78 protein-coding genes and 4 pseudogenes (2 of these 82 only partly in view) are annotated in these 115,343 nt (G+C 70.5%); 45 read left to right on the top strand and 37 right to left on the bottom strand.

The window, feature by feature from the left end:
• Positions 1–773: the 3' portion of a hypothetical protein gene (locus tag ACWCSV_RS07430; RefSeq protein WP_451139423.1), read on the top strand. 565 nt of this gene lie to the left of the window's left edge; the window shows 773 of its 1,338 coding nt (coding positions 566–1,338); its start codon lies off the left edge, out of view; the stop codon is at positions 771–773.
• A gap of 337 nt (positions 774–1,110) precedes the next feature.
• Here ACWCSV_RS07430 and ACWCSV_RS07425 read toward each other — a convergent pair whose 3' ends face one another.
• Positions 1,111–1,953 (bottom strand): SDR family NAD(P)-dependent oxidoreductase, encoded by an 843-nt coding sequence (locus ACWCSV_RS07425; protein ID WP_451139421.1) that lies wholly within the window; start codon positions 1,951–1,953, stop codon positions 1,111–1,113.
• A 356-nt stretch (positions 1,954–2,309) separates the two neighbouring features.
• On the opposite strand from ACWCSV_RS07425, the gene ACWCSV_RS07420 reads away from it, so the two are divergent.
• The 3 genes from ACWCSV_RS07420 to ACWCSV_RS07410 all read left to right on the top strand — a co-directional run bounded on the left by ACWCSV_RS07420 (position 2,310) and on the right by ACWCSV_RS07410 (position 4,654).
• Positions 2,310–3,383 (top strand): acyl-CoA dehydrogenase family protein, encoded by a 1,074-nt coding sequence (locus ACWCSV_RS07420; RefSeq protein ID WP_451139419.1) that lies wholly within the window; start codon positions 2,310–2,312, stop codon positions 3,381–3,383.
• Positions 3,384–3,416: 33 nt separating this feature from the next.
• The gene (locus tag ACWCSV_RS07415) at positions 3,417–4,355 is read left to right on the top strand and encodes an AfsA-related hotdog domain-containing protein (RefSeq protein ID WP_451139417.1); all 939 of its coding nucleotides are present in this window, start codon (positions 3,417–3,419) and stop codon (positions 4,353–4,355) included.
• Positions 4,356–4,417: 62 nt separating this feature from the next.
• Complete coding sequence (locus tag ACWCSV_RS07410) at positions 4,418–4,654, top strand: hypothetical protein (protein WP_451139415.1); 237 nt, start codon at positions 4,418–4,420, stop codon at positions 4,652–4,654.
• Positions 4,655–6,056: 1,402 nt separating this feature from the next.
• Here ACWCSV_RS07410 and ACWCSV_RS07405 read toward each other — a convergent pair.
• Positions 6,057–6,446 carry a hypothetical protein gene (locus ACWCSV_RS07405; RefSeq protein ID WP_451139413.1) on the bottom strand — a complete coding sequence of 130 codons (390 nt, stop codon included), beginning with the start codon at positions 6,444–6,446 and terminating at the stop codon, positions 6,057–6,059.
• 805 nt (positions 6,447–7,251) lie between these two features.
• On the opposite strand from ACWCSV_RS07405, the gene ACWCSV_RS07400 reads away from it, so the two are divergent.
• Complete coding sequence (locus ACWCSV_RS07400; RefSeq protein ID WP_451139411.1) at positions 7,252–7,788, top strand: hypothetical protein; 537 nt, start codon at positions 7,252–7,254, stop codon at positions 7,786–7,788.
• A gap of 90 nt (positions 7,789–7,878) precedes the next feature.
• Here the strand turns inward: ACWCSV_RS07400 and ACWCSV_RS07395 are convergent, their stop codons facing one another.
• The 3 genes from ACWCSV_RS07395 to ACWCSV_RS07385 all read right to left on the bottom strand — a co-directional run bounded on the left by ACWCSV_RS07395 (position 7,879) and on the right by ACWCSV_RS07385 (position 10,412).
• On the bottom strand, positions 7,879–8,595 hold the full coding sequence (locus tag ACWCSV_RS07395) for an HAD family hydrolase (protein WP_451139409.1): 717 nt from the start codon (positions 8,593–8,595) through the stop codon (positions 7,879–7,881).
• 2 nt (positions 8,596–8,597) lie between these two features.
• Positions 8,598–10,031 (bottom strand): IMP dehydrogenase, encoded by a 1,434-nt coding sequence (locus ACWCSV_RS07390; protein ID WP_451139407.1) that lies wholly within the window; start codon positions 10,029–10,031, stop codon positions 8,598–8,600.
• A gap of 111 nt (positions 10,032–10,142) precedes the next feature.
• Positions 10,143–10,412, bottom strand: a complete 270-nt coding sequence (locus tag ACWCSV_RS07385; protein ID WP_451139405.1) for a hypothetical protein — start codon at positions 10,410–10,412, stop codon at positions 10,143–10,145.
• A gap of 979 nt (positions 10,413–11,391) precedes the next feature.
• Between ACWCSV_RS07385 and ACWCSV_RS07380 the strand changes: the two genes are divergently transcribed.
• The gene (locus tag ACWCSV_RS07380) at positions 11,392–11,928 is read left to right on the top strand and encodes a hypothetical protein (RefSeq protein ID WP_451139403.1); all 537 of its coding nucleotides are present in this window, start codon (positions 11,392–11,394) and stop codon (positions 11,926–11,928) included.
• 275 nt (positions 11,929–12,203) lie between these two features.
• Positions 12,204–12,536, top strand: a complete 333-nt coding sequence (locus tag ACWCSV_RS07375) for a hypothetical protein (RefSeq protein ID WP_451139401.1) — start codon at positions 12,204–12,206, stop codon at positions 12,534–12,536.
• 125 nt (positions 12,537–12,661) lie between these two features.
• Here the strand turns inward: ACWCSV_RS07375 and ACWCSV_RS07370 are convergent, their stop codons facing one another.
• The 5 genes and pseudogenes from ACWCSV_RS07370 to ACWCSV_RS07350 all read right to left on the bottom strand — a co-directional run bounded on the left by ACWCSV_RS07370 (position 12,662) and on the right by ACWCSV_RS07350 (position 17,744).
• Positions 12,662–13,207 carry a hypothetical protein gene (locus tag ACWCSV_RS07370; RefSeq protein ID WP_451139399.1) on the bottom strand — a complete coding sequence of 182 codons (546 nt, stop codon included), beginning with the start codon at positions 13,205–13,207 and terminating at the stop codon, positions 12,662–12,664.
• 131 nt (positions 13,208–13,338) lie between these two features.
• On the bottom strand, positions 13,339–13,920 hold the full coding sequence (locus ACWCSV_RS07365; RefSeq protein WP_451139397.1) for a hypothetical protein: 582 nt from the start codon (positions 13,918–13,920) through the stop codon (positions 13,339–13,341).
• A 1,637-nt stretch (positions 13,921–15,557) separates the two neighbouring features.
• Positions 15,558–15,989 (bottom strand): cytochrome P450, encoded by a 432-nt coding sequence (locus ACWCSV_RS07360; protein WP_451139583.1) that lies wholly within the window; start codon positions 15,987–15,989, stop codon positions 15,558–15,560.
• An 831-nt stretch (positions 15,990–16,820) separates the two neighbouring features.
• A pseudogene (locus ACWCSV_RS07355) lies at positions 16,821–17,185 on the bottom strand (transposase); the annotation flags it as partial.
• A 181-nt stretch (positions 17,186–17,366) separates the two neighbouring features.
• The gene (locus tag ACWCSV_RS07350; RefSeq protein WP_451139395.1) at positions 17,367–17,744 is read right to left on the bottom strand and encodes a hypothetical protein; all 378 of its coding nucleotides are present in this window, start codon (positions 17,742–17,744) and stop codon (positions 17,367–17,369) included.
• Positions 17,745–18,940: 1,196 nt separating this feature from the next.
• On the opposite strand from ACWCSV_RS07350, the gene ACWCSV_RS07345 reads away from it, so the two are divergent.
• The 3 genes from ACWCSV_RS07345 to ACWCSV_RS07335 all read left to right on the top strand — a co-directional run bounded on the left by ACWCSV_RS07345 (position 18,941) and on the right by ACWCSV_RS07335 (position 21,071).
• Positions 18,941–19,936, top strand: coding sequence for a helix-turn-helix domain-containing protein (locus tag ACWCSV_RS07345; RefSeq protein ID WP_451139393.1), 996 nt, complete (start codon positions 18,941–18,943; stop codon positions 19,934–19,936).
• Between the two features lie 152 nt (positions 19,937–20,088).
• On the top strand, positions 20,089–20,574 hold the full coding sequence (locus tag ACWCSV_RS07340; protein WP_451139391.1) for a rhodanese-like domain-containing protein: 486 nt from the start codon (positions 20,089–20,091) through the stop codon (positions 20,572–20,574).
• Positions 20,568–21,071: an N-acetyltransferase family protein gene (locus ACWCSV_RS07335; RefSeq protein ID WP_451139389.1), complete on the top strand. Its 504-nt coding sequence runs from the start codon at positions 20,568–20,570 to the stop codon at positions 21,069–21,071. The genes ACWCSV_RS07340 and ACWCSV_RS07335 overlap by 7 nt, the downstream gene beginning before the upstream one ends.
• A gap of 575 nt (positions 21,072–21,646) precedes the next feature.
• Here the strand turns inward: ACWCSV_RS07335 and ACWCSV_RS07330 are convergent.
• A pseudogene (locus tag ACWCSV_RS07330) lies at positions 21,647–22,109 on the bottom strand (IS701 family transposase); the annotation flags it as partial.
• 606 nt (positions 22,110–22,715) lie between these two features.
• Between ACWCSV_RS07330 and ACWCSV_RS07325 the strand changes: the two are divergent.
• From ACWCSV_RS07325 to katG, 6 genes are all read left to right on the top strand, one after another.
• Positions 22,716–23,099: a DUF4406 domain-containing protein gene (locus tag ACWCSV_RS07325; protein WP_451139387.1), complete on the top strand. Its 384-nt coding sequence runs from the start codon at positions 22,716–22,718 to the stop codon at positions 23,097–23,099.
• 1,487 nt (positions 23,100–24,586) lie between these two features.
• The gene (locus ACWCSV_RS07320; RefSeq protein ID WP_451139385.1) at positions 24,587–25,414 is read left to right on the top strand and encodes an alpha/beta fold hydrolase; all 828 of its coding nucleotides are present in this window, start codon (positions 24,587–24,589) and stop codon (positions 25,412–25,414) included.
• Between the two features lie 232 nt (positions 25,415–25,646).
• Complete coding sequence (locus ACWCSV_RS07315) at positions 25,647–26,246, top strand: molybdopterin-dependent oxidoreductase (RefSeq protein WP_451139383.1); 600 nt, start codon at positions 25,647–25,649, stop codon at positions 26,244–26,246.
• Between the two features lie 2 nt (positions 26,247–26,248).
• Positions 26,249–26,953, top strand: coding sequence for a ferredoxin reductase (locus ACWCSV_RS07310; RefSeq protein WP_451139381.1), 705 nt, complete (start codon positions 26,249–26,251; stop codon positions 26,951–26,953).
• A 46-nt stretch (positions 26,954–26,999) separates the two neighbouring features.
• Complete coding sequence (locus ACWCSV_RS07305) at positions 27,000–27,269, top strand: DUF6510 family protein (protein WP_451139379.1); 270 nt, start codon at positions 27,000–27,002, stop codon at positions 27,267–27,269.
• 218 nt (positions 27,270–27,487) lie between these two features.
• Positions 27,488–29,722, top strand: a complete 2,235-nt coding sequence (gene katG, locus ACWCSV_RS07300; RefSeq protein WP_451139377.1) for a catalase/peroxidase HPI — start codon at positions 27,488–27,490, stop codon at positions 29,720–29,722.
• A 331-nt stretch (positions 29,723–30,053) separates the two neighbouring features.
• Here katG and ACWCSV_RS07295 read toward each other — a convergent pair whose 3' ends face one another.
• Entirely contained in the window at positions 30,054–31,877 is a 1,824-nt protein-coding gene (locus tag ACWCSV_RS07295; protein WP_451139375.1) for an acyl-CoA dehydrogenase family protein, read from the bottom strand.
• 1,234 nt (positions 31,878–33,111) lie between these two features.
• Here ACWCSV_RS07295 and ACWCSV_RS07290 point away from each other — a divergent pair.
• The gene (locus ACWCSV_RS07290; protein WP_451139373.1) at positions 33,112–35,355 is read left to right on the top strand and encodes a hypothetical protein; all 2,244 of its coding nucleotides are present in this window, start codon (positions 33,112–33,114) and stop codon (positions 35,353–35,355) included.
• 686 nt (positions 35,356–36,041) lie between these two features.
• Here the strand turns inward: ACWCSV_RS07290 and ACWCSV_RS07285 are convergent.
• Positions 36,042–36,410 (bottom strand): hypothetical protein, encoded by a 369-nt coding sequence (locus tag ACWCSV_RS07285; RefSeq protein ID WP_451139591.1) that lies wholly within the window; start codon positions 36,408–36,410, stop codon positions 36,042–36,044.
• A gap of 474 nt (positions 36,411–36,884) precedes the next feature.
• Positions 36,885–37,121: pseudogene (locus ACWCSV_RS07280) on the bottom strand (transposase); the annotation flags it as partial.
• Between the two features lie 84 nt (positions 37,122–37,205).
• On the opposite strand from ACWCSV_RS07280, the gene ACWCSV_RS07275 reads away from it, so the two are divergent.
• The 3 genes and pseudogenes from ACWCSV_RS07275 to ACWCSV_RS07265 form a co-directional block, all read left to right on the top strand.
• Positions 37,206–37,748, top strand: a complete 543-nt coding sequence (locus tag ACWCSV_RS07275) for a helix-turn-helix domain-containing protein (RefSeq protein ID WP_451139371.1) — start codon at positions 37,206–37,208, stop codon at positions 37,746–37,748.
• 1,776 nt (positions 37,749–39,524) lie between these two features.
• Entirely contained in the window at positions 39,525–41,516 is a 1,992-nt protein-coding gene (locus ACWCSV_RS07270) for an amino acid transporter (RefSeq protein WP_451139369.1), read from the top strand.
• A gap of 334 nt (positions 41,517–41,850) precedes the next feature.
• Positions 41,851–42,081, top strand: a pseudogene (locus tag ACWCSV_RS07265) (transposase family protein); the annotation flags it as partial.
• A gap of 207 nt (positions 42,082–42,288) precedes the next feature.
• On the opposite strand, the gene ACWCSV_RS07260 reads toward ACWCSV_RS07265, so the two are convergent.
• Both ACWCSV_RS07260 and ACWCSV_RS07255 read right to left on the bottom strand, forming a co-directional pair.
• On the bottom strand, positions 42,289–43,515 hold the full coding sequence (locus ACWCSV_RS07260) for an acyl-CoA dehydrogenase family protein (protein ID WP_451139367.1): 1,227 nt from the start codon (positions 43,513–43,515) through the stop codon (positions 42,289–42,291).
• Positions 43,516–43,533: 18 nt separating this feature from the next.
• Entirely contained in the window at positions 43,534–44,718 is a 1,185-nt protein-coding gene (locus ACWCSV_RS07255; protein ID WP_451139365.1) for an acyl-CoA dehydrogenase family protein, read from the bottom strand.
• Between the two features lie 400 nt (positions 44,719–45,118).
• Between ACWCSV_RS07255 and ACWCSV_RS07250 the strand changes: the two genes are divergently transcribed.
• The 10 genes from ACWCSV_RS07250 (at position 45,119) to ACWCSV_RS07205 (ending at position 55,052) form a co-directional block, all read left to right on the top strand.
• Positions 45,119–46,288: an isopropylmalate synthase gene (locus tag ACWCSV_RS07250; RefSeq protein WP_451139363.1), complete on the top strand. Its 1,170-nt coding sequence runs from the start codon at positions 45,119–45,121 to the stop codon at positions 46,286–46,288.
• A 71-nt stretch (positions 46,289–46,359) separates the two neighbouring features.
• Positions 46,360–46,545, top strand: a complete 186-nt coding sequence (locus tag ACWCSV_RS07245; RefSeq protein ID WP_386892421.1) for a lysine biosynthesis protein LysW — start codon at positions 46,360–46,362, stop codon at positions 46,543–46,545.
• Between the two features lies 1 nt (position 46,546).
• Positions 46,547–47,398 carry an ATP-grasp domain-containing protein gene (locus tag ACWCSV_RS07240; protein ID WP_451139361.1) on the top strand — a complete coding sequence of 284 codons (852 nt, stop codon included), beginning with the start codon at positions 46,547–46,549 and terminating at the stop codon, positions 47,396–47,398.
• Positions 47,395–48,453: an N-acetyl-gamma-glutamyl-phosphate reductase gene (argC, locus tag ACWCSV_RS07235; RefSeq protein ID WP_451139359.1), complete on the top strand. Its 1,059-nt coding sequence runs from the start codon at positions 47,395–47,397 to the stop codon at positions 48,451–48,453. Before ACWCSV_RS07240 ends, argC begins: the two co-directional genes overlap by 4 nt.
• Complete coding sequence (locus tag ACWCSV_RS07230) at positions 48,450–49,247, top strand: amino acid kinase family protein (protein ID WP_451139357.1); 798 nt, start codon at positions 48,450–48,452, stop codon at positions 49,245–49,247. The genes argC and ACWCSV_RS07230 overlap by 4 nt, the downstream gene beginning before the upstream one ends.
• Before the next feature lie 9 nt (positions 49,248–49,256).
• A complete protein-coding gene (locus ACWCSV_RS07225; RefSeq protein WP_451139355.1) occupies positions 49,257–49,820 on the top strand; it encodes a type 1 glutamine amidotransferase in 564 nt (187 codons plus the stop codon).
• 57 nt (positions 49,821–49,877) lie between these two features.
• Entirely contained in the window at positions 49,878–50,996 is a 1,119-nt protein-coding gene (locus tag ACWCSV_RS07220) for a Glu/Leu/Phe/Val dehydrogenase dimerization domain-containing protein (RefSeq protein ID WP_451139353.1), read from the top strand.
• The gene (locus tag ACWCSV_RS07215) at positions 50,993–52,684 is read left to right on the top strand and encodes an AMP-binding protein (protein ID WP_451139351.1); all 1,692 of its coding nucleotides are present in this window, start codon (positions 50,993–50,995) and stop codon (positions 52,682–52,684) included. Before ACWCSV_RS07220 ends, ACWCSV_RS07215 begins: the two co-directional genes overlap by 4 nt.
• A gap of 40 nt (positions 52,685–52,724) precedes the next feature.
• Complete coding sequence (locus ACWCSV_RS07210) at positions 52,725–54,026, top strand: pyridoxal phosphate-dependent aminotransferase (RefSeq protein ID WP_451139349.1); 1,302 nt, start codon at positions 52,725–52,727, stop codon at positions 54,024–54,026.
• Between the two features lie 81 nt (positions 54,027–54,107).
• Positions 54,108–55,052, top strand: coding sequence for a fumarylacetoacetate (FAA) hydrolase (locus ACWCSV_RS07205; protein ID WP_451139347.1), 945 nt, complete (start codon positions 54,108–54,110; stop codon positions 55,050–55,052).
• Here the strand turns inward: ACWCSV_RS07205 and ACWCSV_RS07200 are convergent.
• On the bottom strand, positions 55,016–55,441 hold the full coding sequence (locus ACWCSV_RS07200) for a MerR family transcriptional regulator (RefSeq protein ID WP_451139581.1): 426 nt from the start codon (positions 55,439–55,441) through the stop codon (positions 55,016–55,018). The two genes, ACWCSV_RS07205 and ACWCSV_RS07200, sit on opposite strands and share 37 nt — an antisense overlap.
• Before the next feature lie 65 nt (positions 55,442–55,506).
• Between ACWCSV_RS07200 and ACWCSV_RS07195 the strand changes: the two genes are divergently transcribed.
• A complete protein-coding gene (locus ACWCSV_RS07195; RefSeq protein WP_451139345.1) occupies positions 55,507–56,721 on the top strand; it encodes an MFS transporter in 1,215 nt (404 codons plus the stop codon).
• 722 nt (positions 56,722–57,443) lie between these two features.
• On the opposite strand, the gene ACWCSV_RS07190 is transcribed toward ACWCSV_RS07195, so the two are convergent.
• Positions 57,444–58,154, bottom strand: a complete 711-nt coding sequence (locus tag ACWCSV_RS07190) for a ScbR family autoregulator-binding transcription factor (protein ID WP_451139343.1) — start codon at positions 58,152–58,154, stop codon at positions 57,444–57,446.
• A 342-nt stretch (positions 58,155–58,496) separates the two neighbouring features.
• On the opposite strand from ACWCSV_RS07190, the gene ACWCSV_RS07185 reads away from it, so the two are divergent.
• On the top strand, positions 58,497–59,354 hold the full coding sequence (locus ACWCSV_RS07185; RefSeq protein WP_451139579.1) for a ScbA/BarX family gamma-butyrolactone biosynthesis protein: 858 nt from the start codon (positions 58,497–58,499) through the stop codon (positions 59,352–59,354).
• Positions 59,351–60,292, top strand: coding sequence for an NAD(P)H-binding protein (locus ACWCSV_RS07180; RefSeq protein WP_451139341.1), 942 nt, complete (start codon positions 59,351–59,353; stop codon positions 60,290–60,292). The genes ACWCSV_RS07185 and ACWCSV_RS07180 overlap by 4 nt, the downstream gene beginning before the upstream one ends.
• 361 nt (positions 60,293–60,653) lie before the next feature.
• On the opposite strand, the gene ACWCSV_RS07175 is transcribed toward ACWCSV_RS07180, so the two are convergent.
• Positions 60,654–61,901 (bottom strand): cytochrome P450 family protein, encoded by a 1,248-nt coding sequence (locus tag ACWCSV_RS07175; RefSeq protein WP_451139339.1) that lies wholly within the window; start codon positions 61,899–61,901, stop codon positions 60,654–60,656.
• 690 nt (positions 61,902–62,591) lie between these two features.
• Complete coding sequence (locus tag ACWCSV_RS07170; protein ID WP_451139337.1) at positions 62,592–63,311, bottom strand: response regulator transcription factor; 720 nt, start codon at positions 63,309–63,311, stop codon at positions 62,592–62,594.
• 373 nt (positions 63,312–63,684) lie between these two features.
• Here ACWCSV_RS07170 and ACWCSV_RS07165 point away from each other — a divergent pair, with 373 nt between their 5' ends.
• Complete coding sequence (locus ACWCSV_RS07165; RefSeq protein WP_451139335.1) at positions 63,685–64,374, top strand: ScbR family autoregulator-binding transcription factor; 690 nt, start codon at positions 63,685–63,687, stop codon at positions 64,372–64,374.
• Positions 64,375–64,395: 21 nt separating this feature from the next.
• Here ACWCSV_RS07165 and ACWCSV_RS07160 read toward each other — a convergent pair whose 3' ends face one another.
• The 3 genes from ACWCSV_RS07160 to ACWCSV_RS07150 all read right to left on the bottom strand — a co-directional run bounded on the left by ACWCSV_RS07160 (position 64,396) and on the right by ACWCSV_RS07150 (position 71,080).
• A complete protein-coding gene (locus tag ACWCSV_RS07160; protein WP_451139333.1) occupies positions 64,396–64,884 on the bottom strand; it encodes a hypothetical protein in 489 nt (162 codons plus the stop codon).
• 531 nt (positions 64,885–65,415) lie between these two features.
• A complete protein-coding gene (locus tag ACWCSV_RS07155) occupies positions 65,416–67,767 on the bottom strand; it encodes an RICIN domain-containing protein (protein WP_451139331.1) in 2,352 nt (783 codons plus the stop codon).
• A 313-nt stretch (positions 67,768–68,080) separates the two neighbouring features.
• Entirely contained in the window at positions 68,081–71,080 is a 3,000-nt protein-coding gene (locus ACWCSV_RS07150) for a lectin (RefSeq protein ID WP_451139329.1), read from the bottom strand.
• Positions 71,081–71,720: 640 nt separating this feature from the next.
• Here ACWCSV_RS07150 and ACWCSV_RS07145 point away from each other — a divergent pair.
• Positions 71,721–73,235, top strand: a complete 1,515-nt coding sequence (locus ACWCSV_RS07145) for a ricin-type beta-trefoil lectin domain protein (RefSeq protein WP_451139327.1) — start codon at positions 71,721–71,723, stop codon at positions 73,233–73,235.
• Here ACWCSV_RS07145 and ACWCSV_RS07140 read toward each other — a convergent pair.
• Complete coding sequence (locus tag ACWCSV_RS07140) at positions 73,211–73,846, bottom strand: DUF4394 domain-containing protein (RefSeq protein WP_451139577.1); 636 nt, start codon at positions 73,844–73,846, stop codon at positions 73,211–73,213. The two genes, ACWCSV_RS07145 and ACWCSV_RS07140, sit on opposite strands and share 25 nt — an antisense overlap.
• Before the next feature lie 428 nt (positions 73,847–74,274).
• Between ACWCSV_RS07140 and ACWCSV_RS07135 the strand changes: the two genes are divergently transcribed.
• Positions 74,275–74,841: an NADPH-dependent FMN reductase gene (locus tag ACWCSV_RS07135; RefSeq protein WP_451139325.1), complete on the top strand. Its 567-nt coding sequence runs from the start codon at positions 74,275–74,277 to the stop codon at positions 74,839–74,841.
• 2 nt (positions 74,842–74,843) lie between these two features.
• Positions 74,844–75,215, top strand: a complete 372-nt coding sequence (locus ACWCSV_RS07130) for a winged helix-turn-helix transcriptional regulator (protein WP_451139323.1) — start codon at positions 74,844–74,846, stop codon at positions 75,213–75,215.
• 98 nt (positions 75,216–75,313) lie between these two features.
• Here ACWCSV_RS07130 and ACWCSV_RS07125 read toward each other — a convergent pair whose 3' ends face one another.
• The 3 genes from ACWCSV_RS07125 to ACWCSV_RS07115 form a co-directional block, all read right to left on the bottom strand.
• The gene (locus ACWCSV_RS07125) at positions 75,314–78,085 is read right to left on the bottom strand and encodes a ricin-type beta-trefoil lectin domain protein (protein ID WP_451139321.1); all 2,772 of its coding nucleotides are present in this window, start codon (positions 78,083–78,085) and stop codon (positions 75,314–75,316) included.
• A gap of 282 nt (positions 78,086–78,367) precedes the next feature.
• Positions 78,368–81,064, bottom strand: a complete 2,697-nt coding sequence (locus ACWCSV_RS07120) for a right-handed parallel beta-helix repeat-containing protein (protein WP_451139319.1) — start codon at positions 81,062–81,064, stop codon at positions 78,368–78,370.
• The gene (locus ACWCSV_RS07115) at positions 81,061–89,706 is read right to left on the bottom strand and encodes a hypothetical protein (RefSeq protein WP_451139317.1); all 8,646 of its coding nucleotides are present in this window, start codon (positions 89,704–89,706) and stop codon (positions 81,061–81,063) included. Before ACWCSV_RS07115 ends, ACWCSV_RS07120 begins: the two co-directional genes overlap by 4 nt.
• A 162-nt stretch (positions 89,707–89,868) precedes the next feature.
• Between ACWCSV_RS07115 and ACWCSV_RS07110 the strand changes: the two genes are divergently transcribed.
• The 3 genes from ACWCSV_RS07110 (at position 89,869) to ACWCSV_RS07100 (ending at position 91,608) form a co-directional block, all read left to right on the top strand.
• A complete protein-coding gene (locus ACWCSV_RS07110) occupies positions 89,869–90,831 on the top strand; it encodes a serine/arginine repetitive matrix protein 2 (RefSeq protein ID WP_266712150.1) in 963 nt (320 codons plus the stop codon).
• A 75-nt stretch (positions 90,832–90,906) separates the two neighbouring features.
• Positions 90,907–91,218, top strand: coding sequence for a hypothetical protein (locus ACWCSV_RS07105; protein WP_266712148.1), 312 nt, complete (start codon positions 90,907–90,909; stop codon positions 91,216–91,218).
• 54 nt (positions 91,219–91,272) lie between these two features.
• On the top strand, positions 91,273–91,608 hold the full coding sequence (locus ACWCSV_RS07100) for a hypothetical protein (protein ID WP_266712146.1): 336 nt from the start codon (positions 91,273–91,275) through the stop codon (positions 91,606–91,608).
• Between the two features lie 70 nt (positions 91,609–91,678).
• Here ACWCSV_RS07100 and ACWCSV_RS07095 read toward each other — a convergent pair whose 3' ends face one another.
• From ACWCSV_RS07095 to ACWCSV_RS07085, 3 genes are read right to left on the bottom strand one after another with little or no spacing between them, the layout of a single operon-like run.
• Positions 91,679–96,271, bottom strand: a complete 4,593-nt coding sequence (locus ACWCSV_RS07095) for an FtsK/SpoIIIE domain-containing protein (protein WP_451139315.1) — start codon at positions 96,269–96,271, stop codon at positions 91,679–91,681.
• A 20-nt stretch (positions 96,272–96,291) separates the two neighbouring features.
• Entirely contained in the window at positions 96,292–97,875 is a 1,584-nt protein-coding gene (locus tag ACWCSV_RS07090; RefSeq protein ID WP_451139313.1) for a hypothetical protein, read from the bottom strand.
• On the bottom strand, positions 97,872–98,399 hold the full coding sequence (locus tag ACWCSV_RS07085) for a sigma-70 family RNA polymerase sigma factor (RefSeq protein ID WP_451139311.1): 528 nt from the start codon (positions 98,397–98,399) through the stop codon (positions 97,872–97,874). The genes ACWCSV_RS07090 and ACWCSV_RS07085 overlap by 4 nt, the downstream gene beginning before the upstream one ends.
• A gap of 267 nt (positions 98,400–98,666) precedes the next feature.
• On the opposite strand from ACWCSV_RS07085, the gene ACWCSV_RS07080 reads away from it, so the two are divergent.
• Complete coding sequence (locus ACWCSV_RS07080) at positions 98,667–99,641, top strand: hypothetical protein (protein ID WP_451139309.1); 975 nt, start codon at positions 98,667–98,669, stop codon at positions 99,639–99,641.
• Positions 99,642–99,681: 40 nt separating this feature from the next.
• Here ACWCSV_RS07080 and ACWCSV_RS07075 read toward each other — a convergent pair whose 3' ends face one another.
• Positions 99,682–100,824, bottom strand: a complete 1,143-nt coding sequence (locus tag ACWCSV_RS07075; protein WP_451139307.1) for a serine hydrolase domain-containing protein — start codon at positions 100,822–100,824, stop codon at positions 99,682–99,684.
• 62 nt (positions 100,825–100,886) lie between these two features.
• Between ACWCSV_RS07075 and ACWCSV_RS07070 the strand changes: the two genes are divergently transcribed.
• Complete coding sequence (locus ACWCSV_RS07070) at positions 100,887–101,081, top strand: hypothetical protein (RefSeq protein WP_451139305.1); 195 nt, start codon at positions 100,887–100,889, stop codon at positions 101,079–101,081.
• Here ACWCSV_RS07070 and ACWCSV_RS07065 read toward each other — a convergent pair.
• Positions 101,071–101,430 carry a hypothetical protein gene (locus tag ACWCSV_RS07065; RefSeq protein ID WP_451139303.1) on the bottom strand — a complete coding sequence of 120 codons (360 nt, stop codon included), beginning with the start codon at positions 101,428–101,430 and terminating at the stop codon, positions 101,071–101,073. The genes ACWCSV_RS07070 and ACWCSV_RS07065 overlap by 11 nt on opposite strands.
• 118 nt (positions 101,431–101,548) lie before the next feature.
• The gene (locus ACWCSV_RS07060) at positions 101,549–102,514 is read right to left on the bottom strand and encodes a hypothetical protein (protein ID WP_451139301.1); all 966 of its coding nucleotides are present in this window, start codon (positions 102,512–102,514) and stop codon (positions 101,549–101,551) included.
• A gap of 199 nt (positions 102,515–102,713) precedes the next feature.
• On the opposite strand from ACWCSV_RS07060, the gene ACWCSV_RS07055 reads away from it, so the two are divergent.
• The 3 genes from ACWCSV_RS07055 to ACWCSV_RS07045 are packed head-to-tail and all read left to right on the top strand — an operon-like array spanning position 102,714 to position 105,768.
• A complete protein-coding gene (locus tag ACWCSV_RS07055; RefSeq protein WP_451139299.1) occupies positions 102,714–103,595 on the top strand; it encodes a CPBP family intramembrane glutamic endopeptidase in 882 nt (293 codons plus the stop codon).
• 51 nt (positions 103,596–103,646) lie between these two features.
• Positions 103,647–105,026, top strand: a complete 1,380-nt coding sequence (locus ACWCSV_RS07050; protein ID WP_451139297.1) for a histidine kinase — start codon at positions 103,647–103,649, stop codon at positions 105,024–105,026.
• Between the two features lie 13 nt (positions 105,027–105,039).
• The gene (locus ACWCSV_RS07045) at positions 105,040–105,768 is read left to right on the top strand and encodes a response regulator (protein ID WP_451139295.1); all 729 of its coding nucleotides are present in this window, start codon (positions 105,040–105,042) and stop codon (positions 105,766–105,768) included.
• A gap of 189 nt (positions 105,769–105,957) precedes the next feature.
• Here the strand turns inward: ACWCSV_RS07045 and ACWCSV_RS07040 are convergent, their stop codons facing one another.
• The 4 genes in view from ACWCSV_RS07040 to ACWCSV_RS07025 are tightly spaced (at most 3 nt apart) and all read right to left on the bottom strand, a layout consistent with a single transcriptional unit that may run on beyond the window.
• Entirely contained in the window at positions 105,958–107,895 is a 1,938-nt protein-coding gene (locus tag ACWCSV_RS07040) for a hypothetical protein (RefSeq protein WP_451139293.1), read from the bottom strand.
• Positions 107,892–111,773 (bottom strand): vWA domain-containing protein, encoded by a 3,882-nt coding sequence (locus ACWCSV_RS07035; protein ID WP_451139291.1) that lies wholly within the window; start codon positions 111,771–111,773, stop codon positions 107,892–107,894. The genes ACWCSV_RS07040 and ACWCSV_RS07035 overlap by 4 nt, the downstream gene beginning before the upstream one ends.
• Before the next feature lie 3 nt (positions 111,774–111,776).
• On the bottom strand, positions 111,777–113,000 hold the full coding sequence (locus tag ACWCSV_RS07030) for an AAA family ATPase (protein WP_451139289.1): 1,224 nt from the start codon (positions 112,998–113,000) through the stop codon (positions 111,777–111,779).
• Positions 112,997–115,343 carry the 3' portion of a hypothetical protein gene (locus tag ACWCSV_RS07025; protein ID WP_451139287.1) on the bottom strand. It continues 2,846 nt past the right edge of the window, so only the last 2,347 of its 5,193 coding nucleotides appear in the window; its start codon lies off the right edge, out of view — the gene reads right to left on this strand; its stop codon occupies positions 112,997–112,999. Before ACWCSV_RS07025 ends, ACWCSV_RS07030 begins: the two co-directional genes overlap by 4 nt.

The following is a 115,343-nucleotide window of genomic DNA, read 5'->3' as shown; positions in this document are numbered from 1 at the left end:
TCACCGCCTGGCTGAGCGCCCCCGCATCCGACACCGCCCATCGTCAGCTTCTCGCGAGCGCTGCCCAGTTGACGTTATTGCTCGCCGACGCCTGCATCGACGCCGACGGGCACGCCGCGACGCAGCACTACCAGCAGCTGTCCGCACGCCTGGCCGCCGACTCGGGCGACCACGCGACCGTGGCCATCGCGCTGCGAGCGATGGCAACGCACGCGTCCAGCCTCGGCCACCGGGGCCCCGCTGTCCTGCACCTCACCCAGCGGGCCGTCGAGCACGCCCACCACGCCCCGCCGGCCGTCCGCAGCTACGCATACGCGCATCTCGCGGTCGTGCAGGCCCACCACGACGGCCGCGCCGCGCTGGACGCGCTCGCCCGGGCCGAACGGTTCCACCCCGACGGGGCCGACGCCCCTCCCGGCCCCTTCACCAGCTACCCGGAGGGCGCACTGCACTACCAGCGCGCGCAGACGCTCGACACGCTGAAGGACACACCCGGCGCCTTACGTGCCCTGCACGCCTCACTCCGTGCGCGCGTGCCGGGCGAACACCGCGCGGCACTGCTCACCCACGTGCGCCTCGCCGAGATCCTCCTCTTGCACGGCCATCTCGAACAGGCCCTCGCGCAGTGGCAGGTCTTCGTCGACGGGTACCCCACCCTCCGGTCCCCCCGAACGCACCGCCTGCTGGTTTCCATGCAGGGGAAGTTGCGCCCGCACGGCCGGCACCCGCAAGCACGGGCCCTCCTCGCTCACGCCGAAGCGCTCCTGCGCTGAGGCGGACACCGGCGGACCGGAAAGGAGGGGGCCGCGTCCCGCCCCGGCCCGGACTGCCGGCCCGGGAGGAGGGAAGGCCATCGAATAGTTGAACGGATCTTGCATGACCATCACCATGCGGGGATCGGGGCTTCACGGCACCGCGACACCACGGCCGGCTCTGCCAGGTCCCCTCGTCAGGCCCAAGGCCGAGACGGGATCACGCACCGGCCGGGCCCTCGGGCACCCGCACGAGGTATCACCGGAGGGCGCCATGACGCCCTCACTCTGCTGATGGACCGCCAGAAACGGTCCCGTTGTCGGCGTCCCGGGCCGGCCGGAGAGGGCCCTGTGGGAGTCAGTCCCCGGCAAGTGGCGAGGGCGGCTTGGGGAAGCCTCCGAGCCCGATCTCGGGGACGGTGATCCCTCCGTCGACGAAGAGGGCGTGCCCGCTCACGTAGGAGGCCGCCGGTGACGCGAGGAAGAGCGTGGCGCCCGCGATCTCGTCCGTGGTGGCCCAACGTCCCAGCGGGACGTGGCTGGTGAGCCAGTCGGACAGTGCGTCGGACCCGGTGGCGAAGGCGGTCATGTCCGTGCGGGTCCAGCCCGGACAGACGGCGTTGACGCGGACGCCCTGCCTCGCCCAGCCGACGGCGAGACTGCGGACGAGCGAAAGCTGGGCGGCCTTGGCAGCTCCGTACGCCTCCAGCGCCGGCAGGGATGCCACCCCTGCGATCGACGACATGAGAATCAGGCTTCCCCGTCCGGAGGCGACCAGGTGGTCGTGGGCGGCACCGGCGAGTGTCGCGGTGGCGCTGAGGTTGACCGCGATGACGCTGTTCCAGTCCTCCGGGTCCGCGCGGTGCAGCGGCTCCAGAAGCACCGCGCCATCGTCGTCGTGCGGGAGCATACCGGCGTTCAGGACGACGACGTCGAGTCCGCCCAGCCCGGCCGCGGCCCGCTCCACCAGTCCGGTGGCGACCTCTGGAAGCGCGAGGTCGCCGTCGAGGGCGACGGCTTTCCTCCCGCGCTCCTCGACGGCCGCCACGGTGGACCGGAGGGCTGGGAGGGTGCGGGCCGCGACGGCAACGTCGCAGCCCGCCTCCGCCAATGCCTCGGCGACCGCCTTCCCGATACCCCGGGAGGCGCCGGTGACCAACGCTCGGCCGCCGTCAAGGCGGAACCGGTCCATCACACTCATCGGTGTTCCTCTCCGACGGGCGGGAGCCGCATGGACGGATCCCGCCCGTCCGGTGCGTGGTGTCCCGCCGCAGACCGGACGGGGCACGCGCGGCGGGGGTGTCCAGACGCCACTGAACCAAGCCGGGCGGAGTTCGGGGGGTGGGACGGGACCGCGACTTCGGGGCACCGGGAGCGACTTCGTGCATTCGTGAACTCGCGGCGCGAGGCTGCCGCCAGGACATCTCCGGTCCGGAGGTCGGGCCGAAGCGCCGCCCGTCCCCCGACCGGGCGGCACCTTTCCTGGTTCGCCTCCTCCCGGGCGGTGAGTGGGTACGGTCGGGCTGTCCCCGTCGCCCACCCCGACCGAGGAGTCACATGGAAGGCGAACAGAACCACTCACTTGTCGTCCGGGCCCGCCGTCTCTCGGAGGATCTGCTGGCCCCCGCCGCCCAGCGCGTCGACAGGGACGGTCTTCCCACCGCCCACCTGGACGCGCTGCGCGCCTCCGGGCTGCTGGGGGCGAGCGCTCCGCAGGCGTACGGGGGCGCCGGAGTCCCCGACGGGGTCGCGCGGGACATCCAGGAGACCCTGGCCACCGGCTGCTGCACGACCTGGTTCGTGCAGGCCCAGCACCAGGCCCCGCTGCGGCTGCTCGCCGCGTCGGACGGTCCGGCGAAGGAGCGGCTGCTTCCGGAACTGGCGAGCGGAAGGCTGCTGGCAGGCGTCGCCTACGCCCACGTCCGCTCGTTCCCTCGGGTCCCGGTACGGGCCACCGCCGAACGGGGCGGCTGGCGGTTCGACGGCACGGTCCCCTGGTACACCGGCTGGGGGCTGAACGACGTGATGCTGCTGGCCGGGGTCAACACCGACGACGAGGTGGTCCTCGCGTTCGCCGGAACCGGGGAAGAAGGGCTGCGCGCGTCGGCCCCCCTGCGACTGGTCGCCGTGTCCTCCTCCCGCACCGTCTCGCTCCGGCTGGACGGCCTGTGGGTGCCGCCGGAGTCCGTCGTCCTGCGAGTACCGAGGGAACGGTGGGCCGATACGGACCTGGCGCACTCCTCGAACGTCTCCCCAGCCGTCTTCGGCGTCGCCGAGGCCGCTCTGCGGGTGCTGGAGGAGACCGGTACGGAGGCGGCCGTGACCGCGCGCGGGCTGCGGGCCGGACTGGCGGAGGTCCGCCGGCGCGCCTACGCCCTGGCTGATCATCCCGCACCGGACCACGGTGTTCCCGAGCGAACCGCCCTGCGGCTGCGCGCTCTCGACCTGCTGCGCACGGTGACCACGGCGGCGGTCGTCGCGGGCGGCGGCCGTACGACGGACCTGGACCACCCGGCGCAACGGCTGGCCAGGGAGAGCCTGTTCCTGCTCGTCCAGGGGCAGACGGCACCGGTCCGTCGGGCTCACCTGGCGTATCTGGACCCGAGGTCCGGGCCTGTCGCCTCGTCCTGAGCAGTCCTCGCCCCGAACACGGAGGTGCGCACGATGCCGGAACAATGCCGGATCACCCGGCTGCAAGGCCCGGCGCCGGGCACCGAGGTGGCCGCCGCCCTGGCCGGTGTGAGGCGCTCCGACGACGTCCTCCTCGTCCACGAGGCCGTGCTGCCGAACGGGCTCTCCTTCCGCGTACGGGTTCCCGAAGCGCACGACCTGTTCGTCGACCGGGGCCGTGACGGCCTCCCGGACGACGCCCTTCTCATCCGTTCCGTGGTGGAGCAGTGCGCCTACGCGACCCTCCAGCACTCGGGGCTGCTGCGGCCCCGGGAGGTCCCGCTGAACACCTCGTCGAGCAGCCGCGTCCTGACCTGCCCGCCGCTCCGGCGCCTCCCGGGGGGACTGCTGGCGACGTGCCTCGTCGAACAGCTCCGGACCAGCCGGACGGAGCGCACCCGGCGCGTGGTCGCCTCCTGCGTCCTCCGGTCGCCGGACGGACAGGTGGTGGCGGACGGCGAGACCGGTGCGGGGGTCATGGAGAGCGCTCTCTACCGGAGCTGGAGGGGCGCCGGGGTCCTCCGGGCCGGGCACCTGCCGCCTGTTGCGGTCGAGCCCAGTGCCTGGGCGGGACAGGTCAGATCCCGGCCGGAGAACCAAGTTCTGGCGCAGGTCGAGCGGGAGGACGGGGGCGGCGCCCATGCCGTGTTACGCGTGGCCGGGCCGCATCCCTACCTGCTGCCCGCGTCCGCGGACCACGTGACGGGACGGCTGTTCGCGGAGGCCGCCCGGCAGCTCGTGCTTGGTCCGTGCGCCCCGTACGGTGGAGTGCGCGCGCTGCACCTGTCGTTCCCCCGGCTCTGCACCCTGGACGCGTCCGTGCAGGTGCACGCCGTTCCGTGCGCCGGGACGAGTGCGTTCGCCCGATGGCGTGTCTTCTTCTCGCAGGCAGGCGTCACGGTGTGCTCCGGGCGCGTCGAGGCGGGCGTCTGAACGACGCGGCACGAGTCGTGCCGGGCGGGGGAATCGCCCTACGCCGGGGGGTTTGCCTACGGGTGCTCTGCCTCTACTTCACCGACACCCCGCTCCTCGCCGATGTGCTGCCGGAACTGCTCCGCGAGGGCATCCCTGTCCAGACGCCGGACGACGTGGCGGCCTCGGTGGTCGCATGCCTCCTGGCGTCGGAGAACGCGACCGTGTGGACGGCCGTTCCCGGCGCCCCCGCGACGCCCTACCGCTTCCGGCGGGTGCCCACTTTGCCGCTGCGGCCGGGCGGCCCGGACGCGACCTGAAGGCCGGGGCGCTGAGCCCGCGCCGGGCGCTCCTGCCCCGACTCCCCCGTGCCCGCCGGCTCCCCCGTACCCGCGGACGCACCTGAGGCCCCTTCAGCCCCGCCCCCGGTCCCCCGTACGGAGAACGCCGCCCACGTCACACCGCCGCCGTTTCCCTCCCGTCCGACCGGCATCACAAGAGTGTGGCGGCCGTGGGCCGGCCGGAGCGCCGGGACACCACGTCGGACCCGTTGTGGCTCGTCCCGCGGCCACGCCCGGCCGGGGACCGAACAGACCCGACCGAGGAGTGCCATGGCGCACGAATCCGATTCCCGATGCCCGGTTCTGGACGTCTCGGGGCGCGCCCTGCACGCGGAGGCGGCGGCGCTACGGACCGAAGCTCCCGCCGTGCGCGTCTTGTTGCCCGGTGGCGTCGTAGCCCGCGGTGACCTCTGCGACCGTGCAGACCATTCACAAGGGCACACGGTCGCGTGAAGCGCACGGCATCCATCGACCTGGATTGCTGGCCGACCAGATATCACAGTGCTCCACTGAGAAGTACACACTGCAGTGCGGGGTGTTGCACCGTGCGGAGGACAGGGCTGCTGACGTGTGAGCGCACGGCGCCGCCACGGCGGCTGAGTCCTTGGGCGCTCCGCGCCCGAAGGCCCGTTCCGAAGGCCATGTTTCCGTGGTGATGGAGGTTGTTGTGCATGGTTCTGCGAACAGGCTCACCTCTGTTCCACTGATGCAGTTGAGCGCCGGGTTCCATCCTTTTAAATCCTGGGCCTGAGCTGCCGAGTTGAGCCTGTTCACCCGACTGACTGGCGGGAAGGACTACCACCTCGGACGGAGCCGGACGGCCGACGTGTTCCTGGCTCTGACTGCCGGCTGCCACCGATCCAGGTGGCGCCAGCAGGCCTGTCCGATCCGAACCCCTGCTCCGAGGTCAGGAGTCCCCCCGCTGTGTCGCCGAAGAGGACGAACAGAACGCCCTGGAAGCCGCGACGGTCCGATCAACGCCCACGATCCATAGGCGAGTCCCCACACCGTCACGAACGGCCGCGTCATCACACCGATTGATGCCCCACCAGCGCACTTCAACAAGATCGTGTTACGAGCTCCATGCGAGAGGGGGACGGATCGCCTGCCACGGACCAGTTCACGGCCCCCCTGGGTCTTCGCCACGGACCCTGCTTCATGAGCCCGAGTGACGCGCCGAGACAGCGGAAGCCGCAATTCCGGATCAACCAGAGGAGCGATGGATCGTGCGTATTTCACATAGATCGGCCGGACGACGGCATGGACTTGCCGTGGCCGGAACGACGCTCGGTCTTTCCATGGTCGGGTTGCTCGTCACTCCCGCGTCGGCAGGAGCGGCCTCCACGGACATCACGTGCCTGACCGGTTCACGCAACACCATCTACTCTCCGCCGCTTACATACACTCCCACCGCCACCTCTCTCGCCATCAGCGAGCACTTCAGCTGCGTTTCCCTGCTCAGCGGAGTAAGCAGTGGATCTGCCACCTTCTCGGCATCGGCGCCGTCGACCAGCTGCCTGGCCTCGGTACAGAGCCCGTTGACCTCGATTTCCGTGACGTATAACTGGAACAACGCAAGCTCCAGCACGGTGACCTTCGCCAGCAGCACCGCGTTGCGGGCCGCGGACGGAACGGTGACCGTCACCAGCATCGGCACCGTAACCGCCGGCCTCGGATCAGGCGGGCTCGCCACCAAGGTCACCGTAGAGCCGAACCTCAACCTCACCGCATGCCTCAACGGAGGACTCAGTGAGACGAACAGCGTCGTCAACAGTTTGATCATCGCGCCCGTCTGAACCAACTCGGGCGCACCGCCATCCGTTCCCGGGGCGGGCGCGTGGCCGGTACGCCGAACTGGTCCACCCTGCCCGCCAACGTGCGGCGACGGGCTGCCACCCCGCTTCGGAATCCCATCAGGTCGCGGCGCGGCTTTGCCCGTGAAGGGCACGGAAGCCACAGTCGGTCCACGCGTCATACGCGTGGCGTCTCCGCTCCCGGGATACCTCCTCGCCAAAAGGATTCCTACTCCAAGCCAGAGAGACTCCGAACGGACCGTCCAACGGCCGTAACCGCCCGGAAGAGTTCGGACTGATCGACACCTTCAGTTGGCAGGGCGCGTCCGCCTGGCCCGTATACCGCGGGGCCCCGTACCCAGCACACAGAGAAATTTCCGTCGCGGCGTCATGTTCCCACGTTCGTTTGCCAATTCCCTGACCGTTCACTTCTCCGTTCCGGAGAATGAACAGGAGATCACCGTGTGAGAAATGAGCCGTCAGAGCAGGAAAGGGAGCGTCGAGACGCTACGTGCCGCCAGTGGAAGACCGGACTCCTGCACGGGTGTCCGCCTGTGCGACACCCATAGGATCGACGCATTTTCAGTCGATTCACCGCAGCCCGGTCACCGGCACAGCGTGAACGCATCATGCTCCCGCCAGGGTTAATTGTCACCAACGAGAGATAGGATTAGCGCCAACTCCAGGCCCGGAACGTCAATCAGGTCAGCAGAGGTGCCACGAATCCCACACCGGGCCGACACGTGATCAATTCTCATGCGGACCTCTGAAGGGGAAGCAATCATGAAGAAATCACTCCGCGCGTTTCTCACCCCGATCCTCACCGTCGGTCTTCTCATCGCTGGATTCGCCGCCGCACCCGCGGCCAGCGCCACACCCGTCGACATCACCTGCGCCGTGGGCAGTCAAACGGCTTCCTACAGCCCTCCGCTGACCAACACCACCCAGCCCACTCTGGCGAGTGTCACGGAGAACTACAGCTGTATCTCGCTGACCACCGGGGTCTCCAGTGGGGCGACCAGCGCGGTCTTCCCCGAGGACGCGGGCTGTCTGCTCGTCGCTCAGCCGGCCCACACCGCGGTGACCACGTACACGTGGAACACGTCCCAGACTTCCACCATCACCTTCACCCTCAGCAACGTTGTGCGGGCGCTCAACGGCACGACGACGGTGACCTCGCTCGGCTCGGTCACCGCGGGGCTGGGCCAAGGAAGTCTCGCGACGCGGGTGATCGTCCTTCCCGCACTGAGCCTGACGGCCTGTTCGTCCACAGGGGTTGCCTCCCAGACCGGAGTGGCGACCCTCACCGTCACCCTCTGACGGTGACGGAAGCAGCATTGCGCAACATCGGGCACGGCCCGTGGAAAGCCCACGGACCGTGCCCGATCGTGACCCGCGGCTCAGCCGGGGTCACGTGCGGGAGGGAGTGAGGCGGATCAGTCCGAGCAGTGGCTCCAGGTCGAGCAGGCTGTCCAGAACGTGGTCCGCACCTCCGTACCGCAGTGCCGCGCGGCCGTGCGCCCCGGTGGCCACGCCGACCGCGATCGCCCCGCCGTCGCGGGCAGCTCCCATGTCCTCGGGCGTGTCGCCGATGACGACTGGGGTGGCCCAGCTTCCCGTCGCTCGGGGGAAAGCGCTCTCGGCGCGCTCCCTCGCCAGACGCACGAGCCGGACCCGCTCGGCTGCCTCGTCGCCGAAGGCCCCGGCCGCCAAGCACAGTCGCCGGTCCAGGCCGAATGCCGATAGTTTCGCCAGGGCGGTGGACCTGGAGTTGCCGGTCACTACGCTCGGGACAGCCCCAGCCAGGCGCTCTACGGCGGCCAGTGCCCCGTCGGCTCCCGGCATCAGAGTGCCGTGCCGCTCCGTGTGGACCCGGACCAGATCTGCCCGGGCGCCCAGGGCTCGCAGGAAGTCCGGGCCGTGCCGGTGCGGGTCCCTGACACCGTTGCGCCGCAGGAGTTCGGGGACGACGGCCGCTTCGCACCGGCCCGCCATGAGGACTTGTTCGCGCAGAGGACGCCCGAAGAGGTCCTGGAAGGCGTCGGCGAAGGCCAGACGCGTCGCGCCGGCGGCGTCGAGGAGGGTGTAGTCGATGTCCCACAGGACGAGCCGGTGTCGTGGTCGCACGGTCACCAGCCCCTGGGCAGCGGCGCACCCTCGGCGTAGCCGGCCGCGGACTGCAGGCCGATGACCGCGCGCTCGCCGAGCTCGGAGAGAGAGGTGACCCCCGCGTACGTGCATCCGCTGCGGAGCCCGGCGGCGATGCGGTCGATGACGTCTTCGAGGCCGGCTTCCTCCGGGTTCACCCGGAGTCGGCTACTGCTGAGCCCTTCGTCGAAGTACGCGGCCAGCTCGCGGTCGATCGGAGCCATGGAGGAGGAGCGGTCGGCCACTGCCTTGCGCGACGCGATCCCGAAGCACTCCTTGTACGCCTCGCCGTCCGCGTCGCGCCTCAGTGGCGGCGGGCTTTCGAGGGTCCGTGCGAACCAGGAGCCCACCATGACCGACGAGGCCCCGGCGGCCAGGGCGAGGACGACGTCGCGTGGATGGCGAATTCCACCGTCGGACCAGACGGTGCATCCGTATTCCTTTGCGGCCCGCGCGCACTCCTGGACAGCGGTGAACTGGGGACGGCCCACCCCAGTCATCATCCGCGTGGTGCACATCGCCCCACCGCCGAGTCCGACCTTCACCACGTCTGCTCCCGCCTCGATCAGGCCCTGTGTGGCCTCCCCGGTGACCGCGACTCCTGCGACGAGGACACGGTCGCCGATGCGCTCACGCAGGCGGGCCACCGTGTCCCGGGCCGGGCCCTGTGCCGCGTGCGGTGTGTGCAGGACGACCACGTCGGCGCCGTGTTCGATGCAGCGTCCGGCGCGTTCCACCGCGTCCCCGGTCATCCCGACGGCGACTGCCGTCAGCAGCTTGCCCCGGGCATCCAGCGCGGGGGCGAACACGAGGGAGCGCACTGTTCCGCGGCGTGTGGCGATGGTCCCGGGATGTCCCGGCCGCTGGACCAGGGCGTGGTCGGCACCGCGCTCGTCGAGGAACGCGAAGGCCTCCCGCGCGGAGACTTCCACGCTGAGCACAGGGGGCTCGACAACCAGATCGCCCATCCTTTCGTGTCCTCCCGCGCTTCGGAGCCGACCGGCGAGAACGGTGCCGACCTGGTTGCCCGCAGCGTCGGTCACGACGACGCACCCGTGGCCGTGCGCGTCGGCGAGGTGGCGCACGTCACCGGCGCGGGCATCGGCGACCGTCACCGGTGCGGACTGCCAGAGGGGGTGCGCGGACTTCACGGCGCTGAGGCATCGCCGGACTTCGTGTTCCGGCAGATCGTAGGAGAGGACCGCCAGGCCTCCGCGCCGGGCCAAGGTTTCCGCGGTGCGCCGCCCGGTGACCGACAACATGTCGGATGCGACGAGGGGCAGCCTGGTCGGCAGGGGGTCAGTGGGGGTGATGTCCACGGTGTGGCGCGAGCCCCCGACGTAATCCTGGGGCAGCAGAAAGACGTCCGAGAAAGTGAGTTCGTACGAAGGTTCAACGCCGCTCACGAAGTGCATGTGGATTCCTTCACAAGTCCGGGGGTGATGGTCGCCGGCGGCAGGGACGGCGGGGCCGTTCCCATCGTCAGCCTCAGTTGAGATGGGGGAAGGATGATGCCGAGAGCCCTGTTACGCTCCGTTACGCCACTGGTGGCCGCGCAGTCTGAGGGTCGGGAACACTCCGGTCTGGTTGACGATTAGTCGGCGAACGGGTCCCGAGGCGACCGTGCCGATGGTCGTAGCGACGGTCTGCCCGACCGGGCGCGTCACGACGAAGGTGAAGGTGATCCCCTCGCGCGCGCCTTGGTCCCTGTCCAGCCTGGCGGTAGTGGTGGCCGCCGGTGGCGTGATGGGCAGGCAACCGGCCTCGACGACCTGGTCGAAGCTGAGATGTGTCAAGTCCAGCGCACCGCCTTCGACGCAGCGGCAGGGGGCGCTCATTGAGATGTGTGCGGACGGCCGCGACGGCGACGACGGACGGGCATGGGTCCTCCCTTCGGGGTACGGGCGTGGGGTCCTCCCCACCGGTCGCTGGGCTCGTGCACGGACGTGCCTTCCGGCCGGACAACCACGTTGCGGACGAAGCGGTGAAAGAGTGGCCGCCGACGGCGACTCAACATGGAGGAACCGCATTTCTGGCCGACAGACGGATGAGCGGAGGTGCGACGGGGCCGACCAGTCGACAAATCCCGCTAACCACTAAGAGCCTGACGTCCTTGGGCGGGTGCGCCCGGGCGGTGACTTCATACGCCCGCCGCATCATCGCTCCGACGGCAGCACCTTCCCTCCGGTCGGGAAACGGCGAGCGCTCCGGTCTCGCAAAGTCTGGTCCCCGGGCGGGCCAGGACGTGCGGCACGGCTGTCGAACGGTAGTCGCAGAAATGGAGAGGACGTGGAGAAAGATCCCGTCGCCTCAAGTCCACGGGGCTCGCAACTTGCTCATCGGATTCTATTCGTAGGCATCGTGACACACCAGGGTTCGAATGGGCCATAAATACCAGAGCCGATCCTAGAGCCAGTAGAGCCCACCATCCGACGGCGTGCGCCAGAATCGAAGAAGGTACACACGCCCCTTCCTGCGGCACCGTCAACCTCATCTCCCTCTCCGGGAACACGACTCCCAGATTCCAATGACAGAAGGGACTCCACCGTGAGCACCGTCGGCCCGAACTGCCCCTCTCTGTCAGGAATTTAAATATCTCACTACGTAGCCATGTACACACCGCAGGAGATTAGTCAGGATAAGCACAGAGGCAGAAGCTCGCACCGAATGAAGGCAGAGGCACCCGTGCCAACGCCGCACGCAAGATTGTGTGCAGTGAGCCGCTCAACGCCCCATGGTCGTCGATTGCTTGGCGCACTTCCCCGGAGGACAGTCATGACACTTTTCCGTCGCCTCGCCGCGCCGCTCGCGCTGAGTCTCGCATCGCTCGGGGCGCTCGTAACTTCCAGCGGTTCGGCCCAAGCCGCCGATCCCCTCACCATCGTCTGCACAACCTCAGCCACCCAGCACTACAGCCCCGGCCTCACCCTCGTTTCCCGTCCGACACACATCACGACGAGCGCCACCTACAACTGCACGGGCGGCGGTTCGGTCAACTCGGCGCAGCTCAGCTTCGACTACACGGTGGACGCTGGCTGCCTGCCCACGTCGTCACCGGTGACCACGGGAGTCAGCATCCTGGACTGGAACGAAGGGGCCGACTCTGAAATCACCTCCACCTTCGTGGTCACCCGGCCGGCGGGCCAGACCGTGGGCACGTCCATCGGCACGGTGACGGCCGGTCAGTTCAATGGCTACATCTTCAACCTCGTCGGTACGTACCCCGCGCTGAATCTCCTCGCCTGTGCAACCTCGGAGGGGGTCACCGCCAGCCAGGGGCTGCTGGTCCTGACGCTCACCCAGCCCTTCTGAACGTGCAGAAAGGCGCATCCGTTGCCGGTCACGCGCGGTCGAGTGCCGCGCGGCCGGCGGACTGCGGCACGAAGCTCTCACCGCCCGCAGGGCTGATGGAGCCAAGACCACGCAGAGAGGCCCGCGCGACTGCCAGGGCGGTCAGAGCAGGCTGCTGAACTCCGCTGTGACGATGCCGGAACGGGATGTCAGACCGGTGGGGCTCCCGTAGGCGGTCAGCTCCGAATTAGCGAAGACAGTGGCGACGGGGATGTCGTCGCCACGGTAGAGGCCTGGTGACAGTGCCGGTGAGGGTCAGAACGGTGGTTCCGGAGGTACCGGGGCTCAGAGAGGTCGTGGAGTCGTACGTGCTGGCCGCGCAGGGGCCGCCGCCGACCGTCGTCCAGGCGATGGTGCAGCTGCCGGAGGTTGGCGACTGCAGCAGCACGCAGCTCAGGGTTCCCGTACCGCCGCCAGTGATGGTGCCGCGGAGGAGCAGGGGCATGGTGAGGTCGGTACTGACTCAGTCCATGGAGATGGATCCTTGGACTTTCACCATGGCCGCGGTGTCGGTCAGACCCGGCTCAGGTGGTGGTGTTGCCGCCGGCGCACGTAGCGTCGAGCGCTGATGGGAATGCTGCCCCCGCCGGGGCGGCGGCGAGGGGAACGGGGACGAGGACGAGTAGAAACAGCGGCGCTCTGCGACCACGGAGTGTCCTCCGGATACGTTTCACGGGTGTTCGTCGGCCGTGGCTCAGAGAATGGTCAGGACTCCGGTGCCCTGCGTGCTGGTGAGGCCTGCCGTCGTCTGGCAGGCCGTAAGGTCAGCGAGCGCCGCCACGACCTGGGTGGCGGAGTGGCCCGCGAATTTCCCCTGCGTGATGCTTCCGCTGAAAGTGTTGACCAGTTGACCGTTCACCGCGTTGACGACGCGGGTGAAGCCGAAGGTACTGGTGGTGCCGTCCTGCCAGGTGAAGACCCTCGACCCGGCTCCTCCGGAGAGCAGTTGGGTGCAGGCGAGCGGGACGATCGCGTGCTCCGAGTAGGTTCCGGACGTCGCTCCCGGATCGGTGGAGATGCAGACCCCCAGCAGGCCCTGGACATCGACCTGGACGGTGGCCGACTGGTTACGTACTCCCGGGTTGTAGGTAGTGGTCGTGCTGCCGAGGGCACACGTGGCGAGGGCGGTGTCAGCGACAGCCCCCGACGGCGACATGAACGGCAGGGCGGCGGTGAGTGCGGCAAGAGCGGCAAGGCGGATGCTCGTCGCCTTCCGGGGACGGCTGATCGTTGGACGCACGGCAAAGCTCCTTCGTGGGTGGGGAATGTGGCTTCGGCTCGCTCCTTCGGCCCGCCGCAGCGGGCGAAGGACCCTCGCACCGGGGCCGGTGCTGGCGAGTGGGGCCCGGGCAGCACGCGGACCGCTGATTGTCAGGTGATGATGAGCGTCGTGACGCCCGCTTGGCTACGCAGTCCCAGCGTGCTCTCGCACGCCAGGACGTCGAGGGCCGGCTCCACGACCGTGAGGACGGCGGATCGGCCACTGAACACCCCTGCGGAGACCGGACCAGTGAGGGTGAGCACGGTCTGCCCGTTGATGATGGTCACCGTGCGGGTGAAGGACAGCGTGCTCGTCTGTCCGTCGCTCCAGAGGAACGTCTGGGTGGTCATGGAGGTGCCGAGCAGATCGAGGCAGTCCAGGGTGAGGCTGACGGTCCCCCCGCTCGTGCCACCGGTGATCCCGGGCTGGGCCAGGGACACGCACACTCCTAGGGCGAGGTCGTAGGTGACCGACACCGTCCGGGGCGTCAGCGTGACCCCCGGGGAGAAGGACACGTTCTGGTTGCCCGCCGGGCAGGCCAGGTCTGCGACCAGCGCACGCGATGCGGGTGCGGCTTGTGCGGTAGGGATGGCGAACAGTCCCGTTCCCAGGGCGGCGAGAGCGCACAGCGCGCTGACCGCCCTTCCGGCTCGGGGCCTCATCGGTGGCTGGTGGATTCGGCTGGATCTCATGGGGCCTCCGTGGCGCGGCTCTGGTTCTGGCACGTCGCCAGCATCGGTCCTGACCGGGCCGGCGGATTCTGTGCCGAACCGATGCGGCTGGGTCTGCCAGCGTGGAACCCCATGGTCGCGTCGGCCATAGTCCGGCAGGAGGGCGTGCACACTCGGGCGGGTGGTCGCACTCCGATCTGGGTTCGCGCGCCCTTCGCGGCAGTTCGTGCGCCCCCGGGTCAACCCCTTTTCTGGCTGCCCATCAGCCGTGAGGGCCCGTCATGGGCCCCGCACGCCCGGCTCAGACGCCGAGTCACATGTTCACAAACTTGCACGCGGTGCGGAGAGGTCCCCTGCTCCTCCGGGTCTCCCGCCCGGGCCACAGCCCGTCGTAGAGGAAGCAACAGGCGGCTACGGAGGGGACCGCCGCGTCGCGGGTGGCCTCTACCCCGCGCCGGGGTCTCCCGCCCGCGGCTCTACGGCTAGCCGTTCCCTGTCCAGCCCTCAGCGGTACGGATTCACGAGGGACGCGGCGTCCGCACCGACCCCCGGCTCGGACGGCGGATCCGTACGGCATACCCAACTCACAATCGAGAAGGTGACATGAACTCACTGGACAGCCCCGACTTCGCGCAGATGGACGACGACGGCTCCGACGGCCTGTACGGCCGGGGAGCGGGTACCGGGAGGGCGCGAACGCCCCGATGAGATCTTCGCGCTCTCGCCCAGCCTGGCCCACGTCGCTGTCCGGCCGCCGCGTCGGTCAGCATCGTGGCAGGGCCTCACCGCCGTGTCCGCTGCGGTGACGACGCACCGGTTCGCCACGTGCGCCACCGTGCTCGCCGGTCCGTCGTTCCTGGAGTGGGTGAGACATCGACGGGCAGCATGGTGTGAGGACGGGGCGGAAGCAGGCATCCGGCTACTCGGCGGCGGCAGCCGACACTGCGCCCAGCCCTGGAATGGTGCTATCAGACACATCAGTTCGGTGTCTGGCTGTGCGTCGGCGCTCCCGGGACCAAAGCGGACCACAATGACGGGTGGCTGCCGCCAGGGCGGCCGGCGCCGGGGCGGCGGGAAGAAAGGCGAGCGGGGCGAGGGCCACCCCGCAACAGGCTGCCCTGCTGCGCGCACGGGTCATGTGCCGTAGTGTCCTGTCCTCATGATGCGCGGGTGACATCGTTCCCTTTCAATGAACCCTCCGCGAAGAACCAACCAGAACAGGACACGCTCGCCCGACCCGCGCGAGCGGTGGCAGGCTGAGTTCCGACCACCCCGCAGCTGTCCTTCTGCGGAGTCGGCCTGGACGCGGCACACGACGAAGTGAGACTGGAATGGGGTTACGTCAACAGCGCTCCTACACCCCACTCAGCTGCGTCGACGACGCGGACCCGTCAATGAGCCAGAGGGTGTTGCATCACGACAGGGTCTGCGCACCACGGTGTGGGAGATCCTCCGGCCTTGAGTCGCGGGAGAACGGCCCCCTCTCGCCGACCCACCGTTAGAAAGCCAACTCGACGCGCCTGCTCCGCCGTTCGCCATCGGCTACGGCCCGAAGAAGGCCTCGACAGCAACGCCCTCAACCATTGCCGGCTCCGTCGGTGCATTCGGGCCGCGCCAACAGGAGGGACGAACGACTGAGCGGGTAACCCGGTGGCCGGTCACGGCGTGGTGAGCCGCACGGGGACGTCGAGCCGTCCATTGAGCATGAGCGAGGGGAAGTACGGGAGCTCGTCGTCGAGCACCGCGAGCCGGATACCGGGAAACCGTTCGAAGAGCGCAGGCAGGGCCGTCGTGGCTTCCAGGCGGGCCAGTGGCGCACCGACGCACACGTGCGGACCGTGCCCGAAGCTGCTGTGTCCACCGCGCGGGCGACGAGAGATGTCGAACGTGTCCGCGTGCTCTCCGTAGCGTTCGGGATCACGGCCCATCGCCAGGTAGTTGACAAGCAGCGGGTCCCCGCGCCCCACCTCTGCGTCACCGATCAGGACCGACTGCGTGGCATAGCGGGCGAAGAACGAAGCGACGGGAGCGTCATAGCGCAGTAGCTCCTCCACGGCTCCCGCCCACAGTGCTGGGTCTCTTTCGAGCATGCGACGCTGGTCGGGGTGGGCGAGCAGGGCGCGAAGCCCGTGGACGAGCACATGCACAGTGGTCTCGTGCCCGGCCCCGATCACCACCAGCAGAGTGCCGATCAGCTCCTCGTCGGTGTACGGTTCGCCCTGGGCGGCGTGGAGCAGTCCACTGACGAGATCGTCCCCCGCCCTGGCCCGGCGGCGGGCGATCAATTCGATGATCAGCTCCCGGATGCCGAGGGTCGCGGCCAACTTGCGGTCCGGCGGGGCTGCTTCACTGAAGAAGTCCTCGAAAAGCGTACGCAGCCTCTCGTACCATGCGGGCGGGATGCCCAGCAGCGTGCCAATGACCCTCATGGGAACCGGGAAGGCGAAGAGGGCGCTGTAGTCGACGATCCCGCCGGGGTCGCCGGCAGTCGCTTCGGCGAGTCGGTCCAGCTGTTGCCCGACAATGGCGGCCACCGGACCACGCATGGCCTCCACCCGGGCCGGAGTGAGGGCTCGCGCGAGCGGTCCTCGGAGCCTGCGGTGCTCCAGGCCGTCCACCGTGATCATGCTCCGGGGCGTGTCAACTACGGCCCGAAGGGGCCAGTCTTCTGGAACCTCTCCGCGCTGCCAGGCGTGCCACGTGGTGATGTCTTTCACGAAGCGACCGTCCACCAGCAAGGCGCGCCCCAAGGCATCGGACGTCACCACCCATGCCGCCAGACCGCCCGGGAGCTCGACCGGCACCAGGGGCCCGACGGCCCGGAGCCGTTCGGCCTGGCGGTGCAGGTCTCCGTCGGAGGAGTCGATACGCAGAGCGGGACGCGCGAGAGACAGGTTCACGGGACTCCGATCACCGGGAAAGGCTGCCGACCGGCCAGCCGAGCCGAGGAACTGCTCCAGCGCGGGGACGAAGTCCCCGGACGACAGGCCGTGCAGGTAGAGCAGCGGCAGCACCTCACTGACCTTGGGCGATTTGCGGCACCACGGCGGCAGCATCTTTGAGGAGAACCGCATCCGCTCGCCGGTGGCCGCGTCCACCCGCCTGTCGTTCACGCGGGGCGCGGTGACCTCGACGGAGCCTGCGGCGGTGGTCACGGCGCGGGTCCGGTGATTGCCGTTTCGAACCACCAGGCGGCGCCCAGCCCCGTCGGTCTCGGCGGCCAGCTCGACATGTATTGGTCGACTTCGGCTTTCAGCGCAGCGGCGAGCATCCGCCGGGCGCCCTCGACGTCCAGACAGTCACCGGTCCATGGCGTCGGCCGATCACTTGTTTCGGAGGAGGACACGGCCACGTCGCCGTCGGACCCGTTCGCGGCGCGGGGTGCAGAGAACGGGCCCGACCCACCCCGAGCGGACCGGAAGCAACCCTCACTTTCCGACATGGACAGTCGTAGAGTTGCTTCGAGTTCAGTTCGCTTTCCAGTACGCGACGACCTCAGCCATGGCTTGGCCCAGATCCGAGTTGGGAGTTCCAGCCGCCTGAGGGCAACGTGGCCGGCCCCGGTTGTCGATCGCGTCTACCCATCCGTTGCCGACCGACTGGTATGCCGCCACGCACACTTCCGCTCGCAGGACGCATCGTGCGAGCGTCGTGCTTCCGAGACAGAGCTCGGTGGTGAACAGCTCGGCCTGATTGATGGTGATGACGTGCTGAGCGGCGTCGTAGTCCCAGGCGATCGCCTGGGGCTGAGGCTGCACTACCGCAGTTGATGGAGTGGCGCTGAGAACGGCTGCGGCGGTACACGCCAAGAGCACGGTAGTGGATCGCACAAATTTTCCGGCCACGAAGTCCTCCTTGTTTGGAGATTTCTGGTCTCAGGAATTTTGCATCCTAGCCCGCTACGCATCCAAGAATTCTCTACTCAGTTCACCCGCACGAGGTATTACACCCCGTTAAACATCTATGCAGTTCCCGGGAGTTCGTCCAGTCGTGACTGAGAGCGAAAGATTGTCCTGATACCCAATGATCAAAAACTTAATGGGTTCGGTGCGGCGGGAGTGCCCCGTGCACCCGTCGGTCGGGCTCACGGGGCCGCCTTCGGCGGGGACGTGTCGGGGCAGTGGGAACGGGGATGACGGTCATCGTGGCGAAGCGCGGGCAGGAGGACGCCGGGGCACCGTTAGGGGTGCCGAAGGAAGCAGATCCGCGTGCTCGTCCCATGCGTCACCTCCAGGCATTGCACCTGTCCCGCGGCTGCCGCCGCCCTGCGACCGGCCGGCAACGGCCGTTCGGAGCTGTTGGTCAGCCGGACGTGGAATCGGGAGCAGCAGATCGGTGAGGAGACCGTCGACCTGACGAGCTGCGCCGTCCCCCTCCGTCCCGCCTCGTCTGCGCCAGGGCGTGCTGTGGCGTCGGGCGCTTCGGAGAACGGGTGGGCGAACAGGCGGGGGCGCGGCAGACGGTGCTGTACGAAGGCGCGCAGCGAGAGGTCCAGGTCCAGGTCGTTTCCGACCCGCTCGCGGAACTCGGTGGATGTCCCGGACCGGTTCTGTTCCGGCAGCCACAGGCGATTGCTGAGCGCCGGTGCCCGGTGTCCCGTCCGGTTTACGGCGGCCCGGTGGTGCAGGTCGTGGGTGTGGTTCTCGAAGTCCGAGCCTCCCGAGGTTTTCCATTCGCTCGATCTCCTCCCAGGAAAGGTAGTAGGGGCCGCGTTGGGCGACATTGGCCGGTGATCAGGAAAGCGGCGGCCTGTGTGCGGAACTTGGCCAGGATGCGGTCGGCGTGCCCCCAGAGACCGTGTGCGCCTTCGTCGAAGGTGAGGAAGACGGTGCGGGGCGCGGGCGTGCTGCCGGTCCTGAGGAGCTCCAGAAACTCCGCGCTGTACACACTGCGGCAGCCGGCGCGCGCCAGTGCAGCAGAGTGGTCCTTGAAGGCTTGCGGGGTGACCGTGTACCGGCTGCGCGGACCGCGTGCGCGCCCATTCGTCGATCTCTGCTCGGCCCCGCCATGGCAGGAACTTCGCGATTGTTAAGATTCGGCCATGGCGAAAACACACGTTGTGTCCGTACTGGCTTTCGAGGGAATGGCGCCCTTCGAGCTGGGCGTGGTGGTGGAGGTTTTCGGCCTGTCCCGGCCCGAGCTGGGGGAGCTTCCGTGGTACGAGCTCCGGGTGTGTGCCGAGGAACCTGGCAGGGATCTGAGGGCGGTCGGCGGATTTACGTTGCGCGCCGAGCACGGACTCGACGCGTTGACCGGGGCGGACACGGTGATCGTGCCGGGGGTGGCCAAGGCGGGGGCGGAGGTCTCGCCTGCTCTGGTGGAGGCCCTGCAGCGGGCCCATGCTCGGGGGGCGCGCCTGGTATCGATCTGCTCCGGGGCGTTCGCACTGGCCGCGACTGGCCTGCTGGAGGGGCGACGCGCGGCCACCCACTGGCGCTACGCCCGCGCGCTTGCCGAACGGCACCCCGGGATCGAGGTCGACCCCGACGTGCTGTACGTCGACAACGGCGATGTTCTGACCAGCGCGGGCAGTGCGGCTGGTATCGACCTGTGCCTCTACCTGGTGCGGGCTGATCACGGTGCGGCCGTGGCCAACACGGTGGCGCGCCGTTTCGTCGTTCCGCCACACCGCGAGGGCGGCCAGGCCCAGTTCATCGAGGCGGCGGTGGGAGAGATCGGCCCCGAGGACGACGGGGTCACTCAGAGCATGGACTGGGCGCTGCGCCATCTGAACACGTCGTTGTCCGTGCCCGCCCTGGCCCGGGCCGCGCGTATGTCGGAACGCTCGTACCTGCGGCACTTCACCCGCCGTAACGGCGTGAGCCCCATGCGGTGGATCATCGCTCAGCGAATAGCCGCGAGCCTGCCCCTGCTCGAGTCCGGTGAGGGCACCGTGGAGGAGGTCGCCGCCGCGGTCGGCTTCGACAGCACCGGGACGTACCGGCACCACTTCACCCGTCAGATGCGTACGACGCCAACGGCCTACCGCAAGACATTCACCCGTGTCCCGAGCGGATGCGACGGTCGGCCTGTGTGACCTGCACGGCTGGCGGAATCCTGACGACCTTAGGCGTTTACGCCACTCGTGGGACGAGCCCCGGGGGCAGAGGATGGAGCTATCGCCTGCCGGGGAGACCCGGCACGGCCCATCGGCTCTCATCCCCGACCAGTAAGAACGTGAGGCATCTCGTGTCCACCACCCCTTCCGCCGAAATCACCAGTGCCGTGCTGAGCGTGCCCGCTGCCGCCCCGGCCGAGAGCGCGGCTCACTTCGCCGCCCGCCTCGTATTCGAGGCGGATGTTTCCGACGTCCACGCCGATCTGGCATCCGGCGCACCCGGGATCGTGGTGGTCGACACCCGCAGCGATGCCGCCTGGGACCAAGGCCACATCCCCGGCGCCCTCCACCTTCCCACCGCACGGATAGCCGACCTGGCACCGCAGCTGATCGATCCGACCCAGACTGTGGTCACCTATTGCTGGGGCCCCGGCTGCAACGGCGCGACCCGCGCGGCGCTGGCCTTCGCCCGCCTCGGCTACCGGGTGAAGGAAATGCTCGGAGGCTTCGAGTACTGGGCACGCGAAGGCTTCGCCTACGACTCCGCCGCCGGCTCGGAGCAGCGTCCCGTCGACGATCTGACCGCGCCGCGTTCGGGAATTGCCTGCGCATGCTGACGGACACCGCGCGGCCGGATGGGCTCATCCGTCCGGCCACCGAGGCCGACCTGCCGGCAATAGCCGACCTGTGCGCAGCACACGCTGCCTTCGAACGCGCCGGAGACGTGCCCGCAGATCTCGCGGGCCGGCTGAAGCCCGTTTTGTTCTCGGCGCATCCGAGAGCTTGGTGTCTCGTGGTGGACCACGGAGACGAACTGATCGGTTACGCAACCTGCTCACGGGAGTTCTCCACCTGGCAGGCAACCGACTACGTCCACCTTGACTGTCTGTTTGTCACCGAACAGTACCGAGGGGAGGGCTGGGGGAACGCCCTGCTGAGAGCTGTGCGGAACGCGGCAGCAACCCGCGGCGCGGCACAAGTCCAGTGGCAGACGCCCGACTGGAACACCGACGCCATCCGCTTCTACCGCCGGATGGGTGCCCGAGCCCAACCCAAAGTCAGGTTCCACCTTCCCACCGGCATCCCAGAAGGTTTCTCATACGACAGCCGGTAGCTGTCGGCAGCAGGGGTATCGGAGCCGTGATCTGTGAGTGACTTGCGGCCGATGGCCACAACATCGCCGTAGGGTGCCGGGCGGACGGCTCGGACGCCGAGAGGATCGCCACCACCGTCCTTGCCACCGGACGTGAATGCCTGACTGTCCGGTTGGACACGAGGGACGAGAACGACGTCTGCCGTCTTTTCCCGGTCGGCTGCATTCCGTCACTACGGTCGCCCACCGATAGGGAGGGCCCTCGCCAGCACCTTCGTCATTGTGTTCTCAGGCGCCTTCAGCCACCCGGCGCCTGCCCCGTCACTTGATACAGGAGCCGGTCGGGAGACAGAACCCGGCTAACGAGCTCGTGCACGATAAGGATCGTTGCTGCATCAGTGCAGGTCAGCGGATCGGGCGTCTCGGCGGCACAAGTCGCTGACCTGCACTGATACCTATCATGCACGAGCTCGTAAGTAGTGTTTCGTCAGGTTCTGCGTCTGGTTCGGTTGCGGGCAAGGGTTGGTTGCAGGTGGTGCAGGTTCCGGTCCAGCTCTTCAGCAGGCCCTGGAGGGTGCCCAGGATCTGGTAAAGGGTCAGGTCGGCGGGGGGACTTTTGAGTCGAGCCGCCTGAGCCTGAGGAATGCTGGGCGGCAGTGACGGGGGTGACGTGGTGGTGCCAGCCGCGCCAGGTGTGGCCCTCAGAGTGGTCCAGGCCGAGGCCATGATTGAGCTCCGATAGTCGTGTTCGATGCGTCGGCGCATCTTCGCCCACCGCACCAACTCGGCAAGGGGAGTCTCGGGCGGCAGGTTCGAATTCCAGAAGCCCGCCGGCCCCTCCTCGCCCGGCTCCGCCTGCGCGGCAGCCATGGACTGCTTGCCCCCCCGAAGGGCCAGGACCGCGATCCGTGAGGGCATCGTGCCTTTACTGCCCTGTCGCCAGGTCGCCTCAGCGAAGTGGTCGGCAGCAGCAGCCTCGCCAGCGTGGACAGTAAGTGCTCGCGGCGCCGCCCGGTAGCGGGCAAGCGTCGGTGGGCCCAGTCCTCCGTGATCCGGCTGGTGGGAGCCCCCTTCATCCAGCGCGGTTCATGGTCTCTCCTCAGCGTCGGTCACCGTCCGGCAGGCAGTCCTGCTCCGTGACCATGCCGGGACTGTCCGCTGCGCAGAGGCGCGCCGTCCGTAGCGACGCCGCGGGCCACGGCCAAGTACTTGAAGGGGCGGTCGTCGAGCAGGAAGGTTCGCGGATGGCCGATCGCGTGGTAGCGATCGCGGGCCAGCAAGTGATCACGCTGCAGGCCGGGTTCTTCAGAAGGGCGTGGGCAACACCAGCGTGGTGTTACGTCCAGGATCACCACGTTGCCGGGGAGCACCAGCCCGGCGACGTGCCACAGCAACCTTCCGCTTGCCGTCCGGCGCCACGGCCTGCCGGGCGTCGTGGTCCACGACTGCCCGCGAAACGCACAAGCGCAGGCACAAGGCTCCATTCGCAAGGCCGTGAGAGTCCCGCCGCACGGTGTCCTCGGAGATCCATCGATCGGAGGCGACGTCACTGGCGGCAGTCATGCTTCGCCGGGCTGGCGGACTCAATAGTGGTCACGCTGTCCGACAGTGAGAATCCTCATTCATTCCTGTTGTTGCACGTTTTTGCATGTACCGTTGGGTCTCATGAACGACAAGCCCATGCTCATCCTCATCGCAGGCCCTTACCGCTCAGGCACCGACGGCGACCCGCAGGCCATGGCCGCCAACCTTGAGCGCCTCGAAGCCGCCGCCTGGCCCATTTTTGCCGCCGGCCACCTCCCCGTCATCGGAGAGTGGATCGCCCTGCCCGTCTTGCACTCGGTCGGCGCGGGCCCCACCGACGCCCTCGCTGACCAGGTGCTCTACCCCACTGCCGAACGCCTGCTGGCACGCTGCGACGCCGTCCTGCGCCTGCCCGGCGACTCTGCCGGAGCCGACCAGGATGTCGCCATCGCACGCCGCCGGGGCCTGCCCGTCTACTTCGAGGTCGACCAGATCCCAACCCTCAACCAGCAGGAAGACGAGTGACCCTCAACCGTGCGGCTGCGACCGTCCCCCGCTGAAGCCAACCGCTGCACCAACTCTTAGAGAGAACGGTCGGGGTCCCCTCCCTGGCGGGAGGGGACCCCGTTCCGACATAGATCGGTGATGCGGGCGGGAGAGCTGTCCAGCACGCACCATTGCCGGGAGGTTCGACCCGCCTCCGTCCGTCACCTGACGATGAGCGTCCGAAAGAACAGTTCGGTGCTGTCGCCGCGGACGCCCACCGCGCCAGGGTCGGCAAGGCGGTCTGGGGCGGTGTCCTCGGCCGCGAGTGCCAGCCGGCCCGCTACCCGCAGGCGGAGGCTGACCGAACCGAATGCCGTGCTTTTCGCCCGCGCTGCGACGTGGTGCCATGCCCCGCATTCGAAGAGTGGGGACGGCCTGTGCGAGCGTGGTGCAGACACCTCGTCGCCAGCTGGTGTCGGCGCCTTGCGTTTGATGGTCACCATGCCGTCGCGGCGGCCGAAGCTGAAGGCGTACAGCTCCTGAGGGCTCGGGCAGCGAAGCCACAGGTGGCCTCCGTCCCAGTCGGTGGCGGGCGTCCGCGCGGTGCTGCCGGTGGCTGCAGCGTGAACAGACCGCTGGTCGTGACGTCGGCGAAGTCCGTGCGCGCCGTCACTACCCGCAGAACAGTTGAGCCAGTGCGTCGCTGCGACGCTGGGTCTGGGGAGAGACCGTCAGGGATTCCGCTCCATCCGCAAAGCCTTGGTGCGCGAACAAGAAGCCGCGGGGGACCGTCCAATCTTCGTGGACGCGGACATCCGGTCCCTCTGGGTGACGCTAGGCGTAGTCGTCGGTGACCAGGCCGTCGAGTGGAAAGACAGACGTAGTCGCGGGGCGCTGATACCGATACCGAGGACGGCGGCCCCCGCCTCACACAGGGCAAAGAGCGGTGAGACGGCCAACATAGCCGAGCCCGACAATGGCAACGGCCTGCCCTGCGAGACCGGAAGGCGAGCCCGCTTCTGCCCCGAGCCTCAGCTCGGGACCGTCCGCCTTGGCGAGCATGGCCGGGGCGTGCGGGAAGCGTGTGCCGACGACGATTCCGCCGGGCTCACCTGGATGCGAGGGGACGGGCGCGGATTCCATATGCGTTTCCCGGGGTGTGAGTGCCGCGAGACCACCGAGCGCCGTCTGCTTCCAGCGTGAAGAGATCGTGCACGGCCTCGGCGGCGGCGGACGGCTCCGGGGAGCGACGCACAGCCCTCGATGGCCCAGCGCACCAGGCAAAACTCCCCTGCGTGGCCGGGTGTCCTCGTGTTTCCCAAGAACTCCGTCACGCCCTGGAACCCCTCCCGCCCTTTCGCCCGAGATGCGGGCCCCTTCTCTCTGTGAAAAATGAAATGGGGAGGCAACGAAAGGCGCAACCGACTGCGGTGCCCTGGTGCAGCGCCCGGTTGCGCCACGGAGAACTCCCTCTGCCTCGCCGTATCGCGGCTGGGCTGCCCCCACGTACCAGGAAGAGGTGTGCCATGCCTGTTTGCACTACGCGCGACGGTGTCGAGATCTTCTACAAGGACTGGGGCCGGGGCCGTCCCGTCGTGTTCATCCACGGCTGGCCGCTCAACGGCGACGCCTGGCAGGATCAGCTCAAGGCAGTGGCAGACGCCGGGTTCCGTGGCATCGCGCACGACCGGCGCGGTCACGGACGCTCCACACCGGTGTACGACGGGTACGACTTCGACACGTTCGCGGACGACCTGCACGACCTGATCACCCAGCTGGACCTGCGCGATGTGACCCTGGTCGCCCACTCGATGGGCGGTGGGGAGCTGGCCCGCTACATCGGCCGCCATGGCACCGACCGCATCAAGTCCGCGGTCCTGCTCTCCGCGGTGCCGCCGCTGATGCTCCAGGGACCGGACAACCCCGAGGGTGTGCCGCAGAGCGTCTTCGACGACATCAAGAAGGGCATCCTGACCGAGCGCTCGCAGTTCTGGAAGGACACCGCCGTCGGGTTCTTCAGCGCGAATCGGGACGGCAACAAGGTCACCCAGGGCAACAAGGACGCGTTCTGGTACATGGCCATGGCGCAGACCATCGAGGGCGGTGTCGACTGCGTCGATGCCTTCGCGTCCACGGACTTCCACGAGGACCTCAAGAAGTTCGACGTTCCCACGCTGATCGTGCACGGTGACGACGACCAGGTCGTTCCGATCGACGCCACCGGCCGCAAGTCCGCGAAGATCATCCCGAACGCCACCCTCAAGGTCTACGAAGGCGGCTCCCACGGCATCGCTCTGGTACCGGGCGACAAGGAGAAGTTCAACCAGGACCTCCTGGACTTCCTCAAGAGCTGACCAGGCCAGAAAGCCCCCGCCGAGTTCCGTCGGCGGGGGCCTCCCTGACTAACGGGCGCGGAAAAACGCGGCCAGTCGGATCCCCGTCCCCGGTGCGAGCGAGGCGTACAGCCGATTCGGCTCAGAGGACCGCCGGACTTCCGCCGGACCGTCCTTCCGCAGGCCGTGGGAGGGTGCCGTGCCCGGTCCTTGTCGATGTCTTTCGAGCCCGGAACATGAAAGCAGGCGCAGGATGAGTGACATTTCTCCGGGCTTCCACGGCCGTGCGCACCGGTTCGAGGGACGTCTCCCTCCGGGGCAGTACCCCACCGAGTCGTTCCCCGTCCTCTCGGCCGGGCCTACTCCTCACGTCCGAACCGAGGACTGGTCCTTCTCCGTCACGACCGAGGGAGGGGAGTCCCGGCGCTGGGACTGGGCCGAGATGATGGCGCTCCCCCAGCAGGACGTCACCGTCGACATCCACTGCGTCACCCGGTGGTCGAAGTTCGACACCGCCTGGCGCGGGGTCTCCCTGGACACATTCCTTGCCGGTGTGGAGACGGCTGCGGACTTCGCCGTCGCCCATGGCGAGGGCGGATACACCACCAATCTGCCGTTGGAGGACCTCCAGGACGGCAAAGCGTGGCTCGTCCACACCTATGACGGGTTCGCGCTCTCCCCCGAACACGGCGGCCCAGTAAGGCTCCTGGTCCCCCATCTGTACTTCTGGAAGTCCGCGAAGTGGGTGACCGGACTCAGCCTGACCCTTGAGAACGAGCCGGGTTTCTGGGAGTCGGTCGGCTATCACGACTACGGCGACCCCTGGCGCGAGCAGCGCGGCTGGAGCGACTGACGATGAGCGCGTGGTGGCGGGCCCGTCTCGTCGGGCGCCAGGAGCAGTCCGGCACGGGCCGCACTCTGCGGTTCGACGTGCCGCGGTGGCCTGGACATCTAGCCGGACAACACGTCGACGTGCGGCTGAGCGCGGACGACGGTTACCAGGCCGTCCGCAGTTACTCCCTCGCCGCTCCCGAGCACGGCAGCGGTATCGAGCTGGGCGTGCAGGTCGTCCCCGACGGCGAGGTCTCCCCCTATCTCGCGCGGGACTTGCCGGTGGGCGCCGAGGTCGAGGTGAGGGGCCCGCTCGGCGGTTGGTTCGTGTGGCGGCCCGAGCAGGACGAGCCGGTCCTGCTGGTGGCGGGTGGCTGCGGCATCGTCCCGCTGATGGCCATGATCCGGGACCACCGCCAGGCTGGATCGACCACGCCGATGCGGCTGGTCTACTCGGTGCGCGACCCCGACCAGGTCTGGTACCGCGATGAGCTGACAGGCGCCGGTCCGGCGGCAACCCGGATCATCTACACCCGACGAGCGCCGCCCGGCTCGTCCCGGCCTCCCGGCCGGCTCACCGCCGGTGATCTGATGCCGCTCGGGACAAGCGAGGACAGCCCGGCGCTGTGCTTCGTCTGCGGGCCCACCGGTTTCGTCGAACACGCCACCGGTCTCCTGACCCGTGCGGGCTGCGACCCGGGCCGTATCCGCACCGAACGATTCGGCTGACCCGACTCCGCCGCTGCCGCGCGGCCTCCACCCACCGGGAGAACACGTGACCGCCCCCTCACCTCGCGACGGCAACGCTCTTGCCGGCCCCCTGTCCGAGATCTTCGCCGCGGACCCGACCAACGCCTGGCGCCGCTGCCCGGACTGCGGACTCACAGGGCCGCTCGCCCAACTGCGCGTCTACGGGCCGGACCCCGGACTCACCGGGCGCTGCCCCGGCTGCGACGCACTGGCCCTGCGCGTGATCGAACACCCCGCACACCTCTGGCTCCAACTGGGCGGAGGTCAGGGAGCCTTCCGCTTCCCGCGCCTTTGAAGAAACCAGTCGCAGAACCTGCGGCGCCCGCCGACGAATCGTTCGACCGGGCCGGGAACCTCCTCGGCCCCGCCGCCGTCCCCGCAACCTTGGGCGGCGAATCGTGCCTGTGCGGCCACAGCACCGACCAGCGCGCGAACACGGTCCCAGCTGAATTTTCTCCCCTGTCTCCTCGCCCGAAAGGCCCACCCGTGCACGAAGAACGCGTACCGGCGGACATGAAGTCGCTACCGAACAACACGGACCCGGCAGCCGAAGGTTGCCCCGTCCAGCAGGCTGCCGCCGATCCGATGAAGGGTGACGGGATCCGTCAGTGGTGGCCCAACCGCCTCAATCTCGAGGTCCTGCGACGGCACGAACGCTCCAGCGACCCCTACGGCGAGGGATTCGACTACGTCGAAGCGTTCGAAGCCCTCGATCTGAACGCGGTCAAACAGGACATCGCACGGACACTGACGACATCCCAGGACTGGTGGCCCGCCGACTACGGCCACTACGGTCCGTTCATCATCAGGATGGCGTGGCACCTGTCGGGCACCTACCGGGCCACCGACGGGCGCGGCGGGAACGGGGCGGGTCTGCAGCGCTTCGCTCCCGTCGGAAGCTGGCCGGACAACGTCAACCTGGACAAGGCCCGCCGACTGCTGTGGCCAGTCAAGCAGAAGTACGGACGGGCGCTGTCCTGGGCCGACCTGATGGTGCTCTCCGGCAACGTCGCACTGGAATCCATGGGCTTGGACACCGTCGGATTCGGCGGCGGCCGGGAGGAGGTCTGGGGCCCGGACGAAGCCGTCTACTGGGGCCCGGAGACGAACTGGCTCACCGACGAGCGCCATGAGGACGACGGCGAACTGTTCACCCCGCTGGCTGCCGACACCATGGGCTTGATCTACGTCAACCCCGAGGGCCCCAGGGGAAACCCGGACCCGATGGCGTCCGCCACCGACATCCGCGAGACGTTCGCCCGCATGGCGATGAACGACGAAGAGACCGTCGCCCTCTGCGCCGGAGGTCACACCTTCGGCAAGACCCACGGCGCCGCCGGAGCCGACAGCCTCGGCCCCGAACCCGAAGCCGCACCGCTCGAACAGCAGGGGCTGGGCTGGAAGAGCACCTTCAAAACGGGCAAGGGCAACGACACCACCACGAGCGGTCTGGAGGTGATCTGGACCGACACCCCCACCCGCTGGGACAACCGCTACTTCGAGATCCTGCTCGGCTACGAATGGGAACTCACCACCAGCCCCGGCGGCGCCCACCAATGGCAGCCCAAGCACGGCGCCGGCGAAGGCACCGTGCCCGACCCCCACGACCCCACGGCACGACGCACACCGGCCATGCTCACCACCGACGTCGCCATGCGCGTGGACCCCGACTACGCCCGGATCTGCCGCCGGTTCCTCGACCACCCGGACGAGTTCGCCGACGCCTTCACCCGCGCCTGGTTCAAACTCACCCACCGCGACATGGGCCCCGTCGCCCGCTACCTGGGGCGCGAAGTTCCCTCGGAGCATCTGCTGTGGCAGGACCCGCTGCCCGAGCCCGTCGACGCACCGCTCGACGAGACCTCCATCGCCGAGCTGAAGTCCACCATCCTGGCTTCAGGTCTGCCGGTCGCCGACCTCGTGTGGCTCGCCTGGGCGTCCGCTTCCACCTTCCGGCGCAGCGACAAGCGCGGCGGTGCCAACGGTGCGCGGATCCGTCTGGAACCCCAAATCAGCTGGAGCGTCAACGAGCCGTACCGGCTGAACTCCCTGCTGGCACAGCTGGAGCGAATCCGCGAGACATTCGTCTCCTCCCGCCCCGACGGTCACGGCATCTCCATGGCCGACCTCATCGTCCTCGCCGGCACAGCGGCCGTCGAGAAGGCCGCCGACGACGCCGGCCACGGGCTCCAGGTCGTCTTCACCCCGGGTCGGGTCGACGCCACTCAGGAACAAACCGAGGTGGACGGCCTCGCCCATCTGGAACCCGTCGCCGACGGCTTCCGCAACCACCTGGGCAAGGACGACACCCTTCCGGCCGAATACCGACTCGTCGACCGGGCCGATCTGCTCGGGCTCACCCCCAAGGAGATGACCGTTCTGGTGGGCGGCCTGCGCGTCCTCGGCGCCACCTACCAGAAGACGACCATGGGCGTCCTCACCGACACCCCTGGCACCCTGACCAACGACTACTTCATCAATCTGCTCGACCAACGCCTGATCTGGACACCCACCCCCCACGACCCAGAGACCTTCGTAGGCCGGGACGCCACCACCGGGGAACAACTCTGGACCGGCAGCCGCGCCGACCTGGTCTTCGGCTCCAACGCCGAACTGCGCGCCCTCGCGGAAATCTACGCCAGCGCCGACGCCAGCCAGCAGTTCGCCCACGACTTCGCCGCAGCCTGGACCAAAGTAATGGACCTGGACCGCTTCGACCTCCGACACCACAGTTCGCAGAAGCCCTGAGTCCCCGTCCCGGACGGACCGCCGAAGCGACCCGCTCTTCCATACGCATTGCAAAGGCGCGAGCCCGGCACGGCCACGGGCTCGCGCCCACCACCATTGCCCGACAGCACGAGAAGCGCACGAAACCCGTCGAAGGGTTCGCGACGGCCGCCTCGGGCGAGGACACCGACCACATACCAGGCACACACACGTAGGCGCACCGACGGCACGCTTCGGGACCGCGGACAGTCGGTTGTGTCACCCCGCCAAGCCGTGGGTGAGGGCACGCGGTCGGCCGAAGGCAATCACGCACGAGCAGAGGTGGCCACATCGAGGCTGGTGCCCCAAGTGGCTAACCCGCTGTTCGTGAACCGGTCTCTGCGTTGCGGGGCCAAGTCCAGCCGGTCTCGGCGATCCAGGCCTTCTGGTAGTCCTGGGCCACGAAGGCGGAAGGAACGAGCGGAGCGTCCACTCCGAAGGCCTCTGTCAGGGTGGGCAGGTGGGGTGCCAGGGCATGTGCCAGCGCGGTGTGGTGGGCGGTGAGTGAGGCCGCTCCCGCAGTGTCGAGGCTGCCGTGGGCTACGTACCAGGCGGCGTCGGTCAGAACCTGGTCGCAGGCGTACAGCTGGGACAGCGCGTCGATCAGGGCGGACTCAGGGGCCGGAAGCCCTTCCTGCAGGCGTCGCAGAGCTCCGGCAGCCCAGGCGGTGGCGACGGCTTCGGCGGCGTTCATCGCCTGGTACCCGCTTGCCGGGTCGGCTTGGGCGACCAATGCGCGAGCCCGGGCATCGAGCAGAAGAAGAGCTGGTGGAGAGTCCTGCGGGAGGTCGGACAGCGGCACGGTACGTGCCCCCGCGAGCGCTCGGCCGACCGCGACCCTGAGTACCTGGTTGTCGCCTTCGGCAGTGATCACCGCCTGCGTGATGCCGATGTAGTCGGTGATCATATTGGCTCGGAACATGCCCTGCGCGCCCATCCGTTCACGGCACTCCTGCAGCGTCGACAGTGCGGTGCCGGAGAGCAGAGGCTTTGCCAGCAGAGCCAGCACCGAGGCTCCTCGGAGCCGGTGTCCGTCCTCTGCGGCCTTGACCAGAGCGGCACGAGCCGTGTCAGCCAGGGCGGTGGCGGCATACAGCCGGGCAGTCGCGACGGTCAGCGGAACAGAGACGTTGTCCCTCGCGAGCATGGGAGTCCCGCCCGCGGTACGGCGCTCCGCGGCGTAGCGGACAGTCAGCCACATTCCGGCGCGGGCGGCAGCGACCGTGCCCGCCGAGAGGGCGACGCGTCCGGTCTGCAATTGCTCGATGGTGCGGTGAAACCTTTCCCGCAGCTCGGACACCTCGCTGCTCAAGTGACCGTCGGCGTCGAAGGTGGCAATGCCGCCGTTGAGCCAGCCGGATTCGGGGACCACCGCTCCGTCGAATCGGATCATCGCGTTGTCCATGGGACAGAAGCCCTTGTCCGGCATCCGCCACACCGACACGCCGGGTGCGGTTGATCCGTCAGAGTTCCGCAGCGCCAGCAGAAAGGGAAAGACACCCTCGTCCTTTCCGTCTGCGATGAGCCGGGCTGCCACCACCGTCGTCCTGGGTATCCCCTCGTCTGCGACGTTCGGCATGAACTTCACCGCGGCCGGCTCGGGGGTGTGCAGGGTGAACGCGCGTCGGGAGGCGTTCCAACGTGCCTCGGTGCGCATCTCCAGGACGTTGCTGCCGAAGCCCAGTTCCGTGAGCAGGAATACGCCGACGCGACGCGCGTCCTCCAGTTCCGCCAAGGCGGCGAGCTGGTCCGGCCCTCCGTCCCCGAGCCGGCGGACTGCTCCGATAGTCAGAGTGAAGTGACCGCTGAGGATCGGGAACAGATCCGGTGCCGCGACGGCGGACCAGTCGAACAGAGAGAAGAGCAGAGGGAGGTCGTCGGCGATCTCCGACGAGTTCCCAAGGTGGGACACCACCTCGCGGAGCTGTTCACAGGCGGCGCGGGCACGGTCTTCGAAGCTGACGCCGGAGCGCACAGACCGCACCACCGCGGCCACTGCGGTCCGGGCCCGCATGGCCTGGGGCAGCGCTCCGCCGAAGATGTGGTCCCGCAGTGTTCGTGCCAGCGTCGAGTTCGCATCTCCGGGCACGTGGCTTGGCAGGGCGGGTACGTGAGAGTCGATCAGGTGCTGGTTCATGAGCGTTCGTCTCTGGAAGGCCGACCGGGGGCCGGAATTTTCAGCACCGGGGCAGAAGTGGGCGCATAGGCCGAATATGGCTGCCGCCGTGCTCTCCGCTCCAGAGGAGCACAGGGACTCCCGTGATCGCCATATTCAGATAAAAGATCACTCGACATGCCATATGATCCTTTAGGCGGCATGTGGTGAGGTGCATTGCCCTTCACCAGTTATTTCCTGTGTTTCCTCCGCTTGGATGCGCGGAGATTTCCGTAGACGCGATCCGGGGGAATGCGTACGGCTGTTACGCCTACGACGACAGGCGAGGACCCCAGGCAACAGATCCAGCATCCGGGTGGAGGGGGTAGAGCAAGTCCGGACGGCCGGGCCTTCGCGCCGTTGCGGATGAGGTCCGGCGGCCAGAGTGCCGGATGGTCCCGAGATCGCCCGATCCGGCACCGTCACCGCCGGAGAGGCATGGATCCGCACCTCGTGTGCTTCCTGTTCCTGGCCTGGTCGCTGTGTTCCGAGGTGTTCCTGCCGCTCGACCTGGCCGCTCGGACGCCTATGCCGAACAAGCCGTAGCGACCGGGCAGAACGTCACCCCGACGCTATGGTGCGGCCCGTTGACAGCAGGCCGCCGACCGGCGGGACCACTTGGGGAAGTGGGAACATCATCGAAAGAACGCGCGGATCTGTCTGATTCGATTCCGCCGCCGGACACCTGGTACGAGCTGCGGATGCACCTCTCGATGCGGTGCGCGATCTACCCGTGGCCCTGACATAGCGCATGCCCGCCGCTCTTGCCCAGACGACATCAGCGGTCGGCGGAGACGCGACCGTGGCCACGCCAAGATCGGCAGAGTCGGTGAATGTGCTATGGCCACCCTCACAGGCTGGTTGCTTACGCAGAACCTCCGCTGCAGCACCGTCGGGTGGCCGACGTCGTTCGAGCCAGCCTCGCACTCACCCCCTGATCAAAATGGAATTGACTCAATGCCAGAGCCGCGGCGGTCCGATGCTCCGATCGCGCCGCCGTCATATGGGCTAATCACCTAAAATCCCTCTTTCGCCTGCTTGCATGAGGTCTCTTCTGGATCTTCACAAAGGGGAACTTATGCGTATGCCTGGGAAGGGCCTTGCCGCGCCGAGCAGCCGTGTTGGAAGGCGCCGGTCCGTCGGCGTCGCGCTGGCAGGTGGGGTCGTCCTCGCCGCGGTGCTGGGGGCTGCTGCCCCAGCAACGGTCCCGCCACCGGTGCCCGGCAGTTCCGTCGTCACGGTGAAGACGGGCGGTGACCGGGTCGCGGACTCGGTCGTCGGCCCGTTGGCCGGTGTGAGGCTGGCCCTGTACGCCTCGGACAATGCCGTCACACCGATCGCCGCGGCGTGGGCCCGGTGCACGTCCGACGCGGACGGCGACTGCAGCTTCGTCGTACCTGATACGGATGACGGCGGTGCCAACGAGGGCGCCCGCTACTACGTCGGTCAACCCGAGGACGGTGTCCCCGCCGGCTGGTACACCAACACTTCTCTCAGGACCGGGGCGGGCAGCGGGTCCGGCTCGGTCCAGTCGCCGTACCGGTTCCTGACGCCGGCCCTCGAAGAGGGGCAGACCTACTCCTCCACCAGCGACTTCATGTTCAGCACCGACTATGCCTCCAGCCCGTACGTCGCCTCCGGCGGCATCTGGCAGCAGTCCCGGACCAACCCGGAACTCCCCGAGCAATGCGGTCTGGACGTCGCCCTCGTTCTGGATCTCTCCGCATCCGTGGGAAGCGCGCTGCCCGATCTGAAGGCGGCGGCAGACGGGTTCACCGACGCGCTGGCCCAGACCCCTTCCCGGATGGCGCTCTTCTCCTTCGACCGCGGCTCACCGAGCACCGGCACGGCGAACTACCCCGAGCTGATGCCGGTTTCCACGCAGTCCGGCGCCGACGCCTTCAAGGACCTCTACGCCGACTGGGCCCTGGGCTCGGGTACCAACTGGGACCAGGGGCTGTACGCGGTGGCCAAGGCCGAACCACGCTACGACGCGGTCGTCGTCCTCACCGACGGCAACCCCACCTACTGGAACAACCCCCGCCAGGGCGACGGTTCGCACACCCACTTCGCCGACGTCGAGGGCGGGATCTTCTCCGCCAACGCGGTCAAGGCCAAGGGCTCCCGCGTCGTCGCCGTGGGCGTCGGCCGAGGCGTTGAGGGAGTGTCCGGACTGAACCTCCGGGCCATCTCGGGCCCGGAAGCCTTCGACGGGACCAACCCGCTCACCGCCGACTACTACCAGACGGCCGACTTCGCCGGCGCCGGCGAGGCCCTGACCGAACTCGCGCTCAGCAACTGCGCCGGAACACTCTCGGTCGTCAAGCAGATCGTTCCCGAGGACACCACCGGTGAAGACATCACCGGAGCCACCCCCGCGGGCGAGGGCTGGGAGTTCACGGCGACCACCACGACTCCCGGCATCGGCGGTCTGCCCGACACCCAGGAGACCACCGCCGACCGCACCGGCGCCGTCTCCTTCGATCCCACCTACCCGGCCGGTACCGACTCCGCGGACATCGCCGTGACCGAGGCTCAACGGCCGGGCTACGACCTGGTCACCCAGGGCGGACTCAACGCCGTCTGCACCGATCTCGACACCGGCGAACCGGTCCAGGTCACCAACACCGGAACGGCCGCCAACCCGGGCTTCGGCGTAGACGTCCCCCGGCTCTCGGCGGTCAGCTGCACCATGTACAACCGGCCCCAGCAGGACGAGGAAGCCGAGATCACCGTCGAGAAGCAATGGCTCATCGACGGTAGGACGTACACCCAGGACGGCCGCCCGAACGGCTACGACGCGGATCTCACCCTGACCGGCCCCGGCACCGGCGGTCCCACCTTCCAGGAGTGGGGCGAGGAGCGCGACGGCTACACCCTCGGCGACACCGCGACGATCGCCGAGACCGTCACCGTCCCCGACACCTGCACAGTGGACAGCAGTCGGATCGTCTCGGCCAACGGCAGCACGGCCGACGAAACCCTGCCGTACCAGGCCCAGCTCACCGAGAACGAGAACACGTTCACCGTACGCAACACCGTGAGCTGCGAAGGCGAGGACGAGTCCAGGCTGACCCTGGTGAAACGCGTCGTCAACCAGCACGGCGGGACCGCGGAACCCGGCGACTGGACCCTGACCGCCAACGGCCCCGAAAACCTCTCGGGCACCAGCGGCAGCGAGGCCGTCACCAACGTGGCGGTTGCCCCCGGCCGCTACACCCTCGGCGAGACCGACGGTCCCGAGGGCTACCGGTCGGCAGGCTGGGAATGCGAGGACTCCGAAGGCGAGAACGTAGCGGTCACCGACGACCAGGTCGCCCTCGCCGCGGGCGACACGGTCACCTGCACCCTCACCAATAGGGAACGCGGCACCGGTCCGTCGCCTTCCCCCCACCCCACGGATGAATACGGCTACGGCCCTGGTGACGACAGATACGGATACGGCAACAGCGAGCACTGACAAGGGCCGATCCGGCAACAGCGGCCATCGACGGCGGCGGCTGCGGGTCCGGCGCACGGACAGCAGCAGCTCACTCGCACCGACTACGCACGATTCGAAGGATGGGAGCCCAGGCAAGGAGATGCTTGTGTAGTCGCCGCCCCCGGATGTAAGCCGGGGGCGGTCCGCCACCTCGCTGTCGACGGAGAGGTGACAGGGGCCTCGATCGCACTCCGGAGCAGAGCCGGCCAGGCTGTCCCCCGTCGAGGGACCCAAGGTTGCGGCGGTTGCGGCCCCAATCCGCCGGAACGGGGATCGTCGCCTTGATACCGCATCTGCACAGGTAGGAGAGATTCTTGTGGGAGTCGTAGGCCTTGTCGGCTCGGACCCGGTTCGGGCGCCTGGGTGTCCTGCCGAGCACCAGCCGGGGAACTCGGATCGTTTCCAGGACCGGCTCGAAATGCGGAGAGTCGCCGAACCCCCCGTTCGTCCAGGGATGACGCTGGAGTCAGTGAGGTGACCACACGCACCGTGCCCGTGGCGGCGACGACATCGGGAATCCCGGCGGCTGCTCCGACGAGCCAGATGTTCCACCCGCCACATCGGCATGCGTAGACCCGGCATCGGCGCCGAGCCAGGTCGCTCGTGCCAATGCCGGGTCTACGTCCCGACCGCCTTCGTGAGGACGCTCAAGGGGGCCGAGTGGTTCAGGAGGTGATCTCCAGGACCACTGTGCCGTACGTACTGGCGACGGTGCCCAGCCCGAGAGTGCACAGAGTGATGTCTGCTGAGGGCTGGACGATGGTCATCAGGACGGTGTCACCTGCGAACAGCCCGGAGGAGACAGTGCCGGTGTAGGTATTCACGATGGTCGCGCCGACCAGCGAGACGGTCCGGTTCAACGACAGAGTGCTGGTGGCACTGGTGTTCCAGGTGACGGTGATGGTCGCGGTGCCTGCGGTGAGGAGGCTCAGGCAGCTGCGCGACGCGGGCGGGGCGCTGATGGTCGCGGTGCCTGAGGTCACGGCCGGGGTCGACGCGGAGACGCAGGGGCCCAGCTGGAGGTTCGACGTCACCCCGACGGTCTGCGGAGCAAGAGTCAGAGGGGGTGTGAAGACCGTCGTGTTGCTGCTGGGCGGAGTGCAGGTGGCGTCTAAGGTACCTGCCGCACGGGCGCTTGCCGGCCCTGCAGCTGCCAGCAAGCTGACGAGGAGGAAGAGCAGTGCCGTCACCCCTGTGAGCACGGCACGAGGCCCGCCTCTGCTGGAAGAACCGAGGTGTTGCGCCATAATAGGTCCTTTCGATAGGCCCTGAGGGGCATATTCGTGGGAGGATAGCTGGTACACAGCTTGGCCTGAATCCGGTGGTAGCCCTTCGGACAGGAAAGATGGCCTCTGTGCGCTTCTCACTTTCTGGCGGGGGTGCGGTGCTGTCAATCGGGTGCGCAAGAGCATGAGAAGCGCACGTTTCACACGGGAACGCTGCGTCACGCCCCTCCGTGCGCCCCGGCGACAGCGACTGAGGATTAACCCGTTATGTCGCCATGCGGATGTGACGGTCAGTCCAGGCTCGGCGAGGTAACCGTCGATGAGGTTGGTGCGGTACTGGATGTGCCGTAGACCGCTCCGGACTGTGCGAATGAGATGTTCTGGCGTGGAGAAGGCGACGTTGGTGAGCCAGCCGCGACGCAGGAGGGACCAGATGCTTTTGACGGGGTTGAGGTCGCGGGCGTAGGGCGGCAGGTGGAGGATGGTCAGCCAGTCACGGGAATCGGCGAGCTCCCTAACGACCTCGTGCGTGGTTAGCGGTGACGATGGCCTCGCTGTCTCGTCAGGCCGTTCGTGGTGGGGACACAGGCACGTGGGCTGATCATGTCGAAACGTCGGGTCACGGGCCTCTCCGCGACTGTGATTGCCGATCTGGTCGCGGAGTTGGGTCCGGTCTGGCAGGCCCGCAGGGATGCTGAACTGCTGGACCGACCGCGTCGGCGAGCGGTCGGGGCGGGTGCGAAGTACAAACTGGTCTTCATCGACCGGCTGCTTGCCACACTCGTGCATCTCAGGCACGGCGTCACCCACGACGTGCTGGCCTGCTGGTTCCAGGTGGACCGGTCGACCATCACCCGTGCGGTCGGCGAGATCCGGCCCCTGCTCGCCAACCGGGGCTGCCGTATCGAGGGCGGTCTGCGACTTCGCACGCTGGCCGATATCATCGCCTATCCCAACCTTGGCTATCCGGCACCTCCCTCACGTCCCTCACGCAGCCCTCTGCCAGGTCGCTCTAGTGGGAGCTCCGCATCTCACCGAGTTGTCCCGCCTGTGCCACCGACCGGGCTGGCATCTCCGGATAGACGTGCTGAGCTGATATCTGCGTTCACCCCGGGTGCCTTACCCCTTCCGCACGCGCAGAAGTAAGCCGACCGGGCTTGAGGACCGGTATCGGTTGTCCTCTCCGTGCGAGCGCAGGTGAGTCTCTTCGAGCAGGCGCGCGGCCCGGGCAACCTCGTCCCCCTGAGCAGCGGAACAAAATAGCGCGGGATCGCCGGTTAGCCAAACCGGCGATAGCGGGCACCATTAAGCATCCACCGCCACGTCCTGCCCGCACGTCGAAAGGTACTTGCCGACGATCACTCGCTACGCGCAAACGCGGACACATGAATCTCCTGCAAAACCGCCACCCCATAGTGTGAACATAGCGATCTTCGCAAGCCTCCGGAAGGACCCATTGCATAGTCAGATAACCGATTCCACAGGAAGCCCGCACAGTCTCTCTCGAATTCGCGCTACCTGGAGCGGAAGATGTCTCGAAGGCGCTTGGCTTCTCAAGGTCGAAGGGATACGCGCTGGTTCGCTGCGGCGGATTCCCGTGTCGCGTCATTAGGGTTGGCCGTTCCACTCGGGTCATCACGGCTTCGCTGCTACGCGTACTGGAGAGCGGCGAACCTGAATACAATAATCCTCCCGAAAAGGATTCGATAGACCGTCGCCCGCTCCAAGTGGGAGATCACCGAGAAAGGAAGCTCTCTGTAGCAGAGTGAGCAGCCGACCATTCAACGCTTCCAGCTCCAGCATCACTGGAGGCGGCGCCCCGCGGCCTGCCGCAGCGGGAGCAACTACGCGTCCTCCCTGAGGTCGACGCCGCCGCCTCCAGCACCGCGCCCTACGTCTCTCCAGGAAGCCCCACCGGGTCTCGCCCGGTGGGGCTTCTGCGCGGCTCGGCTCTCACACAGCTCTCACGGACCGGGCGGACGCCCTCGGACCACAAGGCCCTGACCTGGAACTACGCGACTCCACTGCACCAACTGGACCCCGCTGGACGGCCTTTACAACATGTGCCAGGTGGTCCCCAGGGAGGGTCCGATCACCAGGACCGGGGCGTCCTCCGGACCGTCGAAGCGGTATTGCAGGGTGTTCGTTGGTGTCTCGCTCACCCGCCCGACCCTCTCATCTCTCGCTATCTCTCACTGAACCGGGTCGGCCCTACCGGCTGCGCGACCGTTACGTACGAGGGCCTGCCCACGGGCCACGGGCAGCCCACACAACTCGGGCTGGTTCCGCGGAACCTCATCTCCGACGCGATGAAGTTCCGCAAGCCCGAAACCGCGCCCGTCCTCCACATCGGCGCGCGACAGGTACCCGATCCGCACCACGGCGACAGCGAGGAGCCACGGCGCACGTCCTGTCCCCCGGGCATCCGGCGAGGCGCCCGGCGCGGTCCAGATGGTGGGTCTTCCAGCCGAACAGGGTGACGGGGGCGAGTCGGGCAGTCGCTCGTCCGTGTAAGGGGCCGTCGCTTCGCCGGTCAGGCCGCGTTGGAGTGAGGGGACGAGGGCGGGTTCAGCCGAAGGTCCCGCTCGCGATCCGACCGGACGTGCGGGTGCGCGGCGCGGGCTGCGGCTTCAGGAGCCAGGGCCGGGTGGGGCCCCATGTCGGTGCGCCGCGCCCGGATCTCGTACTGCGGCCGCGGGGCATTAGGGACGAACGTGGCTGCAGCACACGGCAGTTCGGTGGCGCCTTGTGGGTGCCCGGTACCGGTCAGGCAAAGGAACTTCTCTCTCCCGAATGCCGAGAGGTGCCCCGGGCACCCGCACAGCTGGTGATCGTCGCGGCGCGATGGGCGCGGTGACGCCGTGATCGTGGCGATGGGCGGGGCGAAGAACTGTGGGCGAGACACGCGAAGGACATCAGTCGGTGAGATCCGAGGCGGGCGTGGGCGGTCCGGGGGTGCCGGAGGTAGTGGACAGTCCCGCACGGCGAGCGCAGCCGACGGGCGCGGTGGCGCGCTGGTTGCTGCGGCATCAGGTGCAGCCAGTGGGGCCGGCGGCCGGTGACGATCATGCCGAGTCGCAGGCCTGGTGGAAGGTCATGTGCCTGACGGGTGTCGACTACTTCTCCAGCCTCGCCTACGTCCCCGCGATCGCGGCACTCGCCGCTGGGGCGGTCTCGCCCCTGGCCACCCTGCTGATCGTCGCGCTGACGCTGCTGGGGATGCTCCCGATGTACCGACGGGTCGCCAAGGAGAGCCCGAACGGCGCCGGTTCGGTCGCCATGCTGGAGGACCTGCTGCCGTTCTGGTGGGGCAAACTCTTCGTCCTCGTCCTGCTCGGGTTCGTCGCCACGTCCTGGATCATCACGATCACCCTGTCCACGGCGGACGCCTCGGTGCATGTTGTGGAGAACCCGTTCTTCCCCGCCGCTCTCCACGGCCACGAGGTCATCCTGACGGTGGTGCTGCTCCTGGTCCTGGGAGCCGTGTTCCTGATCGGGTTCAACGAGGCGGTCAGCGTCGCCATCCCCCTGGTCGCCGTCTTCCTGGCGCTCAACGCCGTCGTGATCGCCTTCGGGCTGGCCGACGTCTTCACGACCCCCGGGGCTCTCTCCGCCTGGACCAGCGCGCTCGCCGACGGCGGAGGCGGCCTCGGTGACCTCGCCCGCCCGGCTCTGCTCGCCTTCCCCTTGCTCGTCCTCGGCCTGTCCGGGTTCGAGACCGGGGTGAGCATGATGCCGCTGATAGCCGCCGAGGGAACCGGCACACAGCAGCGGCTGCGCGACCGAATCCGCAACGCCCGCCTGCTCATGACCACGGCCGCCGTGGTCATGAGCGTCTACCTGCTGGCTTCCAGCTTCGTCACCACCGTCCTCATCCCGCACAAGGAGTTCGAGCCCGGGGGCGCTGCCAACGGCCGTGCCCTGGCCTACCTGGCCCACGAACACGTCGGAGAGGTCTTCGGCACCGTCTACGACATCAGCACCATCCTCATCCTCTGGTTCGCCGGCGCCTCCGCCATGGCAGGACTGATCAACATCGTCCCCCGCTACCTCCCCGACTACGGCATGGCCCCCGAATGGGGGCGCGCGGTACGCCCCGTCGTCCTGGTCTACACCGCCCTGTGCATCGTCATCACGATCGCCTTCGGCGCCGACGTCGACGCCCAGGCCGGCGCCTACGCCACCGGGATCCTCGCCATGATGGTCTCCGGGGCCTTCGCCGTCACCGTCTCCGTCGCCCGCCACCGCCGACGTACCCCCGCGGTCGGTTTCGCGCTGCTCACCGCGGTCCTGCTCTACGCGCTGATCGCCAACGTCGTCGACAAGCCGAACGGCATCGCCATCTCCGGCTTCTTCATCGCCGGCATCATCGCCGTATCGCTGGTCTCCCGCGTCTCCCGGACCACCGAACTCCGCGCCGACCGCATCGTCTTCGACGACACCGCCCGCCGGTTCATCGCCGACACCCTTGCCCACGACCAGTCCATCAACATCATCGCCAACCGCCGTCAGACCGGCGACGCGGCCGAGTACGCGGCCAAGGAACGCGAGCAGCGCGTCACCAACCCCGTACCCGGCCCGGCCGATGTGATCTTCCTGGAGATCGACGTGGTCGACCCCTCCGACTTCAGTGAGACCCTCACCGTCCACGGCACCGAAGTCGACGGCTACCGCGTCCTGCGCGCCGAGGCCCCGGCCGCCCCCAACGCCATCGCCGCGATCCTCCTCGCCCTGCGCGACGCCACAGGCGTCCGCCCGCACTGCTACTTCGCCTGGGCCGAGGGCAGCCCGCTGCGCCACATGTTCCGCTACTTCCTCCTGGGCCGCGGTGACACCGCCCCCGTCACCCGCGAGATCATCCGCAGCAACGAACCCGAACCGGACCTGCGCCCCGGCATCCACGTCGGAGGATGAACTCCGTGCTTCGGAGGGGGAGGACAGCCGGAGTCAGGGACGACCGCTTGGGAGGGGGTGGCCCGATGGCCTGCCATCACCCGGCCTTCCGCAGCACACGGTGTATCGAGCCTGCCTCCCCGCGGTCGGCGAAGGCGGCCTGGATCACTCGTCGCGGATGCCGAAGACCGGGAGGCCCGGCCTCTCACGACGCTGATCCCCACGGACGGGCGGCGCACCTTCCGGCAGGACAGCGCAGCAAGACGTCTGCCCCTCACCCACCCGCTCCGATCAGCGGAACCCTACGAGGCGGCACGGCGCAGCGCGGAGCGGCACGGTGGCTCACGGCCTCCCTCGGCCGACCGCCAACCGTCAGGCTCTCCTCGTCCTGGCTCATCTGCGATGCGGTGACACCCACGCCCGGCTCGCCGCCGGACTCGGTATCGGCGTCGCAACCCTGTACCGCCGCATACGCGAGGCCGCCGACGCGCCGGCCGCCCTCGCACCTACCCTGGCCCAGGCGATGAACATCGCCCGGACCAAGGCGTTCGTGCTCCTGGACGGCACCCTGCCGCCTACCTGCAGATCACGCTGGGGCTCACGTAGTTCCTCTGCGCGTGGGCCGCGTACCGGCAAGTAGGTCGTGGTCGGCCTGTCCTCCTCGCCGTGGGCACCGCGTCGCGGGCGAGGCACCCGCTCTGACCGGCGGGGTGTCCCGGGTCCCGTCTTCCCGGACCCGGGACACCCCGTGCCTGTGCGTACCGCGGTGCGCTCACGGCTTCGAGGGCCACCGTCAGACGGTCGCCGCCAGCGGCCGGTCGTGGAAGCCGTCGAGTCCGGCGGGGTGCTGCCTCAGACCGGCCGGGGTCAGCCAGTCGAAGGCGTCGTGAACCGCGGGTCCCAGGCCCAGCCCTTCGGTGATCTGCTCCCGCAGGCGGTTGGAGGTGAAGGCGCCGATCACGTTCATCTGTGCGTCCCTGTAATGGCGTTCGACCTCGTGGCCGCTGGTCACTCCGAAGGCCCCGTGGATCTGCACCGCGCGTCCCGCCACCTGGACGGCCATCTCGGTGGAGTACACCTTCAGCATGCCGATCAGCTGCCGGGCGGACCTGCCTGCCGCGCGTTCTTCGGCGGCGCGGCGGGCGAGTATCCAGCCGGCGTCGATCTGCGCGCGGGACTCGGCCAGTTGGGCCTGTACGCCCTCCATGTGCGCCAGGGAGCGGCCGAACGAGACCCGTTCGTGGGCGTGACGGACCGAGGCGGACAGTGCGGACTCGGCGGTGGCGAGGGCGGCGACCGACACGAGGAGCCATCCCCAGGTCATCCCCTCGGCGAGTTCGTCGAACGGGACGGGCACGACGTCCTCCTGGGCGACCGGCACGTCGGAGAGGACGAGGCCGCCCCAGGGCATGCCCCGCAGCCCCATGTGCGCCGTCTCGTAGCGGTGGACGCCCGGCTGATGCAGATCGACGAAGGCCAGGCACCACTCCGGGCCGGTGTCGCCGCTCTGCCTTTCCCTGCGGGACAGCGCCACGGCCACATCGGCGGTGGGCGCGTTCGTGATACGGGACTTCTCCCCCCGGATGACGAAGCCGCCCGCGGACCCCCCGTCGGGGCGCACGGTGGTGCGGTACGTGCCGGCGTCGCTGCCCGCCGCCGGCTCCACGATGGCGAAGCAGGCCGTCTTCACGCCCGACAGCAGGGACCGGAGCAGCTTCTCGTGGTGGCGGAGGTCGCCGTAGGTGGAGATGAGTTTGGCGCAGAGCAGTGCGGACACGGTCGCCGACCAGTAGGTGCCGGAGCAGGCGCGAGCGAGTGCCTGCATCGCGTCGATCTGGGCGGCTCCGCCGGCGCCGGTCCCGCCGTGCTCCGGCGGGTGGAAGAGGCGCAGGTATCCGCTGTCGACGATCTCTCTCCAGTTCTCGGGGGGTATGTGGCCCGTGGCGTCGGTCTCCGGGGCGCGGGCGGTGATGCCGGGAAAGCTCAGCGCGGTGCGGTAGGGGTTGTGTTCGGTGTTCATCGCGATGACTCCTCGTTCCTAGCCGATTCCGAGCAGGTGGGCGGCGATGACGGGGTGGAGGACCGCGGGCCCGCCGCCCGCCTCCGAGAAGAACAGGGCGTCCCGGAAGGCGCGTTCGGCCAGGCGGTCGCCGGTGGGGGTGAGCGGACCGGTGAGGCGGGCGGCCGCCTCGGTGACCGCGCGGGCGGAGGAGGCGACGAACAGCCGTGCCGCCGCGGCCTGCGGGAGGGTCGGCCGGCCGCCGGCGTCGAACAGGCCGGCGGTGCGGCGGAGCAGTCCTTCGGCCAGTTCACTGCGGGTGGCCAGGTCGGCCAGCGCGAATCTCGTGCTCTGGGAGTGGACCAGGGGGCGGCCGAAGAGGGACCGGTCGCGGGACGCGCCGATGGCGTCCCGTGCCAGCGCGCGCATGACGCCGAGCCACGGGGCGCTGGTGAAGACCCAGTCGAGGACGGCCAGCAGGGGTTCCACTTCGGCGGACGCCTCGCCGACGGTGCCCAGGACGGCGTCGCCGGGGACGGGGCAGTCGTCCAGGACCAGCCGGCCCCAGGAGCAGGTGCGCATGGCCGCGGGGCCGCCGTCGTGGAGCAGCAGCCCCGGTGTCGTGCGGTCCACGACGAACGCGGTCCTGCCGCCGTTCTCGTGGGCGGCGACGACGAGGAAGTGGTGGGCGTGCGGTGCGCCCGCGACGAGGTCGAGTTCGCCGGTGAGGACCCAGCCGTCCTGGCCGGGGGTGCCGCGTCGCGCGGTGACCGCGGGGGCCACCGAGGCGCCTTGCGTCTGGTGGAGGGAGAGTGCGCCGAACCACTCCCCCGAGGCCATCCGGGGCAGGTACCGCTCGCGTTGCTCCGGGGTGCCGAAGGCCCGCAGCGGCACCGTCACCAGGACCGCGTGGACGGTGACCGCGAGGGCGAGTCCGGGGTCCCGGGAGCCTTCGGCGAGACCTTCGAGGAGTTCGCAGGTGTCGGCGGCGGACAGTCCGCGGCCGCCCAGATCCCGTGGGACCAGGGGTCCCATGAGGCCGCCGCCGTGGCGTGCGTCGGCGAGGCGGGTGAAGAGGGCCGCGTCCCAGCGGCGTTCGTCGTCGCGGGCCGCCGTGGTCGGCCACGCGACGCGGCCGGCGAGTTCGCGGCTCTCGTCGAGCAGTGAGGTCCCGGCTGTGCCGTCGTCGGCACGAAGGGCGGCCGGGGATTGCAAGAGCGCCATCAGATCTCCCCTGTTCTTCGCTTGGCCGCGCGACTGACTTTTACGATTTCCTGTTTCATCGCCCGTCGTCGCGCCGCCGAGAAATAGCGGGAACAACATGTCAAGTGCATTCGCTTCGCACACTCTAGCGAGGAATTCCCGTCGGACGGCGGGCGCCCTTTCATAACGCGTCCGAAAATTGTCCTACGTCAGTGGGTGTGACGTGACATGACGGTTCCTGACCTCGTTCTGACATCCAGGCCGTTGTCTGTCGCCCCATGTGCGAGCAGGATGTAGCTCAGCACTCCGCACCCGACCCCACTGCTCCGAAGGGCATGCGGGGATCTCGCAGGCCCCCATTTCCGGATCAGTGCGGAGCCGGTCGGGAAATCAATTCGGAAAACGCCGAGAGAGGAATGCCATGCCTTTCGATACCGGAGAGGAAAGCCTGCCGGGGCTTCCCCGCATATCCGACGCGACCCTACGGGACTCAGCGCACATGGCGGGGGTCGAATTCGGCCCCAAGGATGCCGCGGCCATCGCGGAACGGCTGGTGAGGACCGGTGTCGAGCTGGTCGAGGTGGGCATGGTGTCCGGCCCGGACTCCAAGGACGCCGATCTCGTCCTCGCCACCCATGAGGCCATCGGCCCGGAGCGCAGCATGACGCTCGTCGTCGTACGGGACCGGCGGCAGGTTGCCCGGGCCCTGGACGAGGCGGAGCGGCTCGGTGTGCGCCACATCATGTACTCCATCCCCACCTCCGAACAGCACGCGCAGTTGAAACTGGACTCGCCGAGCCTCAAGTTCCTCCAGGTGCTGGCCGGTTCGGCGATCTCCCAGGCCAAGGAGCGTGGCTTCCACGTGACTTTCAGCGGCGAGGACGGCGCCCGCACCCCCAAGGAGCGGCTCGTCCCGTACGTGACCTCGGGGTTCGAGGCCGGCGCCGACCGGTTCCGCCTGGCGGAGACCGTCGCCTGTCTGTCGCCTTGGCGGATGCAGTCCGTGATCGGCGATCTGACCGCCATCGACGGTTCCGAGATCGAGATCCACTCGCACAACATGCTGGGCATGGCGGTGGCCAACTCCCTCGCCGCCGTCCGGGCCGGTGCCCAGTGGGTTTCCGCGACCGTCGGGGGGATCGGCGAGCGTGGCGGCAACGCTCCGCTGGCCGAACTCCTCACCTCTTTGCGGGTGATGCACGGTGACACCCGCTTCGACCTGACGCACCTGACGGAGCTCTCGCGGCTGGCGCTGAAGGGTGCCGGTCTGGGCGACGCCTTCCAGTCGGGCCCGACCGCCCCGCACGCCTTCGCGTACGAACTCCCCGGCCAGCTCAGCTTCCCCGAGGCGTACGAGACGTTGCCCGCGGAACTCGTCGGCAACCGGCGCGAGTTGCGGGTCCGCACCCGGCTGACGACGGCTCTGGTCGCGTGGGCGCTCGAAGGGTCCGGCGTCCGGACCGATGTGGGCGCCTTCACCGCGTGGCTGAGCGAGCGCCAGGCCGGCGCCGGCGGCCCGCTGCTGGACCGGGACGCCGTCCGCAAGGCAGCCGTCGACTTCCAGGCCGTCGACTTCCAGGCCGTCGTCTGACAGCCATCCCGCGGGCCTCCGGGCCCCGGCCCCCCTTTTTTCCGCTCCCTCCTTCGAAACCGGAGTCGTCCATGAGCACCGCAACCCTGACCGGCACCTGCCCCGAGTGCGAGACCGACCTGACTGTTCCACCGCTCGTGCAGGGCGAGACGCTGTCCTGCCCCGAGTGCATGCTGACCCTGCGGGTCGAGGACATCGAGGACGGCGTCCTGACCCTGCAGATGGTGGAGGTCAAGCTCCGCGACTGGGGCCAGTGAGATGGCCGGCAGCATCGCCGTCGTCGCGGACCGGATCGGCTGGGAGGAACGCCGGCTGATCGAGGCGGCCCCGGAGTCCGGTCTGCGGATCGACTGGGTCAACGACGAGTCCCTCTGCCTGGGCGCGGCGCACGCCGTCTCCTCCCTGGAGGGGTACGACGCGCTCCTGATCCGCAGCCGCAGTTACACCCGCGGCGGGCTGATCGCCACCATGGCCGAGGCGAACGGGCTCAGGGTCCTCAACTCGGCCGCCTCCATCCACGCCTGCGAGAACAAGCTCGTGCTGCGCGCCGTGCTGCGCGCGGCCGGGATACCCGTCCCCGACTTCCGTCTCGCCCTGTCCCGCAAGGACTATGAGCGGGCGTTGACGGAACTGGGCACGCCCGTGGTGCTCAAACCCGTGTACGGAGGGATGGGCAAACGCGTCACCCTGGTGCGCGACCCCGACCTCGCGCACTCCGTGTACGACTACGTCGAGGACCTCGGACACGCCTTCGAGCAGGCCTGCCTGGTCGAGCCGTACCTGGGGGGCGGGTCGATCCGCTGCCTGGTCGTCGGCCGGGAGATCGTGGCGGCCGCCGAGTTCGAGAGCGCGGGCGCCGACTGGCGCAGCAACGCGGCGCTGGGCAACCGGAGCCGGTCCCTGACCGACGACCCCGAGGTCCGCAAGACGGTCGAGGGGGTCGTGGACCGTCTGGGCGCCGGCATCTACGGGGTGGACCTCTTCAGGACCGCGACGGGCCCCGTCGTCAACGAGGTCAATCACGCCCCCGCATGGCGGGGCGTGGCGTCCACGACGAGCACGGACATCTCGTCGGCCGTGCTCGGATATCTGCGGGAGACAGTCGGATGATACGTGTGGGAATCGTCGGTGCCTCGGGGCTGGCCGGAGGCGAACTCATCCGGCTGGTCAGCCAGCACCCCGATCTCGAACTGACCTTCCTGGGCGGGAGTTCCAGCGCAGGCCGGCGCCCGGCGGAGCTCCACCCCGGGCTCCGCCTCGACCTCGGTCTCGTCGTCGAACCGGTGGAGGCGGACCGGGTGGCCGAACGGTGCGACGTGGTGTTCCTCGCCACGCCCGCGCCGGCGTCCGCCCGGCTCGCCGCGGAGCTCGCCGATCGTGTGGCGTGCGTGATCGACCTCAGCGGTGCCTTCCGCATCAGCGGCCGGGACCTGCACGAGCGCTGGTACCCGAAGGCCGAACGCTCCGAGGAGTTGGCGGCGCGCTTCGTGTACGGCGTGCCGGAGCTCGTCGGCGACGCGCTCGAGGGCGCCGCGCTGATCTCCGTACCCGGCTGCTACGCGACGGCCATCACGCTCGGGCTGGCGCCCCTCACCCTCGGGCTGGGTCTGCGCCTGAAGACCGTCGTCGTGGACGGGAAGAGCGGTTCCAGCGGTGGGGGTCTGCAGTTGCGGACCGCGGACCTGCACCCCCTGCGGAACGGTGCCATCGCTCCGTACGCCCCGACCGGTCATCGTCACGCCGCCGAGGTGGCCGAGTTCCTCGGCAGGCACGGGCCGGGCGGGATCGACTCGCTGAGCATGTCGGCCTACGGCGTCTCGCACGTGCGCGGGCTGCTCGTCAGCTGCTACGTGTTCACCGACGACGAGGTGGATCTGCGGGAGCTGCAGCGGGCGTACGCCCGGTTCTACCGGGGCCGTTCCTTCGTCCGGGTGCGCCGGAACGACGAGACGCTGATCCCCATGCCCGATCCCCAGGCGGCGCTGGGGTCCAACTACTGCGACGTGACCGTCCTGCACGATCCGGACGGTGGCCGCATCGTCGTCCTGGCGGCACTGGACAACCTGGTCAAGGGTGCGGCGGGCCAGGCCGTGCAGGCGCTCAACCTGCGGTACGGGCTGCCCGAGAGGACGGGGCTGACGATGCAGCCCCTGATGCCGGCATGAGCGCGGACACGACGTCGCCCGTCGTGGTCAAGCTCGGCGGGAGCTGCCTGGAGGACCTCGACGGTACGTGGTGGGACGATCTCGCCCGGCACGCCGAGCGCCGCCCGCTGGTCCTGGTGCACGGCTGGTCCAAGCCCCTCAAGAGGCTCCACCCGCGCTACTCGGAGTCCTCGGCGGTCCTTCGTGACCGGTACGGCAACCAGAGCCGGTGGACCACACCGGAGGTCATCGCGGACATCAGGACCGTCAGCGCTCAGCTCGCCGAGGACGTCTTCGGACGGCTGGAGCGCCGTGGCATCACGGCGGAGCGGTTGGTGGGCAGCGAAGGCCTGGTCAGCGCCGGGGAGGGCGAGCGCTGGTGGTGGCGGGAGAAGCAGCTCGTCGAGCTCGACAACCTGGTCGGGCCGATCACCGGGGTGGACCCGGCGCACCTGAAGAACCTGGTGCCCGGCCACGCCAGCCTGGTCACCCCGCTGGCGCGGAACGCGGCGGGCCAGGAGGTCAACACCGACGCCGACCGAGCCGCCGCAGCGGTGGCCGGGGCGATCGGTGCGGCCGACCTCGTCCTGGTCACCGATGTCACGCACCTGCTGATCGACGACCGGCCGGTGCACCGGATCACCGCCGCGGCTGCGGCCGAGTTCCGGGACAAGGGCGCTACGGGCGGTATGCGCAAGAAGCTCCGGGCCGCGGAGGAGGCGCTGGAGCGGGGGGCAGAGCGGGTCGTCATCGGCAGCGCGCCCCTCTCCGACCTCCTCGCGGCACGCACCGGCACCGTCATCACGCGAAACTAGAGGACCCCTGTGACGAAATCCCGAGTACTCGTGGTCAACAACGGAACCCTGTCGCTGAAGCAGCTGCGCAAGCGCTTCGAGGACCTGGGCTCGGACACGGACGCCGTGGACGCTGCCTCCGTGCCCGCCCGTCTCGACGGCCGGTACCAGGCGATCGCGCTGAGCGGCACGAAGGTGCGGGCCTACGACAGTGATTACTACAGACCGCTGATCGACCTGGTCATGAACAGTGACGTTCCGGTCCTCGGGATCTGCGGAGGCATGCAGATCCTGGCCGTCGCGGCCGGCGGCAGCCTCGTGGAGGGCCCGCAGCGGGTGGGGGGGTACGAGGCGCGGATCGACGAGGAGGAGCCCCTCTTCGCCTACGTCAAGCCCACGGTGACGGTCTTCCACCGTCACACCCTCTACCTGCGGGAGGCCCCGCCGGGCTTCCGCTCCATCGGCCGCTCCGAACTCGCCCCCGTGGAGTTTCTGCGCTCCGACGACGGCCGGATCCTCGGTTCCCAGGCGCATCTGGAGTTCCGGCCCGACGGCCTGGAGATCATGCGCGGCTTCGCCCAGCTCTACCGGTGAGCGCCCCACGCGCGTGACCGGTCCCCTCAGTACCCCACACATCGGAAGGACGTATCCATGAATGCTCCTGGAGAACCGCAGGCCCCCGCGTTCGTCACCCGCTTGCACGGCAGCGGCGGCAGCCTCAAGGGATGGGTCGTCGTCGACTCGCTGGTCGACGGGCTCGCGATGGGCGGCACCCGGATGACCGCCGGCGTGACCGAGGAGGAGGTGGCCGGGCTGGCCCGCGACATGACCGACAAGTTCACCCTGGCGGGCCTGCGCATCGGTGGCGCCAAGGCCGGCATCGTCGCCGACGGATCCGACCGCGAGGAGACCTTCCGCACCTTCGGCCGCACCGTCAAGCCGCTGCTGCACGGCGGCATCCACCTCGGCATCGACATGGGGGTCACCCCCGCCGACCGGGCCGTCTTCTTCGCCGAGGCCGGCTACGACCCCCGCTTCCGGGCGGGCGCGCCCGACATGCCCATCGACTGGCGGACCTACTACGAGCCCCTGATCGACGCCACCGGGCACGGTGTGGGGGTGGCCGCGGTCACCGCCCTGGAGGCGCGCGGCCACCAGGGTCCGGCGCGAGTCGTGATCCAGGGCTTCGGCGCGGTGGGCCGGGCCGTCGCCCGTTTCCTGGAGGCGCGCGGGCACGTCATCGTGGGTGTCGCCGACGTGCAGGGCACCATCAGCGCGGACCGGCTCCCGGTGGCCGCCCTGGTCGCCGCGACGGACGAGTTCGGGCGCATCGAGCGCTCCGGCCTGCCGCAGGACGTCACCCTGTCCGAAGGGGCGGACGCCTGGCTCGACGTCGACGCCGACCTCCTGGTCCTCGCCGCCCAGAAGCACGCGCTCACCGCGGAGAACACCCCCCGGCTCCGGGCCGGTGTGGTGGTCGAGGGTGCGAACCTCGCGTCGAACAGCACCGCCAAGGAGAAGGCAGCCGGCTCCGGGGTCACCCTGGTCCCGGGCGTCATCGCCAACATCGGCGGGGCGGCCTCCGCGGCGCTGGCCGTCACCCGGGTCGTCCCCTTCGGCCTCGCGGCGGACGCGCGCAAGGCGTGGGTCTTCGACTGGGTCGGCGATCGGGTGCGGCAGAACACGGTGGACCTGCTGGAGATCGCGGCGGGCCGGGCGGGCGACCCGCTCCCGGAGCTGCTCGCGGCCCGACGGGCGGACCGGCGGTGACCGGGGAGCACGGGGCCCCGTACCCCGGTCCGGCCGTCGCGACGTCCGGCGAGAACGCCGCGGAGTACCGCAGACGCGGGTGGTGGCGCGAGGAGACGTTCCTCGACGACCTGCGCCGCCAGGCGCGGGAGCGGCCTCACAAGCTGGCCGTCGCCGGCCGCCGGCTGCACGAGGCGCGCACCGACACCCTCGACTACTCCGAGCTCGCCCGGCTGACGGAGCGCTTCGCGGGTGCGCTGCTGGAACTCGGCGTGGAGCGAGGTGACTTCGTCGCGGTCCAGCTGCCCAACCGGTGGGAAATCGTGCCGTTGATGTTCGCCTGCATCCGGGTAGGAGCGGTCATCTGCCCCATCGCGCCGGTCTGCCGGGAGAACGACCTGCGCCACCGCCTCTCGCTGACCGGGGCGAAGGTCTGCGTCACGGTCGACGAGTGGGAGGGTTACCCCCTCGCGAAGACGCTCATCGCGCTGAAGGGCGAACTGGCCCTCGAACACGTCGTCGTGGTCGGTGGGCACGCCCCCGAGCAGGCCGTGGACTTCCACGACCACTTCGTCACCGAGCCGTGGGAGCGGGTGCGTACGCGGGAGCTGGCCGGCCGTGAACTCACCGCCGACGATCCCTTCGTGGTGCTCTTCACCTCGGGCACCACGGGCGACTCCAAGGGGGTGCTGCACAGCCAGAACACCATCCACTCGGCGGTGCGCGGCTACGTGGACACCTTCCTGCTGCGCGACGACCTCGTCGCCGCGCTGACCACGCCCCTGATCCACTACTCGGGCTTCGGCCAGGGCATCCTCGCCGGGGTCATGCTGGGCGGCACCGTCGTCTTCCAGGACATCCAGGACAACAGCCTCCTGCCCGACCTGATCGAGCGGTACGGGGCGACGCTCCTGTACGGGCCGCCGCCCACCCTCACCGAGGTCGCCGAGTCCCAGCGCGTCGACCCGCGGAACGTGTCGTCGCTGCGGCACGTCGTCACCGGTGCCGCGCCCGTCCTCCAGCAGCTGGTGGACGAGTTGCGGCAGACCTTCGGCGCCCAGACGTACTCGGTCTGGGGGATGTCGGAGTTCGGCCCGGTGACCATCACGCGGCTGGACTACAACCAGGACTGGGCGGCGCACAGCCACGGGCGTCCGATCGACTCCATGGAGATCCGCATCGACGCCTGCCACGATCCGGACAAGCGTGCACCGGTGGGCCGGCTGCGGGTGCGCGGCGCGTCCCGGGCGCTCGGCTACTACAAGCGGGCCGACGCGTTCGATGCCGAAATGAACGCGGAGGGCTGGTTCGACACCGGTGACGTGGCCCGCGAGGACGGGCGCGGCGGCATCCGGCTGCTGGGGCGGGCGAAGGACGCCATCCTGCGGGACGGGATCGTCGTCCCGATGGCCGAGCTCGAGGCCATCATCGCCCGGCACCCCAAGGTGACCGAGGCTGCCGTGGTCGGCCCCGCCGGCCGCCTGGACGACCTGATCCTGGCGGTGGTCGTGCCGCGGGGCGACGCTCCGCCCTCCCTGGAGGAGGTCCGCGCCCATCTGGCGGACGCCGGCCAGGAGGCGCGGTTCCTCCCCGACCGGCTGGAGGTGCTCGCGGCCCTGCCCAAGACGCTCACCGGCAAGGTCCGGAAGATCGAACTGCGGGAGCGGTACGCCGGCCACGAGCCGGTCCCGGCCGGCGCCGCACGGTAGGGCAACCAGTCCGCAGTCCCCCTCGCCCGAAGGAGAGAGCATGTCTGATCGCGCGCCGGTGGCCATGTCGGCCACCCTCGCCGCCGACGAGGAGCTGACGCGCCGCCGGGCGGCCGGGGAGCAGGTCCTGTCCCTGGCCGGCGGTGAGATCGGCCTGCCCGTCCTGCCGGTCCTGGCGGAGCGGCTCGCCGCGGCGGCCGGCCGCAACGCCTACGGTCCGGTGACCGGGGACCGGGCGATGCGGGCCGCGGCGGCCGGGTACTGGGGCCGCCGCGGTCTGCCGACCGACCCCGACCTGGTGGTCTGCGGGCCCGGGAGCAAGCCGCTGCTGTTCGCCCTGATGCTGGCGGTCGGCGGTGACGTGGTGGTGCCGGTGCCGAGCTGGGTGAGTTACGGGGCGCAGGCGGCGCTGGCCGGGGGGCGGGCTCTGCCGGTGGCAGTCCGCCCCGGTGAGGGCGGGGTGCCCGATCCCGACGCGCTGGTCCGGGCCGTGTTGCGGGCACGGGCCGCCGGCCGGGACCCGCGGTGCGTGGTGGTCACCCTGCCCGACAACCCGAGCGGCACGGTCGCCCCGGCGGCCACCGTGCGCCGGCTGGCCGAGGCCGCCCGGGAGCTGGACCTGGTCGTCGTCTCCGACGAGATCTACTGCGACCTGGTCTTCGACCCCGCCGACCGGGCGGTCTCCCCGGCGGTCTTCGCACCGGAGAGGACGGTGGTGACCACCGGGCTCACCAAGAACCTGGCCCTCGGCGGGTGGCGGACGGGCGTCGCCCGCCTGCCCGACAGCGGCCTCGGACGCGCGCTGCACGCGGGACTGGCCGGCGTCGCCAGCCAGATCTGGTCGAGCACCGTGGCTCCGGTGCAGACGGCCGCGGCCTACGCCTTCGAGGAGCCGCCCGAGGTCGTCGCCCGCGTCGCCGCGAGCCTGCGGCTGCACGAGGTCGTCGTCCGCGCGGTGGCCCGGCAGTTCACTGCCGCCGGCGCCGACCTGCCGCCGGTGCGGGCCACCTGCTACCTCTACCCCGACTTCGAACCCCTGCGGCAGCGTCTGGCCCGCGTGCACGGTGTGCGAGGCAGCGAAGACCTGGCCCAGCTGCTCTCGCGCCGGTACGGGGTGGGGGTGCTGCCTGCCACGGCCTTCGGCGAACCGGAGCGCCCGCTGCGGATCCGGGCCGCCACCAGCCGGCTGTACGGCGAGAGCGACGCCGAACGCGACATCACGCTGACCGCCGCCGACCCGTTGCGCCTGCCGTGGGTCAGTGCCTCCCTCGACCGCGTCGCCGAAGTCCTCGGCGACCTCGCCGGCCGCCCCGTACCGGACGCGGCCGCCCTGTCCCACTGAACGCGCCGCCCGGCGCGTTCCCCCGACACGGTCCCGCGCGGACGCCGGGTCCGAACGACCTTCTGGAGGTCAGCGACAGTCATGTCCGTCATCTTCGAGTGCGAGTACAAAGGCCGGCGGTACGCGGGGCTGGGCATGCCCGCGGACGGCGCATTCCACGAGTTGTACGCGGTGGAGGAGGGGCAGTTGCGAGACGCCCTCGTCGCCGGGTCCGGCCCGGCAGACGTCGCGAAGGCCCTCAGGGCCGGCGGGGAGACCCTGTCGGTCGCCGTGGGGGATTCCGAACTCCGTTTCCTGCCACCTCTGTTGCCCACGTCGACGAACAACTCTCTGATCAACGGCTTCATGGGGACGCACCGTTCCAAGTTCGACCGCGCCCCGGAACCCGACGAGGTGTTCGCCGCGCCGAACTACTACATCAAGGGCTTCGGGTCCTGGTTGCGCATGCCGGACGAGCCCCTCGTCACCCCGGCCGACCCCGTCTGGCTGTTGGAGGAGCCGGAAGTCGTACTGGTCTACGTCAACGACGAGGAGGGGACCCCGCACTACGCGGGCTACACGTTCGGCAACGACCTCAACGACATCGGGCTCCACCTGGAGAAGCCGTGGGCGTGGACCCCCTACGCCAAGCTGTGCGAGACCTCCATCACCCCCTGGCTCTTCCTGGAGGACCCCCCGGAGAAGGTGACCGGCCGGGTCGTCATCGAGCGCGACGGGGCCGAGGCGTGGGAGGGGCCGTTCTCCTGCGGCGCGGACTCCATCTTCCAGCGGTTCGGCGACATGGTGCAGTACCTGTTCTCCTACCCGGCGCTCCGCCGTCCGGGCCTGGTCAACTACCTGTTCCTGGGAGCGGACAAGGCCACCTACCACGACGGTTTCCGGATCGAGGACGGTGACCGCATGGTCATCGACGTGACCAGCCACGGGGTCTCGCTGCCCAACGTCGTCCGCTTCGGCCCTCAGTCCCTCTCGGCCGTCCGCTTCGGCCCTCAGGCCGCCTCGGTCACCGAATCCGCCCTCCCGTAGCGGTGCGCCGGCACCCCGGCGGAGGGCTGCTGGTCCCGGCGCACCGCCTCCAGGTAGCCGACGATGGCCTCGTGGCTGCGGAGCAGGCACCGGATGCGGTGCGCCATGCTGTCGCGTTCGCGCTCCAGGGTGGCGATCGTCTCGGCCGTGGCGCCGGAGATGTGGATGGCCGCAGGGTCATCGATGCAGGGGAGGACCTGCTTGATGACCCGCGTGGGCAAGCCGGAATCGAGCAGGCCCCTGATCTGCAGGACCCGGTCCACGCACCCCTCGGCGTAGTCCCGGTACCCGTTCGACGCCCGCCCGGGCACCAGCAGTTCCTGTTCCTCGTAGTACCGCAGCATTCGGCGCGGCGTTCCCGTGCGCTCCGAGAGCTCACCGATCCGCATCTGGATCCACCCCGTTCCCCGTCCACTTGACATTCACACCAGTGTGAAGGTTTGAGGATACATTCATGTCAGCTTCTCAAACAGAGCTCCCCGGCACGTCCCTGCCCGCGGAGAGTCGCAAGCTCCCCATGTCCCCGCTCCTGGCCCTGTCGACGGCGGCCTTCATGGGAATCCTGACGGAGGCCCTTCCCGCCGGGGTGCTCCCCGAAATGGCCCGGGACCTCTCGGTCAGCGAGTCCGCGATGGGCCAGTCCCTCACGATCTACGCGATCGCCACCGGCCTCTCGGCCATCCCCCTGTCCGTCACCACGGCGGCGTGGGCCCGCAAGAAGCTGCTGCTCCTGGCGGTCATGGCCTTCGCCATCGCCAACACGGTCACGGCACTGTCGTCCAGCTACTCCCTGACGATGGTGTTCCGCCTGATCGCGGGCGTCGCCGCAGCGGCCGTCTGGGCCGAACTCGTCGGCTACGCGCGGCGGCTGGCTCCGCCCCATCTGCAGGGCAGGGCCATCGCCATCACCATGGCCGGCGTCCCGCTCGCCCTGTCGCTCGGCATCCCGCTGGGCACCTTCCTCGGCGGCCTGTTCGGCTGGCGGATGACCTTCGGGCTGGTGACCCTGGTCTCCGTGGCCCTGCTGGGCTGGATCCTCGCCTCGGTCCCCGACGCCCCCGGCAAGCGGCCGGAAGCCCGTGAGCCGATCCTGAAGGCGCTGGCGCTCCCCGGCGTCGCGGCGGTGCTGTTCGTGGTCGCGGCCTACGTGCTCGCCCACAACATCCTGTACACGTACATCGCCACCTTCCTCGACGAGAACGACATGGGCGACTCCCGTGACGTGGTGCTGCTCGTCTTCGGCATCGCCTCCGTGGTGAGCATCCTGATCACCGGCGCCCTGGTGGACCGCAGGCTGCGCCAACTGACGGTCATCAGCAGCGCCCTGTTCCTCACCGCCGCAGTCCTCCTGGCCCTGCTCGCCGGCAACATCGTCGTGGTCTACGGCGCGATGGTGCTCTGGGGCCTGGGCTGGGGCGGTGTCACAACCCTCCTCCAGACCGCCGTCACCGACGCGGGAGGCGAACGGGGACAGGCCCTGCTGGTCACCACGTGGAACTCCTTCATGGCCGGCGGCGGAGCCGTCGGCGGCCTCCTCCTGGGCGGTATCGGCCCCGACTCCTTCGCCTGGAGCGTCCTGGCACTCATGGCGCCCGTGCTGATCGTGGTGGTCCTGGCCCGCAAGCACGCGTTCCCCGCGAAGCGGCCGGACATGGTCGACGCGGCCTAGGCCGAGTGTCGAAAGTCCCGCCCGTCCGGCGGCGCCCGGCGCGCACGCTCGCCACGTTGTCGGGGTCGCCCCGATGCATCCAGTATCGGGGCGCCCCTCCGCCTTGCGATCGCACACACCGGAAGCCGCCGGGCCCGCCCTCCGGGCGGACGGCGCCACTTTCGACACACGCACTGGCAGACCGCTGAAGATCCCGCTCCGGCCGTCCCGATCACCCCGGCCCACCCGTGAACACCAGCCACCACGAGGCGGTGCGGACCGGGTGTGATCGCAAGATCTTCGAGACACTCCCGGTTCGCCCTTTCGAAGTCCCCTGCGACGGGGAGGGCCAGGCACGCCCGTCCCCCCACGGCGGACGATGCCCCTTCGACGGCACTCCCCGGACCCCCCGCCACCGTGCCTCGCGGCCCCGCCCGACCGGGCGGGGCACGCCCGGACCCGGTGTCCGAACTCCGACAGCCGGCTCCCCCCACACCCCCCAGCCGGTTTTCGGAGCGGGGGAAGACTCCGTGCCCCGCAGAGCTCCTCTGCGGGGCACGGAGTCTTCCACGCGGTCACGGCCGGGCCCGCCGATGCCGCCGGGCCGACCGCGCGGGCGTCCGACGGCCCGCCGCCGGTGCGCGGCGGCCGGTGCGCGGCGGCGAAAGATTCCTCCCGGTACGCCGACGGATCCGGGCCGGCGGGTACTGGAGCCTCCTCCGGCAGCGGGACCTGCCGCTTCGTCATGCCGCCGGGTCGGGCGTCGAGCCCTCCCCGGCGACAGGCGGTGCGCCCGCCGCGGCGGCGGCTGCCCGATCCTCGGCCCCGGCGATGAGGCGAGCGCCGCGCTCGGCGCACAGGTCGAGCTTGCCCAGGACCGGGGGGACGGCGATGCTGGGCATCACGTGGCGCAGCAGCACGGAGATTCGCTGCGGCAGGTCCGCGTACCCCGCCAGGACCTGCGACATGTGCTGGAGGCCCGCGAAGGAGCCGACGAACAGCTCGGCGGTGGCGGCGAGGTCGACGTGCGCGAGCAGTTCCCCACGCCGCCCGGCCTCTTCGAGGATCGCGAGGTTGGCCTCCGTCCAGGTACGGAACGCACTACTCCGGTCGAGCTCGGCCGCTTGCTGGTCCAGGCTGAGCCGGACACTGGCGCGCACGAGGCGGTCCGTGTGGAGCCGTTCGGCGAGCACCAGGCCCGAGTCCACTATCTCCTGCAGCTTCACGTTCTGCGGCAGGAGTGCGTCCTCGGCGCCGCGCTGCTGCTCGTCGAGGATGATCTGGGCAAGCTCCTCCTTGCCGCTGAAGTGGAAGTACACCGCTCCCTTCGTCATGCCGGCCGCCGCGGCGATCTCGCTGACGGTCGTCGCCCGGTAACCCTCCCGTTCGAAGACCTCCGCCGCCGCCTCCAGCACCCGGCGTCGGGTACGTACCGATCGATCCTGTTTAGCCACGTTGCTCCCTGCGGGTACTGCCGAGGCATTTTAAAGACTGAACCGTACGAATTTAACAGCCCGCACACGACGGGGGCCCGTCGGCGGCCCCGCACCGGCTGACGAAGTGCGCCAGCGACGGGGAAAAACGGCCGAAAAGCCCCGTACGAAATGGCTTCTACCTGCACTTACTTCTAAGGATCCGGAGGAGAGCTGGCCACTTTCCACGGGCCATTGCAAAACATACTCCGGCGTACGTATCTTGTCGGCGCGGACTGCGTGGGGCAGTTCGCCACATACGTAGGAGAGTGCAGCGTGTCGGACACGTATGCCCTGGTAGAGGGCGCGAGATCCGGGGTGCCGATGGAACTCGTCCACCGGGCGAGACCGCAGGACGTCGTACCCACGGGATGGGAACGCAGAGCGGAGAACCGGTTTCTCGTGAGCGGAAGGTGGCCCGAGGACCACGACTTCTTCGCACCGGCGGACGGCCTGCACGACGCCCTGCTGCTGGTGGAGTCCATGCGGCAGAGCACGATACTGATCGGTCACGGCGCCTACGGCGTGCCGTTGGATCATCACTTCCTGATGTGGGCGCTGGACTTCACCTGCGACCCGTCGCACCTGCGTGCCACCGGCAGTCACGAGGTGGAGATCGAGGTCTCCCTCTCCGGGACGACGTGGCGGGCGGGACACCTCTCCACGATGGACAGCCGCGTCACGGTCCGCAGGGAGGGGGGAACGGCCGGCGTCGGCGTCAGCAACATCAGGATCCTGAACCCGCGGACCTACGCGCGGCTGCGCGGCGGGCGGACGGATGCCGCGGGGATGCTTCCCCCCGAGTCCGGCGTCCCCCCGCACACCGTGGGACGGACCCGGCCCGAGGACGTGCTCCTGGCCCCCGCCTCCCGGAGTGGCCAGTGGCAGCTGCGTGTGGACACGGGACACACCACCCTTTATCAGGGAACCAAGGACCACATCCCGGGGATGGTGCTCATCGAGGCGGCCAGACAGGCGGCGTACACCCTCATGGGCCCCGCCGCGTTCCACCCCGCAGCGGCGACCAACTCCTTCGGCCGCTACGCCGAGTTCGGCGAACCGATATGGATCGAGGCGCACCCCGGACAGCGGAGGAACACGGTCGTTGTCACCGGGCGCCAGGAAGGTGAGGAAGTCTTCAGGTCCTCGGTGACCGCCCCCGAGGGCGGAGCGGTCCGTTGATCCTCGTCACCGGCGCCACCGGCGTCACCGGCGCGCTCGTGGCCCGCCGGCTGGCCGCGCATCGGGTGCCTGTGCGCCTGATGGCCAGGGACCCCCGCCAGATCGACGCGGACATTCCGCGGGCCGAGACCGTCACGGCCGACTATGCCGACCCCCGTACCCTCGGGCGCGCGCTGCGCGGGGTGCACGCGGCGTTCCTCGTGACGAACCATCCGACCGCCCCGCACGACGCGCACTTCCTCAGGGCGGCGACCGCTGAAGGCGTCGGGCACGTGGTGAAGCTCTCCGCCGCGGCGGTCGACGACGACATCGACGACCTCCTCACCCGACGCCAGCGTGAGATCGAGGAGGTGGTACGCGGTGCGGCGCTCTCCTGGACGCTGCTGAGGCCCCGGGCCCTCATGTCGAACACACTGGCCTGGGCGGCCGGCCTGCGCGCGGAAGGGAGGGTCGACGCCCTGTACGGGGACGCCCCGAACACACCGGTCGATCCGCGTGACGTCGCCTCGGTAGCGGTACGCGCACTGACCCGGCCGGAACACCGGGGCAAGACCTACACCCTGGTAGGACCCCAGGCCCTGACGGCCAGGCAACAGACCACAATTTTAGGTGAGCTGCTCGGTTCACCGGTGGACTTCCGGGAACGGACCAGGCAGGAAGAGGCGGCGGTGCTCGCCCGGCGCCACCCGCCCCACGTGGTCGGGGCGCTGCTCCAGCGGGCCGATCTCCAGGCAGCAGGGAACAAGCGGCGAACCGGCGACGACCTGGAGCGGCTGACGGGACGCCGTCCGCGCTCCTACCACGACTGGGCGTCGGACCACCTGCACCTCTTCGGCGGTGGCGACCGGGACAGCACGGCGGAACCGGACCGCGCGAACAAGCGGCATACCACTGCACACCCGCCCGCCCCCAACCGCGTGGCAGCCCGGACCAACTGACGGCTCCCCCTTTTTCGTCAGACAAGCCGCGGGACACGGAACCTCATGAACGACCCGCACAACCCCTGTTTTGTCATGCACCGCGTAAAAATCGGAGGCATCCCCGGCCCTCCCGCGGCACCGCCCACGTCCCCCGTGCGCCCTCCACCCCCGTGGAGGGCGCATCGCCGTTTGCGCGCGGACGGCGGTCCCCGTTCCCCGGAATGAAGCGCTCCGTTCCCGGGCATGAAGGACGCTCTCCGCCCGCGGGGGACGGGCACGGCGGGAGGGATGCGGATTCACGGGCTCGGCCCCGACGGAGCCCACGCGGAGCGCAGATCCCGTCCGGGCCGGCGGTGGCCGGCCCGGACGGGCGCGAGCCTCAGGCGTGGAGCAGTACGGGGAGCCGGAGGTGGCCGTTCGAGATGAACGACGGCAGCGGCGCCAGTGGCTTCTCCGGCTCCGCGAGACGCAGATCGGGGAACCGTCGGAAGAGAGCTTCGAGGGCGACGACGGCCTCCATCCTGGCCAGTGGGGCGCCCAGGCAGTGGTGCACCCCGTGGCCGAAGGTGAGGTGGGTCCGGCGCGTGGCCCGGGTCACGTCGAACGCGTCCGCGTTCTGGCCATGGACCTCGGGGTCGCGTCCCGCCCCCGCCGGCGAGACGAGTATCGCGTCCCCGGCGGCGATTACCACACCGCCCACCTCGATGTCCTCGACCGCGTACCGCAAAGGGACGTGGAAACCGGGAGGATCGCACCGCAGGGTCTCCTCGACGACATCGCCCCAGGTCGCGACGCCGTCACGGACCAGCGCGAGCTGCTCGGGATGCCGCAACAGATTGTGCACGGCGTGGTCGAGGAGGTTCACCGTCGTCTCGTAGCCCGCGGAAATGATGAGCAGGACGGTGTCCACCAGCTCCTCCTGGGTGAGTCCCCCCTCCACCTCCTCGTCCCGCGCGGCGATCAGACAGGTGATCAGATCCTCGCCCGGCGTGGCCCGCCGTAAGTCGACCAGAGCGTTCAGCGCCGCGTAGAGCTCGCCGACGTTCTGCTCCACGGTCCCGGGCGCCACGTCCGTGAGAAAGGTGAGGCCGATCGTGTCCTGGAGCCGGCGGCGCGCCTCCTCCGGAATGCCGAGCAGGTCGCAGATGACCTGCACGGGCAGAACAGCGGCGAAACCCTCCCTCATATCCACCGCCTCGCCGTCCGGGGCGGCGGCGAGTTTCTCCAGCAGCAGGCCGGTGAACTCCTCGACTCTCGGTCTGAGTTCACCGATCCTCCGCGCGGTGAACGCCTTCGCGGTGAGCTTCCTCAGGCGCTTGTGATCCTCGCCGTACGCGGTGATCATGCTGCGCACCGAGACCCAGAGGGAAAGGGGCCAGCCGGCAGGGACCTCACCGTTGATCCAGACCGGCCAGTGCTGCTCCGCGTCCTTCGAGACCCGCGGGTCCGCCATCAACTGCTTGATCTCCTGATGGCCCGTGATCGACCAGACCACGATGCCGCCGGGCAGCACGACCGGAGCGACCGGGCCGTCCCGGCGTATGCGCGCGATCTCCGCGTGCGGATCCGCACCGAGGGCGTCGATCCGGACGAGACCGGGGGAAATGACTGCGGACTGGACTTTCACCGGTGACCCTGCTCTCCGTAGAAGGATGACAAAGCGAAAACGGCCTCCGGCCCGCCCATTCTCACGGGAGAGCGCCGACCATGTTCCGAGGCACAGCAGACTCCATTTATCGACCACCGTCAACAGGGCCCGCATTCCACCCGGCATTACTCAATGAAAAAAACAGGTAAAGCCATTTCAAGCAGAAGAGCGAGCAGCCGGAACCCCTTCCCCCACACAATGGAGAACGCTCCCGCACGACAGCGGAGCGCGGGAAACAACGCCTCGATCCCGCGCCTTCACCCTCCCCGCACCGCTCCGCTCCACCCCCTCGCCCCGGCGCATCTCGCTCACCGGGCAGCCCACCGGGAAAACCGGATCCGCAACCGCGCACGGAGCTTCGACACGGATCCCGACGGCTGCGCCCGGCCGGCGAAGCCCCGCCCCGGAGTCCGGCGGCAGGCCTGACGCGGCAGCGCGTCTCGTACGCCTCGGAATGCTGAGCCGGCCGGGCAGTCCGTACGCGAAGGCGCGCCCTTCAGCGCCAGAAGCCAGAGCTCCGCCAGGTGCGCCAGGCGCGTCAGGCGCGTCAGGCGCGTCAGGCCGAAGCCGGAGTCACCGTGCACCGCCCGCGGAGAGGTGAGGAGTTCGACCGACACCCGACCCGGAGGGGACGACTGCGGGAGCGGCCGGCCCGTCGTGCCTCCGCCTTCAGCGGGGTCCGATCTGGAACCCGACTCCGCGGACGGTGAGGATCCAGTCACCCGACCCCAGCTTGTTCCGCAGGCTGCATACGTGGGTGTCCAGCGTGCGCCGGGACCAGGAACCGGCCCAGACCTCCTGCATCAACAGCTTCCGGGGCACCACATCCCCCCGATGCGTGGCAAGGAGGTGGAGGAGGTCGAACTCCTTCGGGGTCAGGTCGAGCGGCTGACCACCCAGGGTCGCCCTGCGCCTCTCCGTATCGATCCGGAGTCCACCGCACGCCGTGACACGACCGCCCGGCCCGCCGGGAAGAGGAGCATGCGGCTTGAAGCGCCGCATGACCGCTTCCATACGCGCCATCAGTTCCTGCAGTCCGTAGGGCTTCGCCAGGTAGTCGTCGGCGCCGGCACGAAGACCGAGCACCCGGTCCAGTTCGCTGTCACGCGAGGTCACCGCAATCACCGGGATGTCATCCACCTGACGAATACTCCGGCAGACCTCCAGACCATCCAGATCCGGGAGGTCCAGATCCAGGAGGATCAGATCGGCCTCCCCGTACGCGCCCAGAGCGGCCGTCCCGGTCACAGCCCCCGCGGCCCGGTGTCCATGACGGCGCAGGGCCCGCATGAGGGGGTCCGCCTGTGCAGGATCACTCTCCACCACCAGGACACGCCAGCCCCTGGCCCCCTCGGCACCCCGCACCGGCGGCTCCAGGTTCGGCACCATCGGAGCTCCGCCCGGGCCTCCACCTACCTCGCCCGGGCGTCCGCGCACGTCGCCCCGCCCTCCAGGCGCGTCGGGAACACGGCTTGCAAGTAGGTCTGTGGTGCCAGCCATGGCTTCGTTTCCCCTCATATGGATCCCCACGCAACCCGTCACCAGATTATAAGACGCCGAAGAATGTTTCTGTCAACGGCGTACACCCGAACAAAAAGGTACGTTTTGCACGCTTATCGCCCCAGGATCGGCGAGCATTTCCCCCTTTCACCTCATAACGACTTCCAGCCAGCGTGGCTAGAAATCCAATACAAATGACAGATAAGGAACATAGGGCCCAGCGGACTGGCATCAAATGATTCTTCTTAGTACTGATGTCTCCATGTTGTCGTCACCATCGATGGATGATCCCGAGCAGCCGCACTCCCGCCGCGCCGGAAAGGCGAGACAGGAACGCTCCGTCCGCACCCGAACAGCCCTCGTGCGCGCCGCGGCCGAACAGTTCGAAAGGAACGGCTACGAGCGGACGCGCCTCAACGAAGTGACCAGCGCCGCGGGCGTGACCAGCGGAGCTCTCCACTTCCACTTCCCCAACAAACAGGACCTGGCCGACGCCGTCGAGGAAACAGCCCTCCACCACCTGTACCAGGCGGTCGAAAAGAACCGCCCCACGGACACCAGCGCCCTGCAGACACTGATCGACACGACCCACGCCCTCGCCCGCACACTCCACCACGACGTCATCACCAGAGCCGGCCTACGCCTCAACGGCGACGCCACCAACCGCACCTGCCTCAACCTCCACCACACCTGGCAGACCTACGTCCAGCACACCCTCACCCGCGCCGCCGCCCAAGGAGCCCTCACCCAACACACCACACCCTGGGAACTCGCCCAGACCATCACCGCAACAACCATCGGCCACGAGACCCTCGCCCGAACCAACAGGAACTGGCTCACCCACCACGCCATCACCAACCTCTGGCACCACCTCCTCCACGGCACCGTCACACCAACCACCCTCACCCAACTCCACCTCAATGGCACCCATCCCTCCGATAACCAGCCATAACCACCTGCCTTCTCCGATCAGTCATCCGCCGTCGAATGCGGTGATCCCGTCCGCACTGCGTGGGGCGAGGCGGTGGGTGATGAGGACGACGGTGCGGCCCGCGTCGGCCTCCACCCCCTGGGCACGGGCCCGCCGCAGGACCTCGAACGCCATCGCACTGACCGTGTGCCAGTCGCCGCCGTGGCACCAGCGGCAGGTTCGGGCGCCGCCGCGCGGCAGGGCCTGACGCTTCCAGCGCCGCCACAACCGCACCCCGGCCGGCATGCGGCCCGGCTCGCGGAACGGCTCCGGCCGGCCGAAGCGGGCCACCGCGAACTCCTCGCACACCGGATCCGTTACGGAGGGGCGCGGCACGTAGCCGGCACCGCGGTCGGCCGCGACGGGTACGCCAACCGAGTCCCGCAGCCCCTCGTGCGTGATCGCCGTCCGGCTCGGGCCCTCGGGCCGGTTGGCCGCAGCCGCGACCTCCGCCGGCCCCTCTCCGCGCGCGGAGAGGACGCGCTCGCGCAAGGAGGAAGGGAGCCTGCCTGGGCTGCTCAGCGGCCTTCCTCAACAGGCTGGTGCCGCGGGACGTCTCACCTATTGATGCCGTGACGTGCGGCATCACTGGTGCAGGTGAGTGCCGATCTGTCGCTGCGACCGGTTCCTGACGGCTTGCGGGATCCGGTCCCCCAACGGTTGCCGTCAAGTTCCCTCCGCAGGGCGGCGGGGCCGCTCCGTGTGATGAGCGGGCGGTGTTCACCGCGGTCGTGTACGTGCTGACCAGCGGGTGCGCGTGACGGCATCTTCCAGAGACGTTCGGTGTGTCCCCTGCGACGGCTCACCACAGATCCACGGTGTGGACCGAGGCGGGCCTGTGGCACCGGCCGCACCGCGCCGTCCTGGACGAACTGGGCACCCGGGCGAACCGGAATGGAGTCCGGTGATCGCCGACGCGACGAGCGTGCGAGCCAGAAGGGGGGCTCGGGGGCGGGAGGCTGTCCGACGGTCCGTTCGGGCGGGTGCGGTGCTCCGCACCCGCCCGAACCGAATGATCGGCTGTCACGAAGAGGGAATGTTCCACTTCTGGTTGGAGCCGTTGTTGCAGTCCCAGATGTCGAGTTGAGTGCCATTGGTCGTGTCGAGTGCGGGGATGTCGAGGCAGCGGCCCGACTGTGGGTTGACGAGCGTCCCGTTGCTGACGTTCCACTGCTGGTTCGCCGCACCGGTGCAGGTCCACAGGTTCACGAGGGAACCGTTGGCGGTGCCGTTGCCGACCACGTCGAGGCAGAGCCCGCCGGTCCTGACGGAGCCGTTGCCCACGGTCCACTGCTGGGCGGAGGATCCGTTGCAGTCCCAGATGTCCACGACGGCACCCGCGGTCGTGGAAGCGGTGAAGTCGTCCAGACACTTGTCGCCGTTGAGGACCGAGCTGATCCGACCGGTCCCGCCGGCAGCCGGACCGCCCGTGCCGGGAGTGATGGAGAGGTTGTCGAACTGGTCGGTGCGGTAACCCTGGATACCCAGGCCTGCCTGGCCGGTCTGGAAGGACCCGTCGATGACCGAGCCGAACTGGTTGCCGTCCAGGGCGGCGGTGATCTGCGAGCCCTGGAAGGTGAGCGACAGGGTATGCCACCTGCCCGTTCCGAGGGCGGTGGTGGTGCCGGTGGCCAGGGTGTGGTTCGAGCCGTCGGTCAGCATCTTCTCGATCCACCACTGTCCGGTGTCCCGGATGCGGAGGTAGTACGCGTTCATGTGTGACTGCGGGCGCAGCTGGGTGTTGGCCCGGCCCAGGAGCTCGCTCGTGCCCGCGCTGCGCAGGAATACGTCCGAACTGACGGTGTAGTTGGACCAGCTGGGATCTCCGAGCAAGGTGTATGAGTCGGAGTCGTCCTGCCACTCGATCGGTTTGACCGGGGCCATCTGCTGCACGCACTTGCCGGCCCGTCCGGCCGCACAGGGCTGAACCTCGAACGACCCCTGCATGTCCGACAGATACCTCGCCTGGGCGTTGTTGCCGTAGCTGTCGAAGTTGTCGCTGTACGGAAGCGCGAGCGGGTGCGCGGCGGGAGCCGTCGCGGAGCCCTTGCCCTGACCACCGAGAGTGCTGACCGTGTAGACGTAGCCAGGCTGCATCGTCAGGGAGTACGAGCCGTTGACCGGCGTGATGTCCTGGGTGTGGATGAAGGACTTCGCGTTGCCGGGATTGTTGACGTTGGTCGCCCACACGTGCACCGTGCCGGTCGACAGACCGCCCCTGACCGTGAAGTTCGCCGTCTGCGAGTCGGTGGACGTCGTCGTCTCCAGAATGGTGGAGTAGTCGGAACCGGTGTTCGACTTGATGGTGACGTACGTACCGTTGTTCTCATTGCCGCCCAGGTATCCCGAGGCCGTGTCGACGAACCTCCACCCGGGCCTGGTGAACTGGGTGACCTGGGCGGTGGCCCAGGTGCTCGCGCCGATCCGGTAGTTGCCCGACCAGGGCGAGTTCGCGGTGGCGAGGCCGACCGTGTTGTAGGGAAGGTTCGGGTAGATCGACGCGATCAGCGGCCAGTTGAAGTAGCTGGTCATTTTCGCGTCGGTGTAGCCGCGGGTGATCGCGCGGATCAGCGCCGGCGCGCCGGTGTTCATGTCCTGTGAGCCGTTCTCGCTGTCCCACAGCGGCTTGCCGTTGTTCTTCGCCGCGGTGCTGCTGGAGCAGGTCCTGGCATCGCCTCCGTCGCCCCCGTTGCAGGAGTAGTGCGCGCCGATGATCGAGACGGCGTCGTTGAATGCCTGGTTGTTCGCCATGTCGTCGGCGACGCCCCAGCCGCTGTCGTCCGCGACGAGCTGGACACCGGAGTACCCGGCGCTGTTCAGTGCCGCGCGAAGCCGCACGAACCAGTTGGCGTCGTGGCCGCGTTCGTTCCAGCCGCCCAGGTACTTGATGTCCAGGCCGTGCTGGTGCGCGCAACCGAGCCACGAGACCAGGTAGTCGATCGTGTCGGTCGACCAGAAACCACCGTTGATCCAGCCCGGGGCGGCCCAGGCGAGACCGTACAGACCGATGTCGGGGTTGCGTGCCCTGGCCTGTTCGGCGAGCCAGAACTCGTATCCGGCGTCGCAGTTGACCACGCCTCTGGAGTGTTCGATCGATGGTTCGGATCCGTCGGTTGAATTGGCGTCGCCGCCGATCTCCAGCTTCAGCAGCTGGAGGTTGGCGCCGTATCCGGGCTTGAACAGGTAGTCGAGAATCTGCGATTGCTGCTCCGGCGGATAGTCGGTCAGCAGACGGGAGTTGCCTCCGCCGCCGCTGATCGCACCGATTCCGTCGAACGTGCGTCCGCTCTGCGTGCCGTCCACGCTGATGGACGTGGATGCCGCCTCAGCGGGCACGGTGGTCGCCGCCAGCACGCCCGCGAGCAGAGCCAGCACCCATAACGGGGTGAGCCTCCAGAGATGTCTCATCGTTCGTTCCTTCACGAGAGGGAAAGGGGCCCCGTCCGACATGGCGTTCGGTGAGGACCGGTCCGCCGGTCGATCGGCAGACGTGGGGTGGGACACGGCTCGGTACCCGCGCCGTGCGACCTTCGCTCGTCTGATCCTGCTTTCGGTCGTAGGAGACGGCGCGTGCCGCGGCGGCGCGATCGACGGACGCTTGTCCGTCAGGTCTTCGGCCGCCCCTCGGCGCGCTGCCGGTCCGCCGGCGCCGGTCCGTGGTCGGCTCGCACCGCTGGGGTGATGCGCGTCAGTTGAAAGTCCACTGCTGCTGGGCTGCCCCGTTGCAGTCCCAGATCTGCAACGGGGTGCCGTCCGTGCTGCCGGCACCGGGAACGTCCAGGCAGCGACCCGAGCCGGGATTGGTCAGCGCCTTCGTGGTGGCGTTGTAGGTCCACTTCTGGTTGGCGCCGCCGTTGCAGTCCCACAGGCCGATCAAAGTGCCGTTGGCTGTGCTGCCGGGGATGTCCAGGCATTTGCCGAGGACCACCAGCGAGCCGTCGCCGGCCAGGCTGATCCGCTGGGCCGCCGTCCCGTTGCAGGTCCAGATCTGGATCCTGTTGCCGTTCGTGGTCGAGCCGCTGTCGTCGTCGACGCACTTGCCGGCGATTCCGGACCTGACCGGTCCCGGCACCGGCAGCGACCACTGCTGCTGGACGGCACCGTTGCAGTCCCAGACGTTCAGCTGGATTCCGTCGGCCGTGCCGGCTCCGGGCACGTCGAGGCAACGGCCGGACAGCGGGTTGACCAGCGCTCTGGTGGCGGAGTTGTAGGTCCACTTCTGGTTGCTGCCGCCGTTGCAGTCCCACAGGCCGACGAGCGTGCCGTTCGGGGCGGCCACGTTTCCCGTGACGTCCAGGCACTTGCCCAGCACCCTCAGGGTGCCGTCGTCGGCCACTGTGATCTCCTGTGCGGCCGAACCGTTGCAGGTCCATGTCTGGATCTTGGTGCCGTTGGCCGTGGAGCCCGAGCTGTCGTCCACGCACTTGCCGGCGAGTCCGGACCGGATCGGCCCGATACCGGCGCTGGTGCCGGGGCCGGGGGGCTTGGCGCCGCCGTCGCCGTTGTAGGAGGGGGGCGCGGAGGAGGCGGCGGTGGCCCATCCGGTGTTGGCCGCCGTTCCCAGGGTGAGGTTGAGCGTGCCGCCGTTGATGACGGTGTCGGCGGGGAGGTAGGCGTTGTTCCAGTTGTTGCCGTTGAAGGTCGCGCTCTGGACGTACGGGGCGTCGGTCTTGGCCTGGGGGGCGTTGACGACGAGTTTGGCACCGCCTGCCAGGGTGACGGTGACGTTGGTGAACAGTGGGCTGCCCAGTGCGAGGTCCGCCGTGCCGGGGGTGACGGGGTAGAAGCCCATCGCGGAGAACACGTACCAGGCGCTCATGGTGCCGAGGTCGTCGTTGCCGACCCCCCAGTTCGCCGGGTCGTTGGGCCACAGCTGGTTCTGGACGTCGCGCACGATCCTCTGCGTCTTCCAGGGCTGCCCGATGTAGTCGTACTCCCAGGGCAGTTCGATGGACGGTTCGTTGCCGAGGTCGGCGTGGGAGCCGTCGGCGCCCTTGAAGGTGGACAGGACGCTGTCGAGGTAGGTGGCGAGTTTGGCGTTGCCGCCCATGGCGTCGGCCAGACCGCGGACGTTGTGCGGGACCGCCCCGGTGTACTGCCAGGACGTGCCTTCCACGAACTGGTCGCTGCTGGTCGGTGTGAACCCCGCTCGCCACTGGCCGTTGCTGAGCTTGGGCTGCATGAACCCGCTGCCGGCGTTGAAGACGTTCTTCCAGTCCTGCGCCCGGTTGGCGAACTGCTTCTGCGAAGTGGTGTCGCCCAACGCCCCGAGGAACGCGGACGTCGCGAAGTCCTGCGCGCTGTACTCCAGCAGCGTGGCCACCGATCCGTAGAAGTCCCTCGGATACGTGCCGTCCGAGGGCAGGTATCCGTACCGGGTCTGCAGGTCCAGGCCCATCCGGATCGGGTTGGTCGTCGTCCCCTGCTTGATGACCGCGTTCCTCGCGGCCCCGGTGTCGAAGTTCCGCGCGCCGAACGCGTAGTAATCAGCGAGGATCGCGGGCCCCGGGTCACCGTTCATCACCTGGGTCTCGGCGGAGTTCAAGGACCACTTGGGGAGAAATCCCGCCTGTGCGAAGTCGTTCACCAGCGACTGTGCGCTGTCGCCGGCCTCCCCCGGTGCCACCAGGGCGTGCAGTTGGGCCTGGGTCCGATAGATGTCCCACCCGGAGTACGTCCCGTACTGGGCCTTCTGGTTCCCCGACACGGTATGGACCTGGTGGTCGAAGCCCCAGTAGCGGCCGTCGGTGTCGCTCAGCAGGTTCGGGTGCAGCAGCGACCGGTAGAGCGAGGTGTAGAACACCTTCTGCTGATCAGGTGTACCTCCCGAGACGGACACCCGGTTCAGCACGTCGTTCCAGGCGCTGTGCGCCGCGTTGCGGGTGACGTTGAAGTCCCAGCCCGCGTTCTCCGCCACGCGGTTGGCTTTTGCCCCGTCGATCGACACGTACGACAGACCCACTTTGGCCTGCACCGTACGGTTGCCGGTGGTGTTGAACGTGACGGAGTTTCCCCCGTTGAAGCTCCCGTTCCCGGTCATCGGCTGGTCGAAGACCATGCTGAAGTACGCCGTGTACGACGGCGCCGACGCACAGAAGAGTCCCGCGTCGACCGAACCGGAGACCTCGGTGCTGCTGACCCTGTTGAAGTGCAGGTTCGTCGCCTTGTCCGCGCTCAGCTTGAATACCAGGTTCGCCTGGGTGGTCGCGGGGAACGTGAACCGCGCCATCCCGGAGCGGGGCGTCGTCGTCAACTCGGTATTGACCCCGTTGTTCAGATTCACCGAGTACGCGCCCGCACTGGCCGTCTCGTTGCCGTGCGAGAAGCCGACGTTCGCGGCCCCGTCGACGTTTCCGACGGTCGGGAGCACCGGGATGTCACCCATGGCACCGCACCCGGGACCGGAGATGTGGTTCAGGCTGAATCCTGTGACAACGTTGTCAGACCATGCGTAGTTGCCCCCCGGCGGACGCGAAGGCGTATCCGGGCTCCAGGACACCATGCCGAACGGGCGGTCCGCACCGGGGAACACGTTTCCCTCGTGCGAGGTCCCCAGAAACGGATTCACCAGAGACGCTGGATCGGCCACGGCGGCAGCGGCCACAGGGGCCGCCTGGGCAGCGGCACTGGGTGCGGCCAGACCCAGAAGCATCACCGAGACCGCCAGTGGAATACGCCATCGTTTCATCATTGCGGCTCCGAGGGGGGTGGCCGACACCGTCGCGGCATCGGCGAGGGGGGCGAGCGAGGCTTAGCAAAGGGGAGAAACGGAGCCTCTGTCAACGCCACGGACCGAAGCCGACGAAAGACCCAACCAGTCATCGGAGCAACGTGGTTGAGACACACCTGCCCCACCTGCGCGACAAGCGAGCGGAATCTTCACCCGGCTACGCCTGAGCCCTGAGCACTCGCGCTCCCGCCCTCAGCCACTCCCACCAGCGCGGCACGACGCCCCGGCCGCACGACCCGGCTCAACTCGATCGCACCGACCGCGCTGCACGCCGCGGGCACGCACGGGCAGGGAGCCGCGAGGCCAGGGCCGAGCATTCCTCCGACCACAAGTCTGAACCATTGACGCCCCTCCCGGGCCTCGCTAACTTGCCGGGAGAGCGCTCTCCTCCGCGCTCCTCACACATGCGCCGTGGGGGCTGACACACTCCCCCATCCGTACCACACCGCCAGGCAGAATCCTCTGACAACGATGTCTCCCACTCCGTGCGCCCGGCGCGGAACTGTGCCGTACGGTCCGGGCCGCGGAGCGCTGTCGTAGGACGAGGCATATCCGGCGGGGACAGGCCGCCCTCCCAGAGGCAAGGAACCGAATCGACATGAGACTGTTCGCCACCACGCTGATCGTCGCCGCGCTGGCGGTGAGCGGCGTTGCCGGGACCGCGCTGCCGGCCGCCGCCGACGCCGCGTCCCCGGCCATCTCCGCAGGAGCGGGCGCAGCCGCCCCCACCCCGTTACGACTGATGCCGCTCGGCGACTCGATCACCTGGGGCCAGGGCAGTTCCACCGGGAACGGATACCGTGAACCGCTGCGCAGCCGACTGGTGGCCGGCGGGCACTCGACGGACTTCGTTGGCACCCTCCAGAACGGCGTCATGTCCGACCCGGACAACGAGGGACACTCCGGTTGGACGATCGACGGGATCACCTCCATCGCGGACGGGACGCTCACCCGCTCGCAACCGAATGTGGTGACGCTGGAAATCGGCACCAACGACATGAACCTCGGCAACAGCCCGTCCACCGCGGCGCCGCGCCTCGGCGCCCTGATCGACCGGATCCTGAGTGCCGCGCCCCACGCCACCGTCCTGGTCGGCACCCTGATCCTTTCCACGAGCCCGACGGTGCAGGGCAACCGGCCCGATTTCGACCGGCAGGTCCCCGGTGTCGTCCAGGCCAGGCAGGCGGCCGGCAAGCACGTCCGGCTGGTCGACCTCAACTCGCTCACCGCCGCGGACCTGGCCGACTCGCTGCATCCCAACGACTCCGGCTACCAGAAGATGGCCACCGCGTTCTACGGCGGCGTGCAGGCTGCGGACGCGGACGGCTGGATCACCCCGCCAAGCGTCATCGGCGGCCCCGTCCGATCAGGTATCGCCGGCACATGCCTGAACGCGGCCGCCGGGTCGAGTGCCAACGGCACCACCGTGGACTCGCGGAACTGCGACAACTCCGGGGGCCAGTCCTGGACGGTGTACGCGGACGGCACGATCCGCGCGCTGGGGAAGTGCCTGGACCTGACCGGCCTCGGGACGGCCAACGGCACCAAGGCGGAGATCTGGGATTGCAACGGCGGCACCAACCAGCGCTGGGAGGCGCGAAACGGCGCCCTGGTCAACCCCGCGTCCGGCCGTTGCCTCGACATCCCCGGCGGCACGGGGACCGACGGCACCCCACTCGTGCTGTGGGACTGCAACGGCGGCACGAACCAACAGTGGACGCCACCCGCACGGACGGGGCTGGTGCACACCGCGCTGCTCGGCTGGATGTGCCTGGACGCCTTCGGCGCCTCCACCGCCAACGGCACGGCCGTGGACGTGTGGGGCTGCGGTACCGCGGGCAACCAGCAGTGGAGCTACGAAGGCGGCACTCTGGCCAACAACGGCAAGTGCCTGGACGTCAACGCCGCAGGCACCGCCAACGGCACGCCCGTCCAGCTCTGGGACTGCAACGGGACCGGTGCGCAACAGTGGCGGAACACCGGCGGCACATTGGTCAACACCGCGTCCGGCAAGTGCCTCGACGTGCCCGGCGGCAGCACCGCACAGGGCACGAGGCTCGTGATCTGGGACTGCGGGAACGGCGCCAATCAGCGGTGGACGCTGCCGGCCTGACACAGGACCAGCGCTGACCGGTCCGGCCCCGGAACCAGGCCCGCGGCCCCAGTTCCTGGCGGCTGGGCCGGACGCCGACGACTCGCCGAAGCGAGCACGACGGACGGACCGCGAGGAAGAGACCCCGGACCCGGGGCGGTCGGACCATCGATCCCGAGGGGCAGAGGTGGCACAGGACCGGTGCCGCTCGTGCCGTCGGAATCGAGCGACGTGACCCGACCAGACACCCGACAACGCCTGGGAGTCCGCAGCTGCGGATACGGGTCCACCTCCTCTCTCCACGGCCTCTCGTGCCGGTGCGGACCGGTGCGGGCCGGGGCAGATTCCCCTGGCCCGCACCGGTCCGGTCGCGTTGGGCTCTGATTCAGCGGCATCGCGATGTCGACAATCTGACAACCTGCCTCGGACGAGCCGACGAGCGAGGCCTCACCGTTGAGGAAGTCCACGCGGTGGAAGCGCCGCTTTCCGCCGGTGGGCAGCGCGGCGAACCCTCTGGTGGAGCCGTCGGAGGGCTTGTAGTAGATGCCGAACCCGGCCCAGGGGCCCGCGTCGACTCCCCGGTTCCCGGTCAAAGTGAGCGTGCCGGAGTCGGCGGGAGACTGCGGCGAAATCCAGTGACGGAAGTCGGCGTCCTCGCGCGAGAGCTCTCCGGTGAGGCGGGGCAGGGCGGGGTCCTCGGGGTGGCGGCCGGCATCCGGACGAGGCCGTGGTGGCGAGCCCGTCGTAGCTCTCGAACGTCAGGCCAGAGATCGCCGGCGCCTGGCTGTCGAGGCGCTTGCGACCGCTGTCGGGATCTGAGCCGAAGTTGCCCATCCTGTACATGGCCAGGACGGGATTGGGGCCGGCCAGGCCTCCGGCACCGGCTGGGCAGTCGCTCCCGGTTAGGCCGTGGAGCCATCTTCCCATCGCGGAGTCCATAAATCGACTTCCTGCCCTCCGGGCTCCCCTCCCCCCAGGTTGACTAATTTATTCTTAGTAACTTTACTTAGTTGAGTAGATAAGCGGCACCACGGAACCAGGAAGCAGAAGGTCTCTCTTCATGTCGAAGCTCAGCATCGTCATCGCCAGCACCCGCCCCGGCCGGATCGGACTCCCGGTGGGTCAGTGGATCGACGCGTTCGCGCGGCAGCACGGCGGCTTCAGCGAGGTGGAGCTGGTGGACCTGGCGGAGGAGGGGCTGCCGTTCATGGACGAGCCGAACCACCCGCGTCTTCGCCAGTACGTGCACGACCACACGCGTCGCTGGAGCGCCAAGGTCGAGGCGTCCGACGCCTTCGTGTTCGTCATGCCCGAGTACAACTACGGCTTCAACGCCGAGCTGAAGAACGCGATCGACTACCTGCACGCCGAATGGGCCCACAAGCCGGTCGGCCTGGTCAGCTACGGTGGCGTCTCGGCCGGCACCCGTGCCGCCCAGATGATCAAGCAGGTGGTGACGACGCTCAAGATGACGCCGCTCCTCGAGGCCGTCTCCATCCCCTTCGTGCAGCAGTTCCTCAAGGACGGCCGCATCGAGGCGAACGACGTGATGGAGGCAGGCGCCAAGGCGATGCTGGACGAGCTGGTCCGGGTCAGCGACGCGCTGCTCCCGCTGCGTAAGGTCTGAGGATGAACGACGACGAGATCCATCGCGTCTGTACGCGTTTCCACCAGGCCATCGAGCTGATCGGTGCCCGGTGGACGGGCGCCATCCTGCGCGCGCTGTTCACCGGGCACCACCAGTACTCGCACATCAAGCAGGCGGTACCTGGCTTGAGTGACACGATGCTGGCCCAGCGGCTGCGCACCCTGGAGGCGGAGGATCTCGTCGTACGCAGGGTGGTGGCCGACACTCCCGTGCGCGTGGAGTACGAGCTGACCGCGAAGGGCCGGGAACTCGCACCCGTCCTGGACGCGGTGGTGTCCTGGTCGCACCGCTGGATCCCCCGCCCCGGCGAGGACGCGGTCACGCCCGGCCCGAGCACGGTGGACGGGAACTGAGACCCGCCGAAGCCCCGCGGAGTGCCCGGACGCGAGGTCCGGGCACCCTGCGAGACGGTGAGGCGGGTCGGCGTCTCAGTGACCCGCCCGCCGCCCGCTCAGGACCGGGCCCACTTCTGGTTGGCCGAGCCCGAGCAGGCCCACAGCACCAGTTGGGTCCCGTTGGCCGTGCCGTGCGCGTTGGCGTCGACGCACTTCCCGGAGGCGACCCCGACGACGGTGCCGTCCGCCCGTACCCGCCACTGCTGGCTCGCGGTGCCGTTGCAGTCGTAGATCTGCACGGCGGTCCCGTCGGCGGTGGCCCCGCCCGCGGCCTCCAGGCACTTGCTGTCGAAGACCGTGAGCTGATTGGACTTGGTGCTGGTCCACGCCTGGTTACTGCCGTTGTTGCAGTCCCACAGCGCGGGCCGGGTTCCGTTGTCCTTGCTCGCGGCCGGCACGTCGACGCACTTGCCGGACTCCTGGCCCTTCAGGACGCCGCTCGTGACACCCCTCGCCCAGGTCTGGTTACCGCCCCCGTTGCAGGTCCACAGGACGATCCCGGTTCCGTTCGCGGTGCCCGCGTCCTTCGCGTCCAGGCACTTGCCCGAGGCCACTCCTACGACGCTGCCGTCGTCCCGGACCGTCCACTGCTGGCCCGCGGTGCCGTTGCAGTCGTAGATCTGCACCACCGTGCCGTTGGCGGTGCCGCCCGCGTTCGCGTCGAGGCACTTGTCGCCGTAGACCGTGAGCTGCCTGGACGGGGTCGCCATCCAGGTCTGGTTCTCGGCGCCCGTGCAGTCCCACAGCGCGACCGGGGTGGAGTTGGTGTGCGAGGCGGCCGGGACGTCGACGCAGAGTCCGGAGTCCTTGCCCTTCAGGACGCCGCCGACGTTCCCGGGGGCGTTCGCGGTGACGGAGAGGTTGTCGAACAGGTTCGTCTGGTAGCCGACGACCCCGAAGCCGACCTGCCCTCTCTGGAACGAACTGTCGTTGACGGTACCGAGTGTCGTGCCGTCCGCCGAGGCGGTGATCCGGTCGCCCGAGAAGCCGAGCGACAGCGTGTGCCAGCTGTTCAGCCCGAGTCCGGAACGGGTGCCCGAGGCCAGGGTGGACAGGATGCCGCCGCTGGAGTTCCTGGCGATCGACCAGGCACCGGTGTTGCTGACTCTCAGCTGGTAGGCGGCCTGATGGCTCTGCGGACGGTTCTGGGTGTTCGCGCGTCCCAGCAGCGTCACCACCCCCGCCTGTTTCATGTCGACGTCTGCCTTGACGGTGTAGTCGCTCCAGGTCGGATCACCGATCAGGGTGTAGGCGTCGGAGTCGTCCTGCCAGAGGATCGGCCGGACGGGCGCCACCTGCTGCACGCACTGTCCGGAGCGGCCGTCCACGCAGGGCCGGCCCTCGTAGGCGCCCTGCATGTCGGAGAGGTACTTGGCCTGGCCGTTGGTCGCGACCCCGTCGAAGGTGTCGTTGTACGGCAGCGCGAGCTGGTGCGCGGCGGGCGCGGCCGCCGTCCCCTTGCCCTGGCCGGTGGTCGTGGTGACCGTGTAGACGTAGCCGGGCTGGAGGTTCAGGGAGTAGGTGCCGCCTGAGGCGTTGGTGTCCTGGGTGTGGACGAAAGAGGTGGCCTCGCTCGGCCCGTCGACCTTGGTGGCCCACACGTGCAGGGTCCCGGTCTTCAGCCCGCCCCGGACCGCGATGTTCACGGTCTGCGCGCCGGTGGCCGTCGTGGTCTCCAGAACCGTCGACCAGTCGCCGCCGCTCGGGGACTTCAGCGTCACGTAACTGCCGTTGTTCTCCGACCCGTCCAGGTAGCCGGAGCCGGAGTCGATGAACTTCCAGCCCGGCTTGGTGAACTGGGTGACCTGGGCGGTCGCCCACGTACTCGCGCCCACCCGGTAGTTGCCGGACCACGGGGAGCCTGCGGTCATCAGGCCGACCGTCGAGTACGGCAAGTTCTGGTAGAGAGCCGCGATGAGCGGCCAGTTGAAGTAGCTGGTCATCCGGGCGTCGGTGTAGCCGCGGGTGATGGCGCGGATCAGCGCCGGGGTTCCGCTGTCCATGTCGTTCGAGCCGCCCTCGCTCGCCCACAGCGGTTTTCCGCTGTCGCGCGCGGCCTGGCTCGACGAGCAGGTCTTCGCGATGTCGTCGTTTCCGTAGCCGCACGGGTAGTGCGCGCCGATGACCGACACGGCGTCCCGGAACGCGGGGTTCTTCGCCATGTCGTCGGCGACCTCCCACCCGCTGTCGTTCGCGACGATCTGCACCCCGGAGTAGCCGTGGTCGTTCAGCGCCTCGCGCAGTTTGACGTACCAGTCGACGTTGTGGCCGCGCTCGTTCCAGCCGCCGAGGTACTTGATGCCCAGGTTGTGCCGTTTGGCGCAGTCCAGCCAGGTGATCAGATAGTCGATCGTGTCGTCGGACCAGAAACCGCCGTTGATCCAGCCCGGCGCTGTCCACGCCAGACCGTAGAGGCCGATGTCGGGGTTGCGGGCCTTCGCCTCCTCGGCGAGCCAGAACTCGTACCCCGCGTCGCAGTTCACCTGTCCCCGGGTGTGCTGGGTCGAGGGCTCCGAGCCGTCGGTGGAGTTCGCGTCCCCGCCGATCTCCACTTTGAGCAGTTGCAGGCCGGCGCCGTAGCCCGGTTTGAACAGGTAGTCGAGGATCTGGTCGCGCTGGGCCTTCGGATAGTCGATCAGCAGCCGCGAGTTGCCGCCTCCGCCGCTGATGGCGCCGATCCCGTCGAAGGTACGGCCGCCCCCGGCGCCGTCCACCGTGACGGCGGTCGCGGCGGCGGCCCGCGTCCCTTCCCCGGCGGCCGTCGCCGGTAACCCGGCCCCCCAGCTCGTGCCCAGCGCCGCGAACAGCGCGAGCACGAGCGTGATCACCCTTCTCCGCCCTCTGTGCGTGTCTCTCGTGCGCATACTTCTCGTCATGCCATCCCTCACCGTATGGACAACGTTGTCGCGCTCCTGCGGGAACGGTTGCTCCCGAAGCTAGAGAGCTGTCATGCACCCGTCAATGGTCTGGACAAAGGTGGCTTCGACGTGCGGGCGGGGGACGGCGGGGGTGGGGCGGCCCCCGTTCCGTCCCCGCCGACGCTCCCCTCGGCTCAGCGGCTCCCTGCATGGTCGTCGGTGCCGCTGTCCTCGAACGCCCGCGCCCCGCCCTCAGGAGGCCGGGGGGACCGGCGGGACCGGTTCCGGCATGTCCTGTTCGTCGAGGACCACCAGCTGGGCCTCGACCGGGGAGGTCAGCTCGGTGATCCGCATGGCCTGCCGCTCGGTCATGGCCTGGAAGACCTGGCGGGCGGTGCGGCCGTTGCCGAAGCGGGCGTCGCGCGGCACGGCGTCGAAGTACCGGCCGAGCGCTGCGCGGACACCGTCGCTCAGCTCGTAGCGGTGGCGCTGCGCGTGGTGCTCGACGATGCGGACCAGCTCGGTGGAGCTGTAGTCGGCGAAGACCAGGCTGCGGGTGAAGCGGGAGGCGAGCCCCGGGTTGGAGGAGACGAAGCGCTCCATGTCGCCGGGGTAGCCGGCGGCGATGACGACGACCTCGTCGCGGTGGTCCTCCATCAGCTTGACCAGGGTGGCCACCGCCTCCAGGCCGAAGTCGTTGGAGACCCCGGCCGGGACCAGCGCGTACGCCTCGTCGATGAAGAGGACGCCGCCGCGGGCCCGGTTGAAGGACTCGGTGGTCTTCGGTCCGGTGTGCCCCACGTACTCGCCGACCAGGGCGCTGCGGTCGACCTCCACCAGGTGCCCGCGCTCCAGCAGGCCGAGGGCCTTCAGCAGCCTGCCGTAGAGGCGGGCCACGGTGGTCTTGCCGGTGCCGGGGTTCCCCGCGAAGACCAGGTGGCGGCTGAGCGGCGGCGCCGGGAGCCCGGCCTGCTGGCGCAGCCGTACGGTCTGCATCAGCTTGACCATGCCGCCGACGTTCTGTTTGACCCCGTCGAGCCCGACCAGCTCGTCCAGTTCGGCGAGCAACTCCTCCAGGGTCTCCGGCTCCGGTTCGGGCTCGCCGAGTTCGGAGAGGTCGGACAGGGAGGCGAAGCCACCGCCGGCCGCCGCAGTGCCCCCCGGGGCGGTACGGATGCCGCCCGCGGAGCCCGTACCCCCCGCGGCCCCGTCCGGGGCGGCGGGCTTCCTGGGCGGGGCGCCGGGCGCGGGTCCGGCGGCGGTGACTCCCGGCAGGAGCGGGTTCTTGACCCGGATCGAGACGCAGTCCTCGAAGACGGGGGCGGCCTCGTCGGCCAGGGCGACGTCCTGGCCGCAGTCGAGGACCCGGCAGCCGGTGAACCGGGGGACGGCGTTCGCGCCGATGTGCAGAGCGGGAAAGTTCCCGCCGGTCAGGTCGCAGTACGCGAAGGTGCCGCCCGCGCCGGGCCCGAACAGGATGCCGTTCTTCGCGGCCCGGTCGATCCGCAGGCCGCTCACCGCCGGCTCGGCGCCGGCCGAGACGACCATCCCGCTGCCGCCGGGGGCCTCGATGGTGCACCCCTCCATGGCCAGCCGGGCTCCGGCGGCGAGGACCACACCGGCGCTGCCGGTCGATCCGATCCGTACGCCCTCCAGGGTGGTACGGGCGCGCGGTCCGAGTTCCACGCCCGCCTTGCTCGGGCCGCTCACGGTGGCGCCCCGTACCGATGCCTCGGCGGTGGAACGCAGCCGCAGCCCGGTCTCGCCCCGCTCGATGCGGCCGCCGGTGAGCGTGAGGCGGGCCCGCCCGTCGGTGTGCACCCCGGCCACGGCCGCGTCCGAGAGCGTGGTGTCGGCCAGTTCGGCGTGGGCGGCATCGGTGACGGTCAGCCCGTGCTCCCCGCTGACGTCGATCCGGCAGCCGCTCAGGGAGGCCCGGGCCAGCTCGGAGACGCGTACGGCGGCCGCTCCGCTGCGCGCGATCAGGAGGTCCACGGCCAGGGCCGCGGCCTCGCCGGTCACCAGGATGCCGTGGCCGGCCGAGTCCAGGAGCCAGCAGCCGTGAACGGTGAGCTGGGCCGATCCCCCCACGGCCAGCGCGTCGGTCCCGGCCCCGGAGAGACGGCAGTCGGCCAGGCCCACGGTGGCCGAGCCGCCGGCCCGGACGGCGGCCCGGGCGGGACCGCTGATCCGGCAGTCCTCCAGGAGGCCCTCGGCCTCGTCCTCGATGAGCAGGCCGTGGCGGCCGGGGCCGCTGAGGCGGGTGTCGCGCAGCAGCACCCGGGAGGAGCCGCGGGCGCGCAGCGAGGAGCCGGCGGTAGCGCTGACGCGCAGCCGCTCGGCGAGCAGCACGGCGCTGCCGCCGAGGGCCACTCCGAGCCCGTCGACGGTGTCGATGGCGGTGTCCACCAGCCGGGCCCGGGCGTCGCCTTCGAGGTGGACGGCGGCGTGCCGGGCGTCGTGCAGCCGGCCGCCGCGCACCAGCAGCACCCCGCCGCCGACCGGTTCGCGCAGTGCCCGGGCCAGGGTGTCGGCGAAGGTGAGGGCGGAGTTCGCGGCGGCCCCGGTGTCGTCCCGGGAGCCGAGCACGTCGATCCGGCCTCTGCCGAGGTCGCACTCGGCGAGGGTCAGCCCGGCGGCGTCGGCGACCCGCACGGCGGGCTCGGCGGGATCGCTGCCGCGCAGTTCGAGCCCGTACACCTCGCAACCGGGGGCGGTGACGTCGAGCACGGGCCCGCCGGGAGAGCGCAGGTGGACGGTCCCGGAGCCGTACTCCGGCTCCAGCAGCACCCGCCGCTCCAGGCGCAGGGACTCGGTGTAGACGCCGGGGGCGATGGTGATCACGGCCCCGGCGGGGGCGGCGGCGAGGGCGGAGGCGATGGTGCGGTGACCGCCCCACCCCTTGGCCGCCACGCGCAGCGGTGGGGCGCCGGCGGTGGTGCTCGTCACGTGTCTGCTCCTTGCGGGAGGTTGTCGACGTTGGTGTGACCGCCCGGCATGCCGCCGTCCGTGTACCAGCTCGGGTTGAACCAGCCGCGGACGGCGCTGCCCATGAAGAAGGCGGAGAAGGACTTGTCGATGAGCTTTCCGAGGGCCGGCGCCACATAGATGTCGACCATGCCGGCGCGGTGGTACCAGCGGCCGGCCAGGTTGAGGTGGATCATGCTGCGGGCCGCGCCGACGGTGAGCCCGCCGAGGGTGCCGCCGACCGAGCTCATCAGACCGGCGATGGCGGCGTCCGCCTTGGACAGGTGGATCAGTTCACCGCTCGCGGTCTTCACCCCGAAGACCGAGGCGGAGGCGGCTCCTGAGGCGAACCCGCCGAGGACGCCGGAGGCGATGCCGACGCCGAAGTCGTAGGTGCCGCCGCGCCAGCGGGTGACCTTGTCGTGGCCCGCCCATTCGCCGCCCCAGTCGTCGTCGCTGGGGTGGCGCTGGTAGGCGTAGCCGTAGTCGACGTGGCCCCAGCCGTTCTTCCACGGGGTGCCGCGGCCGGCCGCGTGGTGCAGACCGGAGACGAAGCTCTTGACGACGGAGCCCATCATGGCGCCGAAGGCGGCCTTGGCGAGGTCGGTCGCGGTGAACTTCGCCCCGGTGACCAGGGCGACGATGCCGAGGACGGTGAGGCTGAGGGCGAAGTCGACGATGAACTCGTGTCCCGCGTCGAGGGCGATCTGCTGCATCGCCTTGGTGAGGTAGGGCCGGTAGACGGACTCGCCGCCGACGCTGGCGCCGAACTCCCAGCGGTTGGCGTCCTTCCACATGCGGTTGTAGCCGCGGTACTGGTTGGCCCAGTCGATGAAGTTGGTCTCCCGGCCGACCAGTTTCAGTTGGCCGAAGGCGTTGGTCTCGTAGATCCATCCGGAGATGGACCGTTCGGCGAGGAGGTTGGTGCCGCCCGGCCCGTAGAGGCGCCAGTGTTTCTGCCAGCTCTCGCTCTCCAGGAAGTTCCCGTCGAGCAGTTCCTTCTTCTGGCGGACGACCGTGCCGCCGTCGAACTCCTTCCACGCGTGGGCGTCGAAGGTGTCGCCGGGGTTCGCGACGTACTCGCGGACGCGGAAGGGGGCGTCACCGAAGGTGTTCTGGAAGGCGCCGGCGCTGGGCCTGGCGGGGACTTCCTGGATCTTCATGTTGCCGAGGCTGGTGACGTGTTCGGACCAGCGGGCGCCCTCCGCCCAGCCGGGGAGGGCGTTGCCCCGCGCGTCGAACCAGTGGCGGACCCGGTCGCCGGCGCCGGTGCCGAACACCTGGATGGTGCCGTGTGGGTCGATCTTGTTCCAGTGCCAGACCTCGTTGCCGGCGGCGTCGCGGCTGACGCGCCAGGAGTCGACGGTGGTGCCGTCGGCAAGGAGGCGGTGGTCGCGGATCATGCGTCCGTCGGCGCCGAAGTCCTGGTACGACTCGCGGTCCCAGCCGTAGCGGTTGATGTCCCGGCCGTGGGCGGTGAGGCGGACGCCGCCGATGTGGGGGTTGTTGGCGTCGACCCAGGTCATGGTGGATGTGGCGGGGCCGTGGGCGGTGATCCGCAGGTCGGGGCTGCCCTGGACGCCGGGCCAGGTGTCGGAGCGGGCCACGACGAAGCCGTGGTGGTCGTAGCGTGTCCAGTCGCCGTGGTTCATGTGGAAGTTCTGCCGGAAGGTGGCGCCGCCGTCGCCCGCCGCACCGCCGGCGCGGACCGCCGGGACCGGCCGGTACTCGATCACCGTGCCGTCGTTCAGGCCGGTGCGCGCGATCCGCCACTGCTTGGCGGCGTTGGGGCTGAACCAGTCGCCGTCGCCCAGGTCGGTGGTGAACCGGTCGTGCCAGATGATCTGGTTGACGTGGACACCGGTCCCGGGCGGGGCCTGGAAGTCGGCGTGGTTGAAGGTGCGGTGCCCCTGCAACTTGCCCACCCCCTCCGACCAGGGCAGGTACTGGGCGGGAATGTTCACCGGAGCGCCCGCGGGGTCGTCGGGCACCTTGACGTTGCCGACGGTCAGGTCGTTGCCGTGGAACAGCTTGCGGGTCTCGCGTACGAGCTGCCCGGTGCTGGAGATGTCGGTGATGGCGGCGTTCTGGGTGAGCAGCCGGATGCCGTGGGCGCCGACGGCCCCGCCGGGCGTGGGCCGGACCCGCCATTCGTTGAGCTGCGGCAGGTTGTCGGCCTTCAGCCAGGGGAACGGGCTCAGGTCCGTCGTGCGGTACTCGCTGCTGATGAGGTAGCGGAACCAGTTCGGCGGGCGCTGCTCGGCCACCCTCCGGACCTCCAGGAGGCCGCCGTTGTTCTCCAGCTGCCTGAGGCTGTCGATCTCCTTGCCCGGTGCGGAGAGCGACACCGAGGTGGTCTTGGGCACCCCGTCGGCGCCCATCTCCCGTTGGAACAGCCGGCGTACGTCGTGGGGGTCGGTCTGGAAGCGGCCGAACTTCTCGTGGACGACGAAGCTCTGGCCGGTGAGCGGGTGATCCATCGTGTCGGTGAAGCCGCGGCCGAGGCCCGGCCCGTAGGCGCGGGTGCCCTGGGCGATCATCTTGAAGTCGGCGTCGAAGCGGAACCAGGTGCCGGTGCCCGCGCTCTGGTGGAACACGTTGCGGTCGAGGGTGCCCAGGACGTGCCCGCCGTCGGGGAGTTGCTGGAAGTGCAGGACCCGGTCGACCCCGTTGGTGCCGGTGGAGTCCCACCAACTGCGGCCGCTCTCGCCCCAGTGCCGGTCGCCGTTGCGCACGAGCACGCCCTGGGGGTCGATCTCGTGCCATTCGCCGCGCTGGTTGCCCAGCGAGAAGGTGGAGACCTCGGCGCTGGCGCTGGACTGGAAGGAGTGGAGCGTGTTGCCGCCGGGCAGCGGCCGCGACTCGAAGACGGTGACGCCGGAGTGGGTGGTGAGGTGGATCCGGCCCTGCGGAATGCCCCGGGTGGTGATCAGGCCGTGTCCGAACCACCTGCCGCCCGCACCGGGGAGCGGAACGCCCGCGCCGTCGGTACGGATCAGCTTCCAGGTGCCGGCCGGGTTCCCGCCGGCGCCGCCGGTGGCCACGTGGTAGAGCTCCAGGTGGTTGTTGGCCTTGATCCGCCCCTTGGTGACGATGTTGATCCGCTGGAGGGTGAGCGTGCCGTCGGCGGCGTACTCCGTGAACTCGCCCAGCCGGAGGTTGCCCGGCGGGCCGACGCGCCAGCCGCCGGCCGCCGTGGGGGCGACGGTGTGGCCCGGCACGACGGTGAGGTGGCCGTCGAGGACTCGCGGACCGCCCGGGGTGATGTCGACGAACCGGGACAGGCTCGCGTCGGAGAGCTTCACGGCGTCGCCGAGCGGGACGACGGTGAAGGCGGTGCCGGCCGTCGGGGTGACGGTGAGGGCGTTGGGGGCGCCGCCCGCGACCGGGACGGCCCGGAAGTCCAGGCGGCCGCCCGCGTTGTACAGGGAGAACTCGCCGGTCGCTTGCTCGACCCGGAACCCGCCGCCCGGCCGGACGGTGACCACGGACCCGTCGACCACGCCCTGGTGCTGGTCCAGGAGCCGGATGCCGCCCGCGCCGTACACCCGTACGGTCTCCGGCAGGTGGGTGCCGGCCGCGTCGACGAGGCGTACGAGGCTGAAGCGGAAGGCCCCGTCGGTGGCGTCGTGGACGCGGATCGTCCCGGCGCCGGTGACCTGGAGGCTGCCGTCCGGGCGGACGGTGACGGTGTCCGGCAGGTCGGCGCCCGTGCCGTCCTTGACCTGTGGGTGCGGGCCCGCGCCGCCGGGCGCCGCGGGGTGGAAGACGTACTGCCCGGTGCCGCCCGCGGTGCCCGGGGCCCGGAGCTCGACGGCGGTGTGGGTGTGGGCGCCCCGGGGATCGACCACCAGATGCGTGCTGCCCTGGTCGAGGCGGAAGCCGCCGCCCGCAGTGCCCGGCTGCGGGGTGGCCCGCAGGCCGGGGGCGGCGTTGAGGTCTGCGCGTACGACGGTGACGGTCCCGGCCGCGTCGGTCCGGACGAAGTGGCCGTCGAGTGCCGTGCCGCCGCTGACGGGGACGTCGGTGCGGAGGTGGGCGCCGGTCGCGGGGTCGAACACGTTCACGGTGCCGTGGCCGTCGGTGAGGCGGAACTCACCGCCGGTCCGCTGGACGGTGACGGTGGTGTCGACGGCCCCGTTGCCGGCCCGCGGGTGCCCGACCGGCACGTTCGGGGTGGCGACCGGAGTGAAGACGTACTGGCCGGCCCCCGGGCCCTGGAGGGTGACGGTGTCGTGGGTGTGGGCACCGGTGGGGCTGACGGTGATGTGCTGGTTGTTGTGGGTGATGCGGAAGTCTCCGCCCACCTGTGGGTGGACCTGGGCGCCGGGGACGGGTGTGCCGTCGCCCCGCGTCAGCAGGGAGCCGCCCGGGTTGGCCGGGTCGGCCCGCAGGAAGGTGCCGCCGGGCGGGGCGACGGTCAGCCCGCCGACGGCGAGGGCCTGGTGCGCGTAGGCGCCGTTCGGGGTGTGGACGGAGAACTGGTTGCCGCCCAGGGTCACGTGGTAGGTGCCGTCCACCCACGCCACCGGGGCGCCGGGGGCGCCGCTCCGGTCGTGCAGCCGCGCGAGGGGCAGGTGGGGGGTGCCGGGAGGGCTGAACACGAACTGGCCGGCGGCCGGGACGCCCGGGCCCTGGAGGGAGACCACGCTGTGGGTGTGCACACCGGCCGGGCTGACGACGAGGTGCTGTCCGTTCTGGTCGATCCGGAAGCCCAGCGAGCCGTTGGCCCCCTGCGGGTGCACGGTGGCCCCGGCGACGCCCGTACCGTCCGTATGGACGAGCGAGGGCAGCCCGCCGGCGCTGTCCGGGAGGCGGACGAAGGCCGGGCCCGCTCCCCCGGCCGGGGTGACGGCCGGCACCGGCAGGGCGTGATGCGTGAAGGTGCCGTCGGCCCGGTGGACGCTGAGGTGCGGGACGGCAGCGGCGCCGGGGCCCGCTGCGGGCCGTACGTGGAACACGCCGCCCCCGTGGGCGGGGACGGTGACCGTGCCGAGCGGGGTCACCCCGTCGGCGCCCGTGAGCTGGAGCGGCGGTACGGCCCCGCCGCCGGGCGGGGTGTACGGGGTGAGCACGTGCAGGGGGGTCGGGGCGCCGTGGGCGTCGGCCAGGGTGAGACCGGTGTGGGTCTGCAGACCGGTGGTGGGGTCGTAGAGGTGGAAGCCGTGGGCGGAGGGGATGTTGAGGGAGGTCGGGCTGATCCGGATGGGCCGCCCGCCGGTGGCCCGCACGGCGCCGGTGCTGTCCAGGTGGCGGACGGTGGGGACTCCGGCGGCGAGGTCGACGCTGATGACGCCGCCGCGCAGGGCGCCGTCGTTGAGCGGGAAGACCCGCTCGTCGGCGACGAGCCGGTTGCCCGTCAGGTCGGCGGTGAACTCCCAGCGGCGGATCTCGGCGCCCGCGGTGACGGTCTGCTCGACGCGGACGATGTCGACGCCGCCGGGGCCGCTCCCGGCGAGGTGCTGGACGGTGACCGGTGCACCCCCGGCCACCGGATGGGCGTGGATGATCCGGCCGGTGGCATCGGTCCGGATGGTGACGTTGGTGCCCGTCAGGCCCGGTACCGACACCACGTGGACGACGGGGGTGGGCAGCGGCACCGTACGGCCGTCGCCCCCGACGTGCCTGCCCCCGGCGCCCCCGGCCCCCGAGGAGCCGGCGACGGTGTCCGGCCGGAAGGTCTCCATCTCGATGTCCTCGCCGGTGACGCGGGCGGGGGTGATGGTCCGGCTGTCCAGCAGCTGGTGGTCGTTGGCGGCGCTCAGCTCGAAGTCGAGGCGCTGGATCGTCCCGTCCAGCTGGGTGTGCTCGACGCGCAGCACGTCCTGGCCGTTCACGGGAACGTGGGTGGCGGTCACCGACCCCGGTGTGCCGGCCGGGGTCGTCACGTGGACGTCCACCAGCTGCCCGGCCGTGCCGGGGGTGACCTGGACCTGGACACCGGCGGGCATCTGAGGGAGGTGGGTGAAGGTGTGATGGAAGTCGTAGGTGATGTGCGGTGCCATGAAGACGGTGAGGGGTTCGCGGTTCATCGCCGCGATCAGGCCGGCGAAGAACTGGCTGCTCGGCGGGTTCAGTGCCGAACTGTTGAGCAGGGGTGCGGTGTTCGGCGTGGTGATCGGCGAGCCGTTGCCGGGCAGTACCGTCGGGATGTCCACGAGCCTGCCGTTGACGCCCGGGGCGGAGAGGGCGCCGGGAGCCAGGTGCGCGGTGGGCGGCGGTACGGAGAGCGCCAGGTCGTTCTGGCCGAGCCCCGGCAGCCGCACGGCCCCGGTGTGGCTGGCGGGCAGGTCCGTGTCGGTCGGGCCGGTGTGCGCGTCCGGGGTGTCCACGTGTCCCGTGGCCAGGTTCATGTTCGGCAGGTCGGTGTGGCCCAGGACCGCGCCGGTGCCGGGCAGCTCGATCTGGCCGAGGTGGGTGCCGGCGTGCGGGGCGGCGGTGTCGCCGAGGGCGGGGCTCAGGTTCGGGGAGGCGAAGTCGCCGCTCAGCGCGGTGTTGATCTGCGTCGCGGAGAAGTGGGGCGTACTCAGGCCGAGCGACGCCACGTTCACGCTGCCGAGCTGGACCTGCCCCATGGGGCCACCCGTACTGCCCACCGACGGAAGGTCCACGATCTGCGCGTGGACCGATGGCATGTCGGTGCGGATGAGGCCGAGGTGGCCCGCACCGGCTGTGCCCAGGGAGGGCACGTTGATGTGTCCAAGCGCGGGCAGCGAGGGGGCGTTCACGGTGACCTGGCCGAGCCCGGCGAGGTTGCCGTCGACGGACGGGGTGCCCAGCGTCATCGACGGCACGGGGGAAGGGGAGAAGCCGAGTTGGGGGATGTTGACTTGGCCGAGGGCGGGCATCGTCCGCGGGAGGCTTTCGAGGCTCGGGAGGCCCGCGAGGTTGCCGTCGACGGACGGGGTGTCGAGTGTCATCGACGGCATGTGGGTCGGCGAGAAGCCGAGTTGGGGCAGGCTGACCTGGCCGAGGGCGGGCATGGTCTGCGGGAGGTTCTCGAGGCTGGGGAGGCCCGCGAGGCCGCCGGGCAGGTCGATCCGGGTGACGGCGCCGAGGGTGGGCAGCGCCTGGTCGCCGGTCATTCCGAGGGAGGGCAGATCGGCGAGACGGGCGTCGATGGAGGGCAGGTTGATCTGGCCGAGGTTGGCGAAGCCGCCCTGTTCGCCGAGGTGGATCGAGAGATCGGCCGGCATCGACAGCGAGATGCCGGGGGGCGGTGCGGCGAACCGGCCGGGCGGTACCAGGCCGCCGGGGGCCAAGAGCCCGCCGGGGCCGCCGATGTTGCCGAAGGTGCCGGGAGCGAAGTGGAAGTCACCGGCCTTGACCAGGCCCATGCCGGCGCCGTTGCCGGCATCGAAGAAGTTGGAGACGCCCGCTCCGACCCCGGAGGCCTTGCTGCCCGCGCCGATGAAGGAACCGTTGACGAACGCCCCGTACCTGTACATGCCGAAGACGCCGCGGTCGATGAAGCCGATCTTGAAGGCCAGGAAGAGGCCCTGGCCCATCTCGTCGGCGGCCACCGGCAGGAACAGCCGTAGTCCCTTGACACCGGAGAGGCCGTTGGCGATCGCTCCGGCGCCCATTTTGATGCCGTTCAAGCCGACGATCACACTGTGCAGCCCGAAGAAGCCCTTGGCGCCGATGGTGTTGATGACCCCGAGCTGCACGCCGAGCGGGAAGAACTGGAAACCCTTGCCGGAGCCGCCGCCCAGGAGGGTGACGCCCTCCAGCCCCTTGATCTTGTTGAACTTGATCGCGTCGCCCAGACCGCCCTTGAGCCAGGAGCTCGTGGCACTGAACGTGTCGTCGATGCCCAGGCCAAGCCGCCCGAAGAGGCCGAAGGAGTTCGGGCCGCCCAGGACCAGGTTCTTGGTGCCCTTGATGCCCTGTGCGCCGAAACCCTTGATGGACTTCCACGCCTGGCCCACGTTCAGGCCTTTGGTGGTCGGCGCGAGCACTCCCACGATCGACAGCAGCAGTTCGGTCAGGCCGGCGTCACCCCGGGAGAAGTCGATCGCCGTCTTGATCATGATCGCGAGGTTCAGACCGAATGCCAGCAGGGCGATCGGGCCGCCGACGAGGATCGCGGGAATGATCAGGATGATGGCGATCCAGGTCAGGGCCTTCCACAGGTCCTCGCACTCGTCCACCGGCGAGGAGATCGATTCCGCGGCTGTCGCGATCGCGGTGGCCGCGGTGTCGGCCGCGGTCTCCATGGTGTCCCCGGCCGACTTCGCCGTCGCCTTGTGGGCTTCGCGGCCCTCGGTGTCGTCCTCCGGCAGGGCCGCCGCCGCGGTCAGCGCGTCGTCGGCGACCCGTTGCTGGGCGCGCATCACTCCGACGTAGGTGAGCAGGGCGGTGCGGACGTCTTCGTGGGCGGTCTTGAAGGTGGTGACGAAGCCCCGGATCCGGCCGTCGATCTTGCCGCGCAGCGCGTCGGCGGTCTTGCCCTTGAAGGCCTCGGACGCCTTGTTGGAGACCTCCGCCAGCCCGCTGTCGATGGTCCGTGCCAGCTCGATCAGCGTGTACTGCGAGACGATGACCCGGTCGAGCTCGTCGGGATCACCCGGAGTCGGGTCTTCGGACAGTCCCAGCGCACTCCAGTCAGTGGGACGGGCCATGCCCGGCCACCCCCTCCGTCGTCCGGCGTCGTGTCCTCATCCCGACCACGCACGGGCCACCCGTCAGGTTCAAGGCTTCCGCCGTCCAATCCGCGGCCCGGTTGAACCGAAGTGGGGTCCGGAGCGTGGTCGAAGCAAGGTACGAGCAGGAAGGAGGTGGCCATGGCCGACATCACCTCGGACTTCGCCATCGACTACGGGTTGCTCCACGAGGTCCAGTCGAAGCTCCGTGATCTGGCGTCCCAGGCGGGAGCGGGCGCCGGCGAGGGCGCCTACCAGAGCCTGGGCGACGCGAAATCCAGTGAGCGCCGCAGGATCCTCGGGAACGCGAATCTCTCGGCGGAGTTCAACTACTTCTACTCCTTCTCGAAGAGGCGCCAGGGAAAGGCCAAGGACGGTCTGAACGAACTGGCCGAACTCTTCAAGAGTGTCTCCGACGTGTTCTTCGACGCCGACTCCCAGATCAGCGGCAGCGCCGGAGTCATGGGCAAGTCGATCGGGCTGGAGGACTGGAAGAACAAGAAGGAGGCCTACGACGACTGGGTGCAGGACAAGAAGGAGTGGGACGACTTCCTGAAGAGCATCGGTGCCTCCGACTACTTCGAGAAGAACCCCGACGCGAGCATCCGCATGGTCTGCAACGCCGATGACGCACCCGGCTGGTGCCAGGCGTGGCGCGATGCGGACGACCCGCCGCTGAAGCCCGGCGACGCGCCGCCCAAGCCGCCGGACACTCCGCCGACCCATTACCACTCCGAGACGACGACCGGTTCCGTCGACGTCGATCTGGTCCTCGACAAGGACAACAACGTCATCACGGAGACGTCCACCGTCAAGACCAACGGGCAGACGTTCACCACGTCCACCACCTACGAGCAGGGCGCGCCGAAGATGGTCGACCCGCCCGGCGACGGCAAGCCGTACGACACACGCGACTACACGGTGACCACCACCGGCGGCGACGGCAAGACCAGCACCTCGACGGTGGTGATCAACGACGACGGCTCCGGGACGATGAAGGTCGTCCAGGACGACGAGACCACCCAGTACACCCGCTCGGGCCCCACCGCCGAGTGGGAGGAGGTCGTCGAGGAGGAGGACGACTACTCGTACACCTACGCCTGACGCGCACCGCGGTTCCGCCCGCGGTTCCGCCCGCAGCACCTGTCCAAGCTCCGACCGACAGAGGGAGAACCACTCGTGGTAGCCAACATCCGCCTTTCCTACTCCGAGATCGACCGGGTCGCCGGCATGCTCAACACCAGCGTCGACGTCACCCTGGTGCCCCGGATGACGGAGGCCAAGAAGGAGGTGGACAGTCTGCTGTCCACCTTCCTCGTCCTGGAGAAGAGCAGCCCCGCTCTCCAGCAGCAGTACGAGAAGTTCAACACCGCCCTGACGCAGGCGACGGAATCCATCAAGGGCTACGCCAAGCAGTTCCAGGCGATCAAGGAGTCGGTCCAGGGCATGGACGCCGACCTGGCCGAGAAGGTCAACAGCAGCGGCAACTGATGGGCCACCGCGCCTCGTACGACGCAGGGACACACAACAGAAGGGGCTGTCAGGATGCCTGTCGGCAATGACGACGTCGTATTCGACTACGACGAGATCTTCAGCGGCTGTACCACCATGGGCAACAAGCTCACGGACATATCGAACGAGCTGACCTCGCTGGAGGGCACCGTCAGCGGTCTGCTCCAGAACGGCCTGGTCTTCGAGAAGGCGAGCCCCGTCATGCGGGACGCCTACAACGAGTTCAGCAAGCAGATGAAGACCTCCGCGGCCAACATCGCCTCGTACGCGGACAACTTCAAGAAGATCGCCGAGTCGATGGGGCAGTCCGACTCGCAGATCGTCGAGGAGATCAAGAAGGCGCAGGCCGAGGCGGCCGCGCAGAAGTGATGCCCCCCGGGTGAGACGTACGTCGAAGGGCCGGGCCGGGCGGCCCGGCCCTTCGACGCCGACGCGATCCTCAGGCGTCCAGGACCGTCAGCGGCACCTGCACGGCGATGGCGCTGCCGTTCTCGCCCGCCGTCCAGCCGCGTCCCGCCCCCAGCTGTGTACGGATCTGGTCGCCGGAGATGCGGGACCCGATGAGGTCGCCCTCGCCGGGGCTCTTGGGGCCGAGGAGCAGCCCGCGCCGGGCCCGGCGGGCCGTACCCACCCAGCCCAGCGAGTGCATCGACTCCGGCAGGCCGGCCAGCAGCAGGCCCTGCAGGTGGTCCCGCCCGGACGTGGCCACCTGCCGCAGGGTGCGGTCGGCGTCCGCCGCCAGCAGCAGGTCCGCGTCGTCCACGACCACGACCACCGGCTGTCCCGCGACGGCGTTCAGGGCTTCGGTGAGCGCCTCGTTGGAGGGGTCCGGCTCGCGGAACACGTGGGCCAGGTCGTGCGCGGCGAGCCGGCGCAGCTGTGACTCGCGCGGGGTGATCACGATCAGCCGGGTGCCGCCGAGCAGCAGGGAGACGGACATCGCGGCGAGCGCGGTGCTGCGGCCGGTCCGGGGCGGTCCCGCGACGACGAAGGAGCCGCCGCCCTCCTGGAAGTCGTAGCCGATCGGGCCGACCGCGTCGCCGCCGACGCCCATCAGCGCCCAGAGCGGGCGAAGTTGGGCCTTGGGGACCTGGTCGACGGCCTCCTGGAAGCCGATCAGGGTGGGCATCTCGCCGATCTTGAACGGGCGCTTCTGCGAGGGCACCTCGCTCTCCCGTGCCCAGGCCTGCTTGCCGATGGCGCGCAGCGCGTCGCCTTGGTCGGGCCTCTCGGGCGAGATGGTCGGCAGCAGCGCGATCTGCGCCTCGACCCCGCCCGGCGCGTGCCAGCCTCGGCCCGGTGCCACGTGGGAGGGGACCCGGTTCCGGCCCATGCCGACGACGTTGTAGTCGCTGGGGTCGGTCTGCCGGAGCACGAGACGCTTGTCGTTGTGCGCGGCCAGACGGCCCCCGAGCAGGACGCGTTCGGAGGTGGCGATGACGTGGATGCCCGCCGCGACTCCTTCGCGGAGCAGCCGCACCACGTCGGAGTAGACCCGGCCGCCGTCGTAGTCGTCGAGGAGCTGGCTCAGCGCGTCCCAGCCGTCGATGAAGAGGACCAGATGGGCGGGGCGCCGGGCCGCGGACAGTTTGGCGCGCAGTTCGTTGATGCCCGCGCAGTCGTGCTGTGACAGCAGACGCTGACGGATCGTCAGTTCCGCGACCAGGCGGTTGATCAGCCGCTCCATCCGCTCGGTGTCGTGGCGGGAGACCACGCCCCCGCAGTGCGGCAGGGCCTCCAGTGCCGCGAGGCCGCCGCCGGCCGCGTCGATCGCGTACATGTGCAGGTCGCCGCTCTCGATGCACAGGGCGGTGGATCCGGCGATGGTGCGCAGCACCTGGGTGCGGCCGGAGCGCGGGGCGCCGATGATGTAGAGGTGCCCGAAGGCCGACCACTGGATGGCGCCGAGGCGCCGCTGCTGGAGTGAGGGGATGTCGAGGAGCGCGTACGGGACCGCCGGGAGCTCGCCCTCCGCGGGCTCCGGGGGCGCGGGCAGCTCCTCCAGGGCGATCTTCTCGTCCAGGGGCGGCAGCCAGGGCCTGGGCTGCGGGGTGAAGTCCTCCAACCGCCCGGTGGCCTCGATCAGGGTGTCGACCAGGGCCTTCAGGTCGGTGGGGAGCTCCTCCGGGGCGGGTCCCGGCATCGCCTCGGGGTCGTCGTCGGAGTGCTCGGGCAGGGCCGGGGGCCGGCCCAGGCGCTGCCAGGTCAGTTCGGAGCTCCGGATCGGCCGGAGTGGACGGTCGGGGACGGCCGCCGGGTCGGGGGCGGCGCCTCCGCGCTCGGCTCCCACGTAGGCCGTCTGGAAGGGCACCGGGGCGGCCGAACCGCGCCGGACCAGGGCCCGGCCTGGATGGTTCGCCGAGATACCGGCGGCGTCCGGGGCGTCGATGATGTCCTGGCTCTCGGAGCGGTCGGTGACCCGCAGGGAGATCCGCAGGTTGGTGTTGGCACGGATCTCGTTGCTCACCGATCCGCCGGGCCGCTGGGTGGCGAGGACCAGGTGCAGGCCCAGCGAACGGCCGCGCTGGGCCAGGCTGATCAAGCCGGGTACGAACTCGGGTAGTTCGCGCACCACGGTGGCGAACTCGTCGATGATGATGAGCAGTCGGGGCAGTGCGGGGAGCCTCGGGTCACGGGACCGCTTGGCCCGGTACTCGGTGTGGTCCTTGGCCTCCACCTCGTTGAGCAGGATCTCCCGGCGCCGCAGCTCGGCGTCGAGCGAGGCCAGGGCCCGGCGGACCAGGTGCCCGTCCAGGTCGGTGATCATGCCGAGGGTGTGCGGCAGCCGGTCGCATTCGCGGAAGGCGCTGCCGCCCTTGTAGTCGACCAGGACGAAGGCGAGTTCGTCGGGCCGGTTGCCGGCGGCCAGCGAGGCGATCATGGTCTGGAGCAGCTCGGACTTGCCGGAGCCGGTGGTGCCGCCGATCAGGCCGTGCGGCCCGTCGCGGACCAGGTCGATGGTGAGCGGGCCGTCGTATCCGGAGCCCACGACGAAGGAGCTGGTGGCGGGCCGGCGGGCCCAAGCCCGGGCGAAGGCGGCCGGGTCCGGCGGCTCGTGGCCGATCAGCGGCAGCAGCTGGACGTCCTCGGGCAGTCCGGAGTCGCTGTCGACGGTGACGTCGCGCAGCGGTGCGAGGGCCCGCCCGACCTCCTCGCACCACGTCGTGTCGACCTGGTCGGCCCGGACGTCCTCGACGGCAGGCACGCCGGAGGTACGGACGGTCAGCCGGTTGCCGGTGGTGGTGACGACGGCCGTGCACTCCTCGGGCAGCAGCCGCTCGCGCTCGTCGACGCAGAGGCTGAACACCCGGGCGGCGGGCCCGGCGGTGAGCAGGTGGACCACGCCCGGGACGTCGCGGAGCCTGCGTGCGCCGTCCAGGACGACCATGATGTCGGGTTCCCGTTGGAGCGAGCGGCTCAGGGCGGAGGTGTTGTTGTCCGAGCGGTTCTGGATCTCACCGATCAGCTCGTTCACCCGGTGCGCGGTGCTCTCCGGGTCGTTGCCGAGGCTGACGACGGCGGCGCCGGGGCGGGTGGAGCGCAGGTGCGGCAGCCAGCGCACCCAGTTCCAGGACTCCGCGTGCTCACGGTCGGTGAGGACGACGATCCGCAGGTCGCGGGGGCTGTGCAGGACGGCCGCCTGGGCAACGGCCCAGGCGGCCAGGGTGCGCGGGGCGGCGCCGGGACCGCTGATGCCGACGACCCCGTGCTCGGCCAGTTCGATGCCGAAGGGGGCGTCGGCGATCCGCCAGTGCACCTGGCGGTGGTTGGCGTCGCGGGCGCCGTCGTCGATGCGTTTGAGCGAGGGCCGGGTCAGGGTGCCGACGCGCAGGGTGAGGTGGTCGGGGTCGCGGCGCCGCCGCTGCCACAGCCCCTTGCCGGGCCCGGAGGCGGTCAGCAGCACCGAGGCCGGGTCGGGGAAGGTGTCGGCCCGCAGCTTCCTCTCGTCGATGGTCGCCTGACGCATCTCCAGCTCCGTCCAGGAGCGGCGGACCAGGTAGATCCGGAGGTTCTCCTCGTACTGCTTGCGCCCCGTGCGCCGGCCGGAGACCCAGTTGCCGACGGCCATCAGCGGCGTCAGCAGGATGAAGACGACGAAGTACAGGCTGTGGAAGAGGAACATCATGACCAGGCCCATGATCAGCGGCGAGATCATCATCAGGAACGGGAAGGGCCGCTTGGTGTTGTCGGCGGGCGGGCCCTGCATGGTCATCGACTCGGTGTCCAGGTGCGGGACGATCCGCGGCGGCCGGTTGTACTCGATGCCCACGCCGTCGGCGGCCCGGTTCACGGCCGCGTCCGCCTCGAAGGGCCGGCTCAGGCGCAGCAGGTGGTCACCGAGGGACAGGTCGGCGTACGCGGGCCACTCGACGGAGCCGTCGTCCGGCACCGGCAGCTTCCCGACGGGCGGCAGCGGCGGTGGGACGGGGTGGCCGTCGGGGCCCGGCGGGGCGGGCTCCGGCGTGTGACCGCCGGGGCCGCCGTCCTGCGGGCCGGCGGGCTCCTCGGCGGTGAGCGGGGTGCCGGTGGTCGGGTCGACCGGCGGGGGCGGGGTGAGACTGCGCAGCCCGCACCCGGCGTCCGCGCCGGGGGCGAGCCGCAGGGTCACCCGCCCGTCGGTGCCCACCGTGATCCAGGTGCCCCGCGCGGGCGCCCCGCCGCCGTCCAGGCACAGGACGCAGCCGCGGTCGGTACCGGCCTCGTGGTCACCGGGGCCGAGCCGCCAGACCCGGCCCGCGCCCGGTCCGCCGACGTGCTGGATCTCGACGAGGGCGGGGTCGGAGGCGGGCGGTCGCCACGCCTCGGACGCCCCTGCCGGGGAGGGCACCGGGACGCCCAGGCCGACCACCGAGCCCTCGCGCAGTCCGCTGCCCCGCACGGGGAGGTCGGGGTGGAGCGGGCTGCTCCCGAGATACAGCTCGGCGGATCCCAGCACCTCGCCGAGGGCGGCGAGGTCGGCGCCCTCGGGGAGGTCCAGCAGGTGGTCCGCGCGGTGGCCCCGGGCGTCGACGGTGGAGAGGGTGAGTCTCACGGCACTCCTTGCGGTGGCTTTCAGCGGTGTCGTGGGGGCGGGGCGGAGGGCACGCCGGCATCCGGATCGGGCTCCCCGCCCGGCTCCCCGCCCGGCTCCCCGCCCGGCCCGTGGGGTCCGGGACCGCCCGGCCCGTCGGACCCGTCCGGTCCGGCGGCGTCACCGGGGTCACCGGGGTCACCGGGGTCACCGGGGTCACCGGCCAGCCCGGACCAGGCTCCCGGGTCAGGGTCGGAGCCGGCCCAGATGACGGGTGGTACCAGGCCGTCGGTGCCGGGTTGCGGCGGGCGCCCCGGCCCGCCGTGTACGGGCGCCGGCGCGGGAGGGCGCGCGTGCTCCGGCTCCTGGCCGGCCGGGGTCCCGGGGGCCGGGTGCGTCTCCGGGCCTGCGCCGGCCCTCGGCCGCGGGGTGGGCAGCGAGACGCCGGCCGGAACGGGGGTGGGCCCGGCCGGCGTCTCGCTGGTCTTCGGTGCCGTGCGCCGCGTCTCCCGGGCGGCGGGGGCCGCGGTCGGCACGCCCTCATCCGGGTCGGCCTCGCTCAGCCCTGCGGGGACGGCCTCGTCCTCTTCCGCGAAGAGCGGCCGGATCCCGTCCGCCGAGGGGGCGGGCGGATGCACCGGCGGGATCCGCTTCAAGGTGCGGGACACCGCGCGCGGCAGGGCGTGCGACAGCAGCAGCAGCGGTGTGCCGGGGAGCGCGAGCTGCCCGTACCGGTCGGCGTGCAGCCGCCGTACGTATCCGCGTCCGGAGCCGAGGACCAGCACCCGCAGCGCGGGCACCGCCGCCGGGGGCCCCGCCATCTCGGGCGGGAGCGGGTCCGGCAGCTCGCGCGCCGCCAGGAACGGGGGCGTGCCCAGCCGGGCCGGAGTCTCCCTGGCCCTGCGGTACGCCTCCCGCACCGGCTCGCCCGGGTACCCGCGCAGCACGCCCTCGGCCACGACCGTCTGCCCGGGCGGCAGCCGCCGCCCCAACTGCGCGGCGAGGGTGGGCAGTAGTGCCGCGCGGGCCCGCTCGTCCCCGTCCAGGGCCAGGGTCGGCGGCCCCGTCGCGAGGTCCAGGAAGGCGCACCGGCCGACGGGCGCGTCCTCGGCGCCGATCGCGACCACGACCGGCCGGTTCAGCCCCGCCTCCGGCACCACTGCGGGAAGCTCCGACCGCAGGACCGTCCAGCGCGGCGGATGGTCGACGTCGGCCTCCGCGACCCAGGGTTCGGGCGCCGGGGGGACGTGCCGCCCGGCCAGCAGGACGGTGACCGTCCGGTCGTCGACGAGGACCCCGTACGGCACGGCGGGCGCGGCCGCGAGCCGCACCGCGGACAAGGCCCGTTCGGCGTCGCGCCAGCTCTCGGGCGAGCGGAGCCGCCGTACCAGGATCCGCAGCACCCGGCGGTAGCGCAGCCAGGCTCGCGCCGGGGAGGCGAACGCCGCACCGGTGAGGGCGGTCTCCCGCGCCACGCGCCGGCCGGCCGCCTTCCAGCCGCCCAGCTTCATGGCGAAGTGCCGGACCAGCAGGAAGAGCAGGAAGGCCACGCACACCACGAGGGTCCACCGGACGATGCCGTCCCGGTGGTCGGAGATCCAGCGGATCGGGTCGACGCCGTTCACGCGGCCAGCTCCCTGCGCAGGGCCCGCAGGGCGTAGTGCGTACGGGACTTGACCGTTCCCGGGGATATCCCTATCTCCCGGGCGGTCTCGTCCCTCGGGCGGTCGCAGAGGTGGACCCGCACGACCACCTCCCGGTGCTCCTGCGACAGCCGGGCCAGCGCCTTGCGCACCACGTGCCGGTCGACCACTTGCTCCGCCAGGTCGCACTCCCCGCCGCGGCTCAGCAGCTGCTGCGGCCACGCGCCCACGGGCACCGCGCGGTCGCGGCGGTGCATGTCGATGGCCAGGTTGCGGGCGACCGTGTACAGCCAGGCGAGCAGCCGCTCGTCGTCGGCCGGCACGGTGGCCGGCGGCCGGTTCCAGGCGCGCAGGAGGGTCTCCTGGACGATGTCCTCGGCCCGGTACGGGTCCCCGGTGAGCCGGTTCGCGAACCTCATGAGCAACGCCCGGTGGCGCTCGGCCGTGGCGGGCCGGGAGGACGAATCTGATGTGCCGTGAGCATCGATCACTGTTTCGCTCCACATCGCCCGAGGGGGCGGAGAATCAAGGGCACGGGGGAATGCCCTCTCATGTTCTGTCTGTTCACGGTGACGTTCAGTCAACGTAGATCATCAGATGCTTGTTGATGCTCAGTAAAAGCTCAGAACATTGCAGATCTCGAAACTCGCGGCGACAAACCCGCGTTAGGGTGGCGCCCCGGGCCGGACCCCCGGCCGGCGGACATCCCGACAGCGGGGGACCCGATCCGCTCCTGCCCGCTCCGCGACCGTCGACTGGAGCCAAGCACCCCCATGAACTCGCAGTCCGAGCACTCGAATCCGCCCCTGGAACCCCGGTCGTCCCCGGACCCGACGACCCCGGACCGACCGTCCCCGGCCGGGCCGGACTTCGCCGACGCCTTCCGCCGCCGCCGCGTCCGCGGGCCCCGGGGAATGGCCCCCGGACGCCGCGTCTGGACGACGCTGGGCTGGACGGCCGCGGCGGTGGCCGCGCCCCTCGCGCTCACCGCCGCACTGGCGGGCGACGGCGCCGGTGACCTCGGTGACAGCCAGGAAGCGGCAGCCGCCCGCGCCCTCCCGCCGCCCCCGGCCGTCGTCGTCTCCCCCACCCCGGCGGCCTCGGCGTCGCCCACCCCGAAGGCCTCCCCCTCCCCGAAGGCCTCCCCCACCCCGGTGGCGCCGCCGCTGCCCGCCGCGCCCGCACAGGCCTACCAGCCCCCGCTCCCCGCCGCGCCCACCCCGCAGAAGACGGTGCCCGCCACCCCGAAGCCGTCGGCGGCCGCTCCCAAGGCCGCCCCCGTCCCGGAGACCGCGGCCCTGACCGTGTCGCGCCTGGCGGCGCGGCAGCCGGGGCGGCACATCTGCTACCGCGCCTACGTCGAGGGCAACGGCTGGCAGAGCGTGGTGTGCGACGGCGGTACGACCGGCATCACGGGCAGGAAGATCAAGGCCCTGAACATCGCGGTGTCCGGTACGAAGGGCACCGCCGGCAACGCTTTCGTACACAATGACGAGTGGAAGACCCCTTGGAACGGTGTGGCCGACGGGATCGACAACTACATCGGCAGCACGGCCAAGAACTATCCCTACATGCTCGGCTTCGTCATCAACGTCGGTGACGGCGCGGTCTGCCAGAGCGCCCGGGTGCGGTCCGGCTGGGGCGGCCTCGCCTGTGACAAGCCGATCGGCCAGGCCTCCGGGAACTACATATTCGGCGGCACCCTGAACAACGACTCCTGGCTGGAAGCCGTACGTTTCACGGTGTGAGCGCGGGCCGCCGGTGCGAACACGGCGGCCCGAGTCCCCGTCAGGCTCCCCGGGCCGCCCGTACCACCGCCTCCACCAGGGGCGTGTTCTCGGGCGCCTCGCCACCCGGGTAGGCGTACCGGCGGCGGGTGTACCCGTACGCGATGCCAAGCTCCGGGTCGGCGAACGCCTGCGAACCGGCCGCGCCGGAGTGGCCGAACGCGCTCCCGCTCAGCACCGGGTGCTGGCCCGACGTCCGCCGGAAACCCAGCCCGAACGCGTCCTGTGCGCCCGTGACCAGGTCGGTGCCGGACCAGGAGAGGCGCGCGAACTCGGTGGCGGTGTCCGGCGCCAGCAGCGGGGCCGCACCGTCCACCCCGGCCACGGCCGCCGCGTACATCCGGGCGAGCCCGCGCGCGGAGCCCACACCCCCGGCCGACGCCGATCCGAGCGCCCGCACAACCGGCAGGTTCCCCCAACCGGCCAGGTCCGTCGGGAGGTTGAACGCGGCGGCGAACACGCCCTCAGGGTCCGGGGGGAAGGCGGTCAGGGTCGCCGCCTGCTCCGGGGTCGGCGCCATCGGCCGTACCGGTACAAAGCGGGGTTCGAGCGCCCCGGGCAGACCGAGGTAGAGCTCCACCCCGTGCGGCGCTCTGACCCGCTCCTCGTACAGCTCCTGGATCGAACGGCCGGTGGCCCGCCGCACCACCTCGCCGGTCAGCGCGCCGATCACCACGGCGTGGTAGCCGTACGCCGCGCCCGGCTTCCAGAACGGTTCCTGCCGCACGAGCCGTTCGGCGACCAGGCTGTCGTCGGCCAGCTCCTCGTCGGTGAAGCGCGGGGTAGCGCCGACCAGCCCGCTGCGGTGTGCGAGCAGCTCCCGCAGGGTCAGCGTGTTCGTACCGGCGGCGGCGAACTCCGGCCAGTACGAGGCGACCGTCCGGTCCAGTCCGAGCGTGCCGTCCTGCACCAGCAGCGCCACGACCAGGTGCGCAGCCCCCTTGGTGGACGAGAAGACGGGGAGCAGCGAGGTCGCCTCCATGCTCTCGCCCGCCCACAGGTCCACCACGGTCCGGCCGCGCAGACGAACGGAGAGCTGGGAGCCCGGCTCGGTGGTGTCCTCGGCGAGGACCGCCCCGAAGGTGTCGCGTACCTCCTCGAAGCCGGGCGCGACGGCCCCGTGCACGGTGATGTCGTACGTCATGCGGTGCCCCCCGGAGTCGGCCGCCCGCCCGGTCGTGGCGGGCCGCGTTCACCCTCTCCCAGGTGCCGCACGAGGTAAAGAACCTGTCCGGCCCTCCCTCGCCCCAGCCCTTCCGCCGGCACCTGGGCCAGATGCCGGGCTCCGCCCGCCCGGCTGCCGACCGTACGGCGGGCAGCGACCGCTCCTGCTCCGAGGACGGCGGTGGTCGCGCCGCCGTCCTCCTCGCGATCGATGACGTCGGACCGGTCACCGCTTGATACGTGTGTGCAGGGCGAGCGCGCCGGCAAGCGCGAGTGCGCCCGATCCGAGCAGTGCGAGCGTTCCTCGCGAGCTGATCACGCGGTAGGGGCCGACGGTCATCGCGGAGCGCCGTGCCTGGATGGACAGCGCACTCGCGGTGCTCTGAATGGACCCCAGCGAAACGAGGGACATGATGGAGCCGACCGAGCCGGCGGACAGGGAGGAGCCGATGGACCCGACGGACAGCGCGCTGCCGACCGACCCGATGGACAGCACGGAACCGACGGAGCCGATGGACAGGAACGAGTTCTTCGACCAGAGGGAGAGCGAGGAACCCCCGACGGTGCGGGAGGGAAGATGCGCCATGAGGTCATCATGCCGCGTGAGAGGGCCGGTGTACCCACAGGCGTTTTTCGCGCCGCGGGCGTACGAGGCGGCCTGTCGCGTCCGGTGCGGGGACCGTCGTCCGGTGCGGGGAGTGGTGTCAGGTGCGGGTGGGCATGAGGCAGGTTCCGGCCGGTGCGGTGGCGAGGTGCGTTCCGGGTGCGTAGGGGTCGAACCGCTTGGCGTCCTTCACCTTGGCGGCCTCCTTGGAGAAGAGCGGGTGGATGAACCCGTCCCCCTGGGTGGGACATGCGTCGTTGCCGATCACGTAGGTGGAAGGGCCCAGCACGAGCTTCCCCTCGCGCACGGTCGCGCTCAGCCGGCGCCGCACGACCACCCTGGCCACTTCCTCGCGGTAGGGGCGGACTTCCCAGCCGCCCTCGGTCTTCGTGACGGCGTAGACGAAGGTGTAGTCGGCGTGCACCAGTAGGTCCCCGCCCGGTGCGGCCTCGTACGTCATCGAGCCCTTGACCCTGGGGCCCTCCAGGACGACGACTTCGGCGGGGTCGAAGCGGGTGAGGGTCTCCAGCGGACCGCGGCCCTGCGCGGGGCCGGCGAGAGCGGCCTCCAGCTCACGCGAGGAGGGTTCGCCGGGCGCGAGGAACGCGAGAGCCCTCGCCGGGCGCTCGCCGGTCAGTACCTCCGGGGAGGCGTTGGCCTCCCACACGAAGTCGCGCACCGCGGACAGGTCCGCGGTCACCTCTTCCTCGCCGAGTTCGCCGACCGGGCGGGCCTCGGGCGACGGAACGCCGCTCGGCACATGGGCGCGGTCCCAGGAATCCGCAGGGGAGCCCCGGAAGGGTATGGCCGTGGTGAGAGGCCACTCATCGGGCCACAGCGCCTCATCGAGGGCCCCTGCCGCGAACGGCTCGTTCGCGGGCCGCTCACCGCCCATGACGTCGGACAGCCAGAAGGCGAACCCACCCGCCAGGACCACCCCCGCCCCTGCCCAGAGCCCGATGGTGCGGCGCCGCCTCGCGCGGTCCTGCCGTAGCCGCTCCTCGCGGCGCGGATCGTTCTGTTCGGCCTTCAGCCGGGCCGCGAAGTCGCCGGCGTCGATCGACATGCAAGTCCTCCCCCTGGCCGTCGCGTTGACGGTCCGGAGAGATCCTGCCACGGCCGGAGCCGGCCGACGGGCGTCGCACATCCCCCATGAGAGCTACCCGGACCGTCCCTGCGCGGGTGATTCGCGCGGGCCGGCGGATTTCTAACGTGGTCGTCAGACCGGTCGCCGTCGGAGTGGCCGTCGCCCCAGGGAGCTCATGATGAACACACCGTCCATCGCACAGCACGACGACGCAGGGTCCCGCCCGGACGAGAAGGGCGGCGGCCGGGGTGGCCGTCTCGGCCGGGTCCGCCGCTCTCCGCTCGGCTGGATGCTGACGGGCATGGCGGGTGTCGGCGTGGTCTCGGCGCTGACCGCGACCGGCCCCGGTCCGGTGCCGGCTCTGGGCGCGGTCGCCGCGGTCGCCGTGTACGGGCTGGTGATGCGCCGGGTCGCGGGACGCTCCGTACCCGAGGTCGCCCGGCAGGGTGCCGGCCGGGAGGCGCTGCGCGGCGGCGCGCTCGGGCTGGGCTTCGTCCTGGTCTCCACCCTCCTGATCGCGGCGTTCGGGGGCTACTCGTTCTCCTGGGCGGGCAACGGCTTCTTCTCGATCGTCCTGTCCGCGGCGATGGTGCAGACCGGCGCCGCCGTCACCGAGGAGCTGATGTTTCGCGGGTTCGCCCTCCAGGCCCTGGAACAGCGGTGGGGCAGCCGGACCGCCCTCGTGGTCACCGGACTGCTCTTCGGCATCGCCCACCTCGGTGCTCCTGGAGCGAACGCGTGGAGCGCGCTCGCCATCGCCGTGGAGGCGGGCGTGATGCTCGGGGCCGCGTTCCTGTGGCGGCGTAGCATCTGGTTCGTCGCGGGTCTGCACTTCGCCTGGAACACCGCCGAGCAGCTGCTGGGCATCCCGGTCTCCGGGCAGACTCCCCAGGGCCTGTTCACGGTCGGTACCCACGGCTCCGCCCTGCTCAACGGCGGCGCCTTCGGTCTGGAGACGTCGATCGTGCCGATCCTCATCAGTGCGCTGCTCACCGTTCCGATGCTCGTCCTCGCCGGCCGGAGTGGCGGCCTGCGGCCCCGGCGTCCCGGCCGGCACTGAGCGGAACCGGCCCTCCGGGGGACATTGGCCAAGGGGAGAGGAAAGCACGTGATGAACCGTCGGATCTATGGGCCCGCGCCGTGGTTGAGAGTCGGGGTCGCCCGGTGGAAGGAGGAGAACGTCTTCCTCAAGGATGGCCTCCTCGCCCTGGCGCTCGCTCTGCTCTCCTTCGTACCGACCCTTTCGGGCATCGGGGCACAGATCGGCGATCTGCCCGAGCGGCCGGCGAACGCGCTGGGTTTCGGGCTGATCCTGGCCCAGACCCTGCCGCTGGCGGCCCGCCGCCGCCTGCCCGCGGGCTGCATGGCGGTCGTCGCCGCCTGCTGCGCCCTGCACCAGGCGCTGGGATTCGCGACGACGTTCGCCAGCATGGGGCTGTATCTGGCGCTGTACTCGGCCGGAGCCCATCAGGTCCGCTTCCGCCGGAGCTCGGCGGGCGTGGCGAGCGCGGGATACGCGGTGCTGGCCCTCGTCCTGCACCGGCTCGGCTCCCCGCAGGACGTGACGGACTATCTCGCGTTCTACCTGGTGCTGGCCGTGGTGTGGCTCGCGGGGAGCGGTGTACGCAGGCGGCGCGCGGAGGAGGCGGAGCGGCGGCGGCTGGCGGGCGAGGTGGCCACGGCCACCGAGCGGGCGCGGATCGCCCGGGAACTGCACGACGTGGTCACCCATCATGTGACGGCCATGGTGGTGCAGGCGGACGCGGCGCAGTTCCTGATCGCTTCGGCGCCGGAACGGGCCGCTACGGGAATGGCCTCGGTCAGCGACACCGGACGCCGGGCGCTGACCGAACTGCGTTATCTGCTCGGCGTATTGGAGGCGACCGGTGAGTCCGCGACCGGTGAGTCCGCGACCGCTGGGCGCGCGGCCGGGAGTTCCGCGGTCGGCGGCCCCGCCCGGGAGGGCTCCTCGTACGGGAACCGGGGCCCCGCCCTCGGCCGGTTGGAGGACCTCGTCGAGCAGGCCCGCAGGTCGGGTCAGCCGGTGGAGTTCAGCCAGTCGGGCGCGCGGCGGCCGCGGAACGTGGACGTGGAGCTGGCCGCGTACCGGGTGGTGCAGGAAGCACTCACCAACGCGATGAAGTACGCGACCGGGCGGCCGACACGGGTCCTGGTCCGGCACGCCGAGGAGTGCGTAGAGATCGGGGTGACCACCGACGGCCCCGTCCGTGCCGTCTCACCGGTCGCCGTACCGGCCCCTCGCGAACCGGGACCCGAGGGGGGACGAGGGCTGGCCGGGCTGCGGACCCGGGTACGGATGCTCGAAGGTGAGCTGGAGGCCGGACCCCTGCCAGGAGGTGGGTTCGAGGTCCGTGCCACGATTCCCTCAGAGCCCGAGCCCGAGCCTGATGCCGGGCCCGAAGCCGAGTCCGAGCCCGAGCGCAAGCCTGATGCAGAGCCCGAGACCGAAGCCGAGTCCGTTCGAGAGTGACCGGAGCAGCCCTGTGAGCGATGCGCCCCCACCGATCCGTGTACTCGTCTGCGACGACCAGGAGTTGGTGCGGACCGGCTATGTCACCATCTTCTCGGCCCAGCCCGACATCGAGGTCGTCGGCGAGGCCGAGAACGGGCACGCGGCGGTGGAGGCCGCGCGGCGGCTGCGCCCCGACGTGGTCGTGATGGACATCCGGATGCCCCTGCTCGACGGCATCGAGGCGACCCGCCAACTCGCCGGACCGGACTCCGAATCCGGCTCCGGCTCCGGCTCCGGCTCCGGCTCCGGGAAACCGCCGAAGGTGCTGGTCGTCACCACGTTCAACGTCGACGCCCATGTCTACGACGCACTGCGCGCCGGCGCCAGCGGCTTCCTCCTCAAGGACGCTCCGCCCGCTGAACTGGTCAACGGCATCAGGACCGTTGCCCGTGGCGAGGCTCTGCTGGCTCCCGCCGTCACCCGGCATCTCATCGGCCACTACGCCGAGCGCCTGCGCCCCTCCGAGACCTCCCGGCAGGCCGGACAGGATGTCGTACGCGCACTGACGCCCCGCGAGCTTGAGGTGCTCCGGCAGATGGCCGGGGGGTTGTCCAACGCGGAGATAGCGGCGGCGCTGTACATCACCCCCGAGACGGTGAAGACCTATGTCTCACGGATCCTGGCCAAGCTCGCCCTGCGCGACCGGGTCCAGGCGGTCGTCCTCGCTCACCGCGTCGGGCTGGTCTCCGGCACGCCCTGAACCGGCGGGCCGGAACCGGTAGCCGCGTCCTCGCCATGCGCTGATCCACCACCACGGACCGCGGGAGCCCTCAGCCTGCCCGGACCGAACGGATCGAGGTGCCGTCGTGGATGCGCTCGGTCACATCGAGGTCGCGGTGGTGGGGCCGGTGGCGGCGCCGCGGTGCTGAGCGGTCTGCGCCATGGCCCGTCATGGCGCCTGGCCGGGGACGGCCAGTGGTTGGGCCGGGCTTACCTGCGCCGGTGCCCAGGCCGCCGCGCACAGGGACTCGGCCACGGCGGCCGCGTAACGGGCGGCGGTGAGCCAGTTGGTGGCGAACCCGTCGCTGTCGGCGGGGAGGAGGCGGCCGAAGTGGTCGCGATCGCGTTGGGCCGCCGAGGCGCACAGGGTGGTCAGGAGTCCGGCGCCCGTGGGGAGGCCCGCGCGGCGGATGCGGCGGGCTTCGGCGCCGATGTCGCCGAGCATGCCGAGGGCGGCGCGGCCCGCCGGGACCGTCTGTTCGACCCGGCGCTCCAGGAGATACAGGGGCGAGTGCGCCCCGGACCCCGCGGGCTGGGGAGGGGCGTGGTGCACGGGGGCGACTGGGTCCGGGAGGTCGGCACCACGCAGGCGGTCGAAGCCGAGGTCGATCGTGCCGTCGCCGGTGGGGTGCGAGCATGCGAGGAGGGCGAGCCGGGGGTGATGGGCGGGCACCAGGCGGCCGATGATCCTCAGCCGTGTCCCCGGCGTCCGCGCCAGCAGCATCAGGTTGTCGCGGTGGGCCAGCGCGGGGTCGTCGTCGGCGACGGTGAGCCGGACGGGAAAGCCCCCCTCGCACAGCGCGAGCAAGCAGGTGTCACTCGACTCCCGCACCGCGCCGAGGAGTTCCACGTCCAGGAAGAGCAGGTCGCTGCCACCGCCGTCCGGGTCCGCGTAGCGGGAGACGGACCTCAGGGCACGGACGGCCTGTTCGGACGGCGGCGTCTCCCACAGGGCGGCGAGCGGCGGTTCCGTCCACGCCGCACCCCGGGCGGAGACGGCCTTGACGCCCTTCCCGGCACCCAGTCTGCCGTCCGGCGAGACCGTCGCCCCCGATACTGCCAGGCCGGCCCGGCCCAGCTCCCGGTGGGTGAGCGCGCTGTCCCCCAGGCGTACGGCCCGGTCGGCCACGCCCAAGGCGCGCCCGACGCCGCCGGGCGCCACGTCGCCGACCGTGCAGAGGCGGCCGTCGGAGCCGGCGACCCAGGTACGGACACCGCCGTGCCCGGAGTCGGTGACCACGGGTTCGGAGAACAGGCCGTACAGGCGCAGCGAGCCGTCCGGGCTGTACGGGCGGCGCGCCCGGCCTCGGACGGCAGCCAGCTCCGCCCCGGACGCCGTCCCCACGCGGTGTGCGGTGCCCAGGAGTTCGGCCAGTGCGGTCACGAGGTCGGCGGTGCGGTAGGACGGGTCCCCCGCGCGGGCCGCGCGCAGCAATGTGACGACCGACAGCGCGGCGCCCGCGACGCGCGGCAGGTGCCGGAGCCGGGCGGTGTGCGCGGCGCGGAGGAGAGCCGACTGGGTGACGGCGCCGGCTCCGGCGACGCCGGCCTCCAGCACGGCCGCGCCGGCCGACCAGAGAGCGGCGGCCGCTGCACGCTGGGCCGGGCTCGCCGCCTCGGGCGAGGAGTCGGAGCCGGGAGCGGGAAGCGGGTGCGCCGCGGGGGCGGATTGGGAGACCACCGCCGAGGGGGCCTGGCCGGCCGGGTCCGGCGACGGGTCCATGGCTGGGTCCCGGTCCGTGGCTGGGTCCCGGTCCGTGGCTGGGTCCGGGTCCGGGTCCGCCGGGGTGGGCCTCTCGGCCGGCTCAGGCGCCGGGTGCGCCACGGGGGCGGCGCAGGCGACGGCCGCGCGGTGGACGCATGCCGGGGCGAGGAGACAACCGCAGGTGACGGCCTCCGCTGTCGCCACCACGCCGCCCGGGGCGTGCAGGCGCAACTCGGTCTCGTCGTCGACCGCGATCGTCACCGTGTCCCCGGCGTGGTGTGCGGGACGCGCACCGATCTTGGTGACCGCCGCGTCCAGCCGCTTGCGCAGCCGGGGTGAGAGCTCCTCCACCAGCGTGGCCGTGACCTCCGGCGCGACGGGCGGCAAATGTGCGGCGGTCATGCGGTCTTCTCCCCTATCCAGCGGGCCAGTTCGAGTGGGCTGAGGGCCGCCACGGGCATACCGGCGGCCACGAGCTGTCCTGCGACGCCCGTCGAGTAGCGGGGCCGCCCGGCGTCGTCCAGACTCGCGCACCCGAGGACGTGGCAGCCGGTGTTCACCAGGGCCCGCACCTCGGCCAGCAGTCCGCCGAGTGGCGCGCCCTCCTCGAAGTCGCTGATGACGACGACGAGGGTGCGGGCGGGCACCGTGATCAGGCCGCGGGCGTGCCGCAGCGCGGCAGCGATGTGGGTGCCGCCGCCCACGCTCACTTCCAGCAGGAGGGAGAGGGGATCGTGCACATGGCCGGTGAGGTCGACGATCTCCGTGGAGAAGGCCAGGAAATGGGTGCTCAGGGTCGGCACACCGGCGAGCACGGAGGCGGTCAGCGCGGACCAGATCGTGGACGCTTCCATGGATCCGGAGACGTCGGTGACCAGGATCAGGCGCCAGTCGGCCGAGCTGCGGACGCGGCCCCGGAACACCGGCTTCTCGGGGATCACCCGTACCGTTCCGTCGGCCGTCCGGCGGGCGGTGGCCAGGTTGGCGCGCAGCGTGCGCGGCAGATCCAGCCGACCGCCGGGGCGACGGGTGGGCCGGGGCGACATGGCGCCGGTGAGGGCGGGCCGCAGCCGGGTGGCGAGCTGCCGGGTCAGTTCGTCGACCAGGTGGCGGACCAGGGGCCGGAGCGCCGCGAGGCGGGCTTCGGGGAGGCCGCCGGCGTACCGCAGGATCGTCCGGAGCAGTTCCACGGAGGGGGTGGCGGCCGCCGGGTCGAGTTCGGCGAGGACGTCCTGCCGGCCTGTCACGGCTGCGGCGGCGAGGACCTCCTCGCGGATGCCGGGGCCGAAGAGTGCGGCGAGTTCCTCGGACCACTCACGGACGCCGGGGAACGACGGTTCCCGGCCGCCGCGTGGTCCGCGCCCGCCACCGTGGCTCGGGTCGGGCAGGCCGCTGCGGGCTCCCTCGCCGTGGCCGGCGCCGTAGAGCTCGTCCAGAGCGGTCGCCAGGCGGGCGGCGCCGGGCGGCAGCCGGTCGGAACGCCGGCCGAGCACGAGCCGCCACCGGTCGGCGGGGGCGAGGGTCCGCGCGGGGGTGGTCCCGGTGGAGGGTGCGGTGGCGTTTGCGGGTGCGTCATTGGGTGCGTCGGTGGGGCACGTCGCGGCGGGGTTGCCGGACGGCGGTGGGAACCGGTCGTCGTGCGCGGGTGGCGGGACGGGCAGGCCGAGGCCGGTCAGGAGGGCACGGGCCGCGAGGTCGGCGGCCGTTCGGCGGGCGAGCTCGGCCGGATCGTCCGCGTCGAGGGTGTCCACCCGTTCGCCCAGCCGCTCCTCGACGGTGTCCAGCAGCCGGTCCCGGGCGGCCGGGCTCAGTGTGTCGAAGCCACCGCGCAGGGCCGGCAGCCGGGCCAGGAACGCGCTGTCGTCCAGCTCGACGACCCGGTTCAGCAACGGGTCCAGGGTGCCGACGCCGACGGTCAGCAACGGACCCGCCACCGTCAGGACGCCGGTGAGACGGGCGGTGAGCGCCGCCCGGGTGGCGCTGTCCACGGCACCGTCCACCCAGGAGGCGACGCGCACTCCGAAGCTCCCGGCCTCTTCGTGGCCGGTGACCACCCTGACCGCGCCGGCGGCCGCGGCGATCAACGGGGTGCCGTCGGCAGCCAGCCGGGCAAGGGCGCCGGTGAGCCGGATGCCGCCCACCCGGTCGGCCCGCTGGGCCAGTTCGAGCAGCGCCCGGGCGTCTTCGGGTTCCTCGGAGCCGGTCAGGCCGTCGACTTGGCGGACTGCGGCCGAGGTCAGGAGTTCGGCCGCGCGTGCGGTACGAGCGGTACGGGCGGCGGCGGTGGCGTCCGGGGCCGAGGGATCCTCGGGGGCGGCCGGGCCCTGCAGGTGGCCGGCGCCGATGCGGTCCAGCAGGCCGAGCCCGGCCAGGAGTTCGGGGAGGGTGCCGCTCGCGGGGAGTACGGCAGCCAGTTCCGTCAGCCGTTCGTCCGCCAGGGCGGGGAGCCCGCACTCGGCGGCCTCCGTGAGGCCGCGTACGACCTGGCCGGCCGTCGGGCCGTCCTCCGCGCGCTCGGCCGCGTGCCGCTGCCGCAGCACGCCCTCGGCCGCCTGGGCCGAGGTCACACCGCGGACTCCGGCCGCGGTGAGCATCGCGGCCGTCGCCGGGGTCCACCTCACCTGCCAGCGAGAGGTGAGCCCTTCCGTGCCCGCCGCCCCGGTCACCCCCTGCTCCTGTGCGTAGGGGATGCCGCACACCGTCAGTCTGCGCAACAGCAGTTCGCGGCTCCTGTCCAGGGCGGAGCGGGCCGGGTCGAGCCGGAGGTCGCGCGGTGTCCTCTCATGCGTGTCCGCCGGGCCGGGAAGAGAGAGAGCCGCGGTCTCCGCCTCGACGGCTGGGCCCAGCCCGCTGCGCGGAGCGGCGGGTGCGGGCCGTCCGGTGCGGGCTCCGACGAGTACGCGTTCGAGGGCCTGGGCGACGGCGCGGCCCGCACCGTAGGTCTCGCCGCGCCCCAGCACAGTCTGTACGCCTTCCAGGAGTTCACCGCGGCCGGGGGCGGGCAGGCCGCGCAGGCGGGCCAGGTCGCCCGCCACCCGGACGACCTCCCGGCCGTCCGCGGGGCCGTAGGGGTGGCCCTGGTCGCGCAGGGCGACGCAGACGTGCACCGCGGTGCGGATCAGTGCCTCGTGCAGCGCGGCCGGATCCCCGGCGGCGTCCAGGACGGTGTGCTGCCACTCCGGGTCCCGGATGCCGGCCGGGTAGCCGGACCGCGAGTCGAGCAGTGGGTACGTGTACGGGACCAGGGAGACCGTGCACCCCGCCGTCCCGGCAGTGCCGTTCATACGGGCGTCCGCCTGGCCGTCCGCGTCCGTCCCGGGCACGGCGGCAGCCGCGGACGGCACGGCGGCGGACACGTCCGGCACGGCGTCGCCGGCTGCGGGCGGCACGTCCGGCACGGCGTCGCCGGCTGCGGGCGGCAGCAGCGCCGGGGTGTGGAAGGCTCCCACTACCACGGCGGGCCGTCTCCCGCTCGCCAGCGCTTCGGCGACATGTCCGCGCATGCACGCCTCGCGCGCCAGGTCCGTGCCGTGCACCCCGCCCCGCGCCTCGGCCTCGTGGCGCAGCGCCCAGCCGGTGAGCAGGGCGGCACGGCGGAGAGCCTCGGGCGCGGAACCGGGCGCGAGGGCCTCCACCAGCCGGTCCCACAGATCGTCGCCGGCCCGTCCGGTGAGCCGGGAGCGGAGCGCGGCGGACAGCCCGTACCCCTCCCCCGGCACGGGCGCGGAGTCGGCACCCGGGGCGGGGGCGGGGGTGTCCACGTCGCTCCCTGCCCACGCCCGGTCGGCCAGCGGCAGATCGCAGGCCACGGCCGGAACCCCGTTTCTCGCCGCCCAGCGCAGCGCGACCAGTTCGGGCGAGAAGTCCGCGAACGGATAGAAGGCGGGCCCCCGTTCGCCTGCCGGACCGGCCCCGGGCCCGTCGACGGGCACAGCGGCCAGCGCCACCGGGGCCTCGGTCTCCTCATGGGCGAGCCAGCCCAGCCAGGACTGGAACTCGGAGGGCAGTTCGACGAGGAGGACGTCGGGGGCTGCCGCGTCGAGCAGGGCCGGCAGGGCGGCTGCCAGCGAGGGCGCGTGGTGGCGCACCCCGATCAGGAACGGCAGCCCGGGTCCGGTCGCCGCGAGGGCCGCCACCGCGGCCTCCGGGGTGGCGGGCCCGGCCGCCGGACCCGGGCTGCCGTTCGGGGAGACCGCAGGCGCACCGGCGGTGGGTGACGCCTCGGGGACGGCCGGCGCCTCGGGGACGGACCGCGTCCCGGCGGTGGTCGATTCGCTCATCCGTCAGCTCTCCAGCACCGCGCGCAGATCCCACAGGGCACGCCAGGTGGCCGCCCCTTGTTCCGCGCGCCTGCGCACCGGGCCGTCCCAGTACCCCAGCAGCCGTGCCGCGTCGGCGGGGTCGTCCTTCCGGACGACGCCGAGCAGATGGCCGGGCAGGAGGGAGAGCACGTCCCGGTCGCCGGGGAAGAAGGCGGCGGCCAGGCCCAGGGAGCCCGCGACGGAGACCGCCTCCGCCGTGCTCATGACCGTGGAGGGGCGCTCGACCTCCCAGCCCTCCGCGGAGCGGCCCTCGCGCAGGTCCCGGAAGGCGGTGACCAGGGCTTCGAGGACCGCGTCGTCCACCTGGTAGGCGGCGCCCACGCGTTCGACGGCCGCCCGCGACTGGCTCCGCACGAGCGCCGTCTCGGCGTCCACGTCCCCGATGGGGCCCACGGTCTCGAAGTTGAAGCGCCGCTTCAGCGCGGCGGACATCTCCGAAACGCCCTTGTCCCGCAGGTTGGCGGTGGCGATGAGGGTGAACCCGGGCGCCGCGTGTATCTGGGCGCTCTCGCCGCCCGCGAGTTCGGGGACCGCGATCCGCCGCTCGGAGAGCAGGGACACGAGGGCGTCCTGCACCTCCGGCAGGCAGCGCGTGACCTCCTCGACGCGGGCGACGGCCCCCCGGGTCATGGCGGCGAGTACCGGGGAGGGCACCAGAGCCTGCTCGGTGGGGCCCTGGGCGAGCAGCAGCGCGTAGTTCCAGCCGTACTTCAGCTGGTCCTCGGTGGTGCCCGCGGTCCCCTGCACGGTGAGCGCGCTGGTCCCGCAGACGGCCGCCGACAGCAGCTCGGAGAGCATGGACTTGGCGGTGCCGGGTTCGCCCACGAGGAGGAGCCCGCGTTCTCCGGCGAGGGTGACCACGCACCGTTCGACCAGGGCACGCTCGCCGACGAACTTCTGCTCGATCACCAGGCGGTGCGGCACCCCCGGCACGGGCCGGTCGCCCTTCGGCAGGCTCAGTGCGTCGCCCGCGCTGCCCATCACGAAGGTGACGACGGCACGCGGGGTGAGCAGCCAGCCGGGCGGGCGGGGCCCCGCGTCGTGGGCGGCGAGGAAAGCCAGCTCGGTGGCGTACCGGTCCTCGGGCGGCGTGATCTGGCGGTGCTCCTGGCCGGATGCCGTCGCCCGGTCCGGGACGCCGTCCGTGGTGGTGGTGCCCATGGTGGTCGTGGTGTCGTTCGTCATCGGCGGCGGCCCTTCCGGCGTGCGCGGGTGTCCAGTTCTTCGAAGGCGGGGGCGTCGCCGCCGCGGACTCGTGCCCAGGCGGCTGCGAACAGCGTGGGTACGGGGAGGTGGGGCACGGTCCGGGTGGACCCCGCCACGGGGTACAGACGTTCCTTCCAGGTCTCCAGCGGCAGTCCGGGGGCGCCGCGTTCGAGCCAGCCGCACGGAAGGAACAGGGTGCGGCCGGCGCGGGAGCGCTTCGCCTCCACGACGAGACCGGTGGCGGCGAGTTCCGCCCGGGCCTTCTTGATCCGTGCCGGTTTCCACTCGGTCCAGCGGACGCAGTTGCGGTCCGTCGGGTCGGGCAGAGCGAGCAGCATCAGGTAGAGGGCGGCTGGGTCCGCGCTCAGGCCCAGGGCGTCGGCGGCCTCGGCCACCAGGTCCGGCACCGCACGCGTCGGGTCCTGGGCCGGGTGGTGCGGCGAGCCGTCGGGGGTGCCCGCCGAGGCCAGCGCGTCGGTCTCCTCGCCCAGCAGGTCGCGCAGGGCGAGGAGGTCGCCGGTGCTGTGGCTGCCGACGGTGCCCTCGACGAGGCCGAACGCCGGGTCGTCGGGGCCGGCCAGGCCGGCGGGGCGGATCAGCAGCTTCTCGTTGGTGCCGTGGCCGGGGGCGAGGAGCAGTGCCGTACCGGCCCGGACCAGACCGTCGGTGCCGGCTCCGCCGGACTCCGGGAGTCCGTGTGCGGCGCGTACGACGGGGCCGATCGACCCTCCCGCCTCGGTCCAGTCCAGAGCGAGGTCCAGTACCAGCGCCGGGTCGGCCAGGCGGTCACGCAGCGCCGCCAGCCCGACGGGCAGGTGGGCCCGCAGGGGATGCCCGTGCGGCAGTGCGTAGGCGAGGGTCCGCAGGGCGGTCAGGGCGGAGGAGAGGTCCCCGCGTGCGTCCACCCGGCGCAGCACCGGGCGACCGGTGCCGTCCTGGACGTCGGTGCCGTGGGCGAGCCAGGTCCGGGAACCCGTATTGAGGATCAGGTCGACGGCGCCCGGGCTGGTGCCGGAGAGGTCGAGGTCGAGCTCCTCGGGGACACGGACGAGAGAGGCCAGACGCTTCTGCCAGACCTCGGCGGCGGCCTGGACGTCGGGACCCGTGGACCACAGTCCGGCCGGGTCCGCGGGCAGCAGTGCCTGGATCAGGGCGTGCCGGCCGTCGCGGGGCAGGGTGTCCAGTCCGGCCTGGGCCGCTTCGAAGGAACGTGTCTTCGCCCCGAGGAGCGCGAGCGCCGCCGCACCGGGCTCGGTCACGGCTGCGGACACCAGGGCGGCGGACTGGACGGGCCCGATTCCGGTGGCCGTGTGGAACGCCTCGACGGCCTCCGGGCGCCAGGGGGCCGGGCCCTGCTCCCGTACCAGGGCGATGAGCCGGGTGATCCGGTCGCGGGTCATGCCCTGCCGGTGGACGTGCTCCCGGTCCAGGGTGAAGCCGGGAACGGGGCCGAAGGCGCCGGTCGGATCGTGGTCCAGGGCGAGCCAGCGTGCCGCGTCGTGCCGGGAGTTCTGGCCGCGGGCGGAGATGACCACGACGGTTCGGGCACCCTTGCGCAGCACCTGGCCGAGCCGGTGCACGAACTCGTGGCGTCCCGACCCGGGTGTCCCTTCGCGGTACGGCTCGACGAGCTCCACCTGCCGGACCGTGCCCGCCGGGTCGGCCAGCGGGCCCGCGGCGAGGGTCTCCAGCAGCACGAGGAGCCCTGTGCGGTGCTCGTGGGAGGTGGTCGCCGAGGCGGCCCGGTAGGCCAGTTCGGGCAGCGTGTCGAGGAGGGTGGTCCAGGCCAGGGCGTCGCCGGGCACGGTGTGCTCGTCCCGCTGCCAGCCGTCCACGGGGGTGAACGGGACCTTGGACGGCGTGGGCGGGCCGAACGCCGGCTCGCCGCCGAACACATGGTTGACGGCGAGGATCTGCCGGATCGTGGTCCACCGGTTTCCGCCTCCCCACCAGCCGCCGTACATCCGCTCGGAGCGCCAGGAGGAAGCGTTCCGCAGGGTCGTGTCGTCGCCGTGCTCGGGCTCGTGGTCGAAGAACATGCCCAGGGTGCGCGCGGTGTTCAGGGGCGTGGCCGGCTCCACGGGCCTGGGCGGTTCCAGGTACCGGGCGACCGCGGCAGCCCGGTCCACCGCGTTCCGGACGAGAGCGGTGACGCCCGCGAGGAGCCGTGCGTCGGACACCTCGGGCAGCACCCGGGCGACGGCCTCCTGGCTCATCTCCCGCGACGAGGGCCCGGTGTACTCCTCGACGGCCCGGAACGCCTCCAGGTGCCGGGCGACCGCGGCGGCGACCTCGCCGAACAGCTCTCCCGCCCGGGAGTCC

It is taken from the genome of Streptomyces sp. NPDC001770 (assembly GCF_053596135.1).
The sequence above is the reverse complement of the archived record's forward strand: the minus strand, read 5'-3'. Positions and strand labels throughout refer to the sequence as shown.

What these genes read in the sequence shown, in the direction of transcription:
- ACWCSV_RS07425 (WP_451139421.1), bottom strand. Translation starts at nt 1,953, where the DNA reads ATGAGTGTGATGGACCGGTTCCGCCTTGACGGCGGCCGAGCGTTGGTC.
- ACWCSV_RS07420 (WP_451139419.1), top strand. Translation starts at nt 2,310, where the DNA reads ATGGAAGGCGAACAGAACCACTCACTTGTCGTCCGGGCCCGCCGTCTC.
- ACWCSV_RS07415 (WP_451139417.1), top strand. Translation starts at nt 3,417, where the DNA reads ATGCCGGAACAATGCCGGATCACCCGGCTGCAAGGCCCGGCGCCGGGC.
- ACWCSV_RS07400 (WP_451139411.1), top strand. Translation starts at nt 7,252, where the DNA reads ATGAAGAAATCACTCCGCGCGTTTCTCACCCCGATCCTCACCGTCGGT.
- ACWCSV_RS07390 (WP_451139407.1), bottom strand. Translation starts at nt 10,031, where the DNA reads ATGCACTTCGTGAGCGGCGTTGAACCTTCGTACGAACTCACTTTCTCG.
- ACWCSV_RS07380 (WP_451139403.1), top strand. Translation starts at nt 11,392, where the DNA reads ATGACACTTTTCCGTCGCCTCGCCGCGCCGCTCGCGCTGAGTCTCGCA.
- ACWCSV_RS07365 (WP_451139397.1), bottom strand. Translation starts at nt 13,920, where the DNA reads ATGAGATCCAGCCGAATCCACCAGCCACCGATGAGGCCCCGAGCCGGA.
- ACWCSV_RS07360 (WP_451139583.1), bottom strand. Translation starts at nt 15,989, where the DNA reads ATGCTCGAAAGAGACCCAGCACTGTGGGCGGGAGCCGTGGAGGAGCTA.
- ACWCSV_RS07345 (WP_451139393.1), top strand. Translation starts at nt 18,941, where the DNA reads ATGGCGAAAACACACGTTGTGTCCGTACTGGCTTTCGAGGGAATGGCG.
- ACWCSV_RS07335 (WP_451139389.1), top strand. Translation starts at nt 20,568, where the DNA reads ATGCTGACGGACACCGCGCGGCCGGATGGGCTCATCCGTCCGGCCACC.
- ACWCSV_RS07325 (WP_451139387.1), top strand. Translation starts at nt 22,716, where the DNA reads ATGAACGACAAGCCCATGCTCATCCTCATCGCAGGCCCTTACCGCTCA.
- ACWCSV_RS07320 (WP_451139385.1), top strand. Translation starts at nt 24,587, where the DNA reads ATGCCTGTTTGCACTACGCGCGACGGTGTCGAGATCTTCTACAAGGAC.
- ACWCSV_RS07315 (WP_451139383.1), top strand. Translation starts at nt 25,647, where the DNA reads ATGAGTGACATTTCTCCGGGCTTCCACGGCCGTGCGCACCGGTTCGAG.
- ACWCSV_RS07310 (WP_451139381.1), top strand. Translation starts at nt 26,249, where the DNA reads ATGAGCGCGTGGTGGCGGGCCCGTCTCGTCGGGCGCCAGGAGCAGTCC.
- katG (WP_451139377.1), top strand. Translation starts at nt 27,488, where the DNA reads ATGAAGTCGCTACCGAACAACACGGACCCGGCAGCCGAAGGTTGCCCC.
- ACWCSV_RS07295 (WP_451139375.1), bottom strand. Translation starts at nt 31,877, where the DNA reads ATGAACCAGCACCTGATCGACTCTCACGTACCCGCCCTGCCAAGCCAC.
- ACWCSV_RS07275 (WP_451139371.1), top strand. Translation starts at nt 37,206, where the DNA reads ATGTCGAAACGTCGGGTCACGGGCCTCTCCGCGACTGTGATTGCCGAT.
- ACWCSV_RS07260 (WP_451139367.1), bottom strand. Translation starts at nt 43,515, where the DNA reads ATGAACACCGAACACAACCCCTACCGCACCGCGCTGAGCTTTCCCGGC.
- ACWCSV_RS07255 (WP_451139365.1), bottom strand. Translation starts at nt 44,718, where the DNA reads ATGGCGCTCTTGCAATCCCCGGCCGCCCTTCGTGCCGACGACGGCACA.
- ACWCSV_RS07250 (WP_451139363.1), top strand. Translation starts at nt 45,119, where the DNA reads ATGCCTTTCGATACCGGAGAGGAAAGCCTGCCGGGGCTTCCCCGCATA.
- ACWCSV_RS07245 (WP_386892421.1), top strand. Translation starts at nt 46,360, where the DNA reads ATGAGCACCGCAACCCTGACCGGCACCTGCCCCGAGTGCGAGACCGAC.
- ACWCSV_RS07240 (WP_451139361.1), top strand. Translation starts at nt 46,547, where the DNA reads ATGGCCGGCAGCATCGCCGTCGTCGCGGACCGGATCGGCTGGGAGGAA.
- argC (WP_451139359.1), top strand. Translation starts at nt 47,395, where the DNA reads ATGATACGTGTGGGAATCGTCGGTGCCTCGGGGCTGGCCGGAGGCGAA.
- ACWCSV_RS07230 (WP_451139357.1), top strand. Translation starts at nt 48,450, where the DNA reads ATGAGCGCGGACACGACGTCGCCCGTCGTGGTCAAGCTCGGCGGGAGC.
- ACWCSV_RS07220 (WP_451139353.1), top strand. Translation starts at nt 49,878, where the DNA reads ATGAATGCTCCTGGAGAACCGCAGGCCCCCGCGTTCGTCACCCGCTTG.
- ACWCSV_RS07210 (WP_451139349.1), top strand. Translation starts at nt 52,725, where the DNA reads ATGTCTGATCGCGCGCCGGTGGCCATGTCGGCCACCCTCGCCGCCGAC.
- ACWCSV_RS07205 (WP_451139347.1), top strand. Translation starts at nt 54,108, where the DNA reads ATGTCCGTCATCTTCGAGTGCGAGTACAAAGGCCGGCGGTACGCGGGG.
- ACWCSV_RS07200 (WP_451139581.1), bottom strand. Translation starts at nt 55,441, where the DNA reads ATGCGGATCGGTGAGCTCTCGGAGCGCACGGGAACGCCGCGCCGAATG.
- ACWCSV_RS07195 (WP_451139345.1), top strand. Translation starts at nt 55,507, where the DNA reads ATGTCAGCTTCTCAAACAGAGCTCCCCGGCACGTCCCTGCCCGCGGAG.
- ACWCSV_RS07185 (WP_451139579.1), top strand. Translation starts at nt 58,497, where the DNA reads ATGGAACTCGTCCACCGGGCGAGACCGCAGGACGTCGTACCCACGGGA.
- ACWCSV_RS07170 (WP_451139337.1), bottom strand. Translation starts at nt 63,311, where the DNA reads ATGGTGCCGAACCTGGAGCCGCCGGTGCGGGGTGCCGAGGGGGCCAGG.
- ACWCSV_RS07165 (WP_451139335.1), top strand. Translation starts at nt 63,685, where the DNA reads ATGTTGTCGTCACCATCGATGGATGATCCCGAGCAGCCGCACTCCCGC.
- ACWCSV_RS07150 (WP_451139329.1), bottom strand. Translation starts at nt 71,080, where the DNA reads ATGAAACGATGGCGTATTCCACTGGCGGTCTCGGTGATGCTTCTGGGT.
- ACWCSV_RS07145 (WP_451139327.1), top strand. Translation starts at nt 71,721, where the DNA reads ATGAGACTGTTCGCCACCACGCTGATCGTCGCCGCGCTGGCGGTGAGC.
- ACWCSV_RS07135 (WP_451139325.1), top strand. Translation starts at nt 74,275, where the DNA reads ATGTCGAAGCTCAGCATCGTCATCGCCAGCACCCGCCCCGGCCGGATC.
- ACWCSV_RS07130 (WP_451139323.1), top strand. Translation starts at nt 74,844, where the DNA reads ATGAACGACGACGAGATCCATCGCGTCTGTACGCGTTTCCACCAGGCC.
- ACWCSV_RS07115 (WP_451139317.1), bottom strand. Translation starts at nt 89,706, where the DNA reads ATGGCCCGTCCCACTGACTGGAGTGCGCTGGGACTGTCCGAAGACCCG.
- ACWCSV_RS07110 (WP_266712150.1), top strand. Translation starts at nt 89,869, where the DNA reads ATGGCCGACATCACCTCGGACTTCGCCATCGACTACGGGTTGCTCCAC.
- ACWCSV_RS07100 (WP_266712146.1), top strand. Translation starts at nt 91,273, where the DNA reads ATGCCTGTCGGCAATGACGACGTCGTATTCGACTACGACGAGATCTTC.
- ACWCSV_RS07085 (WP_451139311.1), bottom strand. Translation starts at nt 98,399, where the DNA reads ATGTGGAGCGAAACAGTGATCGATGCTCACGGCACATCAGATTCGTCC.
- ACWCSV_RS07080 (WP_451139309.1), top strand. Translation starts at nt 98,667, where the DNA reads ATGAACTCGCAGTCCGAGCACTCGAATCCGCCCCTGGAACCCCGGTCG.
- ACWCSV_RS07075 (WP_451139307.1), bottom strand. Translation starts at nt 100,824, where the DNA reads ATGACGTACGACATCACCGTGCACGGGGCCGTCGCGCCCGGCTTCGAG.
- ACWCSV_RS07065 (WP_451139303.1), bottom strand. Translation starts at nt 101,430, where the DNA reads ATGGCGCATCTTCCCTCCCGCACCGTCGGGGGTTCCTCGCTCTCCCTC.
- ACWCSV_RS07060 (WP_451139301.1), bottom strand. Translation starts at nt 102,514, where the DNA reads ATGTCGATCGACGCCGGCGACTTCGCGGCCCGGCTGAAGGCCGAACAG.
- ACWCSV_RS07055 (WP_451139299.1), top strand. Translation starts at nt 102,714, where the DNA reads ATGAACACACCGTCCATCGCACAGCACGACGACGCAGGGTCCCGCCCG.
- ACWCSV_RS07050 (WP_451139297.1), top strand. Translation starts at nt 103,647, where the DNA reads ATGAACCGTCGGATCTATGGGCCCGCGCCGTGGTTGAGAGTCGGGGTC.
- ACWCSV_RS07040 (WP_451139293.1), bottom strand. Translation starts at nt 107,895, where the DNA reads ATGACCGCCGCACATTTGCCGCCCGTCGCGCCGGAGGTCACGGCCACG.
- ACWCSV_RS07035 (WP_451139291.1), bottom strand. Translation starts at nt 111,773, where the DNA reads ATGAGCGAATCGACCACCGCCGGGACGCGGTCCGTCCCCGAGGCGCCG.
- ACWCSV_RS07030 (WP_451139289.1), bottom strand. Translation starts at nt 113,000, where the DNA reads ATGACGAACGACACCACGACCACCATGGGCACCACCACCACGGACGGC.